Source organism: Streptomyces sp. NPDC056835 (assembly GCF_042789485.1).
Classification (GTDB): Bacteria; Actinomycetota; Actinomycetes; order Streptomycetales; family Streptomycetaceae; genus Streptomyces.
The window spans coordinates 57,672-173,014 of sequence record NZ_JBHUBB010000005.1 but is presented as its reverse complement, the minus strand read 5'-3'; the positions used below and the strand labels follow the sequence as shown (position 1 = coordinate 173,014).

Below are 115,343 nucleotides of genomic sequence, written 5' to 3'. Positions count from 1 at the left end.
GGTGTCGGGGGAGAGCGGTTACTCGGGCATGGGCGGTCGTCGACGACGTGCTTCATCACGAGGGTCGAGGTCAGCTGCGCGATCGTCCACCTCGCCGTCGGCGTGCTCGCCCGCACCGTGCTGAAGACGCGGCGGCCCTCAGCGGCCCGTGCGGTGACCCGCGCCTCCGGTGCGATGATGATCGCCATCGGCGGCTTCCTCCTCGTGGAGGGCCTGACCGGCTGACGGACGGAAGCAGAGCACGGGGAAAACCCGGCACGGCAGGAGCAGGCGAGCCCCGAGTTGCGGGATCGCGTCCAGGCCGGCTTCGAGCGCCAGGGGTTGATGGGCCATCTCGGTGCACGGCTGGCGCACATCGCACGGCTGGCGCACATCGCACCAGACGCGTGCACATCATCCTCCCCGGCCGGCCCGAAGTCACCCAGCAGCACGGCTACTTCCACGCGGGCGCCACCAGCGCCATCGCGGACAGCGCCGGCGGCTACGTGGCCTTCGCCGTGTTTCCCGAGAACACCTCGGTGCTCACGGTGGAGTACAAGATCAATCTCATCGCGCCTGCCGAAGGTGATCACATCGAGGCGGTGGGAACGGTCGTGAGCTCCGGACGGACGCTGACCGTTTGCCAGTTGGAGGGGTTCGGCGTCCAGGACGGCCGACGGACGCTCGTGGCGACCGGCCGGCAGACGCTGATCCGCGTGAACGGGAACGGGGACAGGGCCTAATCGAACAGCGTGCCCTGGTGGAAAAAGAGCAGCCAGCTGTCATCGGTCAGCCGCCACAGTGAACTGCGGTGCGCCCGCCGGCCGTTGGAGTCGCTGTCGTAGGTCAGCTGCACCACGTCGGGCGCGAGGCGCACGCCCCGCATCTTGGAGGTGGTGATCGGCGGGGGCGCCGACGTGCCTCCCTGCTCGGTGAGCAGGGCGATGACCGAGGCCCGGTCCCACTCCCGGCCGGAGGCGCCGAACTCCCGGAAGTCCGGGTGGAGAAGCTCCGCCAGAAGGACCGGGGAGGACCGTACCGCCCGGTCGAGCAGCCGCAGTTCGGCCCGGATGGCGGCGGAGATCGCGGACGTTCGGTCAGTCACGGGTGAGCTCCACCAGTTTGAGGACGGTGTTCCAGTTGCGGGTGGTGGCGATGACGCCCTTGAACAGGGTGGGGCGGGCCAGCGCTCCGGCGAGTTTCGAGCGGCCGAGGCCGTCCGGCGCGTACAGATACAGCGCGCGGTCGCCCAGCCGGAATTCCTCGGGGAAGTAGGCGGCCGGATCGAGCGACGCGAGGCGTTCGGGGCCTATCGGCTCGGAGAAGCAGGTGAGATGGAGCTGCTTGCCCTCCAGCCTGTGCGCCGGGAAGGGGCAGGCTTCGCTGACGGCCCGCAGATACGGGCCGCCGCGCACCAGACAGTCGACGGTGAACCCGAAGCGCTGCTCGATGGCGCGCTCCAGAGCGGCGCCGAGGGCGCTCTCGTCGTCCGATTCGCTGGTGAAGACGGCGTTGCCGCTCTGGAGGTAGGTACGGACATCACCGTGGCCCAGCTCCGAGAGCAGCGCGCGAAGGTCGGCCATCGGGACCCGTCTGTGGCCGCTCACATTGATTCCGCGCAGGAGGGCGGCGTACGTCGTGGTCATGAGCACACGATAGGACGGGAGGCCGCGCGTGGGGCTCCCGGCGCGAGCGGGCCGCCGCACTCCGTGGGGGAGAGCGCGACGGCCGCCGGACGTGCTGAGCCCTGCCGGACGTACCGTGTGTGCCGGACGTACCGGATGTGGCTGGTGTGCCTGGTGTGCCTGGTTACTCGACGATCTTGAGCAGCTTGTTCGGTGTGCCCGCGGTCGGGTTGGTGATGGCGTCCGGGATGGCGCCGTCGGTCAGGGCCGTGGCGACCTGGTCCGGAGTGGCGTCCGGGTGACCGGCGAGATAGAGCGCGGCGGCGCCGACGACATGCGGCGTCGCCATCGAGGTGCCGGAGATGGTGTTGACGCCGGTGTCGCTGTCGTTCCAGTCCGAGGTGATGGCGGAGCCCGGCGCGTACAGGTCCACCAGCGCGCCGTAGTTGGAGAAGCTGGACTGAGCGTCGGCCTCGGTGGACGAGGCGACCGTGATGGCCTCCTCGACCCGCGCCGGCGAGGTCAGGCTCGCGTCGCCGGCGTTGTTTCCGGCCGCGACGCCGAAGGTGACGCCGGAGGCGATGGCGTTACGGACGGCCTCGTCGAGGGCGGGGTCGGCGCCGCCGCCGAGGCTCATATTGGCGACGGACGGGCCCTGGTGGTTGGCGGCGACCCAGTCGATTCCGGCCACGACCTGCTCGGTGGTGCCCGAGCCGTTGTCGTCGAGCACCCGGACAGAGACGATCTTGGCCTTCTTGGCGACGCCGTGCGCGGCGCCCGCGATGGTGCCGGCCACATGCGTGCCATGGCCGTAACCGTCGTCGGCGCTGTTGTCACCGTCGATGGCGTCGTAGCCGTAGCTCGCGCGGCCCTCGAAGTCCTGGTGGCTGATCCGGACTCCGGTGTCCAGGACGTACGCCGTCACGCCCTCGCCCGCGCTGTCCGGGTAGGTGTAGGCGCTGTCACCGGCGGTCGCGGTCTGGTCGATCCGGTCGAGACCCCAGGACGGCGGGTTGTCCTGGGTGGCGCTGACGGTGAACGTCCTGTTCTGGACGACCTTGTCGACACCCGGGTCGGCCGCGAGGCGCTTGGCCTCCTTCTCGGTGAGTCCACTGGCGGAGAAGCCGTTGACGGCCGTGCTGTAGTTGCGCTCCAGCCGGCCCCCGTACTCCTTCGCGAGGTCCGTCTTGTCGGTCTTCCTGGCGGTCTTCCGGTCCAGCAGCACGATGTAACTGCCGGCGACCGCGTCCTTGGCGTCGGCGCCGTACACCACTCCCTGTGCCGGAGCCGCGCCCGCTGTGGGGGAGGTGAACGCGGTGATTCCGGCCGCGGCGGCCACGGCGGTGAGGGCGGCGGTGAGCTTGATCCTGCTCGCGCGCTTCTGTATAGCCATGAAGAGGGGACTCCTCGTCACTGTCTGTGGGGGGATCGCCCGCCGGACGGAAGATCTCCGGCGGACTGATGCGAAACCCTGGCCGATTGACGCGCTCATATCAAGGCCTTCATGCGGCCGTGACGCGGTAAACAATTTTCCGTAATAAGAAATCGGCCAGTCCGGAACACGTCGGTCCTGGCCGCCAACTCCCCGGAGAAGCAGGGGGCTTCGATCACTTTTCATGAGAGATGTCCCTACGGCCCCGGGAGGAGAAGATCCCCCTCCCGGACCGCGGGCGCGCGGGATGACACGGCTTGAACCCGACCGTGCCCGATCCGCGTGCCCGGGAAGGCCGTTCAGCCGGCACGCGCCGCTCGGCGAACACGCGCCGCTCGGACCACGCTGCCGCTCGGACCACACTGCCGTTCAGACCACGCCCGCCGTTCAGACCTCACCCGCCGTTCGGACCACGCCCTCCGGCAGGGCCTCCTCGATCAGATCCGCCGCCCGTCGCGTACCGCCCTCCTCCGCCATCTCGCGGCCGATCTCCCCGAGCCGCCGGGCCACTTCGGCATCCGAGGCCACGGCGAGGACCGCCGCGCGCAGGGCCTCGGGGGTGGCCGCCTCCGTGTCGAGACGGCGCGCCACGCCCAGCGCGACCAGCGTGTCGGCGTTGCCGAACTGGTCGACGGCCTGTGGCACTGCGACCATCGGCGTGCCCGTCGCCAGACCCTCCTGGCTGCCGCCGGCGCCCGCGTGGGTGATGAACGCGTCGGCCTGCTTGAGTACGGCGAGCTGCGGCACCCAGCGGTGCACCTCCACATTGGCCGGCACGTCGCCCAACTCGGCCTCGTCGACATACGCGCCGATCTGCAGGACGACATGCCAGCCCGGCAGATCGCCGAACGCCTCGACACACGCCCGGTAGAAGGCGGGCCGCTTGGTGAAGGCCGAACCGAGCGAGATCAGCAGCACCCGCTCCGCCCCGGCGGGCCGCCGCCACTCCCCCTGCTCCGCGCGGTCCCCCTGACAGGCGCCGACGAAGGTGAACACGGACTCGTCCACGCTCCCGGCGTTGTACTGGAGCGCCTTGGGGATCAGAACGAGCGAACGGTCGGGCCTGGCGATCAGCCGGTCCGGGTCGGTGTGGTCCATGTGGTGCTCGTCCAGCCACTCCTGGAACCTCGCCAGGTACGCCCTGCCGCGTTCGGAGGCGTCGAGCTCCGCGTGCATGGGCTCGGCGACATCCTTCTCGTACCCCTCCCAGGCGACCATGTGCGTCGAGAACTGGAGGTACGGAACGCCCCAGCGGTGGGCGAGCACGGGCGCCGGATAGGACGTGGTGTCACCGAGGACCAGGTCGGGACGGTCGTCCTCGAACGCCTCGGCCAGCTGGGGCAGCGCCTGGACGGCGTCGTTGAGGAACGGTTCCAGATTGTCGATCAGTTCCGTGCCCCAGTCTTCGGGATCGTCGTCCGGGCCGGGCAGTACGGAGGTGTAGATCACCGGATCGGCGCCGGTGGCCGCGATCTTCGCGGCGAAGGAGACGGGGATCGCGTAACTGACGCGGTGGCCCCGGGCGACCAGTTCCCGGATGACCTCCAGGCTCGGGTTCACATGCCCGTGGGCGGCGATGGAGAACATGGCGATATGGGCACGCTTCGATGCGGTCATGGCCCGACCGTAGACGAGACGAGACGTCTCGTACAACTCCATTAACGACTCGGTCCGCCGCCCCCGTCCTGCCACCTCGGTTCGTCGGCCCCTCGGCCCCCCGGTTCGTCGGCCCCTCGGTTCGTCGGGCGGACAGGCACGGATGCGAGACTTTGCCGGACAGGTGCGACCACTAGAGGTAGACCACCAGAGGTAAGTGAGCCATCGATGGACGAGGCGCGGGCGCGGGAGATCCTGGCCGCGACGGGGCTGCCGCGCGACGCGGAACTGCTGGCCCTGGGGGAGAACGCGGTATTCGGAACGGCCGATCTGGTCGTCAAGGTCGGCCGGGACGCGACGGCCCACACCGAGCTGCTGGAGCGGGCGCGCCGCGAGGTCGCCCTCGCGTCCTGGCTCGCGGAGTGCGGCATTCCGGCCGTACGGGCGGCCGAACCGGAGGCGCGGTCGGTGGACGGTCATCCGGTGACGCTCTGGCACCGGCTGCCCACCGCCGTACGGCCCGCCGGGCCCGGTGATTTGGCGTCCCTGCTGCGGCTGGTGCACGCCCTGCCCGCCCCGGACCCGTCGCTGTTCACGCTCCCCCGCCGGGAGTTGCTCGGTGGCGTCGAGCGCTGGCTGCGGATCGCCGGGGACGCGATCGACCCGGCCGACGCCGATTATCTGCGCGGCCGCCGGGACGGCTTCGCCGAGGCCGCGGCCACGCTCGTCCCCCGGCTGCCGATGGGCCCGATCCACGGCGACGCGCTGCCGCGCAATGTCCATGTCGGCCCGGACGGCCCCGTGCTGGTCGATCTGGAGACCTTCTCCTCGGACCTCAGGGAACACGATCTGGTGGTCATGGCGCTCTCCCGCGACCGGTACGGTCTGCCCGCCGAGGCGTACGACACCTTCACGACGGTCTACGGCTGGGACGTACGCGAATGGCCGGGCTGCCCGGTCCTGCGCGGCGCCCGCGAGACGGCCAGCTGCGCCTGGGTGGCCCAGCACGCCCCGGCCAACCCCAAGGCGCTCGACGAGTTCCGCCGCCGGGTCGCCTCGCTGCGCGACGACGATCCCGAGGTCCGCTGGTACCCGTTCTGACCAGCCCGCGCGGGCCCGCGCCAGCCCGACAGCCCGACAGCCCTGATCTTCTCCAGCGCGAGGTGCCGACCCGCACGCGTTCACGTGGTACGCGGCGACCCGAAGGGCTCATTCCGCGGAGCGGCACCAGGCCGGGTCCGGGACGCGCTCAGCGAGGCGGCGTGACCAGGCCCATCTCATAGGCGGTGATCACGAGCTGGACCCGGTCCCGGGCACCCAGCTTGGTGAACAGCCGTGACACGTGCGACTTGGCGGTGGCCATCGTGATGAAGAGCTCCGCCGCGATCTCGGTGTTCGACCGGCCGCGTCCGACCAGGACCAGCACTTCCCGTTCCCGGTCGGTGATGCCCTCGACCGGCCGGGGGGAACGCTCCGGGGCAGTCCCAGGACGCCCGACGAAGTCCGCGATCAGACGGCGCGTCACACCGGGCGCGATCAGTGCGTCGCCGGCGGCGACCACGCGGATCGCCATGATGATGTCGTCCAGTGTCATGTCCTTGAGCACGAAGCCGCTCGCACCGGCCCGGAGCGCGCCGTAGACGTGGTCGTCCTCGTCGAAGGTGGTGAGGACGAGGACGCGGGTCGTCGCGGGACCGGCGGTGATCAGGCGAGTGGCCTCGATCCCGTCCATACCGGGCATCCGGATGTCCATCACCACGACGTCGGGGCTGACATCCCTGACCAGTTGGACCGCCTCGACGCCGGTGGCGGCTTCACCGACGACCTCCAGGTCGTCGTGATCGGCCAGGATCACGCGCAGACCGGACCGCACCAACGGCTGGTCGTCGGCGAGCACGACCCGGACGGTCATCGGGCCTCCATCGCGATCCCGACGCGTTCGGGCAGGGGCAGCCCGGCCGCCACCCGGAAGCCGCCCTCGGGACGCGGCCCGGCGCTGAGGTGGCCGTGCAGCAGGCCGACCCGCTCCCGCATGCCTACGAGACCGAAGCCGTGTGCCGAGTCGTTCTCGACGGCGCCGCGCCCGTCGTCGACGACCTCCACGGACAGCTCCTCGTCCCCGTAGTCGATGACCACCCGACAACGCCCGGTGCCCGCGTGGCGGACCACGTTGGTCAGCGCCTCCTGCACGATGCGGTAGGCGGAAAGGTCGATATCGGCCGGCAACGGACGCCGCTCCCCTCTGTGGCGCACGTCGACGCGTACTCCCGCGTCCGCGGTCGCCGCCGCCAGCCGTTCGATGTCCGCCAGACCCGGCGAGGGCTCGGGCGGCGCCTGTCCCGGGGCCGTCGCTCCCCGGTCGGCCCGGCGGAGCGCCACCAGCGTGCGCCGAAGGCCCGACAGGGTCTCTCTGCTGGTGGCCTCGATGGCTCGCAACGCGGCGCGGGCCTCCTCGGGCTGCGTCTCGATGACCCGGTTCCCCACCCCGGCCTGGATGGCGATGATGCCGATGCTGTGCGCGACCATGTCGTGCAACTCCCTCGCGATCCGCAGCCGCTCGGCGGTCACCGCCTCGGCCACCTCCTGCGAACGCAGCGCCACCGCGTGCTCGCGGCGCTCGCGACTCAGCAGCCGGCGCTCACGGCTCAGCAGACCGACCGTGCAGGACGCGCCCATCGCCAACAGGGCGATCACGCCGTTGACGGTCAGATTGTCCCCGCCGGCGAAGCCCCCGATCAGCAAGAGCTGCACGGTGAAAGAGACGGCCACGGCGACGATCGAAGCGCGCCGCGTGCGGGTGGCGACAATGAAGCCCAGGACAAGGTCCACCGCCAGATACGACAGAAACTCCCCCTGATACGAACCCGGCGGGTCCGCGTGGACGGGGCCAGGAGTGAATACCACCACGGCGGTGGATCCGAAGAGCGTCATGGCCAGAGCCAGCAGCGGCGTCCGTCGCAGTACGCCGACGAGCAGGCACCCGGCCAGCAGCGACCCGACAGCGTGGACCGTGCCCGAAGCCCGCATCGCACCCCCCACCAGCAGACCCGCCGCGCAGAGGTACAGGACACCCCCGGCCCAGGCCATGGCCTTCGTTCTCGTCATCGGCGGTGTGCTTTTTCGAGAGGCAGGCCGCCCCGCGAAACGCGCGGGCGACGGGGCGGTCGATGTCACGTCCATTCCGCGAGACTAACCAGCCACCGCCCACGCGGCATCGGCCCGGGGACGTACGCCCGCGGGCGAAGGCGGCCGCGCGATTGCCGCCCACGGCCCCATGACCGTACGTGAACCTCCCGGCAGGGTTGCCCCCGTGATCGAAGTCAACGAACTCACCAAGCGCTACGGCGGCAAGACCGCCGTCGACCAGCTGTCCTTCACCGTGCGGCCGGGCCAGGTCACCGGATTCCTCGGCCCCAACGGAGCCGGCAAGACCACCACTTTGCGGATGATCCTCGGCCTGGACGCGCCCACCGGCGGCACCGCCACCGTCAGCGGTGTCCCCTTCCGCCACCACTCACGCGGACTGCGGCACGCCGGCGCCCTCCTCGACGCAGGTCAGGTCCACGGCGGACGCAGCGCGGCGGCCCACCTGTCCGCCCTGGCCCGCAGCAACGGGATCGCCCCGCGCCGTGTGGACGAGGTCCTGCACGAAGTGGGATTGACCGAGGCGGCGACCCGCCGCATCGGCGGGTTCTCGCTCGGCATGAAGCAGCGGCTCGGGATCGCCACCGCCCTGCTCGGCGACCCGCCCGTGCTGATGTTCGACGAACCGGTCAACGGCATGGACCCGGAGGGCGTGCTCTGGGTGCGCCGCCTCTTCCGGCGCCTGGCGGCCGAGGGCCGCACGGTCTTCCTCTCCAGCCACCTCATGTCGGAGATGGAGAACACCGCCGACCAGCTGGTTGTCATCGGCCGCGGCCGGCTCATCGCCGCCGAGTCGGTACGGGACTTCGCGGCGCGCGGCACCCGCCTCGACGTCGTGGTGGGCACACCGCGGGCCGCCGAGCTCGCCGCGGTGCTGACCGCCGCGGGCGCGTCGGTCGAGCCGGAGGGCTCGCCGGGCGCCGAGAAGCTCGCCGTGACCGGGCTGCCGGCGGACCGGATCGGAGCACTCGCCTTCGAGAACCGGATCCCGCTGAACGAGCTGACCACCCGAACCGCCTCACTGGAGGAAGCCTTTATGCGACTCACCGCCGACAGCGTCGAATACCTGGCAGGACAGCCCCGATGACCACACCCACCGCCGTCCCCCCGGCCGCCTCGGCGGCGCCTTTCGCCGAGCCGCCCGCCCGCTTCCGGGATCTGCTCGCCTCCGAGTGGATCAAGACGCGGTCCCTGCGCTCCACCCTCTGGACCATCACGCTCACCACCCTGTTCGTCATCGGGTCCGCCGCCGTGGCGGCGCTGGCGGACTACAACAACCTCGCGGGCACCGGCCCGAGCACACGGCAGCCCCACGACTTCCTGCCCTTCGACGCCTATCCGCCGGCCGGCTACATGACACTGATGCTCGTCGCCGGCAGTGTCGGCGCTCTCTCCGTCGTGAGCGAGTACAGCAGCGGACTGATCCGCACCACCACCGTGGCCGTACCCGCCCGCGCCTCAGTGGTGCTGGCCAAGGCGGTCGTCACCGCCGCGCTGTGGACCGCGGTCGGCACCGCCGTCTCCACCGGTTCCTTCCTGGTCTCCCAGGCCATCCTGAACGGACGGCACGCCGGGGTCCCGATCACCCACCCCGGAGTGTTCCGGGCGCTGGTGGCATCCGCGCTCCTGGCCCCGGTCTGCGCACTGATCGGCCTGGGCCTCGGCGTCCTGATCCGGCACAGCGCCGCGACCATGATCACCAGCATCTTCACGCTGCTGATGCTGCCCCCGCTCTTCTCGCGGAGCGAGCGCTGGTCCGCCGACGTCAACCACGCGATGGTGGTCAGCGCCTGGAGGCGCCTGGTCCAGAACTGGGGGCCGTCGCCCGATTCCCACATATTCACCGCCACGGTCCCCGGCTCCTGGATTGTGTACGCGCTCTGGCCGCTGATCACAATCGCGATCGCGGTGGTCGTCGTGCGGCACCGCGACGTGTGAACGCGCCTTGTGAACGCGCCTTGTGAACGTGCCTCAGGAGCAGTGAGTTCACGTCAGGCTGACGTGTTCGGAATCAGCGGACTGGCGCGGAGCCCGGGATCTATGGTCGGTTCAGGAAATCGTCGGAAGGGGCGATCGATGGCTGCTGATGTCAGCGAGCTGGTCCGGGTACTCAAGGCCATGGACCACGCGGTGAGGCTGCTGCGAGAGGAGGACACACATCTGCACGAGGTGCTCGGGTCGCAGCGGGGCGAGGACATGTCCGCGGGAAGTCCGCAGCAGACGCTGATCGGTATCGGCGAGCTGCGCAACGGCGCACTGGAGTCCGCCGAGCGGATCGCCCTGGCGATCGGTTATGCCACCGCCGGACTGGACAAGGCCGCCAAAGCGATCAAGTGGGCCCGGCGCAAGCCGATAACGCTGCCGAGCGGCACAGAACGCATGGCCCGCCCCCTGGGTGAGCGCACGGTCCGGGCGCTGGAGACGGTCCGTGACGCCAGTGCCTTCTTCGACGGCGACATCGCCGCCGAAATCGATGTCTGCCTCGCCGCGCCGGGGGCCACTTATCCCCCGCAGGACTGGTCCCTCGGCCTCAGGCCGCGTCTGATTCCGGCGTCCGACGGATGAGAGAGCCCGCGGGTGGGCGGGGAGAGGTCGCGGGGCGGCGGTGGAGTATCAGCCATCCGTAGGTTCGCCCGACGGCCCCGTCGCTTCGGAATCGGGGTGAAGCCCCGGCCGGAGCGTCGTCCAGTACGTGCGAGCGTACGCACTGGACGACGCGGCGGGGCAAACGTCGCGCGGTGTCTCAGACGAGTCATTCCGAAGTAGCGTCGTCCGCCCCCAGGGGCGGACGGGACGTCGGAATGACTCGTCTCAGTAGGGCCGGGCCCGCTTCGCGAAGGCCGGTGCCACCTGGTCCTGCGAGCCGCTGGGGAAGGCGACCGTGTTCGGGTCCCCGTCCGAGACGTACCAGTTCTTTCCTTCGGCGAGCTTGTCCAGCCATCGCGACGAACCGAACTCGGCGTCCGGGTCCTTGGGGCCCGCCGAGCGGATCCGCGGGATCGCGCCGGGTGCGAAGGTCTTGGCGTACGGCGAGACCGAGGGGTTGGCTCCCACGAGATACACCCCGTCGTTGCGGTAGCCCGTTCCCTTCGCGGCGACCTCGGGCGGCTTGGGCATGGCGCCGAAGGGCAGGGCGAGGGACGTGACCTTGGCTCCGGGCAAAGCCTTCTGGATCGCCTGCTGTCCGCCGACGATGGCCCGCGCGGCGCCCGCCTGGTCCAGGGAGCCCAGGTTCGGGTGGCGGTCGGTGTGGTTACCGATCTCGTGCCCGTGCTCCTTCAGCCATTTCAGCGCCTTGGCGGAACCGGTGGCCGAGAAGGCGTCCGCGTTGACGAAGAAGGTCGCCACCGGCTTGAACCCGGGGTGCTTCTTCGCCGTCTCCGCCAGGATGGCGATAGCCGAGTCCCGCGTCGGGTTGCCGTTCTGGTCGAGGCTCACCTGACTGTTGGTCGAGTCGTCGAACGTGAGGACCACCGGGTGCGTTCCGGCCGGGATGTCGATACGGCCCGTCTGGAAGTCCCGGGCGGTGACCGGCACGTACTTCTCCCGGGCGAGGCGCTCCATCTCGGCCCGGAAATCGGCCGGGGTGCGGTCGTAGACGCCGGCCGGTTTCGCGGTGAGCTGGTGGTACATCAGCACCGGCACCTGGCCTAGTTCGTCGGCGCCGACCTCCGCCGGGGCTTTCGCGGCGACGGCGCTGGCCGCGGCGGCCGAGGCGGCCCCCTGCTGTCCCCCGGCGGCCGGTGACGACCCTGGGGAACAGCCCGAGGCGAGCAGGGCGGCGCCCGCCAGGGCGCAGAGCGGGACGAGAGGGTGGCGCATGAAGGACCTCCAAGGCGAATGTGTCGCGCCATCCCTACCGGCGGAGGAGGCCCCTGTACCGCATCGTCCCCTGGATGGCGCAGTCACCACGCCGGGGCGAAAAGCGGCCGTTCGTGTGACATCCGGACAGAACAGGAGGTGCGACACACCGGTGTGGCAATCAATGGAGGGACCAACCGGCCCACTGCACGAAGGACTTCCTGATGACCACGAAGCACATATCGTACGCAACCTCCTCCCCCTACCGTCCCAGCCGTCCGGGCCGTCGGCGCGCCCTCATAGCGACAGCCGTGGCGCTCGCGCTGACCGGAGCGGGCGTCGGAGCCTGGACCTTCCTCGCGCCGGGACCGGGCGTGCACGGTCTCGCCGACGGCGCTGTCCTCAACGGGCGCAAGGCCGCACAGGTGAGCGCCTACATCGACGCCGAGACGGCCGGTGGCAAGGACAAGGTGCGCGCCACCCTCGACGGCGCGGTGGTCCCCATCAAAGCTGAGGGCACCCGGCTGAAACTCGCCATCCCGCGGCTGACCGAGGGAAAGCACGTCCTGGTGGTGGAGGGCGACAGCAGTCTCCCCTTCGCCTCGTACCGGGAAGTCGTGGGCTTCACCGTGGACACCACCGCTCCCGACCTGAAGGTGGCCGACCCCGAGATCAAGAACGTCACCGACCCCGTGATCGTCACCGGCAAGGCCTCCACCGACGCCAAGGTGAGCGTCGACGGCAAGGAGGTTCCCGTCGACAAGGAGGGGGTCTTCAAGATCACGGTGCCCAAGGGCACACCCGTCGTGAACATCAGCGCCGTGGACCGCGCCGGAAACCTCACCGCCAAGGCCGTATCGACCCGGGGCCGTCGCCCCATGATCCGTGCCGCGCACATCACCGCCATCGGCTGGGGCGACAAGACCCTGCGCACCAACGTCCTCGCGCTGGTCCGCAGCGGCAAGCTCAACGCCATCGAACTGGACGTCAAGGACGAGGACGGTGAGGTCGGGTACGCCTCCCAGGTGCCGCTGGCCCGTCAGATCGGCTCGGCCAAGGGCTACTACGACGCCCGCAAGGCGATAGCCGAGATCCACGCCGCCGGCGCCCAGGTCATCGGCCGCATCGTCGCCTTCCGCGACCCCATGCTCGCCACGGCGGCCTGGAAGGCCGGCAAGCGCGACCAGGTCGTGCAGACCCCCGAGGGAGAGGCGTACGCCGGCGGCGGCCACTACGGAAAGCTGGCCTTCACCAACTTCGCCGACCCCACGGTCCGCAAGTACAACCAGGACCTCGCCGTCGAAGCGGCTCAGCTCGGTTTCGACGACATCCTCTACGACTACGTGCGGCGACCCGACGGCCCGCTGTCGAAGATGCGCTTCCCGGGCATCGGGTCCGCCACGCCCGAGCAGGCCATCACCTCGTTCGTCGGCGACACCCGGATCGCGATGCGCCCGCACGCCAAGTACCTCGGCGTCTCGGTCTTCGGCATAGCCGCCACCCGGCCCAAGGAGATCGCCCAGGACATCGCCGCCCTGGTCAAGGTCAGCGACTACATCGCGCCGATGGTCTACCCGTCCCACTGGGGACCGGGGGAGTACGGCGTCGCCAACCCCGACACCGCCCCGTACAAGATCGTGCAGCGCTCGCTCGCCGACTTCGCCCGTCTGGCGAAGGGCACCCAGACCGAAATCGTCCCGTGGCTCCAGGACTTCTCGATGGGCAGCCACTACGGGCCGACGCAGGTGGCCGAACAGATCAAGGCCGCGGAGGCCAACAAGATGAAGTCCTTCATCCTCTGGAACGCCGGTGCCCGCTACCAGGGAGCGGCGCTCCAGCAGATCGCCTCGCACTGACGAGGCCGGCGGTCTCCCCCGTACTGGAACGTACCGGGGAGACCCCGATCGTGCCCTCACCCGCCTCGAACCTCGCGGGGCAGCACCGTCAGGGCAGCACCGTCAGGGCGTCATCCGGGCCGAGTGCTCGGCCGCGGGCTCGGCCGCCGACTCGCGCAGCGGCCAGACCCCGTCGATCACCGCGTCCGCGTCGCCCTTCTTCCGCAGGAACGTCTGGAAGCCGGCCGCCCACTCGGCGTACCAGCCGATCTGACGCTCGTGCAGCAGAGCCGGGGTCAGCCCGGCCACCGAGGCGTGCCGCTCCGCTATCGCCGTGGCCACCCGGACCGCCGCCAACGCGTCCGCGCCCGCTTCGTGCGCGGCGTCGAGCACCACGCCGTACTCCGCGCAGACCGCCTCCAGCGTGCGCTTGCCGCGGCGGTAGCGGTCGACGGCGCGGTCGATCGTATACGGATCGATCACCGGCTCGACCGGCCCCAGCGGCGGCAGTCCGTACCGGCGCAACTCGGCGGAGAGCAGGGTCAGATCGAACGGCGCGTTGTACGCCACGACGGGCACCCCGCGCGTCCAGTACCCACCGAGGACCCCGGCGATCTCCGCGGCCACCTCGGGCGCCGGACGCCCCTCCGCCGCGGCCCGTTCACTGCTGATGCCGTGCACGGCGGACGCCTGGGCGGGGATCCGGATGCCCGGGTCGGCCAGCCAGGTCCGCTGCCGTATCACCTCGCCGCCCCGCACCTCGACCACCGCGGCCGTCACGATCCGTGCCTCCAGCGGCTCCGTGCCCGTCGTCTCCAGATCGAAACCGACCAGTGATTCCCCATGCCAAGTCATCGTGGCCCTCCCTCATGGTGCGGCGGTGCTTCCCCCGTTGGACATTCACCCTGCCACGCACCACTGACAGTGCCCTGGCACGGGCCCCGGCCCCGGCCCCGGCTCACGGCTCCCGGCCCCGGCTCGCGGCTCCCGGCCCCGGGTCGCGGCTCCGACGCCGGCTCAGGAGACCGGCCTGGAGTCGGCCCAGACCGACTCGAACTCCTCGCGGTAGGTCTGGAAGAGACCGTGCTCGGAGTCCTGCCCCGTGCGCACCACCTCACGCCCGCCGCCCCTCAGCACCAGTACCGGCGCCTCCATGCCCCGGGCCCGGCGCAGATAGGACTGGACGACGGCCAGACCGTCGGAGCCGTCCCCGTCGACGAGATACGCGGTGAAGCGCGGGGTCTCGTCGAAGACATGGATCTCGAAGGCGCCCGGATCGCGCAGTTTGGAGCGCACCCGGCGCATATGAAGGATGTTCATCTCGACCGACCGGCTCAGCTCGCCCTTCTTGAGCCCCAGCTCGCGCTCCCTGCGCTTGACGGCGCTGCTCGCCGGGTTGAGGAAGACCAGCCGTATCCGGCAGCCCGATTCGGCGAGCCGGATCAGCCGCCGTCCCGAGAAGTTCTGTACGAGCAGGTTCAGACCGATCCCGATGGCGTCGACACGCCGGGCGCCGCCGAAGAGATCCTCGGCGGGGATCTGCCGTTGCAGCCTCACCCGGTCGGGGTGGACGGAGACCACGTCCGCGTACCGGTCGCCGACCAGGTCCTCCACGGCGTCGACCCGGAGCCGCGCCGCGGAGGGCACCCCGCTGCCACCGCCCAGGATCTCCAGGAGCTTGGCCGAGGCCCGCTCCGCCTGGGCGAGGACCGTCTCGGAGAGCGCGCGGTTGCGGGAGACGACATTGCGTGCGACCTCCAGCTCGTCCAGCGCCAGTTCCACGTCCCGGCGGTCGTCGAAATAGGGCTCGAAGCAGGGCCAGTGCTGGACCATCAGCTCGCGCAGCTGCGGGAGGGTGAGAAAGCTCAGGACGTTGTCGTCGGCCGGGTCGAGCAGATACCCCTTGCGCCGCGACACCTCTCGTACGGCGACGGCGCGCTGCACCCACTCCTGTCCGGCGGGTCCGGCGGCGGCGACCACCCACTCCTCGCCGTGCACGGGCTCATAGATGGGCCGCAGGACCGCGGCGACCACCGCGCGCAGCCGCTGTTCCACGAGATTCAGCCAGATATAGGCGCGCCCGGCCCGCTGTGCGCGCGTACGTACCTCACTCCAGGCGTCCGCGCCCCACTCCAGTTCCGCCCCGATCTCCATCGGTCGCGCGAGGGAGACCGCTCCGGGCGGGATGTCGCCGGATTCCCCCGTATGACCTGCGTCACCAGGGGGCAACTCCAGCCCTCCCGAGCTCACCCGCGCACCGCCTTCTCTCCCCTTCAACGATCAAGGAAGGGTACTCCGCATCCCGGAGGCGGTGCAGCAGGATGCACAGGCTCCTTTCCCAACTCCCTTATTCGTGAGGCTTGTTCCTGGCGCCGAGATCAACCGGAGTGAGGTGATTCATAGTGGTTGGACCTGGTTCGTACCCGGGTCCGCCGGGACGCCATGAGGCGCGCGGGACGGCCGGGACGGTCGCGGCGATCCCGGCGACGGCCCGTCACGCGAGGTTGACGGCGGGCCCCGTCCCCGGCGCCGCCCCGGCCGAGAACCGGCAAGAAGAGGCAAGAACCCATCGGGTTCCTAGGTGGTTGCCCTTCTTTCGGGGAAGATCTGGCTCAGAGGCCGCCCCACCTATGCGCGCGGCCTCTCAAGAGCCCCGCAGCACCCGGATCAGAAATGGAAGAGTCTTATCTATGCAGGTCTGGCCGGGACAGACGTATCCCCTCGGCGCCACGTACGACGGCGCCGGTACCAACTTCGCGGTCTACTCAGAGGCCGCCAACCGAATCGAGTTGTGCCTGCTGCACGACGACGGTTCAGAAACGGCGGTGGAGCTGCGCGAGACGGACGCCTTCGTACGGCACGCCTATCTGCCGGGCATCATGCCCGGTCAGCGCTACGGCTTCCGGGTCCATGGCCCCTATGAGCCGGAGCGCGGACACCGCTGCAACTCCGCCAAGCTGCTTCTCGATCCGTACGCGCGTGCGATCAGCGGCAGTATCGACTGGGGCGAGTCGGTGTACGGCTACCACTTCGGCAAGCCGGACTCGCGCAATGACATGGACTCGGCCCCCCACACGATGTCCTCCGTCGTCGTCAACCCGTACTTCGACTGGGGCGACGACCGGCTGCCCCGTACGGACTATCACCGCACGGTGCTCTACGAGGCCCACGTGAAGGGCCTGACCATGCTCCATCCGGAGCTGCCCGAGGAGCTGCGCGGCACCTACGCCGGGCTCGCCCATCCGGCGGTGATCGAACACCTGACGGAGCTGGGCGTGACCGCGCTGGAGCTGATGCCGGTGCATCAGTTCGTCAACGACCACCGACTGGTCGACGCCGGCCTCGGCAATTACTGGGGCTACAACACCATCGGCTTCTTCGCCCCGCACAACGCGTACGCGTCCTGGGGCGACCGGGGCGAACAGGTCCTGGAGTTCAAACAGGCCGTACGGGCGCTGCACCGCGCCGGGATCGAGGTCATCCTCGACGTTGTCTACAACCACACGGCGGAGGGCAACCACCTCGGCCCGACACTCTCCTTCCGCGGTCTGGACAACGCGCAGTACTACCGGCTCGCCGACAATCCCCGCTACTACACGGACACCACGGGGACCGGGAACTCCCTGCTGATGCGCAGCCCGCACGTACTCCAGCTGATCATGGACTCGCTGCGGTACTGGGTGACCGAGATGCACGTCGACGGCTTCCGCTTCGACCTCGCGGCGACGCTGGCCCGTCAGTTCCACGAGGTGGACCGGCTGTCGTCGTTCTTCGACCTCGTCCAGCAGGACCCGGTGGTCAGCCAGGTGAAGCTGATCGCGGAGCCCTGGGACGTGGGCGAGGGCGGCTACCAGGTGGGGAATTTCCCGCCGCTGTGGACGGAGTGGAACGGCAAGTACCGCGACACCGTACGGGACCTGTGGCGGGGTGAGCCCAGGACACTGGCGGAGTTCGCGTCCCGGCTGACCGGCTCGTCCGATCTGTACCAGGACGACGGTCGCCGGCCGCTGGCCTCCATCAACTTCACCACCTGCCACGACGGCTTCACGCTGCAGGATCTCGTCTCGTACAACGAGAAGCACAACGAGGCCAACGGCGAGTCCAACCGGGACGGCGAGAGCCACAACCGGTCCTGGAACTGCGGGGCGGAGGGCGACACCGACGACCCGGAGATCCTGGAGCTGCGCAACCGCCAGATGCGGAACTTCATCGCGACGCTGATGCTCTCGCAGGGTGTCCCGATGCTCAGCCACGGCGACGAGTTCGCCCGTACGCAGGGCGGCAACAACAACGCGTACTGCCAGGACAACGAAGTCTCCTGGGTCCGCTGGCCGGAGAAGGGCGCGGAGACCGACACCACCATGCTGGAGTTCACCCAGGCGATGGTGTGGCTGCGGCGCGACCATCCGGTGTTCCGGCGCCGGCGCTTCTTCCACGGGCGCCCGGTGGAGGGCACGCACGACGATCTGTCGGACATCTCGTGGTTCACGCCGGAGGGCGAGGAGATGACCCAGCAGGACTGGCAGGCCGCGCACGCCAAGGCCATGACGGTCTTTCTGAACGGTGGCGCGATCTCCGAGCCGGGGCCGCGCGGCGAGCGGATCTCGGACGACTCGTTCCTGCTGATGTTCAACGCGAGCGCCGAGAAGCTGGAGTTCGTGGTGCCGGTGAACCACGGCGAGCACTGGCGGATCATGGTGGACACGGCCCGGCCGGAGGGAGTGACTCCGGGGCAGGGCGAGAAGGTCGACGGGGGCGAGCGGATCACCATGATCGGCCGCAGTATGACGGTGCTGATGCGTCTGGAATAGCTCGATGCGTGAGCGCGGCCCCCACGCGCGGAATCCGGTTGCCGCGCCGCCCCGCTGGTGTTCAACTCGCCGGATGGATCACGATGGGGTACTCAGAGAGTTCGACCGGCAGATGCGGGAGGGCGCGCGGGCCGACGGCCTCCCCGGCGTCCGCGTCGAGCGGGCGGGCGCTGTCGTACGCGCGGGCGGCTCCGAGCACGACTGGCACGGTGTCCTCTGGTCGGCCCCGGACCTGAACGAGGACGCGGCCGACGCGGCGATCGCCACGCAGATCGCCCACTTCCGCTCGCTCGGGCGCGAGTTCGAGTGGAAGCTGTACGGCCACGACCGACCCGTCGATCTCGCGGCGCGCCTGCTGGCGGCCGGTTTCAGCGCCGAGCCGACGGAGGCACTGATGGTGGCGGAGACCGAGGCGCTGACCGCCGACGTCGAGCTGCCCGAGGGGCTACGGCTGCTCCCGGTGACCGACGCGGCGGGCGTGGAGCTGATGGCGCGGGCCCAGGAGCGTGCGTTCGGCACGGATCGCACGGATCTGAGCGCGCGGCTGAAGGTCCAGCTGGCCGAGGCCCCCGAAAGGGTCTCGGCGGTCGTCGCGATGGCGGGCGACACGCCGGTGAGCGCGGCCCGGATGGAGCTGCCGCCGGGCACCGAGTTCGCCGGGCTGTGGGGCGGCGGCACGGTCGAGGAGTGGCGCGGCAAGGGGCTCTACCGGGCGCTGGTCGCGTATCGCGCCCGGATCGCCGCCGCCCGTGGTTACCGCTATCTCCAGGTCGACGCGACGGACATGAGCCGCCCGGTCCTTCAGCGCCTCGGGTTCACGGTGCTCAGCACGACCACACCGTTCACGTACCGGCCGCAGACCCCCGGCTCATCCGGCTCACCCGGCGCCCCCGGGTGACCTCGTATGACACGGATCTCGTACGGATCCCGTATGACACAGATGCCGAGAAGCGGGGTACGTACGATCGTATGACTCCCACCGCGACCTATCGGCTCCAGCTCCAGCCGGACTTCCCGTTCGCGGCCGCCGCCAAGGCCGTCCCGTATCTCGCCGCGCTCGGGGTCTCGCATCTGCATCTGTCGCCCGTCCTGGAGGCCGTCCCGGGCTCGACGCACGGCTATGACGTGGTCGATCACTCCGCCGTACGGGCCGAGCTCGGCGGCGAGGAGGGGCTGCGGCGGCTGGCCGACCGGGCCCGTGAGCACGGCCTCGGGATCGTCCTCGACATCGTGCCCAACCACATGGCCGCCGCGCCCCGGCACAACAAGGCGCTCTGGGAGGTGCTGCGCGAGGGCCGGGACTCGCCGTACGCCCGCTGGTTCGACATCGACTGGGCGGCGGGCGACGGCAAGCTGCTGCTGCCGGTGCTGGCCGGTCCGATCGGGGAGGAACTGGACGCGGGCGGGCTGAGCGTCGAGGACGGCGTGCTGCACCACGGCGACCAGCGCTTCCCGCTCGCGCCCGGCACCGAACACCTGGGGCTGCCCGGGCTGCTCGACGCCCAGCACTACCGGCTCGCCTGGTGGCGGCTGGCCCGTACCGAGCTCAACTACCGCCGCTTCTTCACCATCTCCGAGCTGATCGGCCTCCGGGTGGAGGACCCGGAGGTGTTCGCCGCCACCCACGCCAAGATCATCGAACTGGTACGGGACGGAGTCGTCCAGGGGCTGCGTATCGACCACCCGGACGGTCTCGCCGACCCGGAGGAGTATCTGCGCCGGCTGCACGAGGCGACGGCCGGGCAGTGCTGGACGGTCGTGGAGAAGATCCTCGCCGACGACGAGGTACTGCCCGTGGGGTGGCCGGTCGCCGGCACCACCGGCTATGACGCGCTGCGCCATATCGACGGTGTGTTCACGGACCCGGTGGGCGCCGAGGCGCTTGAGGTGCGCTACCGCGATATCGCCGCGCCCGTCGGGGACCGGGGCGGCTACTGGGAGGGGACGGTACGCCGGGCCGCGTACAAAGTCGTCTTCCATGAACTGGCCGCCGAGATCTCCACCTTGGTCCGTACGGCGCAGCGCGTCTGCGCCGCCGACCCCGCGCTGCGCGACCACGCGCCATGGGCGCTGCGCACCGCGATCCGGGAACTGCTGGTACGGGTCCCCGTCTACCGCCCCTACACGACGGCGGGCGGCCCCTGCCCCGAGGCGGCCGAGGCGGCGGTCTCGGCGGAGGCGGCCAGGCAGGCGAAGACGGTGTTCCCGGTGGAGCGGGAGGCGACGGCCGTGGACGTGGTGCGGGAGCTGGCCCTCGGCAGGCTCGGTACGGGCCCGGACCATACGGCCTTCTGCGCGCGCTTCGCCCAGACTGCGTCCGCGCTGCGCGCGAAGTCGGTGGAGGACACGGCGTTCTACCGCTATGTGCCGCTGATCTCCGCGAACGAGGTGGGCGGCGATCCTGGCCGTCCCGCCGTGAGCCCGGAGCGGTTCCACGCGTACTGCGCGCGGCTGGCGCGCGACTGGCCGGCCACCGGCACCGTACTGACCACGCATGACACCAAGCGCAGCGCGGACGTCCGGGCCGGGATCGCCGTCCTGTCCGAGTGCCCCGAGCGCTGGGACGAGCTGCTGGAGGGGGTGGCGGGGACCGTGCCCGCGCCCGCGCCGGATCCGCAGGTGGCCTGGCAGGCGTGGCAGACGGCGGTGGGCTTCACCCCGGCCGCCGAGGGCGTGCTCCCGGAGGGCTCGCGGATGGTGCCCGCGCTGCTGAAGTCCGTACGGGAAGCCGGGCTGCACACCAGCTGGACGGAGGCGGAGCCGCTGTACGAACAGGCGGTGGCCGCGTTCGTGGAGGCCGGTCCCGCCGGTCCCGCGCGGCGTACGGTCGCGGCGCTCAGCCGCGCGCTGGCGCCGTACGCGCGGGCCAGTGCGCTGGGCGCGGCGCTGGTGCAGCTGACCATGCCGGGGGTGCCCGATCTCTACCAGGGCACGGAGCGCGCGTACTTCGCGCTGGTGGACCCGGACAACAGGCGGCCGTTCAGGACCGGGCCGCCGGACGACAAGACGGTGATCACGACGGCGGCGCTCCGGCTGCGCGGTGAACGGCCCGAACTCTTCGGCGAGTCGGGGACGTACGCCCCGCTCCCCGCGGCCGGACCCGCCTCCTCGCACTGTCTGGCCTTCGTCAGGTCGGGGCGCGTGATCACGGTGGCCACCCGGCTGCCGTGCGGACTTGAACGCTCCGGCGGGTGGCGCTCAACGGAACTGGCCCTGCCGCCCGGTCGCTGGCGCGATGTGCTGACGGGGCGTGAGGTGTCGGGCGCGCCGCGGCTCGCGGAGCTGCTCGACCAGTTCCCGGTGGCGCTGCTGACGGCCGACTGACGGGGCCGGCTGACGGGGGCCGGTGATCGGCGGTCGGTGATCGGCTGACAGCGGTCGGCGGTCGGCGGTCGGCCGACTGGGCCGCGTCCACAAAGCCTTTACGTACACGAAGCGTTTACAGAGTGGGCCGGCCGCGCTACGTTCCGAAATGGGAGCGCTCCCACCCATCCCCCACTTGTCATGATCACGTCGAAGGGACTCGCGTGATGAAACACCCCCCACGACGGCCGCGGTGGCTGTCGCATTCCCGGAGAGCCGTACTCCTCGCCCTGCTCGCCGTACTTCCCGCCCTGCTGCTGGTCGTCGGCAACAGCGGGACCTCGTCCGCCCACGGCACCCCCATGCAGCCGGCCAGCCGTACGTTCATGTGCTGGAAGGACGGTCTGAGCAGCACCGGTGAGATCAAACCCATCAACCCCGCGTGCAGGGCGGCCGTCGCGGCGGGCGGCACGACCCCGCTCTACAACTGGTTCTCCGTGCTGCGTTCCGACGGCGCGGGCCGGACCCAGGGCTTCATCCCCGACGGGCAGTTGTGCAGCGGCGGCAACACCACGTTCACCGGCTTCGACCTGGCCAGGAACGACTGGCCGCTGACCCATCTGACCTCGGGCGCGTCGCTCGACTTCTCGTACAACGCCTGGGCGGCGCACCCCGGTTGGTTCCGGGTCTACGTCACCAAGGACGGGTTCGACCCCACCAAGACCTTCACCTGGGCCGACCTGGAGTCGGAGCCCTTCCTGACCGTCGACCACCCGCAGGTCACCGGTCCCGTCGGAACGGTGGAGGGCGCCTACAAGTGGACCGGCGACCTCCCCGGCGGGAAGTCCGGCCGGCACATCATCTACATGGTGTGGGAGCGCTCGGACAGCAAAGAGACCTTCTACAGCTGCTCCGATGTGGTCTTCGACGGCGGCAAGGGGGAGGTGACCGGAGTCGGTGACCCCGGGAACCCGACCGACCCGACCGACCCGCCCACCGATCCCACGGCCACCTGCACCGCCACCCGCGCGACCACCGGCACCTGGTCGGGCGGCTACCAGACGGAGGTCACGGTCAAGAACACCGGCGCCCATCCGATCCTCGGCTGGATGGTGGAGTTCACACTGCCGAGCGGCCAGCGGGTGGACAGTCTCTGGAACGGCAACGCCACCTATGGCGGCCAGGAGGTGATGGTCCACAACGCCGACTGGAACGGCTCGTTGGCGGCCGGGGCCTCCACCACCTTCAGTTACGTGGCCACCGGAGGCCCGCCGGACACCGCCTCCGCGGCGCCCTGTTCCGTGCACTGACCCGCGCGGTCGCGCGCACCGGTCCGCGAACCGCCCGGCCCGCCGTTCCCCGCCCCCACGCGGAACGGCGGGCCGGGCCCCTTCGTCACCGCGGCCCGCTCAGTGCGAGGCGAGCCGGAAGCCCATCGTCCCGAAGCTCACCAGATCGCCGTCCCGTACCTCGGCCGTCGTGGTCACCCGCCGGCCGTTGACCGTCGTGCCATTGGTCGAGCCGAGATCGCGCAGGATCCAGCGCCCGCCCTGCATGCTCAGTTCGGCGTGCACCCGCGAGACCGTGTCATGGCTGAGCCGCAGCCCGTTGACCGGATCGCGGCCGATCCGCAGTGGATACGGGCCGGGCTGAGGCAGCAGCAGCTTCGGCAGCCGCTCCGCCTGCCAGGCCCTGCGCAGCCGCTGCGAGAACGCGGACATCCGGCTCACCGTCCCGAACACCCGGCGGGACCACGGACCTTCGGACTCCAGATCGGCGGTGAGCTGTTTCAGCTCATCGGCCCTGCGCGCGGTCAGCGCCAGATCCATCCGGCGCAGGAAGGTGTCGTGCGACAGCTTGCCCTGCGCGGCGCCTTCCCGGAGTACCGCGAGGACACGGTCGCGCTCGGCGTCGGAGAGCCGCGCGGGATACGTGTGGAACTCGAAGGAGGACGTCACAGACGTGATTGTCCTTCCGACAGACCTGGGGTGTCCAGACAGTACGGAGTTCCCGGCGCTCCGTACGTACCGCCGGACACGCCCGCCCCTTCACCACCTCCACCGCGCCTCGCGCCGCCTCGCTTGTCACCATGGAATTTGTCACCGTGTGGCGGAGAGCAGTGAAGCGGTGAAGCGGTGCCGACGACGAGGGGGAACCACCCGTGCGGTTCGAGGTGTGGGCGCCACAGGCGCAGGACGGGATCGAACTGAGGCCGGCGGACGACCGCGACGGCGGGAACGGCGGCCGGGACGGCGGGAACAGCGCGGACGACGCGCGCGCCGGGGTGCCCATGGAGCGCGATCCGGAGCGGGCGGGCTGGTGGACCGCCGAGGCGCCCGCCACCGACGGTACGCGGTACGGCTTCGCGCTCGACGGCGGGCCCGTACTGCCCGATCCGCGCTCCCGCCGCCAGCCGGACGGCCCCGACGGACTGAGCGCCGTCGTCGACCAGGCGGCGTACGCGTGGCACACGCCGTGGCCGGGCCGCGATCTGCCGGGCGCGATCCTGTACGAGATGCACATCGGCACGTTCACCCGCGAGGGCACTTTCGACGCGGCGGCCGAACGGCTCGCTCCCCTGGCGGAACTGGGGATCACCCATGTCGAGCTGATGCCGGTGTGCCCCTTCCCCGGGACCCATGGGTGGGGGTACGAGGGCGTCTCGCTGTGGGCGGTCCATGAGCCGTACGGCGGCCCCGCGGGGCTCAAGCGCTTTGTCGACACGGCACACCGTCTGGGGCTGGGTGTGGTGCTCGACGTGGTGCACAACCATCTCGGCCCGGCCGGCAACCATCTGCCGTGCTTCGGCCCGTACTTCACCGACACCCACCACACGCCGTGGGGGGCCGCCGTCAATCTGGACGCCCCGGGCTCGGACGAGGTGCGCGCGTATCTGCTGGGCAGCGCCCTGGCCTGGCTGCGGGACTTCCGGCTCGACGGGCTGCGGCTCGACGCCGTACACGCGCTCGCCGACCAGCGCGCGCTGACCTTCCTCGAAGAGCTGTCGACGGCCGTCGACGCGCTCTCCGCCGAGCTGGGCCGGCCGCTCTTCCTGATCGCCGAGTCCGACCTGGGCGACCCGCGCACCACCACCCCGCGCGCGGCGGGCGGCCTCGGGCTGCACGCTCAGTGGAACGACGACTTCCATCACGCGCTGCACGCGGCGCTCACCGGTGAATCCCAGGGCTACTACGCCGACTTCGCGCGCGAACCGCTCGCCGCGCTGGCCAAGACGCTCACCCGTGTCTTCTTCCACGACGGGACGTATTCGAGCTTCCGGGGCCGGACGCACGGCCGGCCCGTCGACCGTACGAGAACGCCGGCGCACCGCTTCCTCGGTTATGCCCAGACCCATGACCAGATCGGCAACCGCGCGCTCGGCGACCGGCTCTCCGCCACCCTCTCCCCCGGGCTGCTCGCCTGCGCCGCCACGCTCGTCCTGACGGGGCCGCACACCCCGATGCTCTTCATGGGCGAGGAGTGGGGCGCGACCACCCCCTGGCAGTTCTTCACCGACCACCCCGACCCGGTGCTCGCCGAGGCCGTACGCACCGGCAGGCGCCGGGAGTTCGCGGCGCACGGCTGGGCGGCCGAGGACATCCCCGACCCGCAGGACCCGGCGACGCGGGAACGCTCCTGTCTGGACCGCTCCGAGGCCGGTAGGGAACCGCACGCGCGCCTGCTGGCCTGGTACGGCGAACTGATCGCCGTCCGGCACACACATCCGGATCTCTCCGATCCGGATCTGGCGGCGGTCCGGGTGGCGTACGACGAGGAGGCGCGCTGGCTGGCGTACCGGCGGGGGGATCTGCGGGTCGCGGTGAATCTCTCCGGCGAGCCCGCGGAGATCCCGCTCGGCGACGCGGGCCGGGTGCTGGCGTCCTGGGCGCCGGTCGAACCGCCGGGCACCGATGGAGTGCTGCGGCTGCCGCCCGAGTCGTGCGTGGTGCTGGCGAACGGCTGATCCCGGCTCGGACGCCATGGGCGGTGCCTCGGTGCCTCAGCGGGGCCGTCAAGGCCGGGTGACGTCGAGTACGGCCTTCCCCTGGACTCGGCGGCCGAGCAGCGCCTCCGCCGCCTCCGCCGCCCGCTCCCAGGGACCGCGCCAGCCGATCTGCGGGTCCAGCAGCCCCTGGTCCAGGAGGCCCACCAGATAGGCGAGATCGGCCCCGATCGGCGCGTCCACGGTGAAGACCTCGATCCGCCGCCTCCCGCCGCGATGCCGCTCCTCCTCGAAGTCGATGACGGTCGACTGGAGGGACGCCTTGCCGATGGCCTGCACGGAGCCGCCGGGCTCAACCTTCGAGAACGCCTCGGCCAGTTGGGCGCCGCCCACATTGTCCAGCACACCGAAGACGGGCTCCGTGACCTTCTCCGGACCGATGACGATCTCGTCCGCGCCCAGCTCGCGCAGCCCTTCGCCACGGGCCGGGCTGCCCACCGAGGCCACGACCCGCGCGCCCGCGCGCGCGGCCAACTGCACCGCGTAGCGCCCGACGCCGCCCGACGCGCCGGTGATCAGCACCCGGCGGCCCACCAGGGAGCCGAGGCGCCGCAGCGCCTGGAGCGCGGTGACACCCGCGACGGGCAGGGCGCTCGCGGCACCGAGGTCCACCGCGTCGGGCACGACCGCCAGCTCTCCGGTCTCCACCGCACGGAGCGCGGCCCAGGCCCCCGTCCAGCCGAAGGTCACCACGCGCTCCCCCGCCGACGGCCCTGAACCGTCGGCCGCGGCTCGTACGACGACACCCGCCGCGTCCCAGCCGGAGACCTGACCGGGGCTCAGCCTCCCTTCCCGGTAGGCGATCTCACCGAAGTTGAACGAGACCGCGTGGACCTCGACCAACGCCTGCGATGCCGTCGGCACCGGATCGGGAGCCTCCCCGAGGCGGAAACCCTGGGGCGCCTCGGGGTCGTACAGGAGCGCTCGCATGTCCGTTCCTCCCAGTCGATCGCCACCGCCGGCAGGCGGGGCCTTCTCCCGGACAACACACGGCGCTCCCGGAACGATTCCACGGCGCGGCGGCGGGGGCCTACTCGACGATCGCCATCTCATGCGGGGTGTTGTTGAGGCGCCGGCCGCCGTCCTCCGTGACCGTGACGATGTCCTCGATCCGCACACCGAAGCGCCCCGGCAGATAGACACCGGGCTCGACCGAGAAGCACATCCCGGGGACCATCGGACGCTCCTCACCCTCGATCATGTACGGCGGCTCATGGGTGGTGACCCCGATGCCATGGCCGGTGCGGTGGATGAAGTACTCGCCGTACCCCGCCGCGGAGATGACCGCGCGGGCCGCCCGGTCGACGTCCTGGCAGGCGGCTCCCGGCCGGACCGCTTCGAACCCGGCCTGCTGTGCCTCACGTACGAGATCGTGGACGCGCCGCTCCTCGGCGCCGGGCTCGCCGACATGGACGGTACGGGTGGTGTCGGAGCCATAGCCGTACTTGAGCCCGCCGAAGTCGAGGACGACCATGTCGCCGTGGACGATGACGCGGTCATCGGCCTCGTGGTGCGGATTGGCTCCGTTCGGGCCCGAGCCGATAACGGTGAAGTCGACCTGGGAATGGCCGTGTTCGAGAAGGAGCGCGGCGAGGTCGGCGGCCACGTCCGTCTCCCGGCGCCCGGCGAAGCGCACCTTCAGGATGTCGCCGTACGCGGCGTCGGCCGCGGTGCCCGCCGCCGCGAGCCGGGACAGCTCGCGCGCGTCCTTGACGGCGCGCAGCATCGGCAGCGCTTCGGTGAGCGCCACGTACGAGGTGCCGGGCAGCGCCTGTTGCAGCGCGAGCAGATGCATCGCCCAGGCGTTGTCGCTGACGCCGAACCGTCCGGCGGGGTCGAGCAGCGGGGCCGTCACACCGTACGGATCCTGGCCGTCCGTCCAGTCGCGCAGGGTGAGCGCCGGGGCGCCGGGAGCCCGCGCCGCGTCCGGCGCCTCCAGCGTGGGCACCACGAGCACCGGGTCCTGGCCCGCCGCGACGACGAGCATCGTGAGCCGCTCGGTGTCGGCGGTCGGCCGGTATCCGGTGAGATACGTCAGATCCGGGCCCGGCGCGATCAGCGCGCCCGCCAATCCGGCCTCGGCGGCGGACTCGGCCGCGCGCACCATCCTGGCGCGGTAGTCGTCAGCGGTGAAGGGCGGGGGCGGGGCGGTGGCGGGCACAGGTGCTCCTTCTCGATTTCTCACGGAGTCGACGCTCTCGCGGACTCGGCTCTCTCACGGACTCGACGCTCTCGCGGACTCGATGCCCGGAACCCCGGATGTCATTCTCAGATGTCATCCGGCGACTCCTTACGGGCCAGCCGTTCCAGCAGTTCGTGGAAGTCGTCGCCGACGACGATCCGCAGCCCCTCGCTGCCCCTGGCACTCAGCTGCGTGAGCGTGCCGGCGCGCCACCAGTAGACATACGGGCTGACCGCCCCCGGCGCGTCCTCGTACCCGGTGGCGGCGAACGCCGTCATGGCGTTGAGCGTCGGGATGATGGAGGTGTCGTGGATGACATGGAAGGCGAGCTGGTGCCGGAAGGGCATCGCGACCAGCGCGCCGTCCGGCGGGATCGGCCGGCCCGTGACCTTCGGTACGACCGTGTCCAGGGCAAGGACCCGGCTCGCCGTGTAGAAGGAGTCGCCGAGAAGCACTTCGAAGCGCATCCCGTCGGAGTCCTTGACGGTCTCGTGCCCCTCGATCGGCAGGTCCTGGAGATTGCTCAGGGCCCGGTCACGGAGGTGCTTGAGCCGGCCCAGCGGCTCCAGGGCCTCATCGGTGAGCATCATGACGCTCTCGGGGAGGTCCAGGGCAAGCACCTCGTACAGCCCGGGGGCGACCGAGCGCGCGTAGCCGAACGACTGCGGGTCGAGGCCGTCCTCGCTGATCACCCGGGGGTAGAGCTGGGCCCGGATCTGCTCGGGAGGCAGGGTGTCCAGCGCGGACGGGGAGTCCATGGTGCGCAGCACCATGCCCGCGTGCCGCCGGGCCAGATCTCCCCAGACGCGGGAGCCGCGCTCGTCGTGGTGGCAGACGGCGGCGAGATTGGCGAGCCCGAAGTGACGGCCGGAGCTGTCGGTCACCTGGTCCGCGTAGAGGGTCACCTCAAGGCCGTGCTCGGCGAAGGCCTCCCGGACCTGGCTGCGGAAGAACGCGGCCTCGTCGACCGAGAAGAAGGGGAACGCGGAGTCCCGGGGCGCGTCGCGGCTGTCGCGCTTCGGCCCTCGTCGGAACAGCCCCACAGCATCGCCTCCCGCCCGATCGTCCGTACCGGTGATCGCCCTTCCCGGTGATCGTCCGTCCCGGTAGTCGCCCAACCTCTGATGCTAGTCGCAGGGGGTGACAACGCGGCGGGCCGCATCTTGCCATCCCCTCGCACGCCCGCTCTTGTCGGCCACCGGTCATACGTATAACGTACGCCACATGCCTTACATCGCCCTGGTCACGCTCGTCGTGGACGACTACGACAAGGCGCTCGCCTTCTATACGCGGGCTCTCGGCTTCGAGCTGATCGAGGACACCGAGCGGGGCGACGGATCACGCTGGGTCGTGGTCCGCCCGCGCGCCACCGGTGGCCCGGACGGCTCGGGTGGCCCGGACGGATCAGACGGCTCGGCGGCGTCCGTGGGCCTGCTGCTGGCACGCGCCAAGAACGACGCCGAGCGCGCGAGCATCGGCGTGCAGACCGGCGGCCGGGTCGGCTTCTTCCTCCACACCGACGACTTCGCCCGCGATCACGCGCGGATGCGGGCCGCCGGCGTTCGCTTCCTGGAGGAGCCGCGCCACGAACCGTACGGCTCGGTCGCCGTCTTCGAGGACCTTTACGGCAACCGCTGGGACCTGCTCCAGCCCGCCTGAGGATCCCGGTCCGGCCGCGCGCGGCCGGGAATCGTGTCCGCGTCCGCAAACGCAAAGTAGTGCCGTCCCCGCAGGGCGGGGCCGGCGGCGTCCGGCACGCGCGCTCGCCACGTCGGCCGCGGTCGCCCGAGTACGGGAGCCCCGGTGACCGACGGCAACGCGGCGCGGCGCCGTGCCGGACCCCGCCCCGCGGAGACGCTGTCCGTGTGAGAACCGGACACGCGCCGCGCGGGTGGTGCCTCCGCGTACGGTCAGGCGGTGGTGGCAGGGGTGTGGAAGTAGTGGCCCTTGTCCAGGTCTTCGAGGAGGCCGGGGTGGGCCGGCCGCCAGTCCAGCAGTTCGCGGGTCAGGGTGTTCGACGCCAGGGCGTCGTGGCCGAGGAAGGCACTCAGCCAGGCGAAGTGCTCGGCCGCGGCCTCGGAAGCCACGGAGGTCACCGGCACGTCGAGGTGGCGGCCGATCACCTCGGCGATGTCACGGATCGCGACGCCCTCCTCCGCGACGCCGTGCAGCACCGATCCGGCGGGGGCCTTCTCTACCGCCAGACGGAACAGCCGTGCGGCGTCGAGACGGTGGACGGCCGGCCAGTGGCTGCCGCCGTCGCCTACGTACCCGGAGACCCCCTTGGCGCGGGCGACGGCGACCAGGGTCGCCAGGAAGCCCTGGTCCCCTTCGCCGTGGCAGGTGGGAGAGAGCCGCACCACGGATGAGCGCACGCCGCGTGAGGCGAGCGCGAGCACCGCTTGGGCGGTGCTCGCGCGCACCGAGAGCGGCGAGCCGTCGATCTCGGGCATGTCCCGCTCGGTCGCCACACGCCCGGGCGCGAGGCCGACGACGCCGGAGGCGAGGACGAAGGGGCGGTCGGTGCCGGCGAGCGCGTCGCCGAAGGTGTCTGCGGCGCGGCGATCGGCCTCGGCGGCGCCCTGGAAGTCGCCGGAGAACGCGATGTCGTGCTTGAAGGCGAGGTGGATCGCCCCGTCCGACGCGGCGGCCGCGTCCCGCAGGACATCGAGGTCGTCGACGGTGCCGCGGACGACCTCCGCCCCGGCCGCGGTGAGCGCGGCGGCGGAGGCGTCGGAGCGGGCGAGCCCGACGACCCCGTGCCCCGCGTCGATGAGCTCGGGAACAACGGCGGAGCCGATCCAGCCGGACGCGCCGGTCACAAAGATGCGCATGGGAGAACCCCAAACTAGTGATGTCAGTTACTGCCATCGACAGTAACACTCGATGTCATTCACTGCCATCACGTAGGATCGGCGCATGGGAAGATGGGAGCCGAACGCGCGCGGGCGCCTGGCGAACGCGGCGTTGGAGCTCTACCGCGAGCGCGGCTACGAGCAGACCACCGTGGCGGAGATCGCCAAACGGGCCGGCCTCACGGAGCGGACCTTCTTCCGGCACTACGCCGACAAGCGCGAGGTGCTGTTCGCCGGCTCCGGCGAGTTGCAGGAGCTGTTCGTGCGGGGGGTCGCCGACGCACCAGGGTCCGCGGCGCCGATCGACGCGCTGGCGATGGGCCTTGAAGCCGTCTCCGGGACATTCGCCGACCGCCGTGAGTACGCGCGCGAGCGACAAGCTGTGATCATGGCGAACGCGGTGCTCCAGGAGCGCGAGCTGATCAAGCTCGCCTCGATATCGGCCGCGCTCGCCGACACCCTGCGCCGACGCGGCGTCGCGGAGCCGGCCGCGAGCCTGACCGCCGAGGCGGGGGTCGCCGTCTTCAAGATCGGCTTCGAGCGCTGGATCCTGGCGGCCGAGGAACGCGACATGTGGCAGTTGATGCGGGAATCGCTGGACGAGCTCAAAGCCGTGACCGCGGGCCGTTGAGGGCTGGGCCGGCGATCTCGCATACGGAACCAGCTGGTCGGAAGTCACCCCTCGGGACAGCCCTGAGGGCCGTACGGTGTCCTCCCGTACGGCCCTCGATGGCCCTGCGCAGGCGCCTCCCGCCCGATCCCGACCCGTTCCAGGAGGGCGCGACTAGGAGGGGGACTTCCGCAGCAGCCACAGACCCAGTCCGGACCCCACCACTCCGAGCCCGGCCACGACGCTCAGCGCGATCGCCGTCCCGCCGTCGTCCACCAGGAAGTTCAAGTACACGTTGGCCAGCAGGCAGCCGATAAGCACGATCCAGAGCAGGGCTTTCATGGGGATTCCTTCACCTTCCGCGACGCTTTCCTCAGCACGTCCACTCTCTCGTACCGAGCCCGCGAGCACAGGAGGGCAGCCCCCCGAACCGGGGGTTCAGCACACCCCCCGAACGCGGGTGTGATTCCCCGCCTCCGCCGGTGCGGGAGCGGGGGTCTGTGCGCGCGGCCTCTCCATGGACGGTACCTTCGTGCTGCCGAACTCGACGCCGCCCGAGCCGGGTTGACGGCCGGGGCACGCAAGGAACGAAGGGGGCCGGCGCATGAGCCTGGCGCAGCTGCACTACACCTCGGCCCCGCAGGGACCGGACGGACCCGCCGGACCCGCTGAACCGGACGGACCGGGCGGAACGAACGGACCGAACGGACCGGGCTCCCGGTTCACCGCGATCACCCCGGGCATACCGCGGTCGCTGCTCAAGGAGGCCGAGCCGCTGCTCGGGTACGAGCCGCCGCGCGACGCCCCCGAGCACCCCGGCCCCGCCGAACTCGCCGCCTTTCCCCAGGCGTTCAGTCACAGTCTGCTCTCGGACGGCACGCGTCTGCTCGCCCGCGCGGTGCGTACGGGCGCGGACGGCAGCGGCGGCCCGGCCGGCTCCCACACCCATGCCGTGCTGCTGCCCGGAGACGCGGGCCTGCCGGGCGGAGGGCTGCCCATCTCCGCCTGGAACTCATCGCGATGGGCCTTGGCCGCCCCGGCCGACGGGTCCCCGGCGCAGTTGGAGGCCCTTCCCCCGTCGGGTCTTCTCGGGCGGGAGGCGCTGGTCGGCTTCGCCGCCTCGCGCGGCCCCTGGCTGCCCGGTTTCCTGGCCAGTCTGCGCGAGCTGACCGAGGAGGCGTCCGGGCCGCGGGACACGGATCAGGCGGCGCGGATCGTCCTCGTGGAGCGTGACAGCTCCGACGTGGCCCTATGGATCGCGCTGGCCTGCGCCGTACTGCCGCGCGACCACGCCGAGCGGCTGACCTTCACCACCTATACGCGCCGGCCGCGCGACGCCCGGCAGCTGATCGTCGGCGTACTCCCCGGGGACGCGCCGGAGCCGGACGGGCGCGACCACCGCTGCCGGGTGCACGACTGCACCGCCCCCGTGCCCGCGGCGTACACGCCGACGGACATCTGGGCCGGGATCGCCGCGCGCGTCTGGCTGGGCCGGGCCCCCGAGCTGTTCGCGGAGGCGGCGGCGCTCCCGGGCGGTGTCTTCTCCCCCGGTGCTCTGGCCGTCGTGGCGCTCTGCGCGGATCTCACGCCCGGTCCCGACGGCCGTACGGCGGCGGCCGGCTGGGCGCACACGCACGCGCGAGCCCTGGGCGACGCCCGGCTGCGCCGGCTCGTCGAGGCGTTCCAGGCGGGTGCCGAGGACCGGACGACGGCCGAATTCGCCGCCCTGACACGGCTGTTCACGGCGCTCCCCGAAGACCTCGGGCAGCGGCTCGCCACCGGTCTGGCTCCCGAACTGCGCGCGGGCGTCGCGGACTCCGGACCCGGCATCACCCGGCCGGTGGAGCTGCTGCGCGTCGCCGACGCGCTCGGGGTGGACTGTACGGATCTGCTGCCCGGTCTCGCCCACCGGCTGGCCCACTCCCTGCTAGGCCCTGTCCGGTCGGTCTCCGCGGGCACCCCGGATCCGCTCACCGTCCTGAAGGACGTCCTGGAGGACGTCCTGGAGGAGCATTTCGAGCTGCGTACGGCGCTGCTCAGCGCGCTGGACGCCCTCGCCGCCGAGGATCCGCCCGCCGCCGTCCGGCTGCTCGGCCGTACGCCCCTGGCTCTTACGGGGGTCCAGGCCCTGCCGCATCTGCGGATGTGCGCCGGTGCGCCCTGGGCGCCGGCCGCCGGGGGCGGCGACGGCCTCGCCGCGCTGCATGCCGCGCTGCGCGCCTGTGGAGTCTCGCCGTTCACCGATCCGCTGGTGCTCCGTACGGCCGTACAGCTGGTGTGGGACGGTGGCGCACCGGCCCCGGGCGAGGCGCGGCGGCTGCTCAGCGAGACGGGTTCCGACGCGCACCGCGCCGCCGGTACCTGGCGCACGCTGGTCCGGGCCGCCCTCGACGGCCCCGCCGACACCGCCCCTGACACCCACGACGTCAACGACGCGGATGCCGCCGCGCTCGCCCACGATCTGCTGCGCTGCTTCCCCGACGAGCTGGAGCCGCGCGTACGGGGCGCCCTGCTGTTCCTGGAGTTCGCCGGCGAGATCGGCGCGGGCCGGGCCGGACCTCCGTGGACCGAGCGGGTGCTGGCGCTGCGCGCCGAGGCGGAGCCGGTGGAACCGGCCCTGCTGGCCCGGGTGTTCGGGATCCTCGCGCGCCGGCTGCTCTCCGAGGACCGGCCGGAGGGCGAGCTGTACGCCCTGATCCACCGCGGCGAGCCGGAGCTGCTCAGCACGTACGCGACCGCCGCCCAGGAGGAGCGGGTACGCGACCGGCTGCGTACCGCCCCGGCCTACGCGGCCGACTGCTTCATCGCGTGGAGCTCCCTCCCCGGCGCGAACCGGGCCTGGGACACGACCCGTACGTCGCTGCTCGACAAGGTGCTCCGGCCCGTCGTGCGCGCGCTCTCCGACGAGGACACCGCGTCCGTCGAGCGGGTCCTTGAGCGCGCGGGGGTCCACCGCGCGGAGGAGTTCAGGGCCTGGAACCGCCCGGGGGCCCTCAGCCGGCTGAGCCGTCGCTTCGGCGGCCGCGGACGGCCCCGCTGACGGGGCCGTCCACACCGCGCCCCGGAGGGGTCAGCTCTCGTCCGGGGCCAGCCGCAGCGAGATGCTGTTGATGCAGTACCGCTGGTCCGTCGGGGTCGGGTATCCCTCGCCCTCGAAGACATGGCCGAGGTGCGAGCCGCAGCGTGCGCAGCGGACCTCGACCCGGACCATGCCGTGGGAGCGGTCCTCGATCAGCTCGACCGCGTCCGTGTCCTTCGGGTCGTAGAAGGACGGCCAGCCGCAGTGCGACTCGAACTTCGTGTCGGAACGGAAGAGATCGGCGCCGCACGCGCGGCAGGAGTAGACGCCGGTCGTCTTGGTGTCCGTGTATTCGCCGGTGAAGGCGGGCTCGGTGCCGGCCTTGCGGAGTACCTGGTACTCCGCGTCGGTCAGCTCCGCGCGCCACTGCTCGTCCGGCTTGTCGATGTCGTACGGCATGCGCTCTCCTCAGTCGGTCGGACGGGCCCGGCCGCCCGGCGGGTCATTCCCCGAGCCGGGCCAGGATGTCGGGACCGAGGTCGGTGACATCGCCCGCGCCCATGGTGAGAACGAGATCACCGGGGCGCGCCATTCCCGCGACCGCCTCGGGGACGGATCCCTTGTCATGGACGGCGGTGACGGTGGCGCCCGCCGCCTCGGCCGCGTCGGTGATCAGGGCGCTGGTGACACCGGGCAGCGGGTCCTCGCGGGCCGGGTAGATGTCCAGCACCAGCGAGGCGTCGGCGAGGGCCAGGGACTGGCCCATCTCCGTGGCCAGCTCCTGCGTACGGGAGAACAGATGCGGCTGGAACACCACCAGCAGCCGGGAGCCGGGGGCCGCCGCGGCCCGCATCGCCTCCAGGTCCGCGGTCATCTCGGTGGGGTGGTGCGCGTACGAGTCGATCACCTGCACGCCCGCGGCCTCGCCCTTGAGCTGGAGGCGGCGCTTGACCCCGGTGTACGCGCCGAGCGCCGAGGCGAGATTGTGCGCCGGGATACCGAGGGCGATACCGGCGGCGAGGGCGGCGACCGCGTTGTGCGCGTAGTGCCGGCCGGGGACCGAGACGGTGAAGGTCAGGAAGCGGCCGTCGAGCAGTACGGTGACCTCGCTGGTCAGACCGCGTGCGGTGACCTTGTGGACGCGTACGTCGGCGCCCTCGGCCTCCCCGTAGGTGACGACCTTGAGCGCGCTCGAACCCCGGACCCGGGAGGCCAGCTCGACCGCGCCGGGCTGGTCGGCGGCGATCACCAGCGTGCCACCGGGGACGATCTTGCCGGTGAACGCCTCGAACGACTCGTAGATCTCGTCCATCGACGCGTAGTTCGCGTGGTGGTCCAGCTCGACGTTGAGGACGATCGCGACCTCGGGGTCGTACTTCTGGAAGCTGCGGTCGCTCTCGTCCGCCTCGGCCACGAAGATCTCGCCCTCGCCGTGCCGGGCGTTCGTGCCGGGCTCCGCGAGGTCGCCGCCGATGGCGTACGAGGGGTCGAGGCCCAGTTCGGTGAGGGCGACGGCCAGCATGGAGGTCGTGGTGGTCTTGCCGTGGGTGCCGGCGACGGCGATCGCGCGCAGCCCGCCCATCAGCGAGGCCAGTGCGTCGGAGCGGTGCACGACGGGTACGGAGAGCTCGGCGGCCCGGGCCAGCTCGGGGTTGTCGGCCCGGATCGCGCTGGAGACGACCACGCACGAGGCGTCGTCCGCGAGGTGCTCGGCGGCATGGCCGATATGTACGGTGGCCCCCAGCGCCCGCAGCGACTCGGCGGTCTCCGACTCCTTCGCGTCGCTGCCCGCGACCTTGGCGCCGCGCTGGGCGAGGATCTTGGCGATACCCGACATTCCGGCGCCGCCGATACCGATGAAGTGCGGCCGTTCCATGGTCGCGGGGATACCGGGTGCCGGTGCCATACGTGTTCTCTCCCAAGGTGCAGGCGGGCCCAAGACGCGGGCGGGTTACAGCGTGCGGCTGTAGCGGACCCCAGCTTATTCGCTGTGCGCGAAGAGTTTGAGCACCGGTACGCCGACCTTGTGCCGCGCCCGGGACGCCCAGTCCCGGTGGAAGAACTCCTCCACGTAGTGCGGCTCGGTGAGCACGATCACCTCATCGGCCCCGGCCTCGTCCACGACTTCCTTGAGCCGGTCGAGCGGATGCTCCTCCACGACCTGGCCGGTGGCCGCGGAGCCCTGGCCGCGCAGCAGCGCCAGCGAGTGTTCGAGAGCGAGTTCCGCGGGCTGTCTGGCCGCCTTGCCCTCCGGCACCTCGTCCTCCCTGGCCGCGTCCCGCAGCTCACCGATCGCGATGTCGTCGATGGCGCGCAGCAGCAGATCGGCCTGGTCACCACGCGGCTGCATGAGCACCACGAACGAGATCTCCTCGTCGCCGTGGAGGGTGGTGACGAACTCCACGTCCTCCGACGACAGGGGCTTCTCGATCATCAATACGCTTGTGAACACGACAGGCGCCCTTCTTCTTCCAGGGCCGTGCGGCCCACTGCTGAAACCATCCTTCCCCGTACCCGCACGGGGTCTGTGACGTTAAGTCTGCCCACCGGAAGCTAACCGGAACGACAAATTCCGCTGATTGTCAGACACGCGGATGCCGGGTGGACCGGACGCGCCGGTACCGGGTGAAGAGGAACCCGTCCTGCTCCAGCAGCGACGCCAGCGCGAACCGTTCGGGCACGGCGGGAGCCGGCCCGCCCGCGATGCGCTGCGCGTACCCCGAAGCGAGCATCGGAGACACGGTCAGACACAGTTCGTCCAGCACCCCCGCCGCGACGAACTGTCCGAGCAGCCGCGGTCCGCCCTCGGTGAGCAGCCGGACCAGCCCGCGATCCGCCAGGGCGGGTACGACACGCTCCGGGTCCGCCCCGGAGCCGTCCCCGGCGATCACCACCTCCACGCCCGCCTTCTCCGCCGCGAGAATCCGCTCGGCAGGCGCCGCCGCGCCGGTCAGCACGAGCGTCGGGACGAGGGGGGCGGTGAACAGCGGCAGCGAGAAGTCCAGCTCCAGACTCGCGCTGACCACGGCGATCACCGGCGCGGGCCGCTGTCCGGCCGCCGCCCGGCGCGCGGCGAAGGCGTCGCGGGCGCGGGCCGGCCGGTACTTCTCCAGGCGAACCGTTTCCGCACCCACCACCACCGCGTCGGCGAGCGCCCGCAGAGTGCCGAAGACACGCATGTCGGCGGCGGAGGAGATGGACTGCGACCGGCCCTCGTGGTGGGCGGCGCCGTCCAGCGTGGACACCATGTTGGCGCGCAGCCAGGGCCGTGGCCGTGCGACGCCGTCGGCGGCGGTGCCCACGGGGTACGCGTAGGCGTCCGCCAGCTCGTCGAGCGTCCAGTCGCGGTCCGCGCCCGACACACCGGCCGAATCCCCTCCGGAAGCCGCGGCGGAGTGTGTCTGATCGGTCACAGGGAACAGGCGTCGCATGCGAAGCAGTCTGGCATGGCGCATAGAGTTACGAACTGTGTCGTCCTCCACCGCGGCGTCCGGCCGTCAGTCGATAACCGAAGCGGCCCCGCTCTCCCTCTGCGCACGTGAGCCACGCGTCCCCGCCGACCGGCTGGTCGCGGAGATGGTGCCGCCGCCGCGCTTCGGCTCCGTACGGTTCGACACGTACGTACCCGACCCCCAGCAGCCCAGCCAGACCGAGGCGGTCTCGGTCCTGAGCGCCTTCGCGGCGGGTCTCGGCGGAGCCCATCCGGCCGGCGGCGGACACGGCAGGCGGCGCTGGTTCACCAGAAAGCCCGCGGCCCCCACCGGACCGCGCGGTGTCTATCTGGACGGCGGTTACGGCGTCGGCAAGACACATCTGCTGGCGTCCCTCTGGCACGCCACTCCGGCCCTGCCGGCGCAGAAGGCTTTCGGCACATTCGTGGAGCTGACCAATCTGGTCGGCGCGCTGGGCTTCCAGGAGACCGTACGGACGCTCAGCGGCCACCGGCTCCTCTGCATCGACGAATTCGAGCTGGACGATCCGGGCGACACCGTCCTCGTCTCCACCCTGCTCGGCAAACTGGTCGACGCGGGGGTGGCACTGGCCGCGACCTCGAACACCCTGCCGGGCAAGCTCGGCGAGGGCCGGTTCGCTTCCGCGGACTTCCTCCGCGAGATCCAGGGCCTGTCGGCGCGGTTCCGCCCGCTGCGCATCGACGGCGAGGACTACCGGCACCGCGGACTGCCCGCCGCTCCCGCCCCGTACTCCGACGAAGAGGTGACCCGGGCCGCGTACGCGACCGAGGGCGCCAGCCTGGACGACTTCCCCGGGCTGCTCGAACATCTCTCCCGGGTCCATCCGAGCCGGTACGGAGCGCTCACGGACGGGGTGCGGGCCGTCTGTCTCACGGATGTCGCGCCGGTGCCCGACCAGTCGACCGCGCTGCGGCTCGTCGTCCTCGCGGACCGGCTGTACGACCGGGAGGTGCCCGTCCTCGCCTCCGGGCTCCCCTTCGACCGGCTGTTCAGCGAAGAGATGCTGAACGGCGGTTATCGGAAGAAGTACTTCCGGGCGATCTCGCGGCTGACAGCGCTGGCACGGGACGCCAAGGGGCTGGTCGCCCAGTAGGTTCGGTGCCATAACGCCACGACACCGCCCCACCTCGAAGCCGCCCCACCCCGAAGCCGTAACACCCCGCGTCATCGCATCTGCTGTACTCACACCCGTATCACCACGAACCAAGCAGAAGGGTTCCATCATGGCCACCACGCGCCAGGCGCACACGGTCTGGGAGGGCAACCTCCTCCAGGGCACGGGCACCATCACCTTCGACTCCTCCGGCATCGCCGACCAGGCGGTCTCCTGGCCCTCCCGCGCGGAGGCGGCGAACGGCAAGACCAGCCCGGAGGAGCTGATCGCCGCGGCCCACTCCAGCTGCTTCTCGATGGCGCTCTCCAACGGTCTCGCGAAGGGCGGCACGCCTCCGACCAGGCTGACCACCCAGGCCGACGTCACCTTCCAGCCCGGCACCGGCATCACCGGTATCCACCTCACCGTTCAGGGCGAGGTCCCGGGTCTGGACGCGGCGGAGTTCGAGAAGGCGGCCGAGGACGCCAAGGCGAACTGCCCGGTCAGCCAGGCGCTCACCGGCACGACCATCACGCTGAGCGCGTCGCTGGTCTGACGCGAACACCTGAGGCTCGCGGCCCGCATGGTTCACGTGTCACACCACACGTGCTACACACATGCGGGTCACGTCTCCTGTCCGCCAACAGGGAGTTGCCTCATGTCAGCAACACGGCGTCAGATCCTCGCCCGCACCGGCGCCATCGCCGCGGGTATCACCTTCAGCGGAGCCGTCTCCGAGCTCTTCTCCGGCACCGCCGCCGCCCAGGGACCCGGCCGCCGCGGCTACGGTCCGCTGGTCACCGACCCGGACGGCCTGCTCGATCTCCCCCGGGGGTTCCGCTACAAGGTCCTCTCCAGGGAGGGCGACCCGCTGCGCTCCGGCGAGGGCCTGGTCCCCAGTAACCACGACGGTATGGCCGCCTTCCCCGGCCGCCGGGGCGGTGTGCGTCTGGTCCGCAATCACGAGAACCGCGCCACCGCCCCGATCCCCGTCCCGGCCGTGCCCGGCCTCACCTACGACCCGATGGGCAAAGGCGGTTGTACGGCGCTGGAGCTGGACGGCCGCGACAACGTACTCGGCGAACGCGTCGCCATCGCCGGAACCGCCGTCAACTGCGCGGGCGGCCCCACTCCTTGGGGCACCTGGCTCACCTGCGAGGAGACCGAGGACAGAGCAGGCACCAACGGCTACACCAAGGACCACGGCTTCGTCTTCGAGGTCGACGGCGCCGATCCGCGCCGTACCGGAGCCGTACCGCTGACCGCCATGGGCCGCTTCCAGCACGAGGCGATCGCGATCGATCCCGGCACGGGCATCGTGTACGAGACGGAGGACGCGTTCGACCGGCCCTTCGGGCTCTTCTACCGCTTCCTGCCGCGCAAGCCGCACGGCGGAACCGGATCGCTGCGCGCGGGCGGCGCCCTGGAGGCCATGCGGGTGCCGGAGGTGCCCGACCTGTCGGCCGTCCAGGAACCGGGCACGTCCTTCGACCGGGTGGAGTGGGTCCCCGTACCCGACCCGTCGGCCCGCGAGACCCCGATCCGCCTCCAGGACTTCGGCGCCAGGGGCATCACCCACGCGCAGAAGCTGGAGGGCTGCTACTGGGGCGAGCGCGCGGTCTACTTCGTGTCGAGCTTCGCGCGCGGCGCGGAGGGCTCGGCCGCGGACCACTACGGGCAGGTGTGGAAGTACGAGCCGAAGCGGGGCCGGCTCACGCTGGTGATCGTCTTCGGCCCCGGCACGGACATCCAGCTGCCCGGCGAGTCCCCCGACAACATCTGCCTCGCGCCGAGCGGCGGCCTGATGGTGTGCGAGGACGGCGGGGGCGCCCAGCATGTGTTCGGCGTGACGCGCCGGGGCGAGGTGTACGCGCTGGCCCGGGGCGCCCAGGCGCTCGGTACCCCGGAGGAGCCCGAGTGGGGCGAGTTCGCGGGCGTCACCTTCTCGCCGGACGGCGCGACGATGTACGTGAACTGCTATACGCCGGGGACGACCTTCGCGGTGACCGGCCCCTGGCAGGAGTAGTTCCCGGCGGCGTCAGCGGTCGCGGACCGCGCCGATCCGACGCACCCTCTAAGGAGCCGATCCAAGGGGTGCGCAGTGGCGAAGAAGGACAGAAAAGCGGGACAGCGGAAACAGCCACCACCGCCGCTCCGTGAGCTGCTGCGCATCCCCGAGGGCGAGCCCGTCGACCTCTCCTCGTACGACTCCCGCGCCACCCCGGGCGGCCCGGAGAACAAGGCGGCGGCGCTCGCCGCCGTCCCTCCGCTGGCGCAGCGCCTGGCCGGTCTCCAGGATCGGCTGTACGCGGCCAGCACGGCGGGCGACCGGCGCCGGGTGCTGCTGATCCTCCAGGGCATGGACACCAGCGGCAAGGGCGGCACGATCAAACATGTGATCGGTCATTTCAATCCGGCGGGCTGCCGGATCAGGGCCTTCAAGACCCCGACCCCGGAGGAGCGGAGCCATCCCTTCCTGTGGCGGGTCAGACGGGCGCTGCCCGCGCCGGGAGAGATCGGGATCTTCGACCGTTCGCAGTACGAGGACGTCCTGATCGCCCGCGTACGGGAACTGGTCCCCCGGCGCGATCTGGGCCGCCGCTACGGCCAGATCAACCGCTTCGAACAGGGGCTCGCCGACAACGGTGTGACGATCGTGAAGGTCTTCCTCCACCTCGGCCACGAGGAGCAGCGCGACCGTCTCCTGGCCCGGCTCGACAACCCGGACAAGCACTGGAAGTTCAGCCCGTCCGATGTCGAGGACCGCGCTCTGTGGCCCGACTACCGGGAGGCCTACGAGCTGGCCCTGTACCGCTGCTCGACGGCGGCGGCCCCCTGGTACCTGGTCCCGGCGGACCGCAAGTGGTACCGCAACTGGGCGATCAGCACGCTGCTGCTCGAACATCTGGAGGCGCTGGACCCGGCGTATCCGGAGGCCGGCTTCGACGTCGAGGAGAGCCGCCGGCAGCTGCTGGCGACGGGCTGATCCCGCGCGTGACCGTACGGGGCGACTTCGGCGTGGGCGAGTGCCGTGCGACCGTTCCAGGCGGATCATCATATATTTTCCGTGAGTGACCACATATGTACGTATTCTCGCCATCGTCGCCGTCCTGGGCGCCGCCCTCGCCGGTTGCGCCGACGGCGCCGGCAAGGCCGTGACCTCCGGCTCCTCCGGCGCGCGCGCCGCCGCGACGTCCAGTTCCGCGGCGGTGAAGGGGCCGCCGACCCTGGCCCCCGGTCCCGGCGGGCTGACCCCGGTCTTCAAGCGCGGGAACCCGGCCGCGGGCAAGACCGTGGCGCTCACCTTCGACGCCGATATGACGGCGGATCAGGGCACGCGCGCGGCGCGCGGCGAGCGGTTCGACAACCCTTCGCTGATCGCCCTGCTGCGCAGGCTGGAAGTGCCCTCGACGGTCTTCATGACGGGCCGCTGGGCCGAGGAGTATCCGACGCAGGCGAAGGCGATCGGCGAGGACCCGCTCTTCGAGATCGCCAACCACTCCTACAGTCACTACGCCTTCACGGCCGACTGCTACGGGCTGCCACGGGTCGGCGAGACGAAGATGAACGAGGACGTGCAGCGGGCCTTCACCGCGTTCGACGAGGCCGGGGCGCGCAATGTGGTGCCGTACTTCCGCTTCCCGGGCGGCTGTTACGACGACGCGGCGCTTCGGGCGCTGGCGCCCTCGAAGGTGACCGCGGTCCAGTGGGACGTCGTCAGCGGCGACGCCTTCGCCACGGACGCGGAGGCGGTCGCGCAGCAGGTGCTGGAGGGCGTGAAGCCCGGGTCGCTGGTGGTGATGCACTGCACGCGCAGCGCGGCGCCGGTGACGGAGGACGCCGTGGAGCAGATCGTTCCCGAGCTGCGGAAGCAGGGCTACCGGTTCGTCAAGGTCTCCGAGCTGATGAGCCACTGACCGGGCGCGGCCCGGGGCGGCTGAACCGGCCCGGCGGGACGGCGGTCAGCCCGAGCACGCCGTCCGCTGGGCTTCCTGCCACTCGCAGACGGGACAGAGAGTCGCGCCCCTGACCGTCTCCGGGTACTCGGTGGGCTTCGCGCACAGCACACAGTCCGCGTACGCGACCTCTTCCGCTTCCTCTTTCTCCGCCATGCCGGGAAGCGTACTCAGCTCCGCCGCGCCGCGACCGGACGGGCCACCGCGGACGCGTCGCCGTGGAGGGCCCGGAGCCGGTCAGTGCGCGGCGGCCTTCTGCGGGGTGGCCTCGCTCGGCCGGACGATGACGAAGCCCTCGCCCTGGAGCATCAGCTGGACGGCCTCGCCCGAGCCGCCGCGGATCATCGAGCCGACGGACTGCGAGCGGTGCAGCGAGGTGGAGAGCTGCGCGCTCCACCCGACGACCGCGTCGGTGTCGACGTACACCGGGGCCTGGCCCGTGACGGGGATCACTATGGGGTTGCCCTCGCATATGACGCCGAGCTTGCCGTAGCCGGTGAAGAGGCTGTTGAAGAGCCCGCCGCCGGTCATCCCGGCGCCCTTCACCGTCTTGATCTCGTACGAGAGGGTCGGATCGAAACAGAGCACATTGCGGCCGTTGATGGTGAGCGCGTCACCCTGCTCGACATCGACGATGAAGCAGCTGGCTGCGTCCTGCGCGAACCATGCCTCGCCCTGGCCCTTGACACTCATCAGCGGCAGGCCCTCGCCCGTGACGGCCCGCTTGAGCATGCCGCCGATGCCCTGTCCCTTGCGTTCGAACTGGAGGCTGCCGCGGAAGGCGATCATGGATCCCTGCCGTGCGTACATCTCGCCGTTGACGGCGTACTTGATCGATTTGGCGTTCTGCAGCGTCATCCCGGGGGCGGTGGCCGGCTGCGCCAGGTACTCGGCGGAAAAGAGGTCGCTCTTCATGCCGTGCATACTCACCCGGACGCACCCGTTCCGCCAAGAAAGGTTTGCCCAAGAAAGCGGGACCGGGGCTGCTGGCAGACTGGACCCGTGAGCAGTGACATCAGCGACCGCGGCGACAGTGTGCCCGACGGGCCCTCCCGCGACGAGGCCCCCCAGTTCGTACTGCCGCTGGTGGTCCGGATCGAGAAGGCCGCGCCGCCCGCCCGTACCGACGCCCTGGAGACGGCCGCCCGCGCGGTGCTCGTCATGCTCTCCGACGAGCGGTCGGTGGGCGAGGGCGAGTGGGCGAGCGCCATACGGGACTGGCAGGACGCCCGGATCCGCAAGGTGGTACGGAGGGCGCGCGGCGCGGAGTGGCGCCGCGCCTCCGCGCTCCCCGGGCTCACGGTCCTGGGCGCGGGACACACGACGGAGACGGCGTCCGCCGCCGAGGTACGGGTCTACCCGCCCATCCCGCTCGACGGCTGGCCCAAGGAGCTGGCGAAGCTCCAGGTCTCCGGAACCGAGCTGGCAGACACCGAGGCGCCGCCCGCGCCGGACCCGGCGCTGCCCGTGCTCTGGCTCAGCCCCGATCTCGACATGTCGGCGGGCAAGGCCATGGCCCAGGCCGGGCACGGCGCCCAACTCGCCTGGTGGGAGCTGTCGGAGACGGAGCGCAAGGCCTGGCGCGAGGCCGGCTTCCCGCTCGCCGTACGTACCGCCGACGCGAGGCGCTGGCGCGAACTCACCACCAGTGGACTGCCGGTGGTCCATGACGCCGGATTCACCGAGATCGCGCCCGGGAGAACTGTCGTGGCCGAAGGGGGCAGTCGCTTCTGTCCGCTCCCGCGTGAACGGCGGCCGTAGGCGGGCTGCTCCGCGTTCCGACACGGGGCGGTGGGGGGCGCGTGTTCCCGGCATTCAGCTGATCATCCGGCGCCGCGGAGCTGAACACCGCGGCCTGGCCGTACGTATCTCCCAGTACCGCCAAGCGGGTTGAACCGCCGTCGAGGCCGGCGGTCGGGTCAGCGGTGTCGGAATTCGGTTCGGGAGGCAGCACATTGTTGCGACGCATCAACGGTACGGCGCTCATCATCGCGGCACTGGTCGTCACGGTCGGGGCCCTGGCCTTCCCCGTATGGTCCTACGCCGACCGCTCCGGCACCGGTCAGGCGAATCTCAACGCGTCCAGCGTGGCCACCCAGTGGGGCCCGCTCTCCGCGACCGACCGCGATCTTCTGGTGAAGGTGCGGCTCGCCGGGCTCTGGGAGCTGCCGGCCGGACAGCAGGCCATCGAACGCGCCCCCAGCCAAGCGATCAAGGAGTGCGGTGACCATCTGGTCATCGGCCACACCGATCTCGACAAGCGGGCCCGCGATGTCGCGGCGAAGCTCGGGGTCGAGCTGCCGAACCAGCCGAACGAGCAGCAGCAGGGCTGGCTCAGGGAACTGTCGGCGGCCACCGGCCAGGAGTACGAGCGGAAGTTCGCCAATCTGCTGCGCAATGCCCACGGCAAGGTCTTCGCGTTGATCGCGCAGGTCCGGCACACCACCAGAAACACGCTGATACGGCAGCTGGCGAGTGACGCCAACCAGACCGTGCTGGACCACATCACGATGCTGGAGGCCACCGGCATGGTCGACTTCGACTCCCTCGCCAACGAGGCGGCGGGCACCATGACAGCCAGCCCGACCGGACCGCCGCCCCCGAACGGGAATCTGCCGCCCGCGCCGGACGCGGTGGCGCCCACCGGCAACGACACCTTCACCTCCCGGCCCTCCACCCAGCCGGGCGCTCCGACGGCGATCAACACCGACCGGCCGGCGCCGGGGACCGACCCGTAGAGCTCCGTCCGCCACCCGGGATCCGTCCGGCACTCACGAAACCCGGCGGCGCGCGTGGAACCTCAAATCAACCTCTGAACGTCCCCCTCTGCGGATTCATCGGCGCGCCTCGGGGTCATTACCTCCCCACCGCGCCCGTCGCGGACAGGGGAAGACCTCGGACACCGAGGAGGGGGAGCCATGAACGACACACCACAGCTGGGGATCGGCATCGGCTGGCGCCCGGAGATCGCGGACACGGTCGAGGCGCTGTCCGGTGTCGACTGGGTCGAGGCCGTCGCGGAGAATCTGTGCCCCGGCCATCTGCCCGACTCGCTGGTACGGCTGCGGGAACGCGGCGTCACCGTCGTACCGCACGGGGTCTCGCTCGGCCTCGGCGGAGCGGACCGTCCGGACGCGGGGCGGCTCGCGGATCTCGCGGAGCGCGCCCAGGCCCTCGGCTCCCCCCTGGTCACCGAGCACATCGCGTTCGTACGGGCCGGCGGGGCGCTCACCGCGTCCCCCGTCCTGGAAGCCGGTCATCTGCTGCCGGTCCCGCGCACCCGGGACGCCCTGCGCGTGCTCTGCGAGAACATACGGATCGCCCAGGACTCGCTGCCCGTGCCGCTCGCCGTGGAGAACATCGCCGCGCTGATCCGCTGGCCGGACGAGGAGATGAGCGAGGGGCGGTTCCTCGCGGAGCTGGTCGAGCGCACGGGCGTACGGCTGCTGATCGATGTCGCCAATCTGCACACGAACAAGGTGAACCGGGGCGAGGATCCGGCGAAGGCCCTGGACGAACTGCCGGTCGAGGCCATCGCGTACGTCCATGTCGCGGGCGGGATCGAGCGCGACGGCGTCTGGCACGACACACACGCGCACCCGGTCACCGCGCCGGTACTTGACGTACTGGCCGAGCTGCGCGCCCGGGTCGCCCCGCCGGGCGTCCTGCTGGAACGGGACGACGACTTCCCGCCCGCGGCGGAGCTGGCCGGTGAACTCACCACGATCCGGGAGACGATCACGGCCACGACCACGGCCGTCGCGCCTCCGCGTCCGGTGGCGCCGGGTGCGGGTACGGGGACAGGTCAAGGGGTGACGGAGGAGGGGGTTACGGCGGAGCCGGCCGCGAGCGACACCGACGCCGCCCGCGGCCGGCTCGCGCTGAGTGAGACCGCCCTGCTCTCCTCACTGGTCGCCGGTACGCCCGTACCCGAGGGGTTCGATCCGCGGCGGCTGCGCGTGCAGAGCCGGGCCCTCGCCGCCAAACGCGCCGGGGTCATCGCCAAGGTAGCCCCCGAGCTGCCGGAGATCCTCGGCAAGGGCTTCCGCCCGGCGTTCCTGGCGTACGCCGCGCACACGCCCATGCGCGCCGGATATCGCCGCGACGCGCTCGACTTCGCCGAGAGTCTGCTGATCGAGGGGCGGCCCGAGGACTCCGCCGCCCGGCGGCGGCTGACCCTCTGGTGGCGCGAGCGGGCCGCCGCGCGGCCACCGCGCCGGGCGACCCGGTTCCTCCGCGTGGCCCGTACCGCGCTGGTCGGGAGGTGACGGGCGATGACGACCCTCCTCCTCGCCTGCGTCGCTCTCGCGGTCGCCGTCTCCTCCGTCCTGCTGATCGCCGGGGTGGTCAGGTCGCGCGGCGCGGTGACGGGCGCACCCGTCGTCCATGACGTGTGGGAGGCCGCGTTCCTCGGCGGCGGTCCCGGCAGGGTCGTGGACGCCGCGCTCGCCGGGATGCGGGCGGACGGCCGGCTGGCCATCGGCGGCCCCGGCATCGTCGCCGTACTCCGGCCTGTCGCCCATCACCCGGTGGAGCGGGCCGTGCTCCAGGAGCACGCCATGGCGCCCAGCGGCGCCCTGCACGCGCTGCGCCTCGCGGTGATGCGCTCCCAGGCCGTACAGCAGGTGGGCGACGCACTCGCGGCGCGCGGGCTGGTGATGCCACGCGCGCGCACGCGCCCGTGGCGGACCTGGGGCATCACCCAGGGGGCGCTCTGCTTCGCCGCCCTGCCCGTGTCGTTCATCGCGGGCGCGCTGGTGGCCTTCGGTTCCCTGGACTTCGGTCCCAGCGGGATGTGGGCGTTCTCGCTGGTGCCGGTCCTGTTCGGGGGCATGATCACGGGGTTCGTCTGCGCGGCCTTCGCCGGGCGGCGGATCACCGGAGCGGGGCGGCGGGCGCTGCGCGACTTCGTCGCGGGGCTCGCGTACACCGACGCCTCGGCGGCGCACCAGGTCGCGGCGCATGGGGTGGACGGGGTGCCTGACCCGGAGTTGCGGGGGCGGTTGCGTACCGCCGCGCGGATGCGGCCGGGGCGTGACTTCGCACCGGCGGCGCACGCGTCCGCGGTCGTGGTGGCCTGGTGCTCCGGCGCCGAGCCCGGCTCGGGTACGGGATGCGGCGGCTCGGGGTCGGGCTGTGGCGCGAGTTCCTGCGGAGGCGGAGGTTCCGGCGGTTCCGGCGGGGATGGGGGCGGAGGCGGCAGCAGTTGCGGCGGAGGCGGCGGCTGTGGGGGTGGCGGGGGTTCATAAGGGACCGGGCGGTCCCGGCGGTCCGGGCGAGTCCCAGCGATCACGGTAGCCCTGGCGATCCTGGCGGTCCCGGCGGCACATCCCGTACCGTCCGGCCACTGCCCAGACCCTTCGGAGTGGCCGGACGACGCATCGGGGTCATTGCGACCGACACCGCGTACGGATGCTTGTCCGCCCCCGTCCCTCCGCCGACCCTCGGTCCTCGGATCATCCTCCGATCCGCACGCACAGAGGGGTAAGCGATGAGAGCAGTAGCGAAATACGGGGCGCTGGCCACCCTCGGCTCCGTGGTCCTGTCGGCCCTCGTCGTCGTTCCCGCGGACGGCGCCGACGCCACCGGCGCCCAGGCCACCACCAGCGCGGCCCGCGGTGTCGCCCGCGCCGCCCAGCGCGCCGCCACCGCCGGCATCACGTTCGGCGCCTGTCCGAAGGCCGAGCGGCTGCCCGACCCCATCGTCTGCGGTACGGTCGAGGTCCCGCTCGACTACACCGAACCCGACGGCACGACGATCAGCCTCACCGTCAGCCGGGTGCCCGCGAGCGGGAGTCAGGAGCGGCGGCAGGGCGCGCTGGTCTTCAACCCCGGCGGTCCCGGCGCCTCCGGCATGTACTTCCCGATGGCCGCCGAGGTGCCCCACTGGAAGCGGATCGCCGAGGCGTACGACCTCATCGGCTACGCCCCTCGCGGAGTGGGCCGTTCCGCCCCGCTCTCCTGCGAGGATCCGGGGGACCACGTCAAAGCCCCGACGCAGTCCCCCGTCCATCCCTCCGCGTCGTACAAACGGGAGCGGATCGCCGAGGCCAAGGCGTACGCGCAGGGCTGTGCGCGCGCCGCCGGCCCCGCGCTCCCCCACTACAACTCGCTGAACAACGCCCGCGATCTGGATGTGCTGCGCGCGGCGCTCGGCGAGCGGAAGCTGACCTTCATGGGCGCCTCGTACGGGACCTACTTCGGCGCGCTCTACGCGACACTCTTCCCCTCGCATGTGGGCCGGATGGTCCTCGACTCCGCCGTGAACCCGGACCCCGAGCAGATCTGGTACCGCAACAACCTCGACCAGTCGGTCGCGTTCGAGCGGCGCTGGGAGGACTTCCGTACCTGGGTGGCCAAGCATGACGCGACGTACCACCTGGGCACCGACGCCGAGCGGGTACGGCAGAGTTACGAGAGGGTACGCGCGGGAGTCGCGCACAAGCCGGCCGGCGGGAAGGTCGGACCGGGCCAGCTCCAGGCGGCGATGCTCGCGGCCGGTTACTACGACGACTACTGGCCAGCGCGCGCCACGGCCCTCTCCGAGTATCTGAAGGGCAATCAGCAGCCGCTGATCGAGCAGGCCGCGCCCCGTCAGGCCGACGCCGCGGAGAGCGAGAACGCCGGCGCGGTCTATACCGCGATCGAGTGCAATGACGCGCCCTGGCCCACGGACTTCGCGGTGTGGGACCGCGACAACAGCGCGCTGGCGCAGCGCGCGCCGTTCGAGACCTGGGACAACGCGTGGATGAATCTGCCCTGCGCCTACTGGACCGCGCCGCGGCAGCGGCCGGCCGAAGTCCGCGCCCGGCCGGGCCAGTTGCCGCCCACGCTGATCCTGGCGGCGGAGCGGGACGCGGCGACGCCGTACGAGGGGGCGGTGGAGCTGCACGAGCGGCTGGCCGGTTCGGCCCTGGTGACCGAGCGGGACGCCGGTACACACGGGGTGTCGGGCGGCGGCAACGCCTGCGTCACCGCCTATGTGGAGGACTACCTGCTGCACGGAAAGGCGCCGGTGCCGCGCGCCGACTGCGCGCCGCACGCCGAGCCTGACCCGGCGTCGCCGAGACCGGCCGACAGGCTCGTCGAACTGCGGAGCCGGCTCAATCCGGGTGTGCGTCTCTGAGCCGGCACCGAGGCCCGGGCCCCCGGTCCGCGTCGCGTCGCTGCCCCGGCTCACCGCGCCTATCGTGAAAGACACAGCAAAAGACACAGCATCGGTGGCGTCGAGGCGAGACAGACGTGACGGAACCGGAGATCGACTACAAAGCGGTGTTCCAGGCCCTTCCCGGGGCGGTGGTGCTGCTGACCCCGCAGCTGCTCTATATCGACGTCAACGAAGAGTTCCTGCGGCAGATGGGCCGCACTCGCGAGCAGGCCGCCGGCGGCCGCTATATCGGGGACGATTTCGCCCACAGTCCGAGCGACCCCGGCGCGGCCGTGGTGCGCAACATCGTGGCATCACTGCGCCGGGTGGTGGAGACAGGTGAGCGCGAGACGATGATGCAGCGCTACGACAGGGAGGACCCCGAGCGGCCCGGGATGCGGCGAGAACAGTACTGGAGCATGATCAACACCCCCGTCTTCGGCCCGGACGGGCGGGTGGCGCTGCTGATGCACCGGGTGGAGGATGTCACCGAACTCATCCGCGCCCGCGAGGTGGCGCTGAGCCTGCAAGAGGCGATGCTGCCCACTCCCCGCTGCCTCGGGAGCCACCCGTCGGCCGCACGCTACCGGCCCGCCGTCGACACGCTGGACGTGTGCGGTGACTGGTACGACCTGGTGGACCTGGACGGCGACCGCGGCGCGGTCGCCGTCGGCGATGTCGTCGGACACGGTCTGCCCGCCGCCCAGGTCATGGGGCAACTGCGCAGCGCGCTCAGCGCCGCCTCCCGCACCACCGACGGGCCCGCCCGGGCCCTGGAAGTCCTCGGGCTCTACGCCCGCTCCGTCGAGGGCGCCGAGAACACCACCGCGGCCACCGCGTTCATCGACTGGAACACCCACACCATCACCTACAGCAGCGCCGGCCACCCGCCGCCGGCCCTCCTGCACAAGGACGGCACCGTCGAGTTCCTTGACCGGGCCACCGATCCCCCGCTCGGCGCCCGCCCCGAACACGCCCCCCGCCCCCAGGCCACCGTGCCCTTCACCGAAGGCTCCGTTCTCATGCTGTACACCGACGGCCTGATCGAACGCCGCCACGAAGACATCGACACGGGCCTCGCCCGGCTCGCCCGCTCCCTGGCCCACCACCGGGCCGCCGACCCCGAAACCCTCGCCGACGCCCTGCTGGCCGACCTGCTCCCGCCGGGCGGCGTCACCGACGACACCGCCATGGTCATCGTGCGGCTATGACCCCGCTGGTTTGTTCGTGACTCGGTTCCGTACCGACTCGGGTTCCATCGGCCGCGATCGTCGCGGGACCGGGACGAACGGGGAAAGAAGGCGAACCTCCCCCGCAGGTCACCACGTTTCCGCGGGTCAGCGGCCGATGGGAACCCGAAGCCGGACCCGGTGTCGCTGGACGGGCCGGCGAGCGGCCAGGGGCCGCCGGCGATCGTCTGATCTTCCGGGCGGGGTGGCCGGGCCGGCCCACAGCGGGCCGGCCGGCCACCACATCCACAGTGCTTCCGGAGTGCTTCCGGAGGCCGGAGTTACGCGAGTCCCGCCACGAGGTCCGCGACCGACTTGCGGCGGCCCGTGTAGAACGGGACCTCTTCCCGGACGTACAGGCGGGCCTCGGAGCCGCGCAGATGGCGCATGAGGTCCACGATCCGGTAGAGCTCGTCGGCCTCGAAGGCCAGCACCCACTCGTAGTCGCCGAGCGAGAACGAGGCGACCGTGTTGGCGCGCACGTCGGGGTAGCCACGGGCCATCTTCCCGTGGTCGGCCAGCATCCTGCGGCGGTCCTCGTCGGGCAGCAGGTACCAGTCGTAGGACCGTACGAAGGGGTAGACGCTCACATAGTCGCGGGGCGTCTCGTCGGCCAGGAAGGCCGGTACGTGCGACTTGTTGAACTCGGCGGGGCGGTGCAGCGCCATGTTCGACCAGACCGGCTCCAGCCGCTGTCCGAGCCGGGTACGGCGGAAGCGGTTGTACGCGTCCTGGAGTTCGTCCGCGGTCTCCGCGTGCCACCAGATCATGACGTCGGCGTCCGCGCGCAGCCCGGACACGTCGTAGGTGCCGCGTACGGTGACGTCCTTGGCGCCGAGTTGGTCGAACAGCTCCTGGACCTCGTCCGCGAAGCCGGTCCGGTCCTCGGGCAGCACATCGCGCAGTTTGAAGACGGACCACAGCGTGTAGCGGATGACCTCGTTGAGGTCCTTGGCCTTCTTGCCCGCGTTCGGGGTCTTCTCTGGTGCAGCAGTCATGGGGCTATTCTCCCGCGCCCCGTCCCGTGGCCCGCGCCAGGGTCGACGTGTCGATGATCTCGTCGGCCGCGCGCCGGGCGGACGCGATACACGCCGGGATACCGACGCCGTCGTACGCGGCGCCGCACAGCCGCAGCCCCGGGAGCTTGGCGACGGCCTCGCGGATCCGGGTGATCCTGGCCAGGTGGCCGACGGGGTACTGCGGCAGGCCGCCGGTCCAGCGGGTCACTTCCGTGGCCACCGGCTTCGCGGTGAGCCCGACCGCGTCGCCGAGGTCGCGCAGCGACACACCGACGAGTTCGCTGTCCTCGCGCTCCAGTTGCTCCTCCTCGCCATACCGTCCGATGGAGGTACGAAGGACGAAGAGGCCGGGCGCGGCGTCCGCGACCCAGCCCCACTTCCGGGTGGAGAAGGTCGACGCCTTGATCGTGCGGCCGTCGACGGGCGGTACGAGAAACCCGCTGCCCTCGGGCATCGCGCCGAGATCAGCGCGCCGGAACGCCATCGTGACCAGCGCCATCGACGCGTACTCGACCGCGGCGAGTTCGGCGGCGGCTGCCGGGGACTCGTCGGAGAGCAGCGCGGAGGCGGACCAGGCGGGGGTGGCGAGCACCACGCCGTCGGCGGCCAGGGTGCTCCGCTCGGTACGGATCAGCCAGCCGTCGGGGGTGCGTCTGAGGCCGAGGACGGGCGTCTCCACCAGGATCTCGCCGCCGCCCGCCCGTACGGCGTCCGCGACGGCGCCGGGCAGGCTGCCCACACCGCCCGCGATGCCCGCGAAGACCGCGCCCGGCGCTCCGCCGTCGCGCTGCTTGCCCGCGGTCGTGGCCTGGAGGTCGCGCACACCCGCCAGCAGGGAGTCATGGGTTCTGGCCAGCTCGAAGAGCTGCGGAACGGCCGCCCTCATGGAGATGCGGTACGCGTCGCCCGCGTAGACCCCGCCGAGCAGTGGTTCCACCAGCCGGTCGACGACCTCGCGGCCCAGCCGCTGGGCCACGTACTCGCCGACCGGGACATCGTCGCCGACCTCGGTGGGCGGCAGTTCCGGTTCGCGGGCGATCCTGGCGAGCCCTTCGTCGGAGAGCAGCCCGGCGAGGGCGGCGGGGTCGCCAGGCACGCCCATCACATGGCCCTTGGGCATGGGCCGCAGTTTCCCGCGCGTCCACACCGAGGCGGTAGTGGCGGTGGGCGGCTGGAGCAGTTCTCCGAGCCCGACGGCCTCGGCCAGATCGACGGCCTCGGGCCGGCGCGCGAGCATCGACTCGGCCCCGAGGTCGATGGGGACGCCCTCGATCTCGCCGGTCCGCAGCTTGCCGCCGAGCCGGTCGGTGGCCTCCAGCAGTGTGACCCGGACCCCGGCGCCCAGCAGCCGGTGCGCGGCGGCGAGACCGGCGATACCGCCCCCGATGACGACCACATGGCCCGTTGGCGTGTCCACGTGCTGCGCGCTCGACTCCATGCCCCCACTCTCTCAAACCGTCTTGGACGGTCCATAACGAGTCCCGACCGTGACCGCTTCGGGACCGTAGATGAGCATCCATGTCCGGGCGTCGCACGTCGAACCGGCATCACACTCTCATCAACCGTCCCTGGGGGGCCGACATGCGCGCGATGCCAGCGTTCGCGGCAGCACTACTCACTGTCTCACTCGCGCTCGCGGGATGCAGCGCCGACGGTGGCAGTGACAACGCGACGGCGGCGGACAGCGCCGCGAAACCGGTTCAGGAGCGGCAGGCGGACACGGCGGACGCCGGGTCGGGGGCCGGTGCGCCCGCGCCGGGCAGCGAGGGGACGGGCGCCGAGCAGCGGCCCGCGACGGCCGGTACGCAGGTGATCCGCACCGCCGAACTCACCGTGCGCGTCAAGAACACGGAGAAGGCGCTCGCCACGGCGCGGGCCGCGGCGATGAATTCCGGTGGGTTCGTGGAGAACGAGTCCACCGAGCGGATCGAGGGCGACCATGTCGGCTCGCGCATCGTGCTGCGGGTGCCGCAGGACGCGTACGACGAGGTCCTGGCCGAACTGGCGGGCACCGGCACGCTGGTGGCGCGCAAGGCGGACGCGAAGGACGTCACCGACCAGGTGGTCGATGTGAACAGCAGGATCGCCTCGCAGCGGGCGAGCGTCGCGCGCGTACGGGAGTTGATGGACCGGGCGACGCGGCTCAGCGATGTGGTCACGCTGGAGGGCGAGTTGAGTACGCGTCAGGCCGCTCTGGAGTCCCTGCTCGCGCAGCAGGCGTCGCTCAAGGACCGGACGTCCCTGGCCACCATCACGCTGGAGCTCACCGAGGCTCCGGTCGTCAGGAAGGAGAAGACGAAGGAGGAGGACGGTCCCGGGTTCCTGGACGCGCTGGGCGGCGGCTGGGACGCGCTGACCGCGACCGTGCGGTGGATCGGGGTGGTGATCGGCGCGGTGGCGCCGTTCGCCGCCGTGCTCGCGGTGCTCTACGCGCTGTGGCGGCTGGTACGCGGCCGACTGCCCCGCAGGCCGGAGCCGGTACCCGCGCCCTGGCCCACCTCCGCGTCCTCCGCCTCGCCCTCGGCCGAGCCCTCGCCGGCTCCCGACGCGTCGGCCGCTGAGGGGACGCGCGCGGACTGATCCGGATCCGCCCGCGTAGCGTTCCCCGGGAACACGGAAGCGAGAGGGGCGCGCAATGGCGGCGGAGCGCATGGTGGTCATCGGCGGCGATGCGGCGGGCATGTCCGCCGCATCGCAGGCCCGCAGGATGAGGGGACCGGAGGAGCTGGAGATCGTCGCGTTCGAGCGCGGCCACTTCACCTCGTACTCCGCGTGCGGCATTCCGTACTGGGTGGGCGGGGACGTGTCGGGACCGGGTGAACTGATCGCCCGTACGCCCGAGGAGCACCGCGCACGCGCCATCGATCTGCGGATGCGCACAGAGGCCGTGGAGATCGACGTGCCTGGGCAGCGGGTGCGCGTACGCGATCTCTCCGACGGTACGGAGAGCTGGACCGGCTTCGACAAGCTCGTCGTCGCGACGGGCGCCCGCCCGGTGCGCCCGGCGCTGCCCGGGATCAACGCGCCGGGCGTGCACGGCGTGCAGAACCTCGACGACGGCCGGGCGCTGCTGGACACCCTCGGCGGTACGGAAGGCCGGCGCGCGGTCGTCGTCGGCGCCGGTTATATCGGGGTGGAGATGGCGGAGGCGCTGCTGAAGCGCGGTTATCGGGTCACCGTGGTGTACCGCGACGATCACCCGATGGCGACGCTCGACCCCGACATGGGCCGGCTCGTCCAAGAGGCGATGAACGGGATGGGCATCACGACGGTGGGCGGGACGGCGGTCACCGGCATCCGCACCGGCGCGGACGGCCGGGTACGGGCCGTCGTCACCGACGCCGCCGAGTACCCGGCCGATGTGGTCGTGCTCGGCATCGGCGTGGAGCCGGAGACCAACCTCGCCCGCGCCGCGGGTCTACCCCTCGGGCCGCACGGAGGGCTGCTCACCGATCTGGCCATGCGGGTGCGCGGCCACGAGAACATCTGGGCCGGCGGGGACTGCGTGGAGGTCTTCGACCTGGTCTCGGGCGCGACCCGGCACATCCCGCTGGGCACCCACGCGAACAAGCACGGCCAGATCATCGGCGCGAACGCCGGCGGCGGCTACGCGACCTTCCCCGGGGTGGTCGGCACGGCCGTCAGCAAGGTATGCGACCTGGAGATCGCCAGGACCGGGCTGCGGGAGAAGGACGCCCGGCGGGCGGGCCTCCGGTTCGTCACCGCGACCATCGAGTCCACCAACAGCGCCGGTTACTACCCAGGCGCCGCCTTCATGACGGTGAAGATGCTCGCGGAGCACCGTACGGGCCGACTGCTGGGTACGCAGATCGTCGGCCGTGAGGGCGCGGCGAAGCGGGTGGACATCGCGGCGGTGGCGCTGACGGCCGGGATGACGGTGGAGGCGATGATCACCCTGGACCTGGGCTACGCCCCGCCGTTCTCCCCGGTCTGGGACCCGGTGCTGGTCGCCGCGCGCAAGGCGACGACGGCGGTACGGAAGGCGGGGGTGTAGCCGCGGACCGCTCGGGAGTCAGCGGGCGGTCTGGGTGTGTACGTACTCCACGAGCCGGGTCAGGGCGTCCGGGTCCATGCTCGGCAGCACACCGTGGCCCAGATTGAAGACATGGCCCTCCAGACCGGCCGCCGCGTCCAGCACCTCGCGGGTCTTGGTCTCCACCGCCGCCGTCGGGGCGAAGAGCACGGCCGGGTCGAGGTTGCCCTGGAGCGCCTTGCCGGGGCCGACCCGGCGGGCCGCCTCGTCCAGCGGGACCCGCCAGTCGACGCCGACGACATCCGCGCCCGCCTCGCCCATCAGGCCGAGCAGTTCGCCCGTACCGACCCCGAAGTGGATACGCGGGACGCCGTACGGGGCGACCGCGTCGAAGACCTTCGCCGAGGCGGGCAGCACGGAACGGCGGTAGTCGGCCGGGGCCAGGGCGCCCACCCATGAGTCGAAGAGCTGCACGGCGCTCGCGCCCGCCTCGATCTGCACCTTGAGGAAGGTGGAGGTGATGTCCGCGAGCCGGTCGAGCAGATCGGCCCACAGCTCCGGGTCGCCGTACATCATCGCTTTGGTGTGCTCGTGGTTGCGGGACGGGCCGCCCTCCACGAGATAGCTGGCGAGCGTGAACGGCGCGCCGGCGAAGCCGATGAGCGGGGTGGCGCCCAGTTCGCCCGTGAGCATGCCGATCGCTTCGGTGACATACGAGACGTCGTCCGGGGTGAGGTCGCGCAGCCGGGCGAGATCGGCGCGGGTCCGGATCGGCTCGGCGACGACGGGGCCGATCCCGGGCTTGATGTCGAGGTCGAGGCCGATGGCCTTGAGGGGGACGACGATGTCGCTGAAGTAGATCGCGGCGTCGACCTTGTGGCGCCGTACCGGCTGGAGAGTGATCTCGGTGACCAGCTCGGGCCGCATGCAGGATTCCAGCATCGGAATTCCCTCGCGCACCTTCAGATACTCCGGCAGCGAGCGCCCCGCCTGCCGCATGAACCAGACCGGTGTGTGCGGCACCGGTTCACGCCTGCACGCCTTCATAAAGGGCGATTCGTACGGCTTCGTCTGCTGGCCCGAGGGGCGGTCAAAGGCGCTCACGACCAGAATCTTCGCATGTACGGGGAAGCCGCTGCCCCGGCCCGGGTGTCCTTCCCTGCGCGAGACGCGCGTTCCGCCTACTCTTCCCCGCATGGCTGCGGCTCAGGGACAGTTTTCCGATCATTCCAACGGCACCGAGGGAACGGGGGGCGCGGAGGGGGATTCCGGTCCGGCCACGTTCCGTTCGGCGGTCGAAGCACTGCGAACGGCGCGGCTGCGTCCCGAGATCGAGGTCGACCCGACCCCGCCGCCCAAGCGGCTGGCACCGTACGCGTACGCCCTGGAGGCGGCGGTCGTCGACGGCGACGACGACTTGGCGGACGGCCGGCTCATCCTGCTCCACGACCCGGCCGGACATGACGCCTGGCAGGGCACCTTCCGGCTGGTGACGCTCGTACGGGCGGAGCTGGAGCCGGAGATGGCGGCGGATCCGCTGCTGCCCGAGGTGTGCTGGTCCTGGCTGACCGGCGCGCTGGAGGCGCGCGGACTGTCGTACGGGGAGGCCAGCGGCACCGTCACGCGTGCCGGGTCGTACTACTTCGGCGGTCTCGCCGAGCGCAGACCCGCCACGCAGATCGAGATCCGCGCGTCCTGGACTCCGCGCGAGGGCCGGGGCGGGGCGCCCGACGCGGCGGCGCATCTGGCGGCCTGGTGCGATCTGCTCTGCCAGATCGCGGGGCTGCCGCCCGCCTCGACAGGGCCGGCCGCGGGCGGGGCGGACCCGGGCGCCGGCGCGGGTGTGGTGTCACTGCCGCAGCGGCGCGGGCCGCAGGTGTCCTGAGGCCGCGGGTGTCCTGACCGCCCGCACCGCGCCGCCGCGGGTGGGGCCCGTAACGGAATGATCGATCACCCGTCCGAATTGCCCGAATTGTTACTCACCAAATCGTGATCTTTCTCTAAAGGCGGGCGGGATTGCTGCCGAAGAGGTCAATGACCCTTCAAGCACGGATAGCCCCGGCTTCATCCCCCGAGCCGGCCCCGTCCCGCACCTTCCCAGGAGGCCTGGTGTCCGTTCTCCTAGAGCAGCCCGCAAGCCTGGTCGCCTACCGCCCGAACAAGCCGACGGCCATGGTCGTCGTAGCCGACCCACGCGTCCGCTCCACCGTCACCCGCCACTTGTGGGCCCTTGGAGTCCGTGACGTCATCGAGGCGTCGTCCATCGCGGAGGCCCGCCCCCGCGTCGGCAACCCACGCGACATCTGCGTTGCCGACGTCCATCTGCCCGACGGTTCCGGGCTGACCCTGCTGTCCGAGACCCGAGCCGCGGGCTGGCCCAATGGCCTCGCCCTCTCCGCCGCCGATGACATCGGCGCGGTGCGCAACGCCCTCGCGGGCGGTGTCAAGGGCTATGTCGTCACCGGCACCCGTACGAACATCGGCCACCCGGGCCGTCCCGGCGCCGCCCCCATCGGCGCCGGCCAGCGGATGCACCGCCGTCCTCCGGGGGCCCCGAGTCACCCGGGCGGCTACCGGGAGCTCTCCGGCCGTGAGGTCGAAGTGCTCCGGCTGGTCGCCGAAGGCCAGTCCAACAAGGCCATCGGTGTCTCGATGGGCCTGTCCGCACTCACCGTCAAGAGCCATCTCGCCCGGATCGCGCGCAAGCTCGGCACGGGCGACCGGGCGGGGATGGTCGCCGTGGCCCTCCGTACCGGAATCATCCACTGACCACTTCTCGCCCCCACCGCCCGTCGACGGAACGTTCCGTCGACGGGCGCCTTCCGTTCACGGATACCCTTGACAGGTGACCGACGCCCAAGAGACCGCAGCAGAGCCAGCACTGCGAACCACCGGGGGCCAGCGGCGGCAGCCGCTCATGTCGCTGCCCCCGGACGACGTCGAATCGGCGCCGATCCCCTTGCTGGAGCCCCGCGAGGGCATTCCGCCGGTGGTCGCCACCGATGAGGCGCTCGCCGAGGTGATCGCGGCCTTCGCCGCGGGCACCGGCCCCGTGGCCGTCGACGCCGAGCGTGCGTCCGGTTACCGGTACGGTCAGCGCGCCTATCTCGTCCAGCTGCGCCGCGAGGGCGCGGGCACGGCGCTGATCGATCCAGTCGGCTGCCCCGATCTCTCCGGTCTCGGCGAGGTGCTCGCCGGGACCGAGTGGATTTTGCACGCGGCGACTCAGGATCTCCCCTGCCTGCGCGAAATAGGCATGACGCCCACCCGGCTGTTCGACACGGAACTGGCAGGCCGGCTGGCGGGCTTTCCCCGGGTCGGCCTCGGCGCGATGGTCGAGAACGTCCTCGGCTACGCCCTGGAGAAGGGCCACTCCGCGGTCGACTGGTCGACCCGTCCGCTCCCCGAGCCGTGGCTGCGCTATGCCGCGCTCGATGTGGAGCTGCTCGTCGATCTGCGGGACGCGCTGGAGAAGGAGCTGGACCGCCAGTCCAAGCTGGACTGGGCGCACCAGGAGTTCGACGCGATCGCCTCGGCCCCGCCGCCGCCCCCGCGCAAGGACCCGTGGCGCCGTACGTCGGGGATGCACAAGGTACGCCGCCGCCGTCAGATGGCGGTCGTACGGGACCTGTGGACCACCCGCGACCGGGTCGCGCAGCGGCGTGATGTCTCCCCCGGCAAGGTGCTGAGCGACGCCGCGATCATCGAGGCGGCGCTGGCGCTGCCGGTGAACGTGCACGCGCTGACCGCGCTGACCGGTTTCGGCCACCGGATGGGACGCCGGCAGCTGGAGCAGTGGCAGGCGGCGATCGACCGGGCCAGGGCGCTGCCCGACGCGGAGCTGCCCCAGCCGGGCCAGCAGGTGGCGGGACCGCCGCCGCCGCGCTCCTGGGCGGACAAGGACCCGGAGGCGGCGGCCCGGCTGTCGGCCGCCCGCGCCGCGGTCTCGGAGCTGGCCGAGCGGCTGAACATGCCGCAGGAGAACCTGATCACGCCGGACACGGTGCGCCGGGTCTGCTGGGAGCCGCCGCAGGGACCGACGGTGGAGAAGGTGGCGGAGGCGCTGGCGGGCCACGGGGCACGCGCCTGGCAGGTCGAGCAGGTGGCGCCGCTGCTGACGCGTGCGCTGTCGGTGCCGGACTGACCGGCCGTGTCGTACTGACGGTGCGCCCCGCCTTCCGGCGGGGCCGGCCAGTGGTCCGCCGCGGGCCGGCCCCGGTGGTTCACGACGCCTGGGACGCCCGGGGTGGCCACGTCCGCCGGCGAGTGAGCCAAAGGGGCAGCGCCGACGTCGAAAGGGAGGCTGTGCTCACTATGCGGCTCCGCCGCGTGGGCGGAGATTCGTGAGGACCGAGCTAATCGAGCACGGTCGACCGTCGACGGTGTCCGCGGCCGGAGGCCGCTGATGGACACAGCAAGCGCCCGGAGGCGAACCGAGCCCTTAAAAAGAGCGGCCCGGGCTGGGCAGCGTGGTTACCCACAAGTAGCATAGAAGCGGTAGCGCGCCTCAAGCGCGCCCCGCAGTGCCACCCCGCACCCTGGAGGAGAGCCATCGTGCCTCGTACCGTCAGGGATGTCGTCTTCGTCGACGGCGTCCGCACCCCGTTCGGCAAGGCGGGCCCGAAGGGCATGTACCACGAGACCCGCGCCGACGACCTCGTCGTGAAGGCGATCCGGGAGCTGCTGCGCCGCAACCCGGACCTCGACCCGGCCCGGATCGACGAGGTCGCCATCGCCGCCACCACCCAGCTCGGTGACCAGGGCCTCACGCTCGGCCGTACCGCGGGGATCCTCGCCGGGCTGCCGCAGTCCGTACCCGGCTACTCGATCGACCGTATGTGCGCGGGCGCGCTGACCGCGGTCACCAGCACCGCGGGCTCCATCGCGTTCGGCGCGTACGACATCGTCGTGGCCGGCGGGGTCGAGCACATGGGCCGCCACCCCATGGGCGAGGGCGTCGACCCGAACCCGCGCTTCGTCTCCGAGAAGCTCGTGGACGACTCCGCGCTCTTCATGGGGATGACCGCCGAGAATCTGCACGACCGCTTCCCGCACCTGACCAAGGCGCGCGCCGACGAGTACGCGGTGCGTTCGCAGGAGAAGGCCGCCAAGGCGTACGCCAACGGCACGATCCAGCAGGACCTGGTGCCGATCTCCATCCGCCGCACCAACCCCGACGCGGGGGAGACGGGCTGGGGGCTCGCCACCGCCGACGAGCCGATGCGGCCGGGGACGACGCTGGAGACGCTGGCCGGTCTGAAGACCCCGTTCCGGCCGCACGGCCGGGTCACCGCGGGCAACGCGGCGGGGCTCAACGACGGCGCCACCGCCTCGCTGATCGCCGCCGAGGACTTCGCGCGCGAGCAGGGCCTTCCGGTCAGGATGCGGCTGGTCTCGTACGCGTTCGCGGGCGTCGAGCCGGAGGTCATGGGGTACGGCCCGATCCCGTCGACGGAGAAGGCGCTCGCCAAGGCGGGTCTTTCGATCTCCGACATCGGTCTGTTCGAGATCAACGAGGCTTTCGCGGTGCAGGTGCTGGCCTTCCTGGACCACTACGGCATCGCGGACGACGACGAACGCGTCAACCAGTACGGCGGCGCCATCGCGTTCGGCCACCCGCTGGCCTCCTCCGGTGTCCGGCTGATGACGCAGCTGGCGCGGCAGTTCGAGTCGCACCCGCACGTCCGCTACGGGCTGACCACCATGTGCGTCGGCTTCGGCATGGGCGCGTCGGTCATCTGGGAGAACCCGCACTTCGACGGAGGCACCAAGTGAGCACCAGCACCACGGAACTCCTGAAGGGGGCGGCCGGGCTGTTCCCCGGCGAGGTCGTCACGCAGGCGCATGTACGCCATCTCGACCTCCCCGCGGGCGCCGGGCGCTTCGCGCTCATCACGCTGGACAACGGCCTGGACCACACCAAGCCGACCACCTTCGGACCGCAGTCGCTGGCGAACCTCGACGCCGCGATCGACCAGGTCGAGAAGGAGGCGGCCGACGGCACGGTCGTCGGCGTCGGGATCACCGGCAAGCCGTTCATCTTCGCGGTCGGCGCCGACCTCAAGGGCGTGGAGCTGCTGAAGCGCCACGAGGACGCGCTCGCGATCGGCAAGGGCGGCCACGAGGTCTTCAAGCGGCTCGCCGGGCTGGCCGTACCGACGTTCGCGTACTACAACGGCGCGGCGATGGGCGGCGGTGTCGAGGTCGGTCTGCACTGTCAGTACCGCACCGTCTCGGCCGCGCTGCCCGCGTTCTCGCTGCCCGAGGTCTTCCTCGGCCTCGTCCCCGGCTGGGGCGGCTGCACGCTGCTGCCGAATCTGATCGGCGCGGACCGCGCGGTCTCCGTCGTCATCGAGAACTCGCTCAACCAGAACAAGCAGCTCAAGGGCGCCCAGGTGCGTGAACTGGGCATCGCCGACGCGATCTTCGAGGGCGCCGACTTCCTGGAGCGGTCGCTGAGCTGGACCGCGTCCGTGCTGACGGGCGAACTGACCGTCGAGCGCCCCGAGGTGGACCGCGGCGAGGCATGGGACCGGGCGGTGGAGCGCGGCAGGCAGATCGCCGACTCCAAGGTGCACGGCGCGGCTCCGGCCGCCTACCGCGCGCTGGACATCATCGCCGCCGCCAAGGACGGCGATCTCCAGGCCGGCTTCGACGCCGAGGACCAGGCCCTCGCGGATCTGATCATGGGCGGTGAACTGCGCTCCGGCATCTACGCGTTCAACCTGGTGCAGCGGCGCGCCAAGCGGCCGGCCGGGGCCCCCGACAAGGCGCTGGCGCGCCCGGTCACCAAGGTCGGCGTCGTCGGCGCGGGGCTGATGGCCTCTCAGCTGGCGCTGCTCTTCCTGCGCCGTCTCGAAGTCCCGGTCGTCCTCACGGACATCGACCAGGAGCGGGTCGACAAGGGCGTCGGCTATGTCCACGGCGAGATCGACAAGCTGCTGCTGAAGTCCCGTATCAACCAGGACAAGGCCAACCGTCTCAAGGGCCTGGTCTCGGGTGTGCTGGACAAGGCCGAGGGCTTCTCGGACGCGGACTTCATCATCGAGGCCGTCTTCGAGGAGATGGGCGTCAAGCAGAAGGTGTTCGCGGAGGTCGAGGCGGTCGCCCCGGCGCACGCGATCCTCGCCACCAACACCTCGTCGCTGTCGGTCTCCGAGATGGCGTCGAAGCTGAAGAACCCCGAGCGGGTCGTCGGCTTCCACTTCTTCAACCCGGTCGCGGTCCTCCCGCTGCTGGAGATCGTGCGCGGGGAGCGGACCGACGACGCCTCGCTCGCCACGGCGTTCGGGGTGGCGAAGAAGCTGAAGAAGAGCGCGGTGCTGGTGAAGGACGCGCCGGCGTTCGTCGTCAACCGCATCCTGACCCGCTTCATGGGCGAGATCCAGAACGTCATCGACGAGGGCACTCCGGTGGCGGTGGCGGAGCGCGCGGTCGAGCCGCTGGGGCTGCCGATGTCCCCGCTGGTGCTGCTCGAACTGGTCGGTCCCGCCATCGGTCTGCATGTCTCGCAGACCCTGCACGGCGCGTTCCCGGACCGCTTCACGGTCTCCGGGAACCTGGCGGCGGTCGTCAAGGCCGGCAAGCGCGGCTTCTATGTCCACGACTCCGGGAAGCCGGAGCTGGACCCAGAGGTGGCCGCGCTCCTCCAGCAGGGTGACGTCGTCCTCACCGAGGAGCAGACGCGCGAGCGGGTGCTGGACGCGGTGGCCCAGGAGATCGGTCTGATGCTGGACGAGGGCGTCGTGGCCGAGGCCCAGGACATCGACCTCTGTCTGCTCACGGGCGCGGGCTGGCCCTTCCACCTGGGTGGCATCACCCCGTATCTGGACAGGGAGGGCGTCTCGGAGCGGGTGAACGGCAAGCGGTTCCTGGCGCCGGGCGTGGCGAGCGTCCCCGCGTAGGCTCACGGCGTACGGCGAACGGGCCGGTACGGAAGGGGACTTCACTTCCGTACCGGCCCGGCCCGGTCCGTACCGGTCCGTCGCGGCCTCCGTATGTCGCTCAGATCCGGGTCCACGCCTCCAGCGCCAGGCCCGGCTCCGCCTTCTGACGGGCCGTCCGCAAGGAGCCGTCCTCGCCGATCACCGCGAGGATCACCCGCCCCCGGCCGTCCAGCGCCAGCGCGGGCGCGCCGGAGCAGCGCTCCCCGGTCGGGGTCCAGTGGAGGCCCGCCGCCTCGTTCTCCGTCGGGTAGGCGGCGATGTGCGGGCGGCCGTCGGCGCCGCGCTGGGCCAGGATCGTGCAGTCGTGGCCGTCCACGGGGGTACGCAGCAGGGCGAGCGGGCCGGTGCCGGGACCGCCCAGCCGCGCGGGTGCCGTCCCGGGGCGCCAGGCGCGTACGGTGCCGTCGCCGGCGTCGCGCCAGAAGTGGGTGAGCCGTCCGCCGCCGGTGCGCGAGGCGGTGATCGTGCCGGGCTCGACCCTCGCCTCCGGTTCGTCCTCGGCGCGCTCCAGCTTCGCGTCGGGTTTCGGGCGCAGCCAGCGCACCACGGTCTCCCGGGCCGGGACGAGGACATCGATCAGTCCGCGGTCGGTGACGGCGGCGGCGCTCTCGCCGGTGAGCTCCGTGTCCTCGGCGTTGGCGCCGCCCCAGGGCTGCCAGCGGCCGGTGGGCGACTGGTGCTTGGCCGAGAGTCCGCCGTTCGCGTTGCGGAGGAACAGATGCACCGAGCCGGTGGTGTCCAGGACCGCGGACGGCAGGCCGATGTCCACGCCCTTCTCGCGGTCCTTCCCGTGCGGGTTCCCCAGCGACTGCCAGTCCCGCAGCGGGCGGCCCGTCTGGTACTGGACGGCGTGGACGAGATCGGTGTCGGCGGGCCCGTCGGCGCGTGGACGTTTCCGTACCCCCACCAGATGGACGAAGCCCTCGGCGCTCTGCGCCACCGACAGATACGGCAGCAGGCCCCGGGCGGCCAGTTGCTCGGGCCCCGACCAGTCGGGGCCGCCGGGGCGGGTCTCCGTCCAGCGGAGCACCCCGTCGGCGTTCGGCGCGTACGCCGTGAGCCTGCCGTCCTTGCCGCGCAGCAGCCAGCCGGTGGTCGCGGGGACGGCGTCGTCCGTGCGGGACGCGGGGGGCGTACGGCGTGGCGTCGCGCCCCGGTCAGGGGCCTGGCTCGCGCTGTCCCCCGACCGCTTCGACGTCCGTCCGGACCGCGGTGTCATGGCCCACTGCCACCTTCCCGAGCGCGGAAAACCCAGAACTCGATAGTACTCAGGGGCGGGGACGGGGGCTCCGGGAGGCCGTACGGTCCGGCACTGTGCGACGCTGCGGAGGTGCTGATGCGGTTGATCGTCGACGCGGCGAATGTGGTCGGATCCGTTCCCGACGGGTGGTGGCGCGACCGGCGTGGTGCCACCGAGCGGCTGCGTGACTCCCTGGTGCCGTACGCCGCGCGGGGAGCGGCGGGGCATCCGGGGCCCGTCGAGGTCGTGCTCGTCGTGGAGGGCGCCGCGCGGGGCGTGGAGTCCGTACCGGGGGTACGGGTGGAGGCGGCGGCCGGGGGCGGGGACGACCTGATCGTGGAACTGGCCGCGCGGGCGGCGGCGGACGGCGCGGGCTGTGTCGTCGTCACGGCGGACCGTGAGCTGCGCGGGCGGGTAGCGGCGCACGGGGCGGAGTGCGCCGGGCCCAGGACCGTACGCCGGGCGCCGGAGCGCCGGGCGCCGGAGGATCAGCCACCGGACCCTGGCTCGGACTCGGACGCGGCCCCGGCCCCGGCCCCGGACTCGGACGCGGCCCCGGACCAGACCGGGGACCGGACGGCGGACCGGAGCACGGACGCGCCGCCGGCGGGGGCGCCCGAAGGGTTCTCGGACGGGCCGTCGGGCGGCTCGCCGGGCGAGGGTACGTAGAGCACCGCCCCGTCGACCGTCCCCGGCAGTGGTTCATAGCCCCGGGCGAGCAGCGCGCGCAGCGTGGGCAGCCGGTCGGGGGCGAAGGGCTTGCCGCGTGAGTCGTCCACGACCAGGGCGGGCGGGCGCGCCCTCAGTTCGTCGACGAGTACCGGCCAGGTGCCCGCCATCGCGTACTTCTCGCCGACCCGGGGACCGTCCCTGCCACCGCTGTAGTTGGTCAGCAGACCGGCCGTCAGATAGCGGCTGGCCGGGGCGCGGTCGGCGAGCCAGTAGATCTCCGGGTGTATCCCCCAGACCAGAACCCGGTCTGTGGGCGCTGTACGGGCCCGTACGGCGTCCGCGAGGCGCTGGGCGTGGGAGAGTTCCGCCCGGGGCGCGAGAATGCCCCAGGTGAGGAACAGCGCGCAGGCGCAGGCCGAGGTGAGCAGTGCGGAGGCGAGCCGGTCGCGGGGCAGCAGGCGCAGCGCGGCGGTCGCCAGGAGCACCAGCGGCGGCAGGAGTTGCAGGAAGTAGTGGCCGAAGAAGTGGAAGCCGAGCAGGACAGCGGCGGACGAGGACGCGAGCCATACCCAGAGGTCGGCGCCCGGTCCGCCGGTGCCGCCGCGGGTGCGCAGGGCGCGGATGACGGGGGGCAGCAGTCCCGCGCAGGCGAGAGCGAGCAGCGCGGTGTTCGCCAGGGCCCGGGAGAGCACATGGAGTTCGGAGCCGGTGAGGGTGGCGTACGCGCCCGATCCGGTCACCGCCCAGAAGAGGAAGCCGGACGGGGTGGTGAGCAGGGCCACCGCGAGCACGGGCAGCACGAGCCCGGCGGCGAGCCGCCCGACGGCGGCCCGTAAGAGGGGCGCGGGCGCGGTGCGCGCGGTGTTCCAGAGCAGCCACAGGACCGGGGCGAGGACGGCGCCGCCCGTCTGTTTGGTCAGCAGCGCCCCGGCGACGGCGAGCCCGGCGGCGCCCCAGCGGCCCCGGCCCGCGCACCACATCGCCGCGACGGTGAACGGCAGTATGAAGACCTCGAAGGTGGCCGACTGGGCGTCCTCGGGGTTGAGTCCGATGGAGACCAGCGGGTAGAGGACCCCGGCGGTACGGCCCGCGCGGTCGCCCCAGCGTCCCCGGGCGATGGCGGCGAGCAGCGCGGCGGTGGTCAGTTGGGCGAGGACGGCGAGCGCCTTCACCGCGTACAGGGATTCGTCGCCGAAGAGCGCGAAGGCCGATTCGTAGAGCCAGGGCAGCAGCGGCGGCTTCCGGTCGACGACGGTGTCGTAGAGCGCTCCCCCGGCGGCCAGTATCCGTGCCTGGACGGCGAGATAGCCCTCGTCGGGGCTCCACAGGGGCGGGCGGAAGGAAGGCAGCCGGGTGACGAGCGTCAGCAGCGCGAGCACGGGGAGCAGCCGCCGCCAGTAGCCGACGGTGGGGCCGGCCGGCCGGGCGGGGGCCGGTACGGGGTGCGGGGCGGAACGTGGCGGGGGCGTGACGTACCGGAGGGCGGGCGGCTCGACGACCATGCGCGGCACAGTAACCGGCCCCGCGGTCCGTGCCGGAGCAGGACATACGGGGCCGGGCCCACGTGGCGGACTTCCGCGCGGTTGACGGACCGTCAGCGGGACTGGCCGAGGCGGCTGTGCGCGCGTCCGTAGACGAAGTAGACGACCCCGCCGATGACCATCCAGACGCCGAAGCGGAGCCAGGTCTCGGCGGGCAGGTTGAGCATCAGCCAGAAGGAGGCGAGCACGGACGCGATCGGCAGATACGGCACGAGCGGGGTGCGGAACGAGCGCGGCAGGTCGGGGCGCTGTTTACGCAGGATGATGACGCCGATCGCGACCACGACGAAGGCGAACAGCGTGCCGATGTTGACCAGTTCGGCCAGTTCCTCGATGGAGGTGAGGCCGGCCACGATCGCGACGATCACCCCGAGCAGGACGGTGGAGCGGTACGGCGTGCCGAACCGGTGGTGGACATGGGAGAAGGTACGTGGCAGCAGTCCGTCGCGGCTCATCGCGAAGAACACCCGGGTCTGGCCGAGCAGCAGGATCATGCAGACCGAGGTGAGTCCGACGGCCGCGCCGAAGCTGATCAGCCCGGCCCAGAAGGGATGGCCGACCGACTTGAAGGCGTCGGCGAGCGGTGCGTCCACCGTCAGTTCGCTGTAATGCTGCATTCCGGTGACGACGATCGAGACGGCGACATAGAGCACGGTGCAGATGAAGAGGGAGCCGAGGATGCCGCGGGGTACGTCGCGCTGCGGATTGACGGTCTCCTCGGCGGCGGTCGCGACGATGTCGAAGCCGATGAAGGCGAAGAAGACGATGGCCGCGGCGGTGAAGATGCCCAGGACGCCGAAGTTGGTGGGGGTGTAGCCGGCCAGCAGCTGGATGAGCGGGGCCCTGAGCCCGCCGCCACCGGCGGCCGCCTCGGACGGCGGGATGAACGGCTGGTAGTTGGCGCCGTTGATGAAGAACGCACCGACGATGATCACGAGCAGGACGACGGTGACCTTGACGCCGACGACGACGCTGGTGACGCGCGAGGAGAGCTTGACGCCGATGACCAGGATGCAGGTCAGGGCGAGGACGAGCAGGAACGCGAGCAGATCGAAGCCGAACCTCCCGTTCTGCGTGCCGGAGAGGAAGTCCGGCAGACTCGCCCCGGCGTTGCCCAGCAGGGAGCGCACATAGCCGGACCAGCCGACCGCGACGACCGCGCAGCCGAGCGCCAGTTCCAGGACGAGGTCCCAGCCGATGATCCAGGCGGGCAGTTCACCGAGCGAGGCGTACGAGAAGGTGTACGCGGATCCGGCGACCGGCACCGTCGAGGCGAACTCGGCGTAGCAGAGTGCGGCCAGCGCGCAGACGATCCCGGCGACGACGAAGGCGAGGGCGGTGGCGGGCCCAGCCGTCTGTCTGGCCACCACACCGGTCAGGACGAAGATACCGGTGCCGATGATCACACCGACGCCGAAGACCGTCAGATCGAGCGCGGAGAGGGACTTTCTGAGCGCGAACTCGGGGTCCTCGGTGTCACGGATCGACTGCTCGACGTCCTTGGTGCGGAACACGCCGTTTCCGGCTGGTCCCGAGTCCCGCTGCGTACTCACCGGCGTACCTCCGTGTGCGCGTTCATCCGGCCATGATCGAGAGGCGTGCCATTTCCGGCACCCGATATGGGCGAATTTCACACGGATGGGCCGATTGGACCACTCTTACAGAGCGGCCCCACCGGCCCATCGGTACCTACGACGAGGAGGATCAGTCGCGGGCGGCCTCGGTGGGAGAGTCCACCAGCCGGCCGTCCAGCTTCGCGACCAGGCCGGTGACCTGGCGCGCGATGTCCGGCGCGGTCAGCCCGATCTCGGCCATGACCTCCTTGCGGGAGGCGTGGTCGAGGAAGCGCGGCGGAATCCCGAAGTCCCGCAGCGGTACGTCGACCCCGGCGTCGCGCAGCGCCTGGGCGACCGCCGAACCGACGCCGCCGACCCGGCTGTTGTCCTCGACGGTGACGACCACGCGGTGCTGCTCGGCGAGCGGGGCAAGGGCCTCGTCGACCGGCTTGACCCAGCGGGGGTCGACAACCGTGGTCGTGATGCCCTGTTTGTCGAGAAGGTCGGCGATGTCCAGGCACATCGGGGCGAGCGCGCCGACGGAGACCAGCAGGACGTCCGCCGTACCCTCCTCGGTCCTGCGCAGGACGTCCATACCACCGACCCGGCCGACGGCGGCGACCGCCGGGCCGACCGCGCCCTTGGAGAACCGGACGACGGTCGGGGCGTCCTCGACCTCCACCGCTTCCCGGAGCTGGGCGCGCACCTGGTCGGCGTCGCGTGGAGCGGCGATCCGCAGCCCCGGCACGCACTGGAGGATGGACATGTCCCACATGCCGTTGTGGGAGGCGCCGTCGGTGCCGGTGATCCCGGCCCGGTCCAGCACAAACGTCACTCCGCAGCGGTGCAGGGCCACATCCATCAGGACCTGGTCGAACGCGCGGTTCAGGAACGTCGCGTAGACGGCGAACACCGGATGCACCCCGCCGGTGGCGAGGCCCGCGGCGGACACCGCGCCGTGCTGCTCCGCGATGCCGACGTCGTACACCCGGCCGGGGAACGCCTTCGCGAACTTCTCCAGACCGACCGGCTGGAGCATGGCCGCGGTGATGGCGACGATGTCCTCGCGCTCGTGGCCGAGCTTGACCATCTCCTCGCCGAACACGGAGGTCCAGTCCATGCCGGCGGCGGCGATGGGCAGTCCGGTGTCGGGGTGGATGGGGCCGATGCCGTGGAAGTGGTCGGCCTCGTCCTGCTCGGCGGGCTCGTAGCCGCGGCCCTTCTCTGTGATGCAGTGCACGATGACCGGGCCGCCGAAGCGCTTGGCGCGCAGCAGCGCGGACTCCAGGGCCTCGATGTCATGGCCGTCGATCGGGCCCACGTACTTCAGTCCGAGATCCTCGAACATGCCCTGCGGAGCGATGAAGTCCTTCAGGCCCTTCTTGGCGCCGTGCAGGGTGTCGTAGAGGGGCCTGCCGACGACCGGTGTGCGGTCCAGGATCTCCTTGCCGCGGGCCAGGAAGCGTTCGTAGCCGTCGGTGGTGCGCAGGGTGGCGAGATGGTTCGCGAGACCGCCGATGGTCGGCGCGTACGAACGCTCGTTGTCGTTGACGACGATGACGAGCGGACGGTCCTTGGCGGCGGCGATGTTGTTCAGCGCCTCCCAGGCCATACCACCGGTCAGCGCGCCGTCACCGGTCACCGCGACCACATGGTCGTGCTTCTTCAGGACCTCGTTGGCCTTCGCGAGACCGTCGGCCCAGCCGAGCACGGTGGAGGCGTGGGAGTTCTCGATGATGTCGTGCTCGGACTCGGCGCGGGACGGATAGCCGGAGAGGCCGCCCTTGCTCTTGAGCTTCGAGAAGTCCTGACGGCCGGTGAGCAGCTTGTGGACGTACGACTGGTGCCCTGTGTCGAAGAGGACCTTGTCCTTCGGGGAGTCGAAGACCCGGTGCAGGGCGATGGTCAGCTCAACGACACCGAGGTTGGGGCCCAGGTGGCCACCGGTCTTGGAGACTTCCTCGACGAGGAAGGACCGGATCTCTCCGGCCAGCTGCTCCAGCTGCTCCGGGCCGAGCCGGTCCAGATCGCGCGGTCCCCTGATGCGGGTCAGCAACGCCACCCGTGCCTCCTTGCGTATGAGCTGTCGAGCATGCCGATCTGGCGAGTCTAATGTTCCACTCGCGCGAGTGGTCGGCGGGCGGTGCGTCCTACGTCACCCGATCGACGGTACGTACGTCATATCGAGTACTCGCGGAGCGCGGCCGTGCCCGGCACCCCGAGGGTGCCGGGCACGGCGCGCGGGACCGCGGTCAGGCGCGACCCGCGGTCTTCTGGGTCTTGCGGGTGACGGAGTCGATGACGACGGTGGCCAGCAGCACACCACCGGTGATCATGTACTGGATCGGGGTGGCGATGCCCTGCAGCGCCAGTCCGTACTGGATCGAGGTGATGACCATGACACCGAGCAGCGCGTTCCAGGTGCGGCCCCGGCCCCCGAAGAGGCTGGTGCCGCCGATGACGGCCGCCGCGATCGCGTTCATCAGCAGGTCGCCGGTGCCGGCGCCCTGGTTGGCCGCGGCGATCTTGGAGGCGATGAAGAGGCCGCCGATGGCCGCGAACGTACCGGCGATCGAGTAGACCGAGACCCGGATCAGCGTCACGTTGATACCCGCGCGCCGGGACGCCTCGACACTGCCGCCGAGCGCGAAGACCTTGCGGCCGTAGGTGGTGCGCCGCAGCACGAAGTCGGTCGCCACCAGGATCAGCAGGAAGATGACCGGTGCGAGGGGCAGCCCCTTGTACTGGTTGAACATGAACGCCGCCGCGAAGGCCACGATCGCGAGGACGACGGTGCGCAGCACGGTCTCGCTGACCGGCCTCGACGGGACTCCGGCCGCCTCACGACGGCGGTTCTCCAGGAAGGAGGTCAGGAAGAACACCACGACCGCGACGAGGGCGAGGCCGTAGGCGGCCGCGACATCGGTGAAGTAGTAGGTGGTGAGCTTGGCCACCAGACCGTCGGGGTCCAGGTTGATGGTGCCGTTGTCGCCCAGGATCTGGAGCATGAAGCCGAGCCAGAAGAGCAGACCGGCCAGGGTGACGGCGAACGCGGGCGCGCCGACGCGGGCGAAGAAGAAGCCGTGGATCGCGCCGATGACCGCGCCACTGATGATGGCGACCACCAGGGCCAGCCACTCGTTCAGGCCGTGGGTGACGCTCAGTACGGCGACGATCGCGCCGGACACACCGCTGACCGAGCCGACCGACAGGTCGATCTCACCGAGCAGCAGGACGAAGACGATACCGACGGCGATCATGCCGGTGCCGACCATGGCCACGGAGATGTTGCTGAGGTTCTCCGCGGACAGGAAGTTCGAGTTCAGGTTCTGGAAGACCACGCAGATGATGAGCAGTCCGACGACGACCGGGAGGGAGCCCAGATCACCGGCGCGTATCTTGCGCTTGAACTCGGAGACGTAGCCCGCGAATCCCTGCTCGCGCACGAGCAGTCGGGGGTCCACCGCGGTGACCGCGCCGTCCGCCGCGGCGGGGGCGTCGACCGGGGCGGGGACTTCCTCTCCAGGGGTCTTCTCAAGAGACGTGGAGGTCTTGTCCGTACTCACTTCTGAACCTCCACGGTGCGCGACGCGCGGCGGGTCACGGCGTTGTCCGTGGCGCCGGTGATGGCGGCGATGATCTCTTCCTGAGAGGTGGACGCGACGTCGAAGACGCCGTTGTTGCTGCCCAGCCTGAGCACCGCCACCTTGTCGGCGACGGCCTTGACGTCGGCCATGTTGTGGCTGATGAGCAGTACGGCGAGACCGCGCTCGCGCAGCCGCTCGACGAGGTCGAGCACCTGCGCCGTCTGCTCGACGCCCAGCGCCGCCGTCGGCTCGTCGAGAATGACGAGCTTGGGGTCGCCGAGCATCGACCGGGCGATGGCCACGGTCTGCCGCTGGCCGCCGGAGAGCGAGGCGATCGGTATCCGGACACTGGGAATCCGGATCGACAGTGTGGTGAGCAGCTCGCGCGAGCGGCGCTCCATCTCGACCTCGTTGAGGACGCCCCAGCTGCGGAGTTCCCTGCCGAGGTAGAGATTGCCGACGACGTCGATGTTGTCGCAGAGCGCCAGGTCCTGGTAGACGGTCGCGATGCCCAGGTTCTGGGCGTCGTGCGGCCGGCCGATCGAGACGGGGCTGCCCTCCCACTCGATGACGCCGTCATCGATGGGGTGTACGCCGGCGATGGTCTTCACCAGCGTCGATTTCCCGGCGCCGTTGTCGCCCACGAGGGCGACCACCTCACCGGAGTGGACCTCAAGCTCTACATCGGTGAGCGCCTGGACGGCACCGAATCGCTTGGAGACCCCTCGCAACGCCAGCACGGGCGTAGCGGTCACGTGAACCATCTCCTTCGCCGCCTGACCGGCGGGGATGCCGCGCCGGGGGAAGAGGCGCGGAGGTCGAGCAGAAGAGACGAGCAAGGGGCCGGCCGCGCGAGTCCGGTTCACGGACGTCGCGCGACACGGCGCGCGGGGCGCACCGGCGGGCCGAGGTGGTTCCATCCGGCACCCCGCCCCAGCTGCGGGGCGTTGACGGGCGGGGTGCCGGACAGGCTTTCACCGGGGGCGGTCACCGGACGGTCCCGGAGGGGGCTACTTCAGGCCGATCGCGTCGCAGCCGGCCTTGTACTTGTCGGTGCAGATGTCACCGACCGTGTAGATGCCTTCCTTGATGACCGTGTCCTTGATGTTGTCCTTGGTCAGCGAGACGACCGGGACGATCACGGACGGGACGGCCTTGGTGGTCGGGCTGTCCACGGTGTCCTTGGCGATGGAGTCGAGCTTCTCGCCCTTGGCGAGCGCGACGGCCATTTCGGCGGCCACCGCCGCCTCCTGCGGGTAGGACTTGTAGACGCTCATGAACTGCTCGCCCGTGACGATGCGCTGCACACCGGCGAGTTCGGCGTCCTGGCCGGTGACCGGCGGGAGCTTGGCGAAGCCGGCGCCCTTGAGGGCGGTGATGATGCCGCCCGCCATGCCATCGTTCGCGGAGTAGACGCCGATGACCTTGTCCTTGCCGAGGGCGGAGATGGCGCCCTCCATGTTGGCGTTGGCGTTGACCGGCTTCCACTCCTTGGTGTCGTACTCCTTGCCGATGTTCACCTTGCCATCGAGTACGGAGTGCGCACCCTTCTTGAACAGGGCGGCGTTCGGGTCGGTGACGGCGCCGTTCATCATCACGATCTGACCGGACTTGGCCTTGTCGCCCAGCGCTTCGAGGAGCGCCTTGCCCTGGACCCGGCCGACCTCTTCGTTGTCGAAGGAGGTATAGGCGTCGATCGGACCCTCGGCGAGACGGTCGTACGCCACGACCGGTATGCCCGCTTCCTTGGCCTTCTTCACCGAGCTGGCGATGGCCTTGGAGTCGACCGCGTCCACGACCAGCACATCGACCTTGTTGGTGACCATCGTGTCGACCTGCTGGTTCTGCAGCGTCGCGTCCTGCTTGGCGTTCGCGTAGACGACCTTGCCCGAGCCGTCGGTCAGCTCGCTGACCCTCTTCTCGATCAGCGGCTTGTCAAGCGTCTCGTACCGCGCGGTCTCGTTCTCGGGCAGAAGCAGGCCGACCGTGATCGGGCCCTTCTTGTCCGACGCGGACGCTTCGGCCTTGTCGCCGGACTCCTTGGCGCTGCCACAGGCGGCGAGGGAGACGGCCATAGCGGTAGCGGCGGTGGCCACGGCAGCACGACGCATCTTTGCGCTCACTTCAAAAACCTCCCTGACGAGGCCGCGTCGTTGCGGCCGAGGTGGCAGGAAGTCAACTCCGGCACGAGGCCGGCGTCAAGGAGTAAATCCTTAACGAGATGACAACGGTGCCATCCGTTATCTAAGTGAAGGCAGGGGTCCCCGCCGGGAGGGCGCTCTCCAGAAGGGTCGAATCACCCATCTCGCTGAGGACGAGGGCGAGTGCGCCAAGCACCTCGGCACGGCCGCCGAGCGCCCCGGGAAGCACCGACAACTGGCGTGCCGCGCTGGGGATCGCGTACCGGGAGACGGACTCACGTATCGGCCCGAGCACCAGTTCCCCGGCCTCGGCCAGGTCCCCGCCGAGCACCACCCGGCTGGGGTTCAGGAGATTGCACAGATTCGCCACGCCGCTGCCGATGTGCCGGCCGACGTCGGCGATCACCCGGCGGCAGCCCGGATCGCCCTCCCTGGCGAGCTGGACGACACGCTCCATGGTGAGATCCACGCCGTGGCTGGACTGGAGCAGCGGCAGTACGTAGCGGGCCGCCGTGAAGGTCTCCAGGCAACCGCGGTTGCCGCAGCGGCAGACGGGGCCCGACTCGTCGAGCGTGATGTGCCCGATCTCGCCGGCCGTACCGCCGGGGCCGCGGTAGATCTGGCCGTCTATCACCAGCCCGGCGCCGACCCCGCTGGCGACCTTGATGTACGCGAGGTCCCTGACCCCGCGACCACTGCCCCAGACCAGCTCGCCGAGGGCGCCGAGGTTGGCGTCGTTGTCGACGTACACCGGTACGCCGAGCCGCCCGGCCAGCTCGTCGCTCGGGTTGATGCCGGTCCAGCCGGGGAGGATCGAGGTGGAGCCGAGCGTGCCCGACTCGACGTCTATCGGACCGGGGACGCCGAGGCCGACTCCGATCACCTTCTGACGGCTGACGCCGGTGGTGACGATCAGCCGCTCGACCAGTTCCTCGGCCCGGCCGAAGCCCTGGGCGGACGAGGCGTCCACGTCCAGGGGCTCCGATTCCTCGGCGAGCACCTGGTGGGCGAGGTTGCCGATCGCCACTCGCAGATGTGTATGGCCGAAATCCACCCCGATGACGATGCCCGCGTCCCCGCTGAGCGAGACGCTGCGGGCCCGGCGGCCCCCCGCCGAGGTGGGTGTGACCTGGACGGTCCCGACTTCCTTCAGCTCACGGACGATATTGGAGACCGTGGCCGCCGACAGTCCCGTGCTTCTGGCGATCTCCGCCTGGGTGAGCGAACCGGCCATGCGCACCGCGCGTACGACCCGTTCGAGGTTGGCCCGGTGCAGAGACGACTGCGACCCCGGAGTCTCCACGACTCATCCACTCCTGCCCTTGGCGGACGGCACGACCACCGTCCCCGGCCGGGGCCGCGCCAATGAGACCCCGACGTATCTCCAACTTGTGAACCCTAAGCTCAGCCTTTGGGGCGCCTCCCCGTCAAGACCTTGAGCGAGCGGAACACGCCGAACCGCCCGCCGGCCGAGGCCGACGGGCGGTTCGTCCGGCCGACGCGCTACTTCAGCGCTCCCGCCGTCAGCCCGGCCACCACCTGACGCTGGAAGATGATGTACGCGGCGAGCACGGGCAGCATCGCCATCACCAGCCCGGCGAAGAGACCGGACCAGTCCCCCTTGTACCCCTGGCTGACGGCGAGCTGTACCAGCCCCTGGGAGAGGACCTTGTTGTCCGGGTCGGTGTTGAGCACCGTGGGCAGCAGGTACTGGTTCCACTGACCGAGGAAGTTGAAGATGCCGACGCTGATCAGACCCGGCTTGGCCATCGGCAGCATCACCTGGAAGAAGGTCCGGGTGTGCGAGGCCCCGTCGATGATCGCCGCTTCCGCCACCGATGTCGGCAGCGTTCTGAAGAACGAGGTCAGGAAGAAGACCGTGAACGGCAGCGAGTAGGCGATGTAGACCAGGATCAGACCGTGGATCGTGTTCAGCAGGCCCATATTGTTCATGACATAGAACAACGGGACCAGCGCGAGGATGATCGGGAAACTCATCCCGCCGATGAACAAGTAGTAGATGAACCGGTTCCCGGGGAACTCGAAGCGGGCCAGTACGTACGCCGCCATCGAGCCGAGCAGCAGCGTGCCGGCGAGTGAACCCGCCACCACCAGAACGGTGTTGAGGAAGTAATCGCTCATATGCGCCTGGGTCCAGGCGCGCGACCAGTTCTCGAAGCGCAGCGTGTCCGGCAGTGACCACGGCGAGGTGAAGATCGACTTGTCGTCCTTGAAGGACGTCATGACCGCCCACAGCAGCGGCATCGCGACCAGGAAGGCCCAGATGACGAGCACGCCGTGGGAGAAGACATTGAGGACGCCGCCGGTCTTCGACTCCTTGTCGGGCGGGGCGGCCGTCTTGGTCACGGCGGGCCGGGTCCGTACGGCGTCGGCCGGCGGGGGCGTGTCGGCGGGGGGAGGGGTCTCAGTGGTCTTCATCAGAACTCCAGCCGCTCACGTCGACCCAGCCGCATCACGATGGCGGCGAAGGCCAGCGTGACGACGAGGAGGGCGACACCGATCGTGGTCGCATAGGCCGCCTGACCGTCACGGAACGCCTTCTGGTAGACGAGCAACGTCAGCACATTGGTGGAATCGGCGGGACCGCCCGGTCCCACGGTCATGATCTGGACGACCGCGAAGGACTCCGCGCCCAGGGCGAGGATGCCCATATAGACCCAGCCGGACTGCACGGTGTCCCACAGCAGCGGCAGGGTGATCCGGAAGAAGGTGGTGAAGCGGCTCGCGCCGTCCAGCAGCGCCGCCTCGTAGAAGTCCTTCGGGATGGAGGCCATGCCCGCGGAGAAGAGGACCACGAAGAAGCCCGTCGTGCTCCACACCAGGACGGCCATCACACACCACAGCGCGAGCTTCGGATCGCCCAGCCAGTCCGGCTTCACGCTGTCCAGACCGACCGCGCTGAGCGCGGAGTTGATGGCGCCGCTGTTCGGGTTGTACGCGAACTGGAAAAGCAGGGCGACGATCGCGATCGAGAGCACTTGCGGGAAGAAGTAGACGATCTTGTAGAACGAGGATCCGCGGACCCCCGAAACGGCGGCCCCCTTCCGGCTGCGCCCGCCGACATTCAGCATGAAGGCGAAGAACAGCGCGAGGCCGAGGACCACCACGGGCAGCAGGAGCGCGAAGGTCAGACTGTGCTGGAGGGAACTCCAGAAGGTGTTGTCATCGAGCATCCGGGTGTAGTTGTCGAAGCCCACCATCGTGAAGTCAGGGCTGAGACCGGTCCAGTCCGTGAACGAGTAATAGATGGACTGGATGAATGGCCATACGACGAAGAGCGCGTATATCGCCAGGGGGAATACCAGAAACCCCACAATGAACCGGTACTTGCCGTGTTGCATGTCTCCCGACCCCGAATCTCCGGCGGGTGCCGCCGTGCTGCCTTGGGGGGCCCGTACGACGGGCCGGAACCGGAAGCCCCGGCGGGGCCTCCGGTCACTTCCACTCCTACTGGTGCTTGTAGTGCTTGATGGAGGAGTCCTTGGCGGCCGCGTCGGCGAACTCCTGGCACTTGTTGATGGCCTCGACGGGGGTGAGGCGTCCGGCCATCATCTCGCCGAGCGCGCCCACGCCGATCTTCTCCTTCTGGAGCGCCACGTACCAGTCCTGGAGCCGCGGGTTGAGCACATTGGCACCGGCCTTGGCCAGCGCGTCCACCCCGGCCTGCAGCGCGCTGGAGAGGGTGAGTCCGTCGGTGCCGCCGTTGAAGGAGCTCAGCGACTTCACCTTGGACGTGAAGTTCTTCGACGACGCCTCGCTCAGCATGATGCGCAGCTGCTCCATGCCTCCGTCGGGGTTCTTGGCGTTCGCCGGTACGACGAAGGGCTCACCGCCGGACGCCCAGAGCGTGCCGAAGGGGAGCTTGTCCGAGCTGTCCAGGCTGGACGGCGCGGCCACCTTCATCTGGAAGTCCTTCGGCGTCGTCTTCGCCGCCTCGTTCTCCACCCAGGAGCCGTTCGGGAGGAACAGCGCCTTGCCCTCGGTCCAGGCCGTCTGCGACTGGATGTGGTCGAGGCCCGGGGTGCCCTGGAGGATGTAGCCCTTCTTGAACAGCTCGAAGTACGCCTCGAAGGCGGACTTCACGGCCGGGTGCTTCCAGGCGTTGGGCTCCAGGTTGTCAATGGCGTCAAGGACCTCGCGGCCACCGATCTTGCCGATAAACGGGTAGAGCGAGAAGGGGATGTAGTACGGGTACTTGCCGGCGTACGTCCAGCCCGCGATGCCCTTCTTCTTGGCCTTCGCGCAGAGGGCCAGCATCGCGTCCCAGTCCTCGGGGTACTCCGCGTCGAGCTTGTCCAGCGCGGTCTGCGAGTACCACACGCCGTAGACGGTGTAGGCGTAGTAGAGGATCCACACCGGGTCGCCGTCGAACTGGCCCATCTCCACGACACCGGGGCGCAGCGTCTCGCGGACCTTCTTGGCCGGGTCGTCGACGGAGGGGGCGTCCAGCAGCGGGGTGAGGTCGGCGAGCTGCTTCTTGCCGACGAGAACGCCCATGTCCATCTGCTCGGCGCCCGAGTTGTCGATCAGGTCGGGCGGGGTACCGCCGTTGAAGCGCGGCTGGAGCTCGGACTGGATCTTCTGGGTCGGCGTGAACTTCACCTCGGCGTCCGGGAACGCCTTCTCGTACTCCTTGACGGCGTCCGTGGCGTACTCCGTGCCGAATCCGCCGTCGAACAGGACGAAGTCGAAAGGCGCGCTCGTGTTCACCCCGAGCGGGTTCTTCTCGGTCGACTTGCCCTTCTCGACCTTCTTGCCGCTCCCGCTGTCGCCGCTGGCACACGAGGCCAGAAAGCTCATCGTCGGGACGGTGATCAGACCGATCGCGGCGGACCGCTTGATCACATCACGACGGCCAAGGCCCTCGCTGTTCTGAGCGGAGGTGGATCCCATGCTCAAGTCCTCGCCTTCTCCAGGACTCAGGCGGTGTACCGGTCGCCCGTCCTTCTCTTCTGAGGCGAAGGGCCCCGCCACCGCGGTCAAATGAAGCTGGGTCGTGCGGAATTGGTGTGCCTGATCGTGCTTGGTCGTGCTCGATCGCATCGCTTGGGCGGACGCGACAGGTATAGTCCACTTCCCGCCGACGGGGCAAGATCGAAAGCAGGTTTGGACGGCAGTCTTTCCCGAGTTGAGACCTCGTGGATATCTGAGCCGGGTGTGTACTCATTCGACCACCTCGGTCTCTCAAGAATGAGCCATTCCGATCACGCCATCCCTGCAACACCCTTGACACCACACGCCACTTGGCTCCTACTGGACCCTGCGCTTCTCGTTTGACAACGTTGTCCAACTTGGTACGCAGGACGAAAGGCTCGGTATGCGGCAGAGAACCGGACCCCGGCGCAGACAATGGCATACGGCCGCCTTGGTGGCGGCCGCCTCGCTGCTCGTCGTAACAGCACAGTCAGCGGCTATAGCACAACCCGCTCAACCGAAGTCGGCGGAAAGGGAATTCACCTCCTCCTTCGAGGCGGACGAACCCCAGCCGGACTGGCGCAATACCGTCGAAGTGGGACCCGGTGGCGAGAAACGGGCATCCGGTGTCGACGGCGGCTTCACCAACGGGATTCCGGGCAATGTCACCGACCGGGTCGTGGAGCTGCGCGCGAGCGGCGAGAACACCGGCGGCGGTGAGACCAAGGAAAACCTCATCGATGTCCAGTCGGCGACGAAGTGGCTGGCGTTCGAGCCGACCGCCTGGATCGAGTTCGATCTCGACGAGCCGGTCAAGGTCGTCACGTACGCGCTGACATCGGCGAACGACCATGACGAGCGTGACCCCAAGGACTGGAAGCTCCAGGGCTCCACCGACGGCAAGGAGTGGAAGGAGCTGGACTCCCGGAAGGGCGAGACCTTCGCGGAGCGGTTCCAGACCAAGTCCTACGACGTCGCCGTCCCGGCCCCGGCCGCCTACCAGCATTTCCGGCTGGAGATCACGGCGAACAACGGCGCCTCCGACGCGACCCAGCTGGCCGACGTGCAGTTCTCCGACGGGGATACGAGCACCCCCGCGCCCCAGGACATGCGTACCCAGGTGGACCGCGGCCCCTCCGGCTCCCCCACCGCCAAGGCAGGCGCGGGATTCACCGGTACGAAGGCGCTGAAGTACGCCGGTACGCACCAGCCGGACGGACGGGCGTACTCCTACAACAAGATCTTCGACGTCGACACAGCCGTACGGCGCGACACCGCGCTCTCGTACCGGATCTATCCCTCCCTTCCGGAGACGGATCTGAACTATCCGGCCACGAACGTCTCGGTCGATCTCGCCTTCACCGACGGCACCTATCTGAGTGATCTGAAGGCCACCGACGCGCATGGCGGGCTGCTGACACCACAGGGCCAGGGCGACGCCAAGCGGCTCTACGTCAACCAGTGGAACCAGGTGGACGCCGGGATCGGCGCCGTGGCGGCAGGCAAGACCGTCGACCGGATCCTGGTGGCGTACGACTCCCGCACGGGCCCCGCGAAGTTCCAGGGCTGGATCGACGACATCAGCCTCGCGCCCAAGGCCCCGGAGAAACGGCTCGCGCATCTGTCGGACTACGCCTCCACCACCCGCGGCACCAACTCCAGCGGCTCCTTCTCGCGCGGCAACACCTTCCCCGCGACCGCCGTGCCCAATGGCTTCAACTTCTGGACGCCGGTGACCAACGCCGGTTCCACCAGCTGGCTCTACGAGTACAGCCGCGCCAACAACGCCGACAACCTGCCGACCGTGCAGGCCTTCAGCGCCAGCCATGAGCCGAGCCCCTGGATGGGCGACCGGCAGACCTTCCAGCTGATGCCATCGGTGGCCGCCGGGACGCCCGAGGCTTCCCGTACGGCGCGGGCGCTGCCCTTCCGGCACGAGAACGAGATCGCGAAGCCGCACTACTACGGCGTGACGTTCGAGAACGGTCTCAAGACCGAGATGACCCCGACCGACCACGCGGCGATGATGCGGTTCACCTATCCCGGTGAGAACGCCAGCCTGGTGTTCGACAACATCTCCAACGCGGGCGGACTCACCCTCGATCCGGCGACCCGTTCCTTCTCCGGCTTCTCCGACGTCAAGAGCGGAGGGTCGACCGGCGCGACGCGGCTGTTCGTATACGGCGTCTTCGACGCGCCGGTCACCGCGAGCGGCAAGCTCTCCGGCGGCGGGGGCGCCGACGTCACCGGCTATCTGCGCTTCGACGCCGGCACGGACCGTACCGTCACCCTGCGGCTGGCGACCTCGCTGATCAGCCTCGACCAGGCGAAGAAGAACCTCTCCGACGAGATCCCCGCCACCAGCCGCTTCGAGCGGGTCAAGGACCGGGCGCAGAGCGCCTGGGACGACATCCTGGGACGGGTGGAGGTGGAGGGCGCGGACCACGACCAGCTGACCACGCTCTACTCCAGCCTCTACCGGCTGTATCTGTATCCGAACTCCGGCTTCGAGAACACCGGTACGAAGTCCCGCCCGAAGCAGCAGTACGCCAGCCCGTTCTCGCCGCAGACCGGGCCCGACACCCCGACGCACACCGGCGCGAAGATCGTCGACGGCGAGGTGTACGTCAACAACGGCTTCTGGGACACGTACCGCACGACCTGGCCCGCGTACTCCTTCCTCACCCCGAAGAAGGCGGGCGGGCTGGTGGACGGCTTCGTCCAGCAGTACAAGGACGGCGGCTGGATCTCCCGCTGGTCCTCACCCGGCTACGCGGATCTGATGACCGGCACCAGCTCGGACGTGGCCTTCGCCGACGCCTATGTGAAGGGTGTCGACTTCGACGCGGAGGCGGCGTACGAGGCGGCGCTGAAGAACGCGACGGTGGTACCGCCCAGCTCGGGTGTGGGCCGCAAGGGCATGGAGACGTCCCCGTTCCTCGGCTATGCCTCCACGGAGACCCATGAGGGCCTGTCCTGGTCGCTGGAGGGCTACCTCAACGACTACGGCCTGTCGAAGATGGGCGAGGCGCTCTACAAGAAGACCAAGAAGGAGCGCTACAAGGAGGAGTCCGACTACTTCCGCAACCGCGCCCAGAACTATGTCTCGCTCTTCGACTCGAAGGCCGGCTTCTTCCAGGGCCGTGACCTCAAGGGCGACTGGCGGGTCCCCTCCGACACGTTCGACCCGCGGGTGTGGGGCTACGACTACACCGAGACGAACGCGTGGGGCTACGCCTTCACGGCGGTCCAGGACAGCCGCGGGCTCGCCAACCTCTACGGCGGACGCTCCGGTCTCGCGGACAAGCTGGACACCTACTTCTCGACCCCCGAGACGGCGGGACCCGAGTTCGTCGGCTCGTACGGCGGCGTCATCCATGAGATGACGGAGGCGCGCGACGTACGGATGGGCATGTACGGCCACTCCAACCAGGTCGCCCACCACGCCGCGTACATGTACAACGCGGCCTCACAGCCCTGGAAGACCCAGGAGAAGGTGCGCGAGGTCCTGGGGCGGCTCTACGTCGGCAGCGAGATCGGCCAGGGCTACCACGGTGACGAGGACAACGGCGAGCAGTCCGGGTGGTACCTCTTCTCCGCCCTCGGCTTCTATCCGCTGGTGATGGGCAGCGGGGAGTACGCGATCGGCTCGCCGCTCTTCACCAAGGCGACCGTCCATCTGGACAACGGCCGTACGCTGGTGGTCAAGGCGCCGAAGAACAGCGACAAGAACATCTACGTCCAGGGCCTGAAGGTCAACGGCAAGTCCTGGAACTCCACGGCACTCCCGCACGATGTGCTGGCACGCGGCGGGCAGCTGGAGTTCGCGATGGGCCCGAAGCCGTCGTCCTGGGGTACGGGCAAGAACGCGGCGCCGGTCTCGATCCAGCAGGACGACAAGGCGCCGTCACCGCGCACGGACGTGCTGACCGCGTCGGGCCCGCTCTTCGACAACTCCTCGGGCACCTCGGCGCCGGCCGAGTCCGTGGAGCTGCCGGTGGCGTCGGCGACGAAGGCGGTCCAGTACACCCTGACGTCGTCCACGGCGGCGAAGGCCCCGACCGGCTGGACACTCCAGGGCTCGGCGGACGGCACGACCTGGCGCACCCTGGACACGCGTGCGGGCGAGTCCTTCGGCTGGGACCGGCAGACGCGGGCCTTCACCGTCGCCAAGCCGGGTACGTACGCGAAGTACCGGCTGGTGAGCGACGCTCCGTCGACCCTGGCGGAGGTGGAGCTGCTGCGGTAGCCGCCGTAGCCGTAGCACGTAGCTGAACGGCGAGGGCCGTGCCCCGTACTCTCCGTACGGGACACGGCCCTCGTTTCCGTCGCGGCGCCGTCTACTTGCGGATCAGGCTGCGCAGCACGTACTGCATGATGCCGCCGTTGCGGTAGTAGTCCGCCTCACCCGGGGTGTCGATACGGACGACCGCGTCGAACTCACGGCGTACATTTCCGGCTTCGCCGGGGGCAGTGTCCGTGGTCACCTTGACCGTGCGCGGGGTGGTGCCGTTGTTCAGCTCCGTGACGCCGGTGAAGGAGAAGGTCTCCTCGCCGGTCAGGCCCAGGGCCTGCGCCGAGGCGCCTTCCGGGTACTGGAGCGGCAGGACGCCCATGCCGATCAGGTTCGAGCGGTGGATGCGCTCGTACGACTCGGCGATGACGGCCTTCACGCCGAGCAGCGCGGTGCCCTTGGCGGCCCAGTCGCGGGACGAGCCCGAGCCGTACTCCTTGCCCGCCAGGACGACCAGCGGGGTGCCGGCGGCCTGGTAGTTCTGGGAGGCGTCGTAGATGAAGGCGACCGGGGCGCCCTCGACGGTGAAGTCGCGGGTGAAGCCGCCCTCGGTGCCCGGCGCGATCTGGTTGCGCAGCCGGATGTTGGCGAACGTGCCGCGGATCATGACCTCGTGGTTGCCGCGGCGGGAACCGTACGAGTTGAAGTCGCGGCGCTCGACGCCGTGCTCCGTCAGGTACTTCCCGGCCGGGGTGTCGGCCTTGATCGCACCCGCCGGGGAGATGTGGTCGGTGGTGACCGAGTCGCCGAGCTTCGCCAGCACGCGCGCGCCGGTGATGTCCTCGACCGGGGAAGTCTCCATCGTCATGCCCTCGAAGTACGGGGGCTTACGGACGTAGGTGGACCGCGGGTCCCACTCGAAGGTGTTGCCGGTCGGGATCGGCAGCGCCTGCCACTGCGCGTCGCCCGCGAAGACGTCCGCGTAGGACTTGTTGAACATGTCCTCGCCGATGGCGTTGGCCACGACGTCGTTGACCTCGGCCTCGGTGGGCCAGATGTCCGCGAGGTAGACCGGCTTGCCGTCCTGGTCGATGCCCAGGGCGTCCTTGGTGATGTCCACCTTCATGGAGCCGGCCAGGGCGTACGCGACGACCAGCGGCGGCGACGCCAGGTAGTTCATCTTGACGTCCGGGTTGATCCGGCCCTCGAAGTTGCGGTTGCCGGAGAGCACCGAGGTGACGGCGAGGTCGTGCTCGTTGACGGCCTTCGAGACCTCCTCGGGCAGCGGGCCCGAGTTGCCGATGCAGGTGGTGCAGCCGTAACCGACGAGGTTGAAGCCGACCTTGTCGAGGTACGGGGTGAGGCCCGCCTTGTCGAAGTAGTCGGTGACGACCTTCGAGCCCGGGGCGAGTGTGGTCTTGACCCACGGCTTGCGGGTCAGGCCCTTCTCGACCGCCTTCTTGGCCACCAGCGCGGCGGCGACCATGACGTACGGGTTCGAGGTGTTGGTGCAGGAGGTGATCGCGGCGACGGTGACGGCGCCGTGGTCGATCTCGTACGTCGTACCGTCGGGGGCCGTGACCAGGGTCGGCCGGGTCGGCACGCCGTTGGCGGAGGCCGGGGCGTCGGAGGCCGGGAAGGACTCCTTGCCCGCCTCCTCGTCCTCGGAGACGTAGTTGCGTACGTCCTCGGCGAACTTCTCCTTGGCCTCGGCCAGGATGATGCGGTCCTGAGGGCGCTTCGGGCCGGCGATGGAGGGGACGACCGTGGCGAGGTCCAGCTCCAGCTTCTCGGAGAAGTCGGGCTCGGCGGCCGGGTCGAGCCAGAGGCCCTGCTCCTTGGCGTACGCCTCGACGAGGGCGACCTGCTGGTCGCTGCGGCCGGTCAGGCGCAGGTACTTCAGCGTCTCGTCGTCGATCGGGAAGATCGCGGCGGTGGAGCCGAACTCCGGCGACATGTTGCCGATGGTGGCGCGGTTCGCGAGGGAGGTGGCGGCGACGCCCTCACCGTAGAACTCGACGAACTTGCCGACGACGCCGTGCTTGCGCAGCATCTCGGTGATCGTCAGGACCAGGTCGGTGGCGGTGGTGCCGGCCGGCAGCTCGCCGGTCAGCTTGAAGCCGACGACGCGCGGGATGAGCATCGAGACGGGCTGGCCGAGCATCGCGGCCTCGGCCTCGATACCGCCGACGCCCCAGCCCAGCACACCGAGACCGTTGACCATGGTGGTGTGCGAGTCGGTGCCGACGAGGGTGTCGGGGTACGCCTGACCGTTCCGGACCATGACCGTACGGGCCAGGTGCTCGATGTTGACCTGGTGGACGATGCCGGTGCCCGGCGGGACGACCTTGAACTCGTCGAAGGCGGTCTGCCCCCAGCGCAGGAACTGGTAGCGCTCCTTGTTGCGGCCGTACTCCAGCTCCACGTTCTGCGCGAAGGACTCCGGCGTGCCGAACTTGTCGGCGATGACGGAGTGATCGATGACCAGCTCGGCCGGGGCCAGCGGGTTGATCTTCGCCGGATCGCCGCCCAGCTCCTTCACGGCCTCACGCATGGTGGCGAGGTCCACGACACAGGGCACACCGGTGAAGTCCTGCATGATCACACGGGCCGGGGTGAACTGGATCTCCTGGCTCGGCTGTGCCTGCGAGTCCCAGGAGCCGATGGAGCGGATGTGGTCGGCGGTGATGTTCGCGCCGTCCTCGGTGCGGAGCAGATTCTCCAGCAGCACCTTCAGGCTGTAAGGGAGGCGCCCGGAGCCCTCGACCTTGTCCAGCCGGAAGATCTCGTACGACTCGTCGCCCACGCGCAGCGTGCTGCGGGCGTCGAAGCTGTTCGCCGACACGACAGTCTCCTTCATCAATGTGCGCGTACTACCGTCATGCTGCCGCCTCGACTCGTCGCCGATCCGCTGAGGTAAGGCTTGGTTAGGTAACCCTTACCAGCTGGCGGCCGCGGTACGCCTTCGGCAGATATCTCGATGTCGAGATAACTCTAGTACATGACCGCCGCTCGGTCATGCGCGGGTGCTGTCCGTTTCCCAGCGAACCGAGTCGCCTTTCTCACCCGAGTGAGCCCGAGACCTACAGCTGAGCCGTGACGCGTGGGCCGGCCCCCGGCCACGCGGGTCAAAACCGGCCGACGCCCCCTGGGAACTGGGCTGATGCACCTCCGCACCCCCACGTACCCTTTTCCTCGTGCGAGCCTCACCCCTGTATCACGTCGCCGTCCTCGTGCTCGAAGGCGCGAAGCCTCTCGATGTCGGTATTCCCGCTCAGGTGTTCACGACCCGCGCGAGCATGCCGTACGAGGTGCGGGTGTGCGGCGCGGCGCCCGGTCTCGTGGCCGGCGGCGACGGCCTGTCGTACTCCGTCGCCCACGGCATCGACGCACTCGCGTGGGCCGACATCGTCTTCGTTCCCGGCTACCGGCACCCGGACCGTGACGACCCGCCGCGGGCCGTCGTCGACGCGCTGATCGCCGCCCACAACCGGGGCGCGCGGCTCGCCGCCATCTCGACGGGCGCCTTCGCGCTCGCCGCCACGGGCCTGCTCGACGGCAAGCGCGCCACGACGCACTGGCATTACACGCGGGCACTCGCGGCGAAGCGTCCGCTCGTGCGGGTCGACGCGAACGTTCTGTTCGTCGACGAGGGCAGCGTGCTGACGTCGGCCGGCGCCGCCTCGGGCATCGACCTGTGCCTGCACATTCTGCGCGGCGATCTGGGGGTGTCCGCGTCGAACCACGCGGCGCGGCGGCTGGTGGCGGCCCCGTACCGCAGCGGCGGTCAGGCACAGTACGTGCCGCGCAGTGTGCCCGAATCGCTCGGCGAGCGGTTCGCCGCTACCCGGGAGTGGGCGCTGCACCGGCTCGGCGAGCCCCTCACCCTCGAAGTGCTCGCCCGGCATGCGGCGGTGTCGCCGCGCACGTTCTCGCGGCGCTTCGTCGAAGACACGGGGTACACCCCGATGCAGTGGGTCATGCGAGCCCGCATCGACGTGGCCCGTGAGCTGCTGGAGCGTTCACAGCGGGGCATCGAGCAGATCGCCGCCGACGTCGGTCTCGGCACCGGTGCAAATCTGCGGCTGCACTTCCAGCGCATCCTCGACACCACTCCGAGCGAGTACCGGCGCACCTTCACCCAGGGGCAGTAGCCCATCCCCACCACCTGGCGTGATCCTTGTGAACCATGGCGATCACGCCGCTGTCGTCGGCGGATGCCGCGCGAGAACCTGATGGCGAACTCGAAGGGACACCATTCATGACTCGCATCGCCATCAACGGATTCGGCCGCATCGGACGCAATGTGCTGCGCGCGCTGCTCGAACGCGACAGCGACCTGGAGGTCGTCGCCGTCAACGACCTCACGGAGCCCGCCACCCTCGCGCGGCTGCTCGCCTATGACACGACGGCGGGCAGGCTCGGCCGCCCGGTGACTGTCGACGGGAGCGCCCTCGTCGTCGACGGCCGTCGCATCACGGTGCTCGCCGAGCGCGAACCGGCGCGGCTGCCGTGGGCCGAGCTCGGTGTCGACATCGTGCTTGAGGCGACCGGCCGCTTCGCATCGGCCGCGGCCGCCCGCGCCCACATCGACGCGGGCGCGGAAAGGGTACTCATCAGCGCTCCGGCGGACGGCGCCGATGTCACACTCGCGTTCGGGGTCAACACCGACGCGTACGACCCGGCCGCGCACACGATCGTCTCGAACGCCTCGTGCACGACCAACGCGCTCGCGCCGCTGGCCGCGGTGCTCGACGGTCTCGCCGGCATCGAGCACGGCTTCATGACGACGGTGCACGCCTACACGCAGGAGCAGAACCTCCAGGACGGTCCGCACCGCGACGCCCGCCGTGCCCGCGCGGCCGCTGTCAACATCGTGCCGACCACGACAGGCGCCGCCAAGGCGATCGGCCTCGTGCTGCCGAACCTCGACGGCAAGCTGTCGGGCGACTCGATCCGCGTGCCGGTTCCGGTGGGATCGATCGTCGAACTCAATACGACCGTCGCTCGTGACGTGACGCGCGAGGAGGTGCTGGCGGCGTACCGCGCCGCGGCACAGGGGTCGCTCGCCGGCGTACTTGAGTACTCGGACGACCCGCTCGTGTCGTCCGACATCACGGGCAATCCGGCCTCGTCGATCTTCGACTCGGCTCTCACCCGCGTCGATGGCCGCCACATCAAGGTGGTCGCCTGGTACGACAACGAGTGGGGCTTCTCGAACCGCGTGATCGATACGCTCGAACTCCTCGCCGCCGGCTGACCGGAAACGGGGATGGCCCGGGGCGGGGTCCCGGGCCTGACACGCGCGGGGCGGAACCCCGCCGGGAGGTTCCGCCCCGATCTTCCATGGGTCATGTGGTCATGTGGTCATGTGGTCATGGGCCGTGCGACCGGACTCAGGACGAGTGGCAGCGGGGCAGGCCGTCTGTGGGGCAGGCCGTCAATGGGTCGGCACGTTGTACGACATGAGGGCGACCTGCCGTGGTTGGCCGGCCGTTGCGGCCGGCACGCGCAGTTCGGTGATCGCGCAGTTGCGCATCGCCGGGAACACGCGTCGGTACTCGCTCCCGGGAATGCCGAGCAGACGGCACAGGACCAGCCGGAACAGCGTGTTGTGCGCGACCGTCAGCACGCGCCCTCCCCGGTGCGTGTCCGCGAGACGGAGCAGGGCCTCGGCGCCGCGCGCCGCGGCGGCGGCCGGGTCCTCGCCGTCCGGCAGCGGGTGGGCGGCCGGGTCGCGGCGGAACGCCGCCACCTCGCGGGGATGAGTCGCTTCGAGTTCGGCGATGGTCCGGCCCTCGGCGATCCCGAAGTCGACTTCCAGCAGATCCGGTTCGACGACCGCCGCCAGTCCCGTCACCCGCACCGCGGGCTCCGCCGTGCGCCGCGCGCGGGAGAGTGGAGAGGTCACGATCGCGTCGAGTCCGGCGCCCGCGGCCCACACACCGAGCGCCTGCGCCTGCACCAGACCACGCGGGGTCAGATCGATGTCGCTGATGCCGGTGTAGCGGTTCTCGTCGTGCCAGACGGTCTCGCCGTGGCGGGCGAGGAAGAGGGTGGTGCTGGTGGTGCTGGCCGTCATCCGTGCTCCCGTGCGTAGGTGGCCATGTCCGAGGGCAGCCAGCCACGCCGTTCGAGCGCGTCGACCAGGGTGACGAAGGGCCCGTCGAAGCGCCGGCCGGCCCCGGGCCGCGGTTCCAGGATCGTACGGATACGCACCATGCGGCGGGCCGCGTCGTCGCCGGTCACCGCGTGGGCCGCGAGCACCGCCATGCCGAGGGCGGAATCGGCCTGTTCGGGGAGGGCGGCGGGGCGGCCCAGGATGTCGGCGCGCAGCTGGTTCCAGTAGCCGCTGCGGGTCGCGCCGCCGGTGAAGGTGACCGGCCCGTCGATCGGGGCGCCCAGGAAACGTACGTACGCCAGACACAGCCGCTCGGCGAGCGCGACGCCCTGGAGCAGCGCCGCGTAATGATCGGCGTCGTCGGAGGGGCGGCCGAGCGTGAAGGCCTCCGCGTCGGCGGCCAGGAACGGGAACCGTTCGCCCCGGGACACGAGGGGGTACGCGACGACGCTCGCCGGCTCCCGGTCCGCGGCGAGGCGGTCGAGGCGGGCGAGATCGGCCCCGGGGAACACATGGGTCAGGGCGCCGGCGCCGACGCTGGAGGCTCCGCCGGGGAGCCAGTGCCCGTCCGGGGAAAGGTGGTTGTAGAGGACACCGGCGGGGTCACGGAGCGGGGTGGCGGTGACGCCCTTGAGGACGAGCGTGGTGCCCAGGACGGTGTTCCACCTGCCCACCTCCCAGGCCCCCGAGCCGAGTTGGGCCGCGCAGCCGTCGGTCATGCCCGCGATGACCGGGGTGCCTTCGGCGAGGCCGGTGTCGGCCGCCGCCTCGGCGCACACCGTACCGAGCGGGGTGCCGGGGGCCACCACGGCGGGGAAGTCGAGTCCGGACAGACCGAGCCGGTCCTGGACGGCGGTGGGCCAGGAGCGGGTGTGGAGGTCGTAGCCGGTCTTGAGGGCGTGGCTGGAGTCGGTCGGTACGGGCCGCCCGACCAGGCGTGCGGTGATGAAGTCCGGCTGGTGGCAGACGCGGGCGCCCTGAAGGGTGCCGTTGGCGCTCTTCGCGCCCACCCCCGCGCCCGCGCCGGTGAGCCAGAGCAGTTTGGCCAGGGCCCAGCTCGGCTGGATACGGAGCCCGAGCGCGTCCCACACCTCGGCGCCGGTCTCCTGCGCGTACCGCGCCTCGGCCCCCGCCCGGCCGTCGTCGTACATCAGCGCGGGGGTCAGGGGCGCTCCGCGCGCGTCGGTCAGCAGGACGGTCCCTGACGTACCGCACACCGCCATTCCCCGTACGCGCGTACGCCCCCGCGCGGGCGTGGCGGAAGCGGAAGCGGAAGGGGACAGGGAGCTCAGCGTCTGGCGGATGGCGTCAGCGGCGCCCCGCCACCAGTCGGCGGGCAGCTGTTCATGACGGTCCCCCTCGCGGTGACCGGTGAGTGGGGCGGAGCCGCGGCCGAGTACCCGCCCGTCGTCGGTCACAGCCAGAGCGCGTACGCTCTGCGTCCCGAGGTCGACTCCCATCCACACGTCCTGGTGGCGTGCGTCCGTCACACCCTCGCGCACAGGCTCCCGCCTTCTTGTCGTCGTCCGGTGTTCTCGCGAATGTTGATCTCACGGTGTATTTCACACCGTGGATGCGGATTCCGTCGTGGGCGTCGGCACAGCTCAGGGCCCCGGACTCCGCGTCTCACCTGGTGGAGTATGGGTTGACATGGCGTCGGACGGGTTGACCAGGCCATCGACCGTGGTGAACACTGCCGAACGGTACCTCAACAATCTATGTTATAACCTCAGAGCTTCATGTTATTCATGAGGTGAACAGGACCGGGGAATGTCACAGGACAAGAGCCAGCGGGGCCCCATAGAGCGCCGCCGGGAGATCACCGATCATGTGCTGACCGAGGGATCGGTATCGGCGTCGGACCTGGCGGAGCGGTTCGGCGTGAGCGTGATGACGATCTACCGCGATATCGACGAGCTCGAAAGCGAGGGCGTCCTCCGGAAATTCCGCGGGGGTGTCACCGCACAGCCCTCCGGGGTGTTCGAGAGCAATGTCGCCTACCGCAAGAAGTCCATGCGGCCGGAGAAGGAGGCGCTGGCCGCCAAGGCCGCGACGCTGATCGACCCCGGTATGTCGGTGATGATCGACGACTCGACCACCGTGCTGGAGCTGGCCAGGCTCCTCCCCCGTATCGAACCGCTGACCGTCGTCACCAACTTTCGGGAAGCACTGAATCTGCTCGCCGGTGAACGGGGTATCCATCTGATGGCCCTGGGCGGCGACTACGACCCCCTGCACGACTCCTTTCTCGGGGTGCCCTGTGTGGAGGCCGTCGAGGCACTGCGGGTCGACATGTGTTTCGTGTCCACCTCGTCCGTCTACGACGACTTCGCCTTTCACCAGGAACAGCGCATCGTCGCCGTCAAGCGCGCGATGCTCAAGGCAGCGGGCCGCAAGGTGCTGATGATCGACCACTCCAAACTCGGCCGCACGGCGCTGCACCGGCTGACGCCGCTGTCGACGTTCGACCTGATACTGATCGACGACCGCACCCCGCCCGAGGTGCGGCGCTCGCTCGATGAGAGCGGTGTCCACTACGAGGTCGCCGAGACCTGGACCTGAGGCGGCCCAGAGCCCCGCCCAGAGCCGGCCCAGAGCCCGGACCTGTCCCGACCTGCCCCGACCTGCCCCGACCGTCAAGGAGACCTCGACGATGAGAATCCTCGCCGCCGGCGACCACTTCGTCGCCCCCGACCTGTTCGCCCGGGAGCTGACGGCCGAGATCGGCACGGACCACACCATCGGCCAACTGCGCCTCCCCTGGCCTCTGACACCCTTCGGGCCGGTCTCCGAGGTCGACGAGGCGTCCGGTGACGAGGACACCCTCCTCACCGCGCTGCGCGGGGCGCGGGTGTGTGTCACCCAGATGGCTCCGGTGACCCGCAAGGTGCTCGACGGCTCGCCCGATCTGCGGCTGGTGGTCGTCGGCAGGGGCGGCCCGGTCAACGTCAACCTCGACGCGGCGAAGGAGCGCGGCGTCCAGGTGTGCAACACCCCCGGACGCAACGCGGCGGCCACCGCCGAGTACACCGTCGGGTTGCTGCTGGCCACGATGCGCCGGATCCCGGAGACCTCGGCGGCGCTGGCGGCGGGCCGCTGGGCGGGCGAGTTCTATACGTACGACAACTGCGGTCCCGGTCTGGACGGGGCGACCGTCGGGCTGATCGGCTGCGGCGCGGTCGGCAGCCGGGTGGCCCGCGCGCTCTCCGCCCTCGGCGCGCACGTCTGTCTGTACGACCCGTACGCCGATCCCGACACGCTGCGCGAGTGGGGAACCCCCGTCGCCGACCTGGACGAACTGCTGCGCCGCTCCGATGTCGTCTCGCTGCACGCGCGGCTCACGCCCGAGACCCGGGGGCTGCTCGGCGCCCGCGAACTCGCCCTGCTCCCCGAGGGCGCGGTCGTGGTCAACTGCGCGCGTGGGGCGCTCCTGGACGAGGACGCGCTCTGCGACGCCCTGGAGTCGGGCCGGCTCGCCGCGGCGGGGCTCGATGTGTACGCCGTGGAGCCGCCGCCCGCGGACTCCCGGCTGCGTACCGCTCCCCGCCTGGTCATGACGCCGCATCTGGCCGGGGCTAACATCTCGGTCGCGCACAACGCGGCCCGTATCGCCGCGGCCGAGGTGGGCCGGTTCCTGCGCGGGGAACCGCTCGCCCATCGCGTCATCTGAACGCTCGTCACGTTCGCCACGCTCACACGCTCGTCATGCTCGTCACGCTCACACGTTCGTCATGCTCGTCACGCTCGCCGTATCGACCGGAGGAGACTGGGTGTTCGTCGGACTGGACTTGGGAACCTCGATCGTCAAAGCCGCGGCCTTCGCCGAGGACGGCACGGCGCTGCGGGTGGAATCGAAGCCGATCCCGCTCGGCGGCTCCGGTGACGGTGTCGAGCAGGACGTCGAAGAGGTGGTCCTCGCCGCCACAGACGTCCTCGGCTCGGTGACCGGCGGACGCGCGCCCGCCCTGGTCGCGATCACAGGTCAGGGCGACGGCCTGTGGCTCGTCGACGCCGAGGGGCGCGCCGTACGTCCCGCGCTCTCGTGGATGGACGGCAGGGCCGGTGAGCTCGTCGCCGGATGGATGGATGACGGCACCGCGGAAAAGATGTACCGGCGTACGGGGAACGTGCTCTTTCCCGGCTCCCCGGGGCCTCTGCTCGCGTGGCTCGACCGTAACGAGCCGGCGTCCCTGGACGCGGCCACGACCGCCGCGTGCTGCAAGGACGTCGTACAGCTGCGTCTCACCGGCGAGCGCGCCACCGATCTGTCCGACGCGTCCGTCCCCTTCCTCGACCCGCGCACCCGGGCCTACTCCCCCGAGGCGCTCGCGGCCCTCGGGTTGGAGCACCGCGCGGGGCTGCTGCCGCCCATCGCGGCGACCCTGCCGTACGGGGAGGCCCATGGCCGCACCCCGGGCCTGTCGCGCGGTACACCCGTCACCTCCGGTCCCTACGACCTTCCCGCGAGCGCGATCGGCGCGGGTGTGACCGAGCCCGGCGACGGGCTCCTGATCGTCGGTACGACCCTGGCGTGCCAAGTGGTGGTCGAGCGGGTCGCGTTCGATGACGACCCCGTCGGCTTCCATCTCGCGCTGGCCCGGCCCGACCGCCATATGCGGGCACTGCCCGCGATGACCGGTACGGTCGCGCTCGACTGGGTACTCGATCTCACCGGCACCACCCATGACCAGGTCTCCGGCATCCTGGACGCGACCCCGCGCGGCGCCCGGGGGGTCGCCGCGCTGCCCTATCTGTCCCCGTCCGGCGAACGCGCGCCGTTCGTCGATCCGACCGCGCGCGCGGAGTTCACCGGTCTCGATCTGCGGGCCTCGCGCGAGGATCTGGTACGGGGCATGTGCGAGGCCATCGCGTTCGCGGCCCGGCACTGTCTGGAGGCCGCGGGGCTCACCGGCGAGCTGGCCGTGTGCGGCGGCGGCGCGCGCAGCCTCGCCTGGCTGCGGCTGTTCGCGGATGTCCTCGGCCGCCCGCTACGGGTCGCGCGGGGGCCGGAACCGGGCGCGCGCGGCGCCGTGCTGGCCGCGGTCGACGTCCGGGGAGCGGAGCTGGGGCAGAGCCTGGACGTCGCGGCGTGGACCGCGCCCGACGCCGTGGTGGACCCGGATCCGGCGGGCGTCGCGTTCTACGAACAGGCCTACGCCGACTATCTGTTCCGGGTCGGGAGCGCGCGGAACCGGTGGCGGGGGCCGGCCGCCGCCCACTGAGCGGCGGCCGTCGGCCCTACGGGCCGGTGATGAGCCGTACGGGGCCCATCAGGCCGGTGACGCGCTGCCCCGGGAAGACGAAGTGGGTCGGGCTCGCGGCGTCCAGATACGGCGCGAGTGTGCCGAACACGGTGATCTCGACCGTGACCTCCCCGGGCCCGGCCAGACCCGTCACATCGAAGACGTACGGGGAGCACACCCGCACCCCGGCGGCGACACCGTCGACCCGTACCTCCGCCGTACCCCGCACCCGCCCCAGGTCGAGGGAGACCTGCCCGGTACCGGCGTCGGCGGGCAGGGTCATCACGCGGCTGTAGCGCACCCCGCCGCTGTACTCGGCGAGGCCGCGTGCCTCCCAGTCCCCGGTGCGGATCCGCCCGGGGCCGACCTCGCACCGTACGGGGCCCGCCAGCGCGGCGCCGCCCTGGCGGCCGGGGCGGGTCTCCACGCGGAGGGCGGCGGTCCGTGTCCCGGAGGGGCCGTCGGCGGACAGATCGACGGTCACGGTACGTGGGCCGGCCACACCGCCGCCGCCCGGTCCGCTGCCGGGACCGCTGCCGGCCGATGTCACGGCTTGTTCGCGACCGTCGATGAACACGGCAGTCGCGCCATACGTGTCGACCGTCAATCCGCGTGTGCCCGGCGGGAGTTCGCACCGGAACCACTCCACTCCCGGCCGTGCTCCCGGGACGGCGAAGCCGACCGGTACGACCGTGCCGTCGTCGGCGTCCGGGTCCAGCCAGGCGGCGCCGGGAAGCGGATGCGGCCGGCGGCGCAGATAGAGCGCGGCCGGGTCCCCCGCCTGTTCCCGGCGCACCACGACCGGCACCGGTTCACCGGCGCGCTCGGCCCGCCATGTGCCGTCGCTGTGGACGGTCGTCACGCACCGGCCATGGAGGTCATAGAGGGCCGCGTCCACCAGGACGGCGGGGTCCTCGCCGTTGTCCGTCTCCACCACCAGCTCATTGGCGCCGATCCGCAGGGCCGACGCGATGTCGTGCCGGCGCACGCGCGGCACGGAGTGTTCGGCGTACGGGTCGAATCCGCCCTGTATGCCGACCACGTGATCGTTGACCCGCAGGACACAGCGTCCCCGGGCCGCGATCTGGACGATCGCCCGCGCGGGCGGGTCAGTGACCGTCAGGGTCGTCGCGACACGGGCGCGGCCACCGGGCGCGAGGATCCACTCGGGGCGGCGATAGCGCTCCGCATCGCGTACGAGCGCCACGTGCGCGCGCAGATCAACGTCCTGACCGGGTGTCAGGTCCAGTTCGAGGAGATGGCTGCCGGGCGCGAGCCGTACCGGCCCCATGGCGAGATGGCCCCCGTCGTCCAGCGCGACGGGGACGCCCCCGAGCCGTACCGTCTTCGCCGCCGCGGCGCCCACCGCCAGATGTCCGTCGAAGGCTTCGTCCAGCAGCAGTTCGGTCCGGACGCGTGCCACCGTCCCGGCGGCGGTCGGGCCGATCCGTACGAACTCCTCGGGCACATGCCCCTTGGGTCCGAGGACATCACGGTGGATCGGGTCCTTGTGGATGCCCCGGGTGTCGGACCATTCGAGCGTCGAGCGGCTGACGCCATCGCCATCGCCATCGCCATCGAGCAGGAGCGCGTGCGGCCCGAAGGTGGCATGCGCCCTCGGCCGGGCCGGATCGCCTGCGCGGCCCCGCCGGAACGTACGGCACTCGACGACGGCGCTGTCGGCCGGCCCGGTCGCGGGCCGCGCGAAGTCGCCCCAGGTGTTGTCCAGGGTCGGGATCAGCGTCATGTCCCACTCGGCGTCCGCCGGGACCTCGACCGCCGTACGGGCCGTGCCCGCCGGGACCAGACCGTCCACACACCCCGTACGCCCCTTACGCCCCGTACGGTCCGTGGTCCCCGACCGCTCCGCCGCCCGCGCCGGAAAGACCAGCACCACCGCGGGCCCGCGGTCGAACGGCACCTCGGCCTCCACGGCCCGTTCGTCGTCCTCGGCACGCCGGACCGGTACGGTACGCGGCTGGCCGCCGAAGGGGTCGAGCAGTACGGCCGGCCCCTCCACATCCCTGACCCGCACCTGTGCGCGGCGCACATAGCGGTCGGGGTCGAAGTCGTAACGGGCGTCGATCCAGCCCTGCGCGGCGCCACGTTCGTCCGGAGCGGCGACCGCCGCGCGTGTCGCACGAGGCGCGTCGCACGAGGCCGCGGTCAGGAACACCACCGTCGCGTCCTCCACCCGGCGCGCGAGCGCCGGTACCGACGCCCGTACGACCGGTTCCGTCCCGGCCCGCGCCCGGTCCCGCCCCAGCGCCTCGCCCAGCTCGTCCACCGTGGGGACGTGGACCGCGCGGCCGTCGGCGAAGCAGGCGCGCAGCTCGTCCCGTACCTTGTCCGGGCCCTCGGCACCGTCCCGGCCGATGACTTCCTCGGGGAGCGCGCCGATCGCGATCAACTCCCCGCCCGCCGAGGCGAATTCGATGAGCCGGAGCGCGGTGTCCTCTTCGAGCGCCGTGCACGCGGGCAGCACGACCGTCGCGTAGCTCTCGCCCGCCACGCACAGCCGCGTCCCGTCGCCCGTATCCCTGACCAGGGCGCGGGCGAGGGAGTCGTCGTCGATCACATCGGCGTCCAGGCCGAGCCGGTCGGTCACCCCAGGCAGGGTCCTGAACCAGGTCATGTCCCCGACGAGTTCGAGATAGACCGCCTGTGCCCGGCGCGCGTCGGCGGAGACACCGTCGAGCGCGGCGCCGGTCTGGGCGGTGGTCGTGGGCAGCAGGATCGCGGTGTCGCACAGATGGCGGCCGAGGCTGAGGATCGCGCACAGCCGGGTGACGGCGTCGGCGAAGACGCGATGGTGTGTCCAGTACGGCTGGCGCCAGTCGGTGCCCGGCGGCGCCCACTCCCACCAGCCGCCCTTGGTCGTGTAGTAGACGGCGTGCGGGTTGTAGAGGGTCGCGCCGGCGCGCAGCCAGGGCAGGAGCCAGTCGTAGGTCTCCTCCAGCGTGCCGCCCCAGCCGGTGGAGTGGAATGCCTCGATCCAGGTCCGGGGCCTGCCGTACAGATGGGCGAGGGAGGAGTGGATCCGGGCGTCCCCGTGGTGGTCGGAGCCGGGCGCGGAGAACCAGCGGTGAGTACGGGCGTAGTCCGCGTACAGCTCGACACCGGCGACCGGGTGTCCGGCGCGGGCCGGGTCCTGCTGGTCGCAGCCGACGACCAGCCCGTGCCGCTCGTGCCAGGCTGCGAGGGGGCGGAAGAAGGCCGCTTCGGCGAGTTCGGCGCGGGTCAGATGGTAGTCGTGGCGGATCCGGTGGGCTTCGGGCCGGTGCGCGCCGTCCTCGTACAGGGCGTCCAGACGCGGTACGAGGTCGTAGCCGCGCAGCCGCCTAAAGGCGTCGGCGAACTCCGCGGACCAGGTGGGCAAGGAGGGAAGCTCGTCCTGGAACGACCCGACGACGACGGTCCCGAGACGGTCGCCGAGCCGTCGCTCGAACTCGCCGTGCACCCCGGCCAGCAGCGCCGCGCACGCGTCGGCGCCGAGGTAGTCGAAGCCGAGGGGCGTGTGGTGATGGAGTGTCAGACGCCATCGTCCGGGGCCGGGTGCCCGTACGGTCACGGTCCCTCCGTCCGCGACGAGAGGGAGCGGGATCGCCGGACCGACGGGAGATCCTTCGCCGTCGACCGGCTCCGCGTGGCCCGCCAGCGGGTGCCCGCCGTCGGGGCAGCGCAGCTCGCCGGGGCCGTCGACCACGGCACGTACGCGGTCGAGCCTGCGGCCCGCGTACCCGGGCCGCTCGTCGACCAGGCGTGCCTGGAGGTCGGCTCCGGAGAATCCGAGCTGGTCGTAGAACCAGAGCCCGATGCCCAGTTCGCGCGCGTCGTCGCAGACCCCTTCGAGCAGGGCCCACCAGGCGTCGGAGAGGAACGGGGGGTCGTCGGCGTCGGAGCCGAACAGCGGCCCGGACGGCGCGAGGTTGAGCAGAACCAGATTGAACACCCCTCCCTCCGCGAAGCGTTCGAGCTGGTCGCGCAGGCGCGCGCGGTCGAGCCGTTCCCCGCTCCACCACCAGATGGCGGTGGGCGAGAACGCGCGCGGCGGTTCGGTCAGGACCTCCGTGATGCTCGTGGGGAGGGAGGGTCCTACGTACGTCATGAAGTGTTCCTCAGCCTTTGGTTCTTCGGCCTTCAGCCTTTGGTTCTTCGGCCTTCAGCCTTTGGTTCTTCGGCCTTCAGCCTTTGAGCCCGCCCGCGAAGCCCTTGATCACATAACGCTGGAGCAGCAGGAAGACCACGAGGATCGGCAGGGCGGCCAGCGCCAGACCGGCGAAGACGAGGCCGTAGTCGGAGACGTACTGGCCCACGAACGAGAACACGCCCACGGGGACGGTCTCCTTGCCGGATCCGCCGAGATACAGCAGCGGGGTGAAGAAGTCGTTCCAGATGAAGACCGCGTTCAGGATGATCACGGTGCCGGTGATCGGCCGCAGCAGGGGGAAGACGATACGGGTGAACGCCTGGCGATGGTTACAGCCGTCGATGAGTGCGGCCTGCGCGTAGTCCTGGGGCAGGGCGCGGATGAACCCCGTATAGAGGAAGACCGTGAACGGCAGCTGGATGCCCGTGTAGAAGAGGACCATGCCGTGGTACGTACCGAGCCAGCCGAGGTCGTCGACGAGTTTGTACAGCGGGATCATGCCGAGCTGGAACGGCAGCACGATGCCCAGCAGGAAGAGGATGTAGAGCCCGTAGCCGAGTCCGCGGGCGCGGCGCGCGAGGTAGTAGGCGCCGGTGGAGCCGAGGACGATCAGCAGCAGCAGGCTGATGACGGTGATGATCGTGCTGTTGATCAGGGCGGGTCCGAGGGAGGCGGCGGACCACGCGTTGCCGAAGTTGGCGAAGGTGGGCGGCGCGGGCGGCGACAGGGGCGAGTCCGCGATCTGCGCCGGGTCCTTCATCGCGAGCGTGACCAGCGCGTACACCGGGAACAGGAACACCACCGCGACGGCGGCCATGACCAGTTCCAGGCCGTAACTGCCGTAGCGGGGGCGGCGCTTCCTGGGTGTGCCGCGGGGAGTCGTGGCGGTGGTGCTCACGCGGTGACCTCCCGGGCGCGCAGATAACGGAGTTGGACGAGGGAGACGGCGGCGACGAACAGCGCGAGGACGAGCGCGACGGCGGTGCTGTAGCCGAACTTCCCGAAGACGAAGGCCTCTTTGTACAGCACGGTCGAGAGGGTCTCGCTCGATGTGCCGGGGCCGCCGTTGGTGGCCGCGTAGACCTGGTCGAAGAGCTTGAGGCCGCCGATGGTCGACAGCATGAGGTTGATGGTGAGCGCCGGGGCCAGCAGCGGCCAGGTGACATAGCGGAAGCGCTGCCAGGTGCCCGCGCCGTCGATGCGGGCGGCCTCGTGGAGTTCGGCGGGTACGCCCTGGAGGCCGGCGAGGAAGATGACCATCGAGTATCCGGCGTACTGCCAGACGACCATGGAGGCGACGGACCAGAGGGCGAGCGAGGGGTTGCCGAGCCAGTCCTGCCGCAGTCCGCCGAGGCCGAGGGCGCCGAGGATGCCGTTGAGCCCGGCGCCGTTGTCCGGGTTGTAGACGTACTTCCACAGGAAGGCGACCATGACGGGGCTGACGACGGCGGGCGCGAAGAAGATCACCCGTAGCAGCGACCGGGACCTGATGTTGGCGTTCACACCGAGCGCGAGCAGCAGGCCGATGCCGTTCTGGACGATGACCACCGCGAGGGTGAGCAGCAGGGTGTTGCTGACGGACTCCAGGGCGCGGTCGTCGTCCAGCAGGGCACGGAAGTTGTCCAGGCCGACGAAGGCGAAGTCGCCGACGCCGGACCAGTCGGTGAAGGCGTACACCACCCCGGCCAGGCTCGGATAGAGGACGACGACGGCGTACACGAGGAGCGCGGGGACGACGAAGGCCCAGGGCGGGAGGGTGGCGTCGCGAGGGCGCCGGGTCCGTCCCGCCGGAGCGGGCGCGCCGCTCTTCGCGGGCGCCGCGCCGACCGCCGCGCCGGGCCGTTCGTGGTCGGAAGTGGCCGTGTCGGGCGGGGAGTTCACGATGTCTTCCCGTACGCCTGGTCCATCTTCGCCAGCGCGCCCGCGACGTCCGTCTTCCCCGCGAGCAGTTCCTGTACGGCCGCGAAGTGGGCGGGCTGGACCTCGGCGTTGGGCCAGCTCTGGTCCATGAAGGGGACGGCGCGGTTGGCGTCGATGATGGGCAGGAAGTCGGCCAGGGCGGGATCGATCTCGGTGGTGGCGTCGCGGGTGAAGGGGATCGCCGAGACGGCCGTCGCCCAGCGGTTGATGTTCTGCTGCTGCCCGAGGAATTCGATGAACGCCTTGGCCTCGGCCGGGTTCTTGGCGTGCGCGGCGACGCCGAGGCCGACGACGATGCCCGCCGGGATCCATGGCTCGGCGGCGTTGTCCCCGCCGGGGAAGGGGAACATGCCCAGGTCGTCGGGGGTGGGCGTGGCCTGCCGGAAGTTGGCGAGTACGGCCGAGACCTGGACGGCCATGGCCGCCTTCCCGCTCGCGACCAGCGAGGTCTGCTGTTCGTAGGTGGTGCCGTTGGGGTTGTCGTTGAAGAAGCCCTTGCGCTGGAGCTCCTGGTACTTGCCCATCGCGTCGGCCCAGCCGGAGCCGACGAACTTCGCGCGGCCGGCGGCCATGTCGGCGTCGAAGCCCGGGGTCTTGGCGTAGACGGCGTTGGGGACCAGCGCGTAACTGATCAGCTGGGTGACCCAGGGGGTCTGGGCGCCGAGCGCGATGGGCACTATGCCCTTGGCCTTGAGCTTGGCGCAGACATCGAGCAGTTCGCTCCAGGTCCTGGGCGGCTGGACGCCCGCCGTGGCGAAGGCCTTCTTGTTGTAGATGGCGCCGATGACGCTGCTGCCCGCGGAGTAGAGATAGGTCTTGCCGTCGTGGCGGTAGGCGGGATCGAAGTTCTTGGGGATGCGCTGGGTCCACTTCTGCCCGCCGAGGTCGGTGAGCAGTCCGGCCTTGGCCAGTTCGACCATGGACATCGCGCTGCCGCTGCCGGGGTACAGGACATGCACATCGGGGGCGTTGCCGCCGGCGAGCTGGGTGCGTACGACCGTCTGCACCTGGTCGGTGGGGGCGAAGGAGGTGGAGAAGGCGGGGTCGGGGTGGCTCTTGCGGTAGAGCGCGAGCAGTTCCTCGATGGGCTTCTGCTGGTCGGCGACGCCGACGATACGTACCTTGTCCGAGCCGCCGGAGCTGGAGCACGCGGTGAGCAGCGGGGGAAGCGCCGCCAGGGCGGCGACCCCGCCGCCGGCGCGCAGGAACCCCCGGCGGCTGACCGTGCCCGGGACAGGCTCTGGCAGGCTGCGGGAACCCGTGGTCATGGTGTGTCCTCCTCGTGGGATCCGGCGCGCGACGGCGCCGGGCTTGGAGCACGTCGGGGCGCGGCGCTCGCGACGGGCGCCGTGGGGTACCCACCCGTGGGACGCGAGGGGTACGACGCGGTGAAGCGGTAGACGCCCGAGCCGACGCGGTAGACCGAGTGGCCGCAGGCGGTGTCGGTGGCGGGGGTGGTCGCGAGGAGTGTGAGGTGCTCGCCGTCCACCGGCACCGCGCCCGACTCGCGGACCGAGCCGTGGTCGTCGGTGGGTACGTGGACCTCGGCGCTCGCGCCCGGCGGCACCTGGACGCGCAGGCCGAGGATGTGGTCGTGGCGTTCCCAGCGCACGGTGACGGTGCCCCGGGCCGATTCGTAGCCGGCGCTCGTGTGGCTGAGTTCGCCGGGACGGGGCCGGATCAGCAGCCGCCGGTATCCGGTGGAGTCCGGGCTCTGGTCGAGTCCGGCGACGCCCCGGTAGAGCCATTCGCCGATCGAGCCGAGCGCGTAGTGGTTGAAGGAGTTCATCGAGGGGGCGCGGAACCCCTTGTCGGGTGTCCAGCCGTCCCAGCGTTCCCAGATGGTGGTGGCGCCGTGGCGCAGCGGGAACAGCCAGGACGGCACGTCGGTACGGCGCAGCAGGGCGTGTGCCAGGTCCGCGCGGCCGTACGCGTCCAGAACGGGCGCGGCGAGCGCGACGCCGAGGAAGCCGGTCCGGAGGACGGGCCCGGCCGACTCGATGTGTTCGGCCGACTCGATGAGTTCGGCGAGGCGCCGGGCGGCGGGGCCGGTGGCGTCCTCGGGCAGCAGGCCGAAGGCGAGGGCGACGAGATAGCCGGTCTGGGTGTCGCCGGCGATCCGTACGGTGGGGTCGCCTTCCGCGTTCTTGTCGGTCGTCACGAACTGTTCATTGAAGGCGGTACGGATGTCCGCGGCCAGCCGGTGACAGTCGCGCGCCACATCGGCGAGCCCCAGCACCTCGGCGGCACTCGCGGTCAGGCGCGTGCTGTGTGCGAAGTAGGCGGTGGCGATGACGTCGCGCGGGGTCGGGACGCCGGGGGCGAGCCAGTCGGAGAAGTGCGGACCGACGTGCCGGCGCCAGATCAGGTCCGGGTTGTGACGGTGGATCAGATCGATCCAGGCGCGCATGGCGGGCAGCGCGCGGGAGAGGAAGCGCGGGTCGTCGTAGGTGCGGTACAGATGCCAGGGGATGAGCACGCCCGCGTCGCCCCAGCCGGGGGCGCCCTCGTCGGCCACGCCGGTGAGGCGCGGCGCGACATTGGTGAAGCCGCCCTCGGGGGTGCGGGCGTCCTCGATATCGCGGAGCCACTTGGTGAAGAACGCGGCGACATCGGCGTTGAGCGCGGCGGTCGGCAGGAAGACCTGCGCGTCGGCGAGCCAGCCGAGCCGTTCGTCGCGCTGCGGGCAGTCCGTGGGCACACTGACGAAGTTCGAGCGCTGTCCCCAGACCACACAGTCGTGGAGCCGGCGGATCTCGGGGTCGGAGCAGTCGAACGCGCCGGACCATGGTGTGTCGCTGTGCAGCGCCACGGCGACGACATCGGAGTCGTACAGCCCCGGGACTCCGCTGATCTCCACGAAACGGAACCCGTGGTACGTGAAGCGCGGCTCGAAGACGATGTGTTCACGGCCGTCACCGATCAGTACGTCGGTGGCGGCGGCGGTGCGCAGGTTCGCGGTGTAGAGGCGGCCCGTCCCGTCCAGTGCCTCGGCGTGGCGTACGACCACCCGCGCGCCGGGGGCGAGTCCGGCGACACGGAGCCGTACCCGGCCGGCGAGGTTCTGGCCGAAGTCGACGATATGGGTGTCGTGTCCGCCGTCGCCGCGCTCTTCTTCGCCCTCCTGACGGGGAACGCGGGTGATCGAGCGGGGGCGCAGCGCGGTCGTGGCCCGTACCGGTTCGTCGACGGACGCCACGAGCAGGCGATGGTCGGTGTCCGTGATCAGCGCCGGTGACCACGCCGTGTCGTCGAAGCCGGGCAGATCCCAGCCGTCGGCGGCGTGCCGCAGATCGTGGCACTCCCCCATGAGCAGATCGGCGTGGCGGATCGCTCCGGTGTGGGTACGCCAGGTGTCGTCGGTGACGATAGTGGTGGTGCGCCCGTCGGCGTGATCGATATGAAGCTCCGCCAGAAACTGCGGGGACGCGCCGTAGTGGGCGCCGGCCCTGCGGGGCTCGAAGCCGACGAAACCGCTCCACCAGCCGTCGGCGACGGTCGCGGCGAGCACGTTCGCGCCGTCACGGACCAATTCGGTCACGTCGTACGTCTGGTACTGGACGCGGCGGGTGTAGTCGGTCCAGCCCGGCGCGAGTTCCGCGTCGCCGACCCGGGTGCCGTTGAGGCGGACCTCGTACAGACCGCGCGCGCTGACATAGAGCCGGGCGCGGACGGCGGCGGGGCCGGTGAAGGCGCGCCGGAGCGTGGGGCTGGGGGCGAGACCGTGGTCGTCCAGGGCGCGTTCGCCCTCGGTCGGCGCGTCCATGACCGGGATCGGGCGGGGATCGTGGCCGATCCATGAGGCACGCCACTCGTCCGTGCCACGGAACGCGGTCTCGAACCAGGACGTCGCCTCGACGGCGGCGGCCGAACCGGCCTCGGCCGTCGCGTCGTTGGGGTCCGGCCGGTTGGCCGGCCAGACGGCGACCCGCCAGTGATAGCGCGTACGGGATTTCAGCGCGGGTCCTGCGTAGACGGCGCCGATCGCGTCGGGGTCCTCGATCCGGCCGCTGTCCCAGAGGGGTTGGCCACCCTCGTCCAAGTCCTCGGCCCGGTCGGCGACCCGCACGCGGTACGCGAGTGGCGCGTCGCCCCGGTGCGCGGACGCGAGCCGCCAGGAGAGCAGGGGCGCGGCCTCATCGATGCCCAGCGGGGTGGCGCGGTGGTCGCATCGCAGGGCGTAGGGCCGCAGGGACACGAGCACGTCCTTCCTTCGCGCCGGGAGCGGCGCGTCAGCGTCGACTGTTCGTCAGTTCGTCCGCTCGTCGTCACTTGCACGGCGTGAAGACGACCATCTTCGAATGTGAAATCTAACGTGAATTCTGTGGCGTGGAGACTATGAGCCCCCCCGCGAGAGGTGTCAAGAGTGTTACCGGGGTGCGCATTGGCCATCTCATGCCGCAATCGATCTTCGCCGAGCAGCGCCTTACAGTCGCCTACGACAAGCGTCGCAGCCCCCACAGCGGGTGCTCTTGTACGCCGTGATTCTCATGTGATATTCACCGTGTGATTACAACACGAACGGACGTTAAATCAAGCGCCGATACCCCTTCGAGTACCTCGGCTCGGGCGGGATCCCGCACGACGGAACGGACCAGCATCCATGCCACTGAACAGTGGGATCGACAGATCCAGAGGGTTGGGGCGACGCGCGATGCTCGGCGCCTCGGGAACGCTCGCGTTGGCGTTCGCCGCCGGCAACCTGTCGGCCGGCCGGGCCGGAGCCGCCGAGCGATTCACTGAGGACCCCTTCAGCCTGGGGGTCGCGTCCGGCGACCCCTGGCCGGACGGATTCGTCCTGTGGACCCGCCTCGCGCCTCACCCCCTCGCACCCGACGGCAACGGCGGTATGCCGCCCCACTCGGTCACGGTCCTCTGGGAGGTCGCCGAGGACGAGCGCTTCCGGCGTGTCGTACGCCGGGGACGGACCAAGGCGGTGGCGGAGCTCGCCCACTCGGTCCATGTCGAACTGACGGGCCTTCAGCCCGGCCGGCAGTACTACTACCGTTTCAGCGCCGGCGGTGTGATCAGCCCCGTCGGCCGCACCCGTACCGCACCCTCGCCGCACAGCCGGCCCAAGGAGCTGAACTTCGCCTTCGTCTCCTGCCAGGCGTGGTTCGAGGGCTTCTACACCGCCTATCGCCATCTCGCGCAGGAGGACATCGATCTCATCCTGCATCTCGGCGACTACATCTACGAGAACCCCATCGACGCCATGGGCGGCGTACGGCAGGTCCCCGTCGCCGCCGAGCTGCGCCCCGAGCCGATGGATCTCGCCCAGTACCGCAACCGGCACGCGCTGCACCGCTTCGACCAGGACCTGATCGCCGCCCACCAGGCCCACCCGTTCGCCGTCGTCTGGGACGACCACGAGGTGGAGGACAACTGGGCGGGCGACCACTCCAAGCTCGACAACGAGCCGGACCAGGACCCGGCGGTCTTCCGCCAGCGCGCCGCCGCCGCGTTCCAGGCGTACTACGAACATCTGCCGCTGCGCCTGCCCAACAAGCCCAGGGGCTTCGAGGCCCGGCTGTACCGCAAGCTGGGTTACGGGCGGATGGCCTCGTTCCATATCCTTGACACCCGGCTGTTCCGCGACGACCAGCCCTGCGGCGACGGTACGAAGAGCGGCTGCGACGAACGTCTCGACCCCGACCGCGGCATCCTCGGCGCCGAGCAGGAGAGCTGGCTCTACAACAGCCTCGGCCGCTCCGGGACGACCTGGAACTTCATCCCCCAGCAGATCCCCATGAACCAGGTCGACACCGATCCCGGCCCCGGCCAGTCGTTCGTGATGGACTTCTGGGACGGATACGCGTCCTCGCGGCAGCGGCTGTTCGACCAGATCGCCGCGCGTCATGTGAGCAACCCCGTCGTACTCACCGGGGACATGCACCGCCATCTCGCCGCCAATCTCCAGCGGAACTTCGACGACCCGGACTCCCCCACGGTCGGCGTCGAATTCGTCGGCACCTCCATCTCCACCAAGATGGACGGCATGGACCTCGACCCCTCCGGGGTGAGCCTGCTCGCGGCCAACTCGCATATCGAGTTCACCAACTACCAGCGTGGCTACGTCCGCTGCACGGCCACGCGGGAGTTCTGCCGCGCCGACTTCAAGGTGCTCCCCTACGTCACCCGGCCCGGCGCGCCCGTGTCGACCCGTATCTCCTATCTCACCGAAGCGGGACGGCCGGGGCTCCAGCGCGCCTGATGGCACGTCAGCCGCCTGACCCGTACGGCGGCGCTGCGGTTGCCGGGGCGGCCCCGGGCTCCCACGATCGGAGCGTGGGTGGCCGCCCTCGGCCCGTCCGCCGGCCCGTCCCGGCAGCTCCACTCCGGAGATCCGTCCCCGGAGACCCCGGAAATCCGCCCGGGCGGCCGTCACCCGGGCAGCGCACCCCCGCAGGGCGCTTATCTCACACCTGAGATAATCTTCCCCTATGGCAGACGACTACCTCGTACGCATCGGTAAGCTCATCCGTGACGCCCGTCAGCATCGTGGCTGGACACAGAGTCAGCTTGCCGAAGCTCTGGCCACCAGCCAGAGCGCCGTGAACCGCATCGAGCGCGGTAACCAGAACATCAGCCTTGAGATGATCGCGCGCATCGGTGAGGCGCTCGACAGTGAGATCGTTTCCCTCGGCTATGCCGGGCCCATGCATCTGCGGGTGGTCGGCGGACGCCGGCTCTCCGGCTCCATCGACGTCAAGACGAGCAAGAACGCGTGCGTGGCACTGCTGTGCGGCTCGCTGCTCAACAAGGGGCGCACGGTGCTGCGCCGGGTCGCGCGCATCGAGGAGGTGTTCCGGCTCCTGGAGGTGCTCAGCTCCATCGGCGTACGCACCCGCTGGATCAACGACGGCATGGACCTGGAGATCGTGCCGCCCGCCGAGCTGGACATGGAGGCGATCGACGCGGAGGCTGCCCGCCGTACCCGCTCCATCATCATGTTCCTCGGCCCGCTGCTGCACCGGATGGACGCTTTCCGGCTGCCGTACGCGGGCGGCTGCGACCTCGGTACGCGCACGATCGAGCCGCATATGATCGCGCTGCGCCGGTTCGGTCTGGACATCGCCGCGACCGAGGGCCTGTACCACGCCCAGGTGGACCACTCGATCTCGCCGGACCGCCCGATCGTACTGACCGAGCGCGGGGACACCGTCACCGAGAACGCCCTGCTGGCCGCCGCCCGCCATGACGGCACGACCGTCATCCGCAACGCCTCGTCGAACTACATGGTGCAGGACCTGTGCTTCTTCCTCGAAGCGCTGGGCGTCCGGGTCGACGGCATCGGCTCGACCACCCTGACCGTGCACGGCGTGCCGTCCATCGATGTGGACGTCGACTACTCCCCCTCCGAGGACCCGGTCGAGGCGATGAGCCTGATCGCCGCCGCCGTGGTCACCGAGTCCCAGCTGACGATCCGCCGGGTCCCGATCGAGTTCCTGGAGATCGAGCTCGCGGTACTGGAGGAGATGGGACTCGACCACGACCGCACCACCGAGTACTCCGCCGACAACGGCCGTACCCGGCTGGTGGATCTGACCGTACGGCCGTCCAAGCTGGAAGCGCCGATCGACAAGATCCACCCGATGCCGTTCCCCGGGCTGAACATCGACAATGTGCCGTTCTTCGCGGCCATCGCGGCGGTCGCCCAGGGCCAGACCCTGATCCACGACTGGGTCTACGACAACCGCGCCATCTATCTCACGGACCTCAACCGCCTCGGTGGCCGGCTCCAACTCCTCGACCCCCACCGCGTCCTGGTCGAGGGCCCGACCCGCTGGCGCGCGGCCGAGATGATGTGCCCGCCGGCGCTGCGGCCCGCCGTGGTCGTGCTGCTGGCGATGATGGCGGCGGAGGGTACGTCCGTGCTCCGCAACGTCTATGTCATCAACCGCGGTTACGAGGATCTGGCGGAGCGGCTGAATTCGGTGGGCGCGCAGATCGAGATCTTCCGCGACATTTGATGGGCGAGTGCCGCCGTACCCCGTCTGACCCGCTACTTAGCGGGTCAGGAGGGGGTCGGGACTGTCACCCCTCGGCAACAACTCCAGCAGACAGGCGTCGACCAGCGACTCAAGGGTGTCCTCGGCGTCGGCCGGGTCCGTCGCGGAGAAGGAGTTCGCCAGTACGACCTCGGCTCGGCTCGGCTCCGCGAAAGACGGCGAGCGCGTCGGCCGACCGTCCCGCCTGATACAGGGCTGTCATCAGCAGGCCGTAGGGCCGCTCGCGCAGCGGGTGTTCGGTGGTCAACTCGGTGAGTTCCGGCACGCATCGCGCCGCGTGGCCCAGTGCGAGGTCGTACGCGACACGCTCTTCGAGAAGGTTCAGACGCAGCTCGCCGAACCGCCGGCGCTGCCGCTCCGCGAACGGACCTGGCATGCCGGCGAACGGCTCGCCCTCCCACAACTCCAGAGCCTGCCACAGCAGTTCCCTCGTCTGCTCGGGCTTCGATTAGACCGTGCCGTGATCTTGAGGCACCGGTTGCATATGCGCGCGTACCAACCGAGGACCGCCGCCGGCTCCAGAAAGGCCAGGTAATCGCCTGGTCGCCGCCCGTAACGGTGGAGACGAACGCCGGCGGCGCAGATCCCGCGGCGGATGCGCCCCACTCGCGCCTCTCCCGCGCTCCGCCGTTACGGGCATATTCGCCGCAAAGAAACGTTCACGCAGGCCACAGGGCATCCGGGACGCCGGGCTCGGGGAACTCTTGCCACGGGAAACCGACCTTCGGTTCCCCGGAAAGGCCGGCATGCTCAAGCTCAACCGAATCACCGCCCTCACCCTCGCCCCCGCGGCAGCCCTCGCCCTCTACGCCGGGACCGCCACTGCCGCATCGGCGCCCGCCGCCCTGCCCGCTCAGGGGAGCACCCTCTCGGTGACGGCGCCCGCGGCAGCTGCCCAAAACGGTGCGGTGCGGACGGTCACCGCGTTCTTCGACCAGTACAAGAGCGCGGTCGAGGGCACCAATCCCCATATGAACCCGCGGGAAGTCCGCAACGAGTTCCTCACCGCCCGACTCAACGCGCGGCTCGACACATGGGCCGATGAACACTCCGCCGACCCCGTCTTCCGCGCACAGAACGTCCCGCAGGACCGGTCCGTCGCGCTCGGAGCAAGCAACCCCCGTACGACCACGGTGATCGTCACCCAGTACTGGCGCGGCGGCGACCCGACGAAGGTCCGTTACACCGTTCCCACTCCCGGAGGCAGGATCATCGACATCCAGGGCGCGTAGAAACAGCCCGAGAAACCCCGAAACCGGGCCGGGAGCCATCCCACCATTGATCCCGGTCCCCATGCGTCCGTCTTCTCACTATAGGAGGAGGCGGACGCACGCGACTCCGAGCTTGATTCATCAATGCCCCTGTGACTCACCATCAGGAGACCGTGGCCCGCCTCCTTGTGTCTCCGTTCCACCAGCACCTCGCCGCTTCCGGACAGGCCCGACATCAACCGGTTCATCACCTCGATGAAGATGTGGATGCGCGGCCTCGGCCGGCACCTGACCTGCCCCCGCTACCGGTAGCCCGTCCCGCACACGGTAATGCGCGCCCGTTACCTGCCGGATGCCGGCGTGGACGATGATCCGCTGACGCGGAGCAAGCCGACCTTCGTCATCGCTCCAGCCCCCATTGGTTCCGGTCGGCGGCAGCTGTGGGACGTCGCGGCTGTGGGAGTTCTCCGGGACTTCGCGCCCGAGCGGGGGCACATCTCACCCGCACATCTCACCCGCGCTTCGCCCTACCGCGGTGGACGGGCTCTGCCCCCCGGCCGCCCGCGACCCTGGCGGGCGGCGCCGACCGCTGTCAGCAGCCACAGCGCGACGGCGATCCACAGCAGGACGCGGCCGAGGGTCCCGGCCGCCGGCAGTCCGGCGGTCGCCGCCACCACGAGGCAGGCGACCGCGGTCATGCCGAGCGGGAACACCGTGGCCCAGCGCTGTACGTTGTACCGCGCCCGCGGCCACCGTGCCTCGGCGTACACCAGGACGGGCACCCAGGCGAGGCTGCCGGCGAGCAGGACGAGCGTGACCGTGCGCAGCGGCCCGTGAAGCGCCGGGACCCACCCAAGGGGGCCGCGCGGATCGCTGGCGTCTGTCAGTTTGGCCGCTGCCAGCGCGGAGATCGACAGCGCCCCGCCCGCTACCCAGTGGTCGCCCGCGCCCGTACGCACCTCGCGCCGGTCGAAGTGGGCCAGCGCCAGCCCGTACAACGCCACCCCCAGGCCGAAGAGCACCAGACTCGCCCAGCACAGCCACCGCGATCTCTCCAGTACGGCGAGGGTGCTCGCGCCCACGGCCAGGCTCTGCGTCGCCGCGCAGACCAGGAACACCACCCCCGGCAGCCGCCGGCCCCAGCCATGGATCACCGGCACCAGCAGCACCGGCCACAATGCCGCCGACAATGCCAGCGCCGCCACCGCCGCGAAACGCCACCCCTCCAGCGACAGACAGACGCTCAGCACACACGTCGACGCGACCGCCGTCAGCGCGGGCGGCGTCACGGCGTCGCGTCGCCACCGCTCCGTGCTGCACACCAGCCGCACGGTGAACGTCGCGGCGAAAGCCACCCACAGCGCGCCGGCGAAAATGAGCGCGACCGCGGCCAGTGCCCTATATCCCGTCAGGTCCAGCCCGACGGAGAGGACTCCGGTCGCCATCACGGCCGTCCCGGCCGCAGGCGTAAGTTCCTTCACCGCTCCACGGTGGAGCGCTCCGGTCGGGAGACCGTCCGTACACGCCGCGGCGGGGCCAAATGGCACTCAGCTCACGAGCACCTGAGCAACCGTCATCACGGGCGGACTGTGCGGAAGGAGGCTCCCCCGTTACGGCGAGCGTCGCCTCGGCCGCCCGCTCCGCTCTTGGTCGGCCTCTCTCCCGGGCCCCACGTATCCCGCCGGGCTCATCGACAGCCAGGCGGAAACGGTCGTACGAGCTGCGACTCCGCGGGCCCGCGCCGGGCGTTCTCCAGTTGTGCCCTCCTCAGACGCGGACCATGGTCATGCCGAGGTTCACGCCGCCCAGGACACCGACGAGAGCGTTCGGTGCCTGCTCCAGCCCCTCGATGACGTGGTAGAAGGGCTTGATCCGCCCTTCCTCCAGCCAGGACGAGTAGTCGCGGTCGGCTTCGCTGAAGTGCTCCGCGTAGGTCATGCAGGCGAACCCCTTCATCGTGAGGTCCTTGAGGATGAGCGTGAGCGGCACCCCCTTGGGTCCGCTCATCGGCTTGTCGCTGTCGTACTGAGCCGTGTTGCCGCAGAGCACGATGCGGCCCCCGTGCTTCATCGCATCCAGTGCGGCTTCGAGGACGGGTCCGCCTGTGTTGTCGAAGAAGAGGTCAACACCCTCGGGGCAGGTTTGCCGCAACTGCTCGGACAGGTTGCCGGCCTTGTAGTCGATGGTCGCGTCCGCCCCGACTTCCTGTTCCAGCCACGCGCACTTCTCCGGCCCCCCTGCGACGCCGACCACGCGGCAGCCCGCGATCTTGCCGAGCTGGACGACTGCGGATCCGACTCCACCCGCCGCCGCGGTGACCAGCAGCGTTTCGCCGGCGCGTGGCTGACCGACGTGGAGGAGTCCGACGTAGGCCGTGTATCCCGACTGGCCCATCAGGCCGATGTAGTGCTCTACGGAAGGCGCGCCGTCCCGCTTGGCGAGGCTCTGCGCGGGCATGGCGACGTAGTCCTGCCACGCCGACATCGCCTGCACCACATCGCCGGGTGCGAATGCTGGATCGTTGGAACTGACGACCTCGCCCACGGCGAGGCTCGTCATCGGCGTTCCCGCCTGGGACCCGAGCTCCCCGAGAAGGGGGCCGGAGTGCATGTAGGCCCGGTTGCCCGGCATGACGTTGAAGTACCGGTTGTGGACCAGGACCTCGCCGGGACCCGGCTCAGGGACGCCGGTCTTCCGCAGCTCGAAGATGTCCGTCGTCAGTTTGCCTTCCGGGGCCGCCGTGTAGATCCATTGCCTGTTCATCACTGTTCCTCCTGTGACGCTGTGCGTGTGGCCGCACTGGGGCGCGGCTTCCGTCGAGTCGATGGAGCCGGCAGGGCCCGGCCTCTGGTGGCGAAGGTCGTCACTCCGAGATAAACGGAGACTGTCTCCACTAGGAACTCACCCTAACACCCATCCGGAGACATTCTCCGGATCGGGGGGCGGTCGGGGCGACGTCGGCATGGGCCGCGACTCGGCTCGGGTGATGCGCGGCCATGCGGCCACCCCGCCATCACGGGGCCCTGAAGGTGAGACGGCTTTCGCATGCCGGAGCCCCTTGGGTACTATCCGGAGGATGTCTCCAGCCGTTATGCGGAGATGGTCCCCGCTTGATGACCGGATCTTCGAGGAGGGCGCTATGGCCACCGGTTCGGGCGCGCGTCCGCTGCGCGCCGACGCGGCACGCAACCGACGCTCGGTGATCGACGCCGCCCGCGACGCGTTCGCCCGGCACGGCGTCACCGCGTCCCTGGACGACATCGCACGCGCGGCCGGGGTCGGCCCCGGCACCTTGTACCGCCATTTCCCGGGCCGGGACGAACTGGCCCTCGCGGTGATGGAGGACGGCTTGACCGAGCTGCACCGGCTCGGCGTCGAACTGCTCGATGAGCCGGACCGCCTGAAGGCGGTCCACCGTTGGCTGGACGCTTACATCGAGCAGAGCAGCATGTACGAGGGCTTGGCCCGGACCTTGGCCAGTCCGCCGGCCGCCGCTGACGAGCACAGCGTCTGCTGGCGGGCGATCGAGGTCGGCATGACACTGATCCGCGGTGCGGCCGAGTCGGGCGCCCTCCGCGCTGAGACCGATGCGGAGGACGTGCGGGCCATGGCTGTGGCCATCGCCTGGGCGGACGGGGCACTGCCGCCCGACTCCGACCGTCGGGCCCGGCTGTTGCGGATGTTGCTCGACGGGATCTCCCCCCACTGACGACAGCACCCGGCCGCGTCGGGCCTCGGACACCCGGCGCGCCGGCCGCCACCAGTGAGGTTCCCCGCCGCGTGAGTGGCGCCAACCGGCCGGTCGGGGAGGGGGTTTGAGGTTCGATCGACGACGCGGAGCGCACGGCTCGGCCGGCCCTGCGGCACGCGCTCGCGCCGCAGGTCAAGGACGCGCGCGGCGACGAAGGCATGACGGTGCCGCACGCCACCGAACCATCCTCATCTCTGCTTCCTCGCGTCCCAGCGCACCGAGGTTGTCGAGATGGAACTTCTTGGCGTTGAAGGCGATCTGTTCGGCCCGACCGCGGAGAAGGACTCGGCGCTGATCGCCGCACTGGGACATGCCGTACTCGCTGAGGAGGAGCTCGCCGAAGCACTGCGCACCATACGGATGTTGAAACACCCGCAGTAAACGCAGCAAAGGAATCGAATGAATCCATGTCATGGTACGAGGCCGTGGTCGACTTCTCGCACCTTCCCCTTGGCAAGATTCCGTCGCGAATAACTGGTTCATGGAGCACATACGAGACCGACGAGAAGCGTGAGAACGATACTTAATCAAACGCCTGAGAGACAATGAGTCCCAGCGCGACACTCCAAGCTTGGAGGCCCGGCTGTGACTCGCTACGCGGATATTCCCAAGCTCATTCGGTCCGGGATCGTCATCGTCGATCCTGAGCGCGGCACTCCCCAGCGCATCATCGTGCCGCAGTTCAATCCCGACACCCTCGAACGCGTCGCGCCCCATGCCGCCGGCGGTAGTGGTGACTCCGGCGGCGGAGGTAGTGGAACCGGGGATCGGAACGAGGCACCGCAGCTCAAGGGGCCCGCGCAGGAAACACGGAAGTTCACCGCCGAGATCGACGCCACCGATCAGCCGGATGTCGCCGCGCCCGACGGGATTCACCTCCAGCCAGGCCGATGTCGATAACCACCCGGTGCAGTCGCCGCCAGCCGAGCAGATCCCAGAAGTTGCACTCTTGCAGAAGTAAGATGTCCGGGCGCAGG

At 70.6% G+C, this 115,343-nt stretch carries 89 protein-coding genes and 3 pseudogenes (1 of these 92 only partly in view); 46 read left to right on the top strand and 46 right to left on the bottom strand.

What is annotated here, in order from left to right; all coding sequences use genetic code 11:
- Together ACFRMN_RS07895 and ACFRMN_RS07890 are read left to right on the top strand one after the other, a co-directional pair.
- On the top strand, window positions 1-225 hold the 3' portion of the coding sequence (locus tag ACFRMN_RS07895; protein WP_383014917.1) for a hypothetical protein. It extends 27 nt beyond the left edge of the window; the window shows 225 of its 252 coding nt (coding positions 28-252); its start codon lies beyond the left edge, outside the window; its stop codon occupies window positions 223-225.
- Window positions 226-386: 161 nt separating this feature from the next.
- A complete protein-coding gene (locus ACFRMN_RS07890) occupies window positions 387-722 on the top strand; it encodes a PaaI family thioesterase (protein ID WP_383014914.1) in 336 nt (111 codons plus the stop codon).
- Here the strand turns inward: ACFRMN_RS07890 and ACFRMN_RS07885 are convergent.
- From ACFRMN_RS07885 to mgt, 4 genes are all read right to left on the bottom strand, one after another.
- Window positions 719-1,084, bottom strand: coding sequence for a DUF4440 domain-containing protein (locus tag ACFRMN_RS07885; protein WP_383014912.1), 366 nt, complete (start codon window positions 1,082-1,084; stop codon window positions 719-721). The genes ACFRMN_RS07890 and ACFRMN_RS07885 overlap by 4 nt on opposite strands.
- Window positions 1,077-1,625, bottom strand: a complete 549-nt coding sequence (locus tag ACFRMN_RS07880; protein ID WP_383014909.1) for a DUF1697 domain-containing protein — start codon at window positions 1,623-1,625, stop codon at window positions 1,077-1,079. Before ACFRMN_RS07880 ends, ACFRMN_RS07885 begins: the two co-directional genes overlap by 8 nt.
- A gap of 163 nt (window positions 1,626-1,788) precedes the next feature.
- Window positions 1,789-2,997, bottom strand: coding sequence for a S8 family peptidase (locus ACFRMN_RS07875; protein ID WP_383014907.1), 1,209 nt, complete (start codon window positions 2,995-2,997; stop codon window positions 1,789-1,791).
- A gap of 426 nt (window positions 2,998-3,423) precedes the next feature.
- Window positions 3,424-4,695, bottom strand: coding sequence for a macrolide-inactivating glycosyltransferase (mgt, locus tag ACFRMN_RS07870; protein WP_383014905.1), 1,272 nt, complete (start codon window positions 4,693-4,695; stop codon window positions 3,424-3,426).
- 165 nt (window positions 4,696-4,860) lie between these two features.
- Between mgt and ACFRMN_RS07865 the strand changes: the two genes are divergently transcribed.
- Entirely contained in the window at window positions 4,861-5,733 is an 873-nt protein-coding gene (locus ACFRMN_RS07865) for a phosphotransferase enzyme family protein (RefSeq protein ID WP_383014902.1), read from the top strand.
- 148 nt (window positions 5,734-5,881) lie between these two features.
- On the opposite strand, the gene ACFRMN_RS07860 is transcribed toward ACFRMN_RS07865, so the two are convergent.
- Together ACFRMN_RS07860 and ACFRMN_RS07855 are read right to left on the bottom strand one after the other, a co-directional pair.
- Window positions 5,882-6,544, bottom strand: coding sequence for a response regulator (locus ACFRMN_RS07860; RefSeq protein WP_383014899.1), 663 nt, complete (start codon window positions 6,542-6,544; stop codon window positions 5,882-5,884).
- Window positions 6,541-7,737, bottom strand: coding sequence for a sensor histidine kinase (locus tag ACFRMN_RS07855; RefSeq protein ID WP_383014896.1), 1,197 nt, complete (start codon window positions 7,735-7,737; stop codon window positions 6,541-6,543). Before ACFRMN_RS07855 ends, ACFRMN_RS07860 begins: the two co-directional genes overlap by 4 nt.
- A 205-nt stretch (window positions 7,738-7,942) precedes the next feature.
- Here ACFRMN_RS07855 and ACFRMN_RS07850 point away from each other — a divergent pair, with 205 nt between their 5' ends.
- The 3 genes from ACFRMN_RS07850 to ACFRMN_RS07840 all read left to right on the top strand — a co-directional run bounded on the left by ACFRMN_RS07850 (window position 7,943) and on the right by ACFRMN_RS07840 (window position 10,341).
- Window positions 7,943-8,863: an ATP-binding cassette domain-containing protein gene (locus ACFRMN_RS07850; RefSeq protein WP_383014894.1), complete on the top strand. Its 921-nt coding sequence runs from the start codon at window positions 7,943-7,945 to the stop codon at window positions 8,861-8,863.
- Window positions 8,860-9,714 (top strand): ABC transporter permease, encoded by an 855-nt coding sequence (locus ACFRMN_RS07845; protein WP_383014891.1) that lies wholly within the window; start codon window positions 8,860-8,862, stop codon window positions 9,712-9,714. Before ACFRMN_RS07850 ends, ACFRMN_RS07845 begins: the two co-directional genes overlap by 4 nt.
- Before the next feature lie 138 nt (window positions 9,715-9,852).
- Window positions 9,853-10,341 (top strand): hypothetical protein, encoded by a 489-nt coding sequence (locus ACFRMN_RS07840; RefSeq protein WP_383014888.1) that lies wholly within the window; start codon window positions 9,853-9,855, stop codon window positions 10,339-10,341.
- Between the two features lie 246 nt (window positions 10,342-10,587).
- On the opposite strand, the gene ACFRMN_RS07835 is transcribed toward ACFRMN_RS07840, so the two are convergent.
- A complete protein-coding gene (locus ACFRMN_RS07835; RefSeq protein WP_383014886.1) occupies window positions 10,588-11,598 on the bottom strand; it encodes a polysaccharide deacetylase family protein in 1,011 nt (336 codons plus the stop codon).
- 203 nt (window positions 11,599-11,801) lie between these two features.
- Between ACFRMN_RS07835 and ACFRMN_RS07830 the strand changes: the two genes are divergently transcribed.
- A complete protein-coding gene (locus ACFRMN_RS07830) occupies window positions 11,802-13,433 on the top strand; it encodes a putative glycoside hydrolase (RefSeq protein ID WP_383014883.1) in 1,632 nt (543 codons plus the stop codon).
- Between the two features lie 102 nt (window positions 13,434-13,535).
- Here the strand turns inward: ACFRMN_RS07830 and ACFRMN_RS07825 are convergent, their stop codons facing one another.
- Both ACFRMN_RS07825 and ACFRMN_RS07820 read right to left on the bottom strand, forming a co-directional pair.
- Entirely contained in the window at window positions 13,536-14,267 is a 732-nt protein-coding gene (locus ACFRMN_RS07825; protein WP_383014880.1) for a 3'-5' exonuclease, read from the bottom strand.
- Between the two features lie 162 nt (window positions 14,268-14,429).
- Window positions 14,430-15,662 (bottom strand): SAV2148 family HEPN domain-containing protein, encoded by a 1,233-nt coding sequence (locus tag ACFRMN_RS07820; protein WP_383014877.1) that lies wholly within the window; start codon window positions 15,660-15,662, stop codon window positions 14,430-14,432.
- Window positions 15,663-16,102: 440 nt separating this feature from the next.
- On the opposite strand from ACFRMN_RS07820, the gene glgX reads away from it, so the two are divergent.
- From glgX to ACFRMN_RS07800, 4 genes are all read left to right on the top strand, one after another.
- On the top strand, window positions 16,103-18,223 hold the full coding sequence (gene glgX, locus ACFRMN_RS07815; RefSeq protein ID WP_383014874.1) for a glycogen debranching protein GlgX: 2,121 nt from the start codon (window positions 16,103-16,105) through the stop codon (window positions 18,221-18,223).
- A 73-nt stretch (window positions 18,224-18,296) separates the two neighbouring features.
- Window positions 18,297-19,121 carry a GNAT family N-acetyltransferase gene (locus ACFRMN_RS07810; protein ID WP_383014871.1) on the top strand — a complete coding sequence of 275 codons (825 nt, stop codon included), beginning with the start codon at window positions 18,297-18,299 and terminating at the stop codon, window positions 19,119-19,121.
- Window positions 19,122-19,192: 71 nt separating this feature from the next.
- A complete protein-coding gene (gene treY / locus ACFRMN_RS07805) occupies window positions 19,193-21,547 on the top strand; it encodes a malto-oligosyltrehalose synthase (RefSeq protein WP_383014867.1) in 2,355 nt (784 codons plus the stop codon).
- A 206-nt stretch (window positions 21,548-21,753) separates the two neighbouring features.
- Entirely contained in the window at window positions 21,754-22,836 is a 1,083-nt protein-coding gene (locus tag ACFRMN_RS07800; RefSeq protein WP_383014864.1) for a lytic polysaccharide monooxygenase, read from the top strand.
- 99 nt (window positions 22,837-22,935) lie between these two features.
- Here ACFRMN_RS07800 and ACFRMN_RS07795 read toward each other — a convergent pair whose 3' ends face one another.
- Window positions 22,936-23,484 (bottom strand): FHA domain-containing protein, encoded by a 549-nt coding sequence (locus ACFRMN_RS07795; protein ID WP_383014862.1) that lies wholly within the window; start codon window positions 23,482-23,484, stop codon window positions 22,936-22,938.
- A gap of 203 nt (window positions 23,485-23,687) precedes the next feature.
- On the opposite strand from ACFRMN_RS07795, the gene treZ reads away from it, so the two are divergent.
- Complete coding sequence (gene treZ, locus ACFRMN_RS07790) at window positions 23,688-25,490, top strand: malto-oligosyltrehalose trehalohydrolase (protein WP_383014859.1); 1,803 nt, start codon at window positions 23,688-23,690, stop codon at window positions 25,488-25,490.
- A gap of 48 nt (window positions 25,491-25,538) precedes the next feature.
- On the opposite strand, the gene ACFRMN_RS07785 is transcribed toward treZ, so the two are convergent.
- From ACFRMN_RS07785 to ACFRMN_RS07775, 3 genes are all read right to left on the bottom strand, one after another.
- Window positions 25,539-26,459 (bottom strand): zinc-binding dehydrogenase, encoded by a 921-nt coding sequence (locus ACFRMN_RS07785; RefSeq protein WP_383014856.1) that lies wholly within the window; start codon window positions 26,457-26,459, stop codon window positions 25,539-25,541.
- 100 nt (window positions 26,460-26,559) lie between these two features.
- Entirely contained in the window at window positions 26,560-27,636 is a 1,077-nt protein-coding gene (locus ACFRMN_RS07780; RefSeq protein ID WP_383015289.1) for an aminopeptidase P family protein, read from the bottom strand.
- Between the two features lie 161 nt (window positions 27,637-27,797).
- Window positions 27,798-28,754, bottom strand: coding sequence for a hypothetical protein (locus ACFRMN_RS07775; protein WP_383014854.1), 957 nt, complete (start codon window positions 28,752-28,754; stop codon window positions 27,798-27,800).
- Window positions 28,755-28,935: 181 nt separating this feature from the next.
- Between ACFRMN_RS07775 and ACFRMN_RS07770 the strand changes: the two genes are divergently transcribed.
- Entirely contained in the window at window positions 28,936-29,370 is a 435-nt protein-coding gene (locus ACFRMN_RS07770) for a VOC family protein (protein WP_383014851.1), read from the top strand.
- A 251-nt stretch (window positions 29,371-29,621) separates the two neighbouring features.
- Here ACFRMN_RS07770 and ACFRMN_RS07765 read toward each other — a convergent pair whose 3' ends face one another.
- On the bottom strand, window positions 29,622-30,545 hold the full coding sequence (locus ACFRMN_RS07765; RefSeq protein ID WP_383014848.1) for an SDR family oxidoreductase: 924 nt from the start codon (window positions 30,543-30,545) through the stop codon (window positions 29,622-29,624).
- Window positions 30,546-30,630: 85 nt separating this feature from the next.
- Here ACFRMN_RS07765 and ACFRMN_RS07760 point away from each other — a divergent pair, with 85 nt between their 5' ends.
- The gene (locus ACFRMN_RS07760; RefSeq protein ID WP_383014845.1) at window positions 30,631-31,197 is read left to right on the top strand and encodes a TetR/AcrR family transcriptional regulator; all 567 of its coding nucleotides are present in this window, start codon (window positions 30,631-30,633) and stop codon (window positions 31,195-31,197) included.
- 153 nt (window positions 31,198-31,350) lie between these two features.
- On the opposite strand, the gene ACFRMN_RS07755 is transcribed toward ACFRMN_RS07760, so the two are convergent.
- Complete coding sequence (locus ACFRMN_RS07755; protein ID WP_383014842.1) at window positions 31,351-31,518, bottom strand: hypothetical protein; 168 nt, start codon at window positions 31,516-31,518, stop codon at window positions 31,351-31,353.
- A 262-nt stretch (window positions 31,519-31,780) separates the two neighbouring features.
- Between ACFRMN_RS07755 and ACFRMN_RS07750 the strand changes: the two genes are divergently transcribed.
- Complete coding sequence (locus tag ACFRMN_RS07750) at window positions 31,781-34,216, top strand: GTPase-associated protein 1-related protein (RefSeq protein ID WP_383014839.1); 2,436 nt, start codon at window positions 31,781-31,783, stop codon at window positions 34,214-34,216.
- Window positions 34,217-34,246: 30 nt separating this feature from the next.
- Here the strand turns inward: ACFRMN_RS07750 and msrB are convergent, their stop codons facing one another.
- The 4 genes from msrB to ACFRMN_RS07730 form a co-directional block, all read right to left on the bottom strand.
- Window positions 34,247-34,654: a peptide-methionine (R)-S-oxide reductase MsrB gene (gene msrB, locus ACFRMN_RS07745; protein ID WP_030350719.1), complete on the bottom strand. Its 408-nt coding sequence runs from the start codon at window positions 34,652-34,654 to the stop codon at window positions 34,247-34,249.
- Window positions 34,655-34,697: 43 nt separating this feature from the next.
- Entirely contained in the window at window positions 34,698-36,101 is a 1,404-nt protein-coding gene (murC, locus tag ACFRMN_RS07740; protein ID WP_383014836.1) for a UDP-N-acetylmuramate--L-alanine ligase, read from the bottom strand.
- 75 nt (window positions 36,102-36,176) lie between these two features.
- On the bottom strand, window positions 36,177-36,647 hold the full coding sequence (locus tag ACFRMN_RS07735) for an indole-3-glycerol phosphate synthase (RefSeq protein WP_249947821.1): 471 nt from the start codon (window positions 36,645-36,647) through the stop codon (window positions 36,177-36,179).
- A gap of 130 nt (window positions 36,648-36,777) precedes the next feature.
- Window positions 36,778-37,626 carry a pyrimidine reductase family protein gene (locus ACFRMN_RS07730; RefSeq protein ID WP_383014833.1) on the bottom strand — a complete coding sequence of 283 codons (849 nt, stop codon included), beginning with the start codon at window positions 37,624-37,626 and terminating at the stop codon, window positions 36,778-36,780.
- Window positions 37,627-37,663: 37 nt separating this feature from the next.
- Between ACFRMN_RS07730 and zapE the strand changes: the two genes are divergently transcribed.
- The 5 genes from zapE to ACFRMN_RS07705 all read left to right on the top strand — a co-directional run bounded on the left by zapE (window position 37,664) and on the right by ACFRMN_RS07705 (window position 42,678).
- Window positions 37,664-38,761 (top strand): cell division protein ZapE, encoded by a 1,098-nt coding sequence (gene zapE / locus ACFRMN_RS07725; RefSeq protein ID WP_383014831.1) that lies wholly within the window; start codon window positions 37,664-37,666, stop codon window positions 38,759-38,761.
- A 130-nt stretch (window positions 38,762-38,891) separates the two neighbouring features.
- The gene (locus tag ACFRMN_RS07720; protein WP_383014828.1) at window positions 38,892-39,317 is read left to right on the top strand and encodes an OsmC family protein; all 426 of its coding nucleotides are present in this window, start codon (window positions 38,892-38,894) and stop codon (window positions 39,315-39,317) included.
- Window positions 39,318-39,419: 102 nt separating this feature from the next.
- A complete protein-coding gene (locus tag ACFRMN_RS07715) occupies window positions 39,420-40,787 on the top strand; it encodes an alkaline phosphatase PhoX (protein ID WP_383014825.1) in 1,368 nt (455 codons plus the stop codon).
- 75 nt (window positions 40,788-40,862) lie between these two features.
- Window positions 40,863-41,747: a PPK2 family polyphosphate kinase gene (locus ACFRMN_RS07710; RefSeq protein WP_383014822.1), complete on the top strand. Its 885-nt coding sequence runs from the start codon at window positions 40,863-40,865 to the stop codon at window positions 41,745-41,747.
- Between the two features lie 85 nt (window positions 41,748-41,832).
- A complete protein-coding gene (locus ACFRMN_RS07705; RefSeq protein ID WP_383014819.1) occupies window positions 41,833-42,678 on the top strand; it encodes a polysaccharide deacetylase family protein in 846 nt (281 codons plus the stop codon).
- A 45-nt stretch (window positions 42,679-42,723) separates the two neighbouring features.
- On the opposite strand, the gene ACFRMN_RS07700 is transcribed toward ACFRMN_RS07705, so the two are convergent.
- Complete coding sequence (locus ACFRMN_RS07700; protein WP_383014816.1) at window positions 42,724-42,873, bottom strand: hypothetical protein; 150 nt, start codon at window positions 42,871-42,873, stop codon at window positions 42,724-42,726.
- 81 nt (window positions 42,874-42,954) lie between these two features.
- Entirely contained in the window at window positions 42,955-43,632 is a 678-nt protein-coding gene (locus ACFRMN_RS07695; RefSeq protein ID WP_383014813.1) for an AIM24 family protein, read from the bottom strand.
- An 87-nt stretch (window positions 43,633-43,719) separates the two neighbouring features.
- On the opposite strand from ACFRMN_RS07695, the gene ACFRMN_RS07690 reads away from it, so the two are divergent.
- From ACFRMN_RS07690 to ACFRMN_RS07665, 6 genes are all read left to right on the top strand, one after another.
- Window positions 43,720-44,478 carry a peptidyl-tRNA hydrolase gene (locus tag ACFRMN_RS07690; protein WP_383014810.1) on the top strand — a complete coding sequence of 253 codons (759 nt, stop codon included), beginning with the start codon at window positions 43,720-43,722 and terminating at the stop codon, window positions 44,476-44,478.
- A gap of 197 nt (window positions 44,479-44,675) precedes the next feature.
- On the top strand, window positions 44,676-45,455 hold the full coding sequence (locus ACFRMN_RS07685) for a DUF4142 domain-containing protein (RefSeq protein ID WP_383014807.1): 780 nt from the start codon (window positions 44,676-44,678) through the stop codon (window positions 45,453-45,455).
- Between the two features lie 180 nt (window positions 45,456-45,635).
- Window positions 45,636-46,985, top strand: coding sequence for a DUF692 domain-containing protein (locus ACFRMN_RS07680; protein ID WP_383014804.1), 1,350 nt, complete (start codon window positions 45,636-45,638; stop codon window positions 46,983-46,985).
- Window positions 46,986-46,991: 6 nt separating this feature from the next.
- Window positions 46,992-47,966 (top strand): TIGR04222 domain-containing membrane protein, encoded by a 975-nt coding sequence (locus ACFRMN_RS07675; RefSeq protein WP_383014801.1) that lies wholly within the window; start codon window positions 46,992-46,994, stop codon window positions 47,964-47,966.
- A 242-nt stretch (window positions 47,967-48,208) separates the two neighbouring features.
- A complete protein-coding gene (locus ACFRMN_RS07670) occupies window positions 48,209-49,843 on the top strand; it encodes an alpha/beta hydrolase (RefSeq protein WP_383014798.1) in 1,635 nt (544 codons plus the stop codon).
- A gap of 116 nt (window positions 49,844-49,959) precedes the next feature.
- Window positions 49,960-51,075 (top strand): PP2C family protein-serine/threonine phosphatase, encoded by a 1,116-nt coding sequence (locus ACFRMN_RS07665; protein WP_383014796.1) that lies wholly within the window; start codon window positions 49,960-49,962, stop codon window positions 51,073-51,075.
- A 299-nt stretch (window positions 51,076-51,374) separates the two neighbouring features.
- On the opposite strand, the gene hemQ is transcribed toward ACFRMN_RS07665, so the two are convergent.
- Both hemQ and hemG read right to left on the bottom strand, forming a co-directional pair.
- Window positions 51,375-52,091 (bottom strand): hydrogen peroxide-dependent heme synthase, encoded by a 717-nt coding sequence (hemQ, locus tag ACFRMN_RS07660; RefSeq protein WP_383014793.1) that lies wholly within the window; start codon window positions 52,089-52,091, stop codon window positions 51,375-51,377.
- 4 nt (window positions 52,092-52,095) lie between these two features.
- The gene (gene hemG, locus ACFRMN_RS07655; protein WP_383014790.1) at window positions 52,096-53,550 is read right to left on the bottom strand and encodes a protoporphyrinogen oxidase; all 1,455 of its coding nucleotides are present in this window, start codon (window positions 53,548-53,550) and stop codon (window positions 52,096-52,098) included.
- 143 nt (window positions 53,551-53,693) lie between these two features.
- On the opposite strand from hemG, the gene ACFRMN_RS07650 reads away from it, so the two are divergent.
- Together ACFRMN_RS07650 and ACFRMN_RS07645 are read left to right on the top strand one after the other, a co-directional pair.
- The gene (locus ACFRMN_RS07650; protein ID WP_383014787.1) at window positions 53,694-54,692 is read left to right on the top strand and encodes a DUF4349 domain-containing protein; all 999 of its coding nucleotides are present in this window, start codon (window positions 53,694-53,696) and stop codon (window positions 54,690-54,692) included.
- A gap of 55 nt (window positions 54,693-54,747) precedes the next feature.
- Window positions 54,748-56,127, top strand: coding sequence for an FAD-dependent oxidoreductase (locus tag ACFRMN_RS07645; protein WP_383014784.1), 1,380 nt, complete (start codon window positions 54,748-54,750; stop codon window positions 56,125-56,127).
- Between the two features lie 18 nt (window positions 56,128-56,145).
- Here ACFRMN_RS07645 and hemE read toward each other — a convergent pair whose 3' ends face one another.
- Complete coding sequence (gene hemE, locus ACFRMN_RS07640; protein ID WP_383014781.1) at window positions 56,146-57,210, bottom strand: uroporphyrinogen decarboxylase; 1,065 nt, start codon at window positions 57,208-57,210, stop codon at window positions 56,146-56,148.
- 91 nt (window positions 57,211-57,301) lie between these two features.
- Between hemE and ACFRMN_RS07635 the strand changes: the two genes are divergently transcribed.
- The 5 genes from ACFRMN_RS07635 (at window position 57,302) to ACFRMN_RS07615 (ending at window position 64,010) form a co-directional block, all read left to right on the top strand.
- Window positions 57,302-57,991: a DUF3000 domain-containing protein gene (locus ACFRMN_RS07635; protein WP_383014778.1), complete on the top strand. Its 690-nt coding sequence runs from the start codon at window positions 57,302-57,304 to the stop codon at window positions 57,989-57,991.
- A gap of 224 nt (window positions 57,992-58,215) precedes the next feature.
- Entirely contained in the window at window positions 58,216-58,875 is a 660-nt protein-coding gene (locus ACFRMN_RS07630; RefSeq protein ID WP_030350743.1) for a response regulator transcription factor, read from the top strand.
- Window positions 58,876-58,951: 76 nt separating this feature from the next.
- Entirely contained in the window at window positions 58,952-60,250 is a 1,299-nt protein-coding gene (locus tag ACFRMN_RS07625; RefSeq protein WP_383014775.1) for an HRDC domain-containing protein, read from the top strand.
- A gap of 410 nt (window positions 60,251-60,660) precedes the next feature.
- The gene (locus tag ACFRMN_RS07620; protein ID WP_383014772.1) at window positions 60,661-61,881 is read left to right on the top strand and encodes a thiolase family protein; all 1,221 of its coding nucleotides are present in this window, start codon (window positions 60,661-60,663) and stop codon (window positions 61,879-61,881) included.
- Window positions 61,878-64,010 (top strand): 3-hydroxyacyl-CoA dehydrogenase NAD-binding domain-containing protein, encoded by a 2,133-nt coding sequence (locus ACFRMN_RS07615; protein ID WP_383014769.1) that lies wholly within the window; start codon window positions 61,878-61,880, stop codon window positions 64,008-64,010. Before ACFRMN_RS07620 ends, ACFRMN_RS07615 begins: the two co-directional genes overlap by 4 nt.
- A gap of 100 nt (window positions 64,011-64,110) precedes the next feature.
- On the opposite strand, the gene ACFRMN_RS07610 is transcribed toward ACFRMN_RS07615, so the two are convergent.
- Entirely contained in the window at window positions 64,111-65,271 is a 1,161-nt protein-coding gene (locus tag ACFRMN_RS07610) for a hypothetical protein (protein WP_383014766.1), read from the bottom strand.
- 117 nt (window positions 65,272-65,388) lie between these two features.
- Between ACFRMN_RS07610 and ACFRMN_RS07605 the strand changes: the two are divergent.
- Window positions 65,389-65,760 (top strand): annotated as a pseudogene (locus ACFRMN_RS07605) (NTP pyrophosphohydrolase); the annotation flags it as partial.
- Between the two features lie 20 nt (window positions 65,761-65,780).
- On the opposite strand, the gene ACFRMN_RS07600 reads toward ACFRMN_RS07605, so the two are convergent.
- The 10 genes from ACFRMN_RS07600 to ngcE all read right to left on the bottom strand — a co-directional run bounded on the left by ACFRMN_RS07600 (window position 65,781) and on the right by ngcE (window position 79,703).
- Entirely contained in the window at window positions 65,781-67,466 is a 1,686-nt protein-coding gene (locus ACFRMN_RS07600) for a glycosyltransferase family 39 protein (protein WP_383014763.1), read from the bottom strand.
- Between the two features lie 92 nt (window positions 67,467-67,558).
- Window positions 67,559-69,058, bottom strand: coding sequence for an amino acid permease (locus ACFRMN_RS07595; RefSeq protein ID WP_383014760.1), 1,500 nt, complete (start codon window positions 69,056-69,058; stop codon window positions 67,559-67,561).
- A 151-nt stretch (window positions 69,059-69,209) separates the two neighbouring features.
- The gene (gene dxs / locus ACFRMN_RS07590; RefSeq protein WP_383014757.1) at window positions 69,210-71,123 is read right to left on the bottom strand and encodes a 1-deoxy-D-xylulose-5-phosphate synthase; all 1,914 of its coding nucleotides are present in this window, start codon (window positions 71,121-71,123) and stop codon (window positions 69,210-69,212) included.
- 190 nt (window positions 71,124-71,313) lie between these two features.
- Window positions 71,314-72,627, bottom strand: a complete 1,314-nt coding sequence (locus ACFRMN_RS07585; protein ID WP_383014754.1) for a sugar ABC transporter permease — start codon at window positions 72,625-72,627, stop codon at window positions 71,314-71,316.
- Window positions 72,624-73,412 (bottom strand): ATP-binding cassette domain-containing protein, encoded by a 789-nt coding sequence (locus tag ACFRMN_RS07580; RefSeq protein ID WP_030350753.1) that lies wholly within the window; start codon window positions 73,410-73,412, stop codon window positions 72,624-72,626. Before ACFRMN_RS07580 ends, ACFRMN_RS07585 begins: the two co-directional genes overlap by 4 nt.
- A 246-nt stretch (window positions 73,413-73,658) precedes the next feature.
- Window positions 73,659-74,759 (bottom strand): substrate-binding domain-containing protein, encoded by a 1,101-nt coding sequence (locus ACFRMN_RS07575; protein WP_383015286.1) that lies wholly within the window; start codon window positions 74,757-74,759, stop codon window positions 73,659-73,661.
- 133 nt (window positions 74,760-74,892) lie between these two features.
- Window positions 74,893-76,092, bottom strand: a complete 1,200-nt coding sequence (locus ACFRMN_RS07570) for an ROK family protein (RefSeq protein WP_383014751.1) — start codon at window positions 76,090-76,092, stop codon at window positions 74,893-74,895.
- Between the two features lie 200 nt (window positions 76,093-76,292).
- Window positions 76,293-77,228, bottom strand: a complete 936-nt coding sequence (locus tag ACFRMN_RS07565) for a carbohydrate ABC transporter permease (protein WP_383014748.1) — start codon at window positions 77,226-77,228, stop codon at window positions 76,293-76,295.
- Window positions 77,228-78,151: a carbohydrate ABC transporter permease gene (locus ACFRMN_RS07560; protein WP_383014745.1), complete on the bottom strand. Its 924-nt coding sequence runs from the start codon at window positions 78,149-78,151 to the stop codon at window positions 77,228-77,230. The genes ACFRMN_RS07565 and ACFRMN_RS07560 overlap by 1 nt, the downstream gene beginning before the upstream one ends.
- Before the next feature lie 106 nt (window positions 78,152-78,257).
- Window positions 78,258-79,703, bottom strand: a complete 1,446-nt coding sequence (ngcE, locus tag ACFRMN_RS07555; protein ID WP_383014742.1) for an N-acetylglucosamine/diacetylchitobiose ABC transporter substrate-binding protein — start codon at window positions 79,701-79,703, stop codon at window positions 78,258-78,260.
- A gap of 424 nt (window positions 79,704-80,127) precedes the next feature.
- Between ngcE and ACFRMN_RS07550 the strand changes: the two genes are divergently transcribed.
- Window positions 80,128-83,973, top strand: a complete 3,846-nt coding sequence (locus ACFRMN_RS07550) for a GH92 family glycosyl hydrolase (RefSeq protein ID WP_383014739.1) — start codon at window positions 80,128-80,130, stop codon at window positions 83,971-83,973.
- Window positions 83,974-84,064: 91 nt separating this feature from the next.
- On the opposite strand, the gene acnA is transcribed toward ACFRMN_RS07550, so the two are convergent.
- Window positions 84,065-86,803 (bottom strand): aconitate hydratase AcnA, encoded by a 2,739-nt coding sequence (gene acnA, locus ACFRMN_RS07545; RefSeq protein WP_383014736.1) that lies wholly within the window; start codon window positions 86,801-86,803, stop codon window positions 84,065-84,067.
- A 352-nt stretch (window positions 86,804-87,155) separates the two neighbouring features.
- On the opposite strand from acnA, the gene ACFRMN_RS07540 reads away from it, so the two are divergent.
- Complete coding sequence (locus ACFRMN_RS07540; protein ID WP_383014733.1) at window positions 87,156-88,112, top strand: GlxA family transcriptional regulator; 957 nt, start codon at window positions 87,156-87,158, stop codon at window positions 88,110-88,112.
- 107 nt (window positions 88,113-88,219) lie between these two features.
- The gene (gene gap, locus ACFRMN_RS07535; RefSeq protein WP_383014730.1) at window positions 88,220-89,218 is read left to right on the top strand and encodes a type I glyceraldehyde-3-phosphate dehydrogenase; all 999 of its coding nucleotides are present in this window, start codon (window positions 88,220-88,222) and stop codon (window positions 89,216-89,218) included.
- Between the two features lie 180 nt (window positions 89,219-89,398).
- Here gap and ACFRMN_RS07530 read toward each other — a convergent pair whose 3' ends face one another.
- Window positions 89,399-90,040 (bottom strand): histidine phosphatase family protein, encoded by a 642-nt coding sequence (locus tag ACFRMN_RS07530; RefSeq protein WP_383014727.1) that lies wholly within the window; start codon window positions 90,038-90,040, stop codon window positions 89,399-89,401.
- On the bottom strand, window positions 90,037-91,539 hold the full coding sequence (locus ACFRMN_RS07525; RefSeq protein WP_383014724.1) for an FGGY-family carbohydrate kinase: 1,503 nt from the start codon (window positions 91,537-91,539) through the stop codon (window positions 90,037-90,039). The genes ACFRMN_RS07530 and ACFRMN_RS07525 overlap by 4 nt, the downstream gene beginning before the upstream one ends.
- A gap of 310 nt (window positions 91,540-91,849) precedes the next feature.
- Between ACFRMN_RS07525 and ACFRMN_RS07520 the strand changes: the two genes are divergently transcribed.
- The 3 genes from ACFRMN_RS07520 (at window position 91,850) to ACFRMN_RS07510 (ending at window position 95,301) form a co-directional block, all read left to right on the top strand.
- The gene (locus tag ACFRMN_RS07520; RefSeq protein ID WP_383014721.1) at window positions 91,850-92,641 is read left to right on the top strand and encodes a DeoR/GlpR family DNA-binding transcription regulator; all 792 of its coding nucleotides are present in this window, start codon (window positions 91,850-91,852) and stop codon (window positions 92,639-92,641) included.
- Window positions 92,642-92,732: 91 nt separating this feature from the next.
- Complete coding sequence (locus tag ACFRMN_RS07515) at window positions 92,733-93,749, top strand: 2-hydroxyacid dehydrogenase (RefSeq protein ID WP_383014718.1); 1,017 nt, start codon at window positions 92,733-92,735, stop codon at window positions 93,747-93,749.
- Window positions 93,750-93,810: 61 nt separating this feature from the next.
- Window positions 93,811-95,301 carry an FGGY family carbohydrate kinase gene (locus ACFRMN_RS07510; RefSeq protein WP_383014714.1) on the top strand — a complete coding sequence of 497 codons (1,491 nt, stop codon included), beginning with the start codon at window positions 93,811-93,813 and terminating at the stop codon, window positions 95,299-95,301.
- A gap of 16 nt (window positions 95,302-95,317) precedes the next feature.
- On the opposite strand, the gene ACFRMN_RS07505 is transcribed toward ACFRMN_RS07510, so the two are convergent.
- The 5 genes from ACFRMN_RS07505 to ACFRMN_RS07485 all read right to left on the bottom strand — a co-directional run bounded on the left by ACFRMN_RS07505 (window position 95,318) and on the right by ACFRMN_RS07485 (window position 105,590).
- Window positions 95,318-99,430 (bottom strand): hypothetical protein, encoded by a 4,113-nt coding sequence (locus ACFRMN_RS07505; protein WP_383014711.1) that lies wholly within the window; start codon window positions 99,428-99,430, stop codon window positions 95,318-95,320.
- A 76-nt stretch (window positions 99,431-99,506) separates the two neighbouring features.
- Window positions 99,507-100,370: a carbohydrate ABC transporter permease gene (locus ACFRMN_RS07500; RefSeq protein WP_383014708.1), complete on the bottom strand. Its 864-nt coding sequence runs from the start codon at window positions 100,368-100,370 to the stop codon at window positions 99,507-99,509.
- Entirely contained in the window at window positions 100,367-101,353 is a 987-nt protein-coding gene (locus ACFRMN_RS07495; RefSeq protein ID WP_383014705.1) for a carbohydrate ABC transporter permease, read from the bottom strand. The genes ACFRMN_RS07500 and ACFRMN_RS07495 overlap by 4 nt, the downstream gene beginning before the upstream one ends.
- Window positions 101,350-102,660, bottom strand: coding sequence for an extracellular solute-binding protein (locus ACFRMN_RS07490; RefSeq protein ID WP_383014702.1), 1,311 nt, complete (start codon window positions 102,658-102,660; stop codon window positions 101,350-101,352). Before ACFRMN_RS07490 ends, ACFRMN_RS07495 begins: the two co-directional genes overlap by 4 nt.
- A complete protein-coding gene (locus ACFRMN_RS07485; RefSeq protein ID WP_383014699.1) occupies window positions 102,657-105,590 on the bottom strand; it encodes a family 78 glycoside hydrolase catalytic domain in 2,934 nt (977 codons plus the stop codon). The genes ACFRMN_RS07490 and ACFRMN_RS07485 overlap by 4 nt, the downstream gene beginning before the upstream one ends.
- Window positions 105,591-105,995: 405 nt before the next feature.
- Between ACFRMN_RS07485 and ACFRMN_RS07480 the strand changes: the two genes are divergently transcribed.
- Window positions 105,996-107,606: an alkaline phosphatase D family protein gene (locus ACFRMN_RS07480; RefSeq protein ID WP_383014696.1), complete on the top strand. Its 1,611-nt coding sequence runs from the start codon at window positions 105,996-105,998 to the stop codon at window positions 107,604-107,606.
- A gap of 229 nt (window positions 107,607-107,835) precedes the next feature.
- Entirely contained in the window at window positions 107,836-109,365 is a 1,530-nt protein-coding gene (locus ACFRMN_RS07475) for a helix-turn-helix domain-containing protein (RefSeq protein ID WP_383014693.1), read from the top strand.
- A 109-nt stretch (window positions 109,366-109,474) separates the two neighbouring features.
- On the opposite strand, the pseudogene ACFRMN_RS07470 reads toward ACFRMN_RS07475, so the two are convergent.
- A pseudogene (locus tag ACFRMN_RS07470) lies at window positions 109,475-109,837 on the bottom strand (BTAD domain-containing putative transcriptional regulator); the annotation flags it as partial.
- 313 nt (window positions 109,838-110,150) lie between these two features.
- Here ACFRMN_RS07470 and ACFRMN_RS07465 point away from each other — a divergent pair.
- Window positions 110,151-110,636 (top strand): hypothetical protein, encoded by a 486-nt coding sequence (locus ACFRMN_RS07465; RefSeq protein ID WP_383014691.1) that lies wholly within the window; start codon window positions 110,151-110,153, stop codon window positions 110,634-110,636.
- A gap of 506 nt (window positions 110,637-111,142) precedes the next feature.
- On the opposite strand, the gene ACFRMN_RS07460 is transcribed toward ACFRMN_RS07465, so the two are convergent.
- Both ACFRMN_RS07460 and ACFRMN_RS07455 read right to left on the bottom strand, forming a co-directional pair.
- The gene (locus ACFRMN_RS07460; protein ID WP_383014688.1) at window positions 111,143-112,096 is read right to left on the bottom strand and encodes a tellurite resistance/C4-dicarboxylate transporter family protein; all 954 of its coding nucleotides are present in this window, start codon (window positions 112,094-112,096) and stop codon (window positions 111,143-111,145) included.
- Between the two features lie 286 nt (window positions 112,097-112,382).
- The gene (locus ACFRMN_RS07455) at window positions 112,383-113,378 is read right to left on the bottom strand and encodes an NADP-dependent oxidoreductase (protein WP_383014685.1); all 996 of its coding nucleotides are present in this window, start codon (window positions 113,376-113,378) and stop codon (window positions 112,383-112,385) included.
- Between the two features lie 376 nt (window positions 113,379-113,754).
- Between ACFRMN_RS07455 and ACFRMN_RS07450 the strand changes: the two genes are divergently transcribed.
- From ACFRMN_RS07450 to ACFRMN_RS07440, 3 genes and pseudogenes are all read left to right on the top strand, one after another.
- Window positions 113,755-114,324, top strand: a complete 570-nt coding sequence (locus ACFRMN_RS07450; RefSeq protein ID WP_383014682.1) for a TetR/AcrR family transcriptional regulator — start codon at window positions 113,755-113,757, stop codon at window positions 114,322-114,324.
- A gap of 273 nt (window positions 114,325-114,597) precedes the next feature.
- Window positions 114,598-114,747 carry a hypothetical protein gene (locus ACFRMN_RS07445; protein ID WP_383014679.1) on the top strand — a complete coding sequence of 50 codons (150 nt, stop codon included), beginning with the start codon at window positions 114,598-114,600 and terminating at the stop codon, window positions 114,745-114,747.
- Between the two features lie 204 nt (window positions 114,748-114,951).
- Window positions 114,952-115,248, top strand: a pseudogene (locus ACFRMN_RS07440) (hypothetical protein); the annotation flags it as partial.
- Window positions 115,249-115,343: the final 95 nt, after the last annotated feature.

Coding starts and splice junctions, on each gene's coding strand:
- ACFRMN_RS07880 (WP_383014909.1), bottom strand. CDS start 1,625: ATGACCACGACGTACGCCGCCCTCCTGCGCGGAATCAATGTGAGCGGC.
- ACFRMN_RS07875 (WP_383014907.1), bottom strand. CDS start 2,997: ATGGCTATACAGAAGCGCGCGAGCAGGATCAAGCTCACCGCCGCCCTC.
- mgt (WP_383014905.1), bottom strand. CDS start 4,695: ATGGAGTTGTACGAGACGTCTCGTCTCGTCTACGGTCGGGCCATGACC.
- ACFRMN_RS07865 (WP_383014902.1), top strand. CDS start 4,861: ATGGACGAGGCGCGGGCGCGGGAGATCCTGGCCGCGACGGGGCTGCCG.
- ACFRMN_RS07860 (WP_383014899.1), bottom strand. CDS start 6,544: ATGACCGTCCGGGTCGTGCTCGCCGACGACCAGCCGTTGGTGCGGTCC.
- ACFRMN_RS07855 (WP_383014896.1), bottom strand. CDS start 7,737: ATGACGAGAACGAAGGCCATGGCCTGGGCCGGGGGTGTCCTGTACCTC.
- ACFRMN_RS07845 (WP_383014891.1), top strand. CDS start 8,860: ATGACCACACCCACCGCCGTCCCCCCGGCCGCCTCGGCGGCGCCTTTC.
- ACFRMN_RS07840 (WP_383014888.1), top strand. CDS start 9,853: ATGGCTGCTGATGTCAGCGAGCTGGTCCGGGTACTCAAGGCCATGGAC.
- ACFRMN_RS07835 (WP_383014886.1), bottom strand. CDS start 11,598: ATGCGCCACCCTCTCGTCCCGCTCTGCGCCCTGGCGGGCGCCGCCCTG.
- ACFRMN_RS07830 (WP_383014883.1), top strand. CDS start 11,802: ATGACCACGAAGCACATATCGTACGCAACCTCCTCCCCCTACCGTCCC.
- ACFRMN_RS07825 (WP_383014880.1), bottom strand. CDS start 14,267: ATGACTTGGCATGGGGAATCACTGGTCGGTTTCGATCTGGAGACGACG.
- glgX (WP_383014874.1), top strand. CDS start 16,103: ATGCAGGTCTGGCCGGGACAGACGTATCCCCTCGGCGCCACGTACGAC.
- ACFRMN_RS07810 (WP_383014871.1), top strand. CDS start 18,297: ATGGATCACGATGGGGTACTCAGAGAGTTCGACCGGCAGATGCGGGAG.
- treY (WP_383014867.1), top strand. CDS start 19,193: ATGACTCCCACCGCGACCTATCGGCTCCAGCTCCAGCCGGACTTCCCG.
- ACFRMN_RS07800 (WP_383014864.1), top strand. CDS start 21,754: ATGAAACACCCCCCACGACGGCCGCGGTGGCTGTCGCATTCCCGGAGA.
- ACFRMN_RS07785 (WP_383014856.1), bottom strand. CDS start 26,459: ATGCGAGCGCTCCTGTACGACCCCGAGGCGCCCCAGGGTTTCCGCCTC.
- ACFRMN_RS07780 (WP_383015289.1), bottom strand. CDS start 27,636: ATGGTGCGCGCGGCCGAGTCCGCCGCCGAGGCCGGATTGGCGGGCGCG.
- ACFRMN_RS07770 (WP_383014851.1), top strand. CDS start 28,936: ATGCCTTACATCGCCCTGGTCACGCTCGTCGTGGACGACTACGACAAG.
- ACFRMN_RS07765 (WP_383014848.1), bottom strand. CDS start 30,545: ATGCGCATCTTTGTGACCGGCGCGTCCGGCTGGATCGGCTCCGCCGTT.
- ACFRMN_RS07760 (WP_383014845.1), top strand. CDS start 30,631: ATGGGAAGATGGGAGCCGAACGCGCGCGGGCGCCTGGCGAACGCGGCG.
- ACFRMN_RS07755 (WP_383014842.1), bottom strand. CDS start 31,518: ATGAAAGCCCTGCTCTGGATCGTGCTTATCGGCTGCCTGCTGGCCAAC.
- ACFRMN_RS07750 (WP_383014839.1), top strand. CDS start 31,781: ATGAGCCTGGCGCAGCTGCACTACACCTCGGCCCCGCAGGGACCGGAC.
- msrB (WP_030350719.1), bottom strand. CDS start 34,654: ATGCCGTACGACATCGACAAGCCGGACGAGCAGTGGCGCGCGGAGCTG.
- murC (WP_383014836.1), bottom strand. CDS start 36,101: ATGGCACCGGCACCCGGTATCCCCGCGACCATGGAACGGCCGCACTTC.
- ACFRMN_RS07730 (WP_383014833.1), bottom strand. CDS start 37,626: ATGCGACGCCTGTTCCCTGTGACCGATCAGACACACTCCGCCGCGGCT.
- ACFRMN_RS07720 (WP_383014828.1), top strand. CDS start 38,892: ATGGCCACCACGCGCCAGGCGCACACGGTCTGGGAGGGCAACCTCCTC.
- ACFRMN_RS07715 (WP_383014825.1), top strand. CDS start 39,420: ATGTCAGCAACACGGCGTCAGATCCTCGCCCGCACCGGCGCCATCGCC.
- ACFRMN_RS07700 (WP_383014816.1), bottom strand. CDS start 42,873: ATGGCGGAGAAAGAGGAAGCGGAAGAGGTCGCGTACGCGGACTGTGTG.
- ACFRMN_RS07695 (WP_383014813.1), bottom strand. CDS start 43,632: ATGAAGAGCGACCTCTTTTCCGCCGAGTACCTGGCGCAGCCGGCCACC.
- ACFRMN_RS07680 (WP_383014804.1), top strand. CDS start 45,636: ATGAACGACACACCACAGCTGGGGATCGGCATCGGCTGGCGCCCGGAG.
- ACFRMN_RS07675 (WP_383014801.1), top strand. CDS start 46,992: ATGACGACCCTCCTCCTCGCCTGCGTCGCTCTCGCGGTCGCCGTCTCC.
- ACFRMN_RS07670 (WP_383014798.1), top strand. CDS start 48,209: ATGAGAGCAGTAGCGAAATACGGGGCGCTGGCCACCCTCGGCTCCGTG.
- hemQ (WP_383014793.1), bottom strand. CDS start 52,091: ATGACTGCTGCACCAGAGAAGACCCCGAACGCGGGCAAGAAGGCCAAG.
- hemG (WP_383014790.1), bottom strand. CDS start 53,550: ATGGAGTCGAGCGCGCAGCACGTGGACACGCCAACGGGCCATGTGGTC.
- ACFRMN_RS07650 (WP_383014787.1), top strand. CDS start 53,694: ATGCGCGCGATGCCAGCGTTCGCGGCAGCACTACTCACTGTCTCACTC.
- ACFRMN_RS07645 (WP_383014784.1), top strand. CDS start 54,748: ATGGCGGCGGAGCGCATGGTGGTCATCGGCGGCGATGCGGCGGGCATG.
- ACFRMN_RS07635 (WP_383014778.1), top strand. CDS start 57,302: ATGGCTGCGGCTCAGGGACAGTTTTCCGATCATTCCAACGGCACCGAG.
- ACFRMN_RS07610 (WP_383014766.1), bottom strand. CDS start 65,271: ATGACACCGCGGTCCGGACGGACGTCGAAGCGGTCGGGGGACAGCGCG.
- ACFRMN_RS07600 (WP_383014763.1), bottom strand. CDS start 67,466: ATGGTCGTCGAGCCGCCCGCCCTCCGGTACGTCACGCCCCCGCCACGT.
- ACFRMN_RS07580 (WP_030350753.1), bottom strand. CDS start 73,412: ATGGTTCACGTGACCGCTACGCCCGTGCTGGCGTTGCGAGGGGTCTCC.
- ACFRMN_RS07575 (WP_383015286.1), bottom strand. CDS start 74,759: ATGCGTCGTGCTGCCGTGGCCACCGCCGCTACCGCTATGGCCGTCTCC.
- ACFRMN_RS07565 (WP_383014748.1), bottom strand. CDS start 77,228: ATGAAGACCACTGAGACCCCTCCCCCCGCCGACACGCCCCCGCCGGCC.
- ACFRMN_RS07560 (WP_383014745.1), bottom strand. CDS start 78,151: ATGCAACACGGCAAGTACCGGTTCATTGTGGGGTTTCTGGTATTCCCC.
- ngcE (WP_383014742.1), bottom strand. CDS start 79,703: ATGGGATCCACCTCCGCTCAGAACAGCGAGGGCCTTGGCCGTCGTGAT.
- ACFRMN_RS07550 (WP_383014739.1), top strand. CDS start 80,128: ATGCGGCAGAGAACCGGACCCCGGCGCAGACAATGGCATACGGCCGCC.
- gap (WP_383014730.1), top strand. CDS start 88,220: ATGACTCGCATCGCCATCAACGGATTCGGCCGCATCGGACGCAATGTG.
- ACFRMN_RS07530 (WP_383014727.1), bottom strand. CDS start 90,040: ATGACGGCCAGCACCACCAGCACCACCCTCTTCCTCGCCCGCCACGGC.
- ACFRMN_RS07525 (WP_383014724.1), bottom strand. CDS start 91,539: ATGGGAGTCGACCTCGGGACGCAGAGCGTACGCGCTCTGGCTGTGACC.
- ACFRMN_RS07520 (WP_383014721.1), top strand. CDS start 91,850: ATGTCACAGGACAAGAGCCAGCGGGGCCCCATAGAGCGCCGCCGGGAG.
- ACFRMN_RS07515 (WP_383014718.1), top strand. CDS start 92,733: ATGAGAATCCTCGCCGCCGGCGACCACTTCGTCGCCCCCGACCTGTTC.
- ACFRMN_RS07510 (WP_383014714.1), top strand. CDS start 93,811: ATGCTCGTCACGCTCGCCGTATCGACCGGAGGAGACTGGGTGTTCGTC.
- ACFRMN_RS07505 (WP_383014711.1), bottom strand. CDS start 99,430: ATGACGTACGTAGGACCCTCCCTCCCCACGAGCATCACGGAGGTCCTG.
- ACFRMN_RS07490 (WP_383014702.1), bottom strand. CDS start 102,660: ATGACCACGGGTTCCCGCAGCCTGCCAGAGCCTGTCCCGGGCACGGTC.
- ACFRMN_RS07480 (WP_383014696.1), top strand. CDS start 105,996: ATGCCACTGAACAGTGGGATCGACAGATCCAGAGGGTTGGGGCGACGC.
- ACFRMN_RS07475 (WP_383014693.1), top strand. CDS start 107,836: ATGGCAGACGACTACCTCGTACGCATCGGTAAGCTCATCCGTGACGCC.
- ACFRMN_RS07465 (WP_383014691.1), top strand. CDS start 110,151: ATGCTCAAGCTCAACCGAATCACCGCCCTCACCCTCGCCCCCGCGGCA.
- ACFRMN_RS07455 (WP_383014685.1), bottom strand. CDS start 113,378: ATGAACAGGCAATGGATCTACACGGCGGCCCCGGAAGGCAAACTGACG.
- ACFRMN_RS07450 (WP_383014682.1), top strand. CDS start 113,755: ATGGCCACCGGTTCGGGCGCGCGTCCGCTGCGCGCCGACGCGGCACGC.
- ACFRMN_RS07445 (WP_383014679.1), top strand. CDS start 114,598: ATGGAACTTCTTGGCGTTGAAGGCGATCTGTTCGGCCCGACCGCGGAG.